85 protein-coding genes, 1 tRNA gene, 1 pseudogene and 2 riboswitches are annotated in these 106,913 nt (G+C 43.4%); of the genes and pseudogenes, 71 read left to right on the plus strand and 16 right to left on the minus strand.

What is annotated here, in order from left to right:
* The first annotated feature begins 114 nt into the window (after positions 1–114).
* The 12 genes from AB5Z12_RS04015 to AB5Z12_RS04070 all read left to right on the plus strand — a co-directional run bounded on the left by AB5Z12_RS04015 (position 115) and on the right by AB5Z12_RS04070 (position 13,013).
* On the plus strand, positions 115–348 hold the full coding sequence (locus tag AB5Z12_RS04015; protein ID WP_368368563.1) for a hypothetical protein: 234 nt from the start codon (positions 115–117) through the stop codon (positions 346–348).
* A gap of 31 nt (positions 349–379) precedes the next feature.
* Positions 380–1,555, plus strand: a complete 1,176-nt coding sequence (cbiD, locus tag AB5Z12_RS04020) for a cobalt-precorrin-5B (C(1))-methyltransferase CbiD (protein ID WP_148462870.1) — start codon at positions 380–382, stop codon at positions 1,553–1,555.
* A gap of 123 nt (positions 1,556–1,678) precedes the next feature.
* Positions 1,679–2,362, plus strand: coding sequence for a precorrin-2 C(20)-methyltransferase (gene cobI / locus AB5Z12_RS04025; RefSeq protein WP_148462869.1), 684 nt, complete (start codon positions 1,679–1,681; stop codon positions 2,360–2,362).
* A gap of 107 nt (positions 2,363–2,469) precedes the next feature.
* Positions 2,470–3,228, plus strand: coding sequence for a precorrin-4 C(11)-methyltransferase (gene cobM / locus AB5Z12_RS04030; RefSeq protein WP_118579928.1), 759 nt, complete (start codon positions 2,470–2,472; stop codon positions 3,226–3,228).
* Between the two features lie 46 nt (positions 3,229–3,274).
* Positions 3,275–4,381: a cobalt-precorrin 5A hydrolase gene (locus AB5Z12_RS04035; RefSeq protein WP_244095569.1), complete on the plus strand. Its 1,107-nt coding sequence runs from the start codon at positions 3,275–3,277 to the stop codon at positions 4,379–4,381.
* On the plus strand, positions 4,374–5,114 hold the full coding sequence (gene cobJ, locus AB5Z12_RS04040; RefSeq protein WP_173735308.1) for a precorrin-3B C(17)-methyltransferase: 741 nt from the start codon (positions 4,374–4,376) through the stop codon (positions 5,112–5,114). Before AB5Z12_RS04035 ends, cobJ begins: the two co-directional genes overlap by 8 nt.
* Entirely contained in the window at positions 5,107–7,152 is a 2,046-nt protein-coding gene (cobK, locus tag AB5Z12_RS04045) for a precorrin-6A reductase (protein WP_173735309.1), read from the plus strand. Before cobJ ends, cobK begins: the two co-directional genes overlap by 8 nt.
* Before the next feature lie 64 nt (positions 7,153–7,216).
* Positions 7,217–8,719 (plus strand): cobyrinate a,c-diamide synthase, encoded by a 1,503-nt coding sequence (locus AB5Z12_RS04050; protein WP_173735310.1) that lies wholly within the window; start codon positions 7,217–7,219, stop codon positions 8,717–8,719.
* Entirely contained in the window at positions 8,716–9,681 is a 966-nt protein-coding gene (cbiB, locus tag AB5Z12_RS04055) for an adenosylcobinamide-phosphate synthase CbiB (RefSeq protein ID WP_118579940.1), read from the plus strand. The genes AB5Z12_RS04050 and cbiB overlap by 4 nt, the downstream gene beginning before the upstream one ends.
* A gap of 99 nt (positions 9,682–9,780) precedes the next feature.
* Positions 9,781–10,845, plus strand: coding sequence for a histidinol-phosphate transaminase (locus AB5Z12_RS04060; RefSeq protein ID WP_173735311.1), 1,065 nt, complete (start codon positions 9,781–9,783; stop codon positions 10,843–10,845).
* A gap of 15 nt (positions 10,846–10,860) precedes the next feature.
* Positions 10,861–12,369 carry a cobyric acid synthase gene (locus tag AB5Z12_RS04065; protein ID WP_173735312.1) on the plus strand — a complete coding sequence of 503 codons (1,509 nt, stop codon included), beginning with the start codon at positions 10,861–10,863 and terminating at the stop codon, positions 12,367–12,369.
* Between the two features lie 2 nt (positions 12,370–12,371).
* On the plus strand, positions 12,372–13,013 hold the full coding sequence (locus AB5Z12_RS04070) for a precorrin-8X methylmutase (RefSeq protein WP_173735313.1): 642 nt from the start codon (positions 12,372–12,374) through the stop codon (positions 13,011–13,013).
* Between the two features lie 51 nt (positions 13,014–13,064).
* Here AB5Z12_RS04070 and AB5Z12_RS04075 read toward each other — a convergent pair whose 3' ends face one another.
* Positions 13,065–14,393 carry a PLP-dependent aminotransferase family protein gene (locus tag AB5Z12_RS04075; RefSeq protein ID WP_368356954.1) on the minus strand — a complete coding sequence of 443 codons (1,329 nt, stop codon included), beginning with the start codon at positions 14,391–14,393 and terminating at the stop codon, positions 13,065–13,067.
* Positions 14,394–14,502: 109 nt separating this feature from the next.
* Here AB5Z12_RS04075 and AB5Z12_RS04080 point away from each other — a divergent pair, with 109 nt between their 5' ends.
* Together AB5Z12_RS04080 and AB5Z12_RS04085 are read left to right on the plus strand one after the other, a co-directional pair.
* On the plus strand, positions 14,503–15,369 hold the full coding sequence (locus AB5Z12_RS04080) for a pyridoxamine kinase (protein WP_148462860.1): 867 nt from the start codon (positions 14,503–14,505) through the stop codon (positions 15,367–15,369).
* 25 nt (positions 15,370–15,394) lie between these two features.
* Positions 15,395–16,036 carry a TIGR04100 family radical SAM protein gene (locus AB5Z12_RS04085; protein ID WP_148462859.1) on the plus strand — a complete coding sequence of 214 codons (642 nt, stop codon included), beginning with the start codon at positions 15,395–15,397 and terminating at the stop codon, positions 16,034–16,036.
* A 167-nt stretch (positions 16,037–16,203) separates the two neighbouring features.
* On the opposite strand, the gene AB5Z12_RS04090 is transcribed toward AB5Z12_RS04085, so the two are convergent.
* Both AB5Z12_RS04090 and AB5Z12_RS04095 read right to left on the minus strand, forming a co-directional pair.
* Complete coding sequence (locus tag AB5Z12_RS04090; protein ID WP_148462858.1) at positions 16,204–16,986, minus strand: inositol monophosphatase family protein; 783 nt, start codon at positions 16,984–16,986, stop codon at positions 16,204–16,206.
* Positions 16,987–17,480: 494 nt separating this feature from the next.
* Positions 17,481–18,383 (minus strand): Abi family protein, encoded by a 903-nt coding sequence (locus AB5Z12_RS04095; RefSeq protein WP_148462857.1) that lies wholly within the window; start codon positions 18,381–18,383, stop codon positions 17,481–17,483.
* Positions 18,384–19,256: 873 nt separating this feature from the next.
* On the opposite strand from AB5Z12_RS04095, the gene AB5Z12_RS04100 reads away from it, so the two are divergent.
* From AB5Z12_RS04100 to AB5Z12_RS04115, 4 genes are all read left to right on the plus strand, one after another.
* Positions 19,257–20,765 carry a class I SAM-dependent DNA methyltransferase gene (locus tag AB5Z12_RS04100; protein ID WP_148462856.1) on the plus strand — a complete coding sequence of 503 codons (1,509 nt, stop codon included), beginning with the start codon at positions 19,257–19,259 and terminating at the stop codon, positions 20,763–20,765.
* Positions 20,755–21,948: a restriction endonuclease subunit S gene (locus tag AB5Z12_RS04105; protein WP_294431790.1), complete on the plus strand. Its 1,194-nt coding sequence runs from the start codon at positions 20,755–20,757 to the stop codon at positions 21,946–21,948. Before AB5Z12_RS04100 ends, AB5Z12_RS04105 begins: the two co-directional genes overlap by 11 nt.
* A gap of 110 nt (positions 21,949–22,058) precedes the next feature.
* Entirely contained in the window at positions 22,059–23,045 is a 987-nt protein-coding gene (gene xerA / locus AB5Z12_RS04110; protein ID WP_148462853.1) for a site-specific tyrosine recombinase/integron integrase, read from the plus strand.
* A 15-nt stretch (positions 23,046–23,060) separates the two neighbouring features.
* The gene (locus AB5Z12_RS04115; protein WP_294431787.1) at positions 23,061–23,621 is read left to right on the plus strand and encodes a restriction endonuclease subunit S; all 561 of its coding nucleotides are present in this window, start codon (positions 23,061–23,063) and stop codon (positions 23,619–23,621) included.
* On the opposite strand, the gene AB5Z12_RS04120 is transcribed toward AB5Z12_RS04115, so the two are convergent.
* Positions 23,618–24,211, minus strand: a complete 594-nt coding sequence (locus tag AB5Z12_RS04120; protein WP_368368564.1) for a restriction endonuclease subunit S — start codon at positions 24,209–24,211, stop codon at positions 23,618–23,620. The genes AB5Z12_RS04115 and AB5Z12_RS04120 overlap by 4 nt on opposite strands.
* 33 nt (positions 24,212–24,244) lie before the next feature.
* Between AB5Z12_RS04120 and AB5Z12_RS04125 the strand changes: the two genes are divergently transcribed.
* From AB5Z12_RS04125 to AB5Z12_RS04210, 18 genes are all read left to right on the plus strand, one after another.
* Positions 24,245–27,373 carry a type I restriction endonuclease subunit R gene (locus AB5Z12_RS04125; protein ID WP_148462851.1) on the plus strand — a complete coding sequence of 1,043 codons (3,129 nt, stop codon included), beginning with the start codon at positions 24,245–24,247 and terminating at the stop codon, positions 27,371–27,373.
* 105 nt (positions 27,374–27,478) lie between these two features.
* Positions 27,479–27,676, plus strand: a riboswitch (cobalamin riboswitch).
* A 117-nt stretch (positions 27,677–27,793) separates the two neighbouring features.
* The gene (locus AB5Z12_RS04130; protein WP_148462850.1) at positions 27,794–28,786 is read left to right on the plus strand and encodes an ABC transporter substrate-binding protein; all 993 of its coding nucleotides are present in this window, start codon (positions 27,794–27,796) and stop codon (positions 28,784–28,786) included.
* A 1-nt stretch (position 28,787) separates the two neighbouring features.
* Entirely contained in the window at positions 28,788–29,873 is a 1,086-nt protein-coding gene (locus AB5Z12_RS04135; RefSeq protein WP_173716563.1) for an iron ABC transporter permease, read from the plus strand.
* Entirely contained in the window at positions 29,870–30,643 is a 774-nt protein-coding gene (locus AB5Z12_RS04140) for an ABC transporter ATP-binding protein (protein ID WP_173735317.1), read from the plus strand. The genes AB5Z12_RS04135 and AB5Z12_RS04140 overlap by 4 nt, the downstream gene beginning before the upstream one ends.
* A gap of 22 nt (positions 30,644–30,665) precedes the next feature.
* Positions 30,666–31,454 (plus strand): sirohydrochlorin cobaltochelatase, encoded by a 789-nt coding sequence (locus tag AB5Z12_RS04145; protein ID WP_173735318.1) that lies wholly within the window; start codon positions 30,666–30,668, stop codon positions 31,452–31,454.
* Positions 31,451–31,807, plus strand: coding sequence for a CGGC domain-containing protein (locus tag AB5Z12_RS04150; RefSeq protein ID WP_173735319.1), 357 nt, complete (start codon positions 31,451–31,453; stop codon positions 31,805–31,807). Before AB5Z12_RS04145 ends, AB5Z12_RS04150 begins: the two co-directional genes overlap by 4 nt.
* Positions 31,808–31,974: 167 nt before the next feature.
* Entirely contained in the window at positions 31,975–33,204 is a 1,230-nt protein-coding gene (hemA, locus tag AB5Z12_RS04155; protein ID WP_173735320.1) for a glutamyl-tRNA reductase, read from the plus strand.
* Complete coding sequence (locus AB5Z12_RS04160) at positions 33,194–33,679, plus strand: bifunctional precorrin-2 dehydrogenase/sirohydrochlorin ferrochelatase (protein WP_173717535.1); 486 nt, start codon at positions 33,194–33,196, stop codon at positions 33,677–33,679. The genes hemA and AB5Z12_RS04160 overlap by 11 nt, the downstream gene beginning before the upstream one ends.
* Positions 33,672–36,110, plus strand: coding sequence for a uroporphyrinogen-III C-methyltransferase (gene cobA, locus AB5Z12_RS04165; protein ID WP_173773558.1), 2,439 nt, complete (start codon positions 33,672–33,674; stop codon positions 36,108–36,110). The genes AB5Z12_RS04160 and cobA overlap by 8 nt, the downstream gene beginning before the upstream one ends.
* Positions 36,101–37,084, plus strand: a complete 984-nt coding sequence (gene hemB, locus AB5Z12_RS04170; RefSeq protein WP_173773557.1) for a porphobilinogen synthase — start codon at positions 36,101–36,103, stop codon at positions 37,082–37,084. The genes cobA and hemB overlap by 10 nt, the downstream gene beginning before the upstream one ends.
* The gene (gene hemL / locus AB5Z12_RS04175; protein WP_368368565.1) at positions 37,084–38,355 is read left to right on the plus strand and encodes a glutamate-1-semialdehyde 2,1-aminomutase; all 1,272 of its coding nucleotides are present in this window, start codon (positions 37,084–37,086) and stop codon (positions 38,353–38,355) included. The genes hemB and hemL overlap by 1 nt, the downstream gene beginning before the upstream one ends.
* Positions 38,356–38,578: 223 nt before the next feature.
* Positions 38,579–39,667: a lactonase family protein gene (locus tag AB5Z12_RS04180; RefSeq protein WP_118579985.1), complete on the plus strand. Its 1,089-nt coding sequence runs from the start codon at positions 38,579–38,581 to the stop codon at positions 39,665–39,667.
* Between the two features lie 61 nt (positions 39,668–39,728).
* A riboswitch (cobalamin riboswitch) is annotated at positions 39,729–39,927 on the plus strand.
* Between the two features lie 145 nt (positions 39,928–40,072).
* A complete protein-coding gene (locus AB5Z12_RS04185; protein ID WP_173772426.1) occupies positions 40,073–40,798 on the plus strand; it encodes a class I SAM-dependent methyltransferase in 726 nt (241 codons plus the stop codon).
* A gap of 4 nt (positions 40,799–40,802) precedes the next feature.
* On the plus strand, positions 40,803–41,750 hold the full coding sequence (nikB, locus tag AB5Z12_RS04190) for a nickel ABC transporter permease (RefSeq protein ID WP_118579991.1): 948 nt from the start codon (positions 40,803–40,805) through the stop codon (positions 41,748–41,750).
* Positions 41,740–42,561: a nickel transporter permease gene (gene nikC / locus AB5Z12_RS04195; protein WP_368368566.1), complete on the plus strand. Its 822-nt coding sequence runs from the start codon at positions 41,740–41,742 to the stop codon at positions 42,559–42,561. Before nikB ends, nikC begins: the two co-directional genes overlap by 11 nt.
* Positions 42,562–42,630: 69 nt before the next feature.
* Positions 42,631–44,160: an ABC transporter substrate-binding protein gene (locus AB5Z12_RS04200; RefSeq protein WP_173774240.1), complete on the plus strand. Its 1,530-nt coding sequence runs from the start codon at positions 42,631–42,633 to the stop codon at positions 44,158–44,160.
* 2 nt (positions 44,161–44,162) lie between these two features.
* On the plus strand, positions 44,163–44,957 hold the full coding sequence (locus AB5Z12_RS04205; protein WP_118579997.1) for an ABC transporter ATP-binding protein: 795 nt from the start codon (positions 44,163–44,165) through the stop codon (positions 44,955–44,957).
* Positions 44,947–45,903 (plus strand): ABC transporter ATP-binding protein, encoded by a 957-nt coding sequence (locus AB5Z12_RS04210; RefSeq protein WP_195478235.1) that lies wholly within the window; start codon positions 44,947–44,949, stop codon positions 45,901–45,903. The genes AB5Z12_RS04205 and AB5Z12_RS04210 overlap by 11 nt, the downstream gene beginning before the upstream one ends.
* 66 nt (positions 45,904–45,969) lie before the next feature.
* Here AB5Z12_RS04210 and AB5Z12_RS04215 read toward each other — a convergent pair whose 3' ends face one another.
* From AB5Z12_RS04215 to aroC, 3 genes are read right to left on the minus strand one after another with little or no spacing between them, the layout of a single operon-like run.
* Positions 45,970–47,331: a nitrogenase component 1 gene (locus tag AB5Z12_RS04215; RefSeq protein WP_173772430.1), complete on the minus strand. Its 1,362-nt coding sequence runs from the start codon at positions 47,329–47,331 to the stop codon at positions 45,970–45,972.
* Complete coding sequence (locus AB5Z12_RS04220; RefSeq protein ID WP_368368567.1) at positions 47,297–49,534, minus strand: nitrogenase component 1; 2,238 nt, start codon at positions 49,532–49,534, stop codon at positions 47,297–47,299. The genes AB5Z12_RS04215 and AB5Z12_RS04220 overlap by 35 nt, the downstream gene beginning before the upstream one ends.
* Before the next feature lie 53 nt (positions 49,535–49,587).
* A complete protein-coding gene (gene aroC, locus AB5Z12_RS04225) occupies positions 49,588–50,679 on the minus strand; it encodes a chorismate synthase (protein WP_173772441.1) in 1,092 nt (363 codons plus the stop codon).
* 263 nt (positions 50,680–50,942) lie between these two features.
* Here aroC and AB5Z12_RS04230 point away from each other — a divergent pair, with 263 nt between their 5' ends.
* The 4 genes from AB5Z12_RS04230 to AB5Z12_RS04245 all read left to right on the plus strand — a co-directional run bounded on the left by AB5Z12_RS04230 (position 50,943) and on the right by AB5Z12_RS04245 (position 55,662).
* Positions 50,943–51,884: a magnesium transporter CorA family protein gene (locus AB5Z12_RS04230; RefSeq protein ID WP_148462836.1), complete on the plus strand. Its 942-nt coding sequence runs from the start codon at positions 50,943–50,945 to the stop codon at positions 51,882–51,884.
* A 13-nt stretch (positions 51,885–51,897) separates the two neighbouring features.
* Positions 51,898–52,755 carry a rhomboid family intramembrane serine protease gene (locus AB5Z12_RS04235; protein WP_148462835.1) on the plus strand — a complete coding sequence of 286 codons (858 nt, stop codon included), beginning with the start codon at positions 51,898–51,900 and terminating at the stop codon, positions 52,753–52,755.
* A gap of 98 nt (positions 52,756–52,853) precedes the next feature.
* Positions 52,854–54,287, plus strand: a complete 1,434-nt coding sequence (gene pyk / locus AB5Z12_RS04240) for a pyruvate kinase (protein WP_148462834.1) — start codon at positions 52,854–52,856, stop codon at positions 54,285–54,287.
* Between the two features lie 88 nt (positions 54,288–54,375).
* The gene (locus AB5Z12_RS04245) at positions 54,376–55,662 is read left to right on the plus strand and encodes a diaminopimelate decarboxylase (protein ID WP_173718129.1); all 1,287 of its coding nucleotides are present in this window, start codon (positions 54,376–54,378) and stop codon (positions 55,660–55,662) included.
* A gap of 276 nt (positions 55,663–55,938) precedes the next feature.
* Here the strand turns inward: AB5Z12_RS04245 and AB5Z12_RS04250 are convergent.
* Positions 55,939–56,021, minus strand: a tRNA-Leu gene (locus AB5Z12_RS04250).
* Positions 56,022–56,169: 148 nt separating this feature from the next.
* On the opposite strand from AB5Z12_RS04250, the gene ftsH reads away from it, so the two are divergent.
* The 10 genes from ftsH (at position 56,170) to AB5Z12_RS04300 (ending at position 67,948) form a co-directional block, all read left to right on the plus strand.
* Positions 56,170–58,029, plus strand: a complete 1,860-nt coding sequence (ftsH, locus tag AB5Z12_RS04255) for an ATP-dependent zinc metalloprotease FtsH (protein ID WP_173718130.1) — start codon at positions 56,170–56,172, stop codon at positions 58,027–58,029.
* A 231-nt stretch (positions 58,030–58,260) separates the two neighbouring features.
* The gene (locus AB5Z12_RS04260) at positions 58,261–58,599 is read left to right on the plus strand and encodes an anti-sigma factor (RefSeq protein WP_118580021.1); all 339 of its coding nucleotides are present in this window, start codon (positions 58,261–58,263) and stop codon (positions 58,597–58,599) included.
* A gap of 23 nt (positions 58,600–58,622) precedes the next feature.
* A complete protein-coding gene (polA, locus tag AB5Z12_RS04265) occupies positions 58,623–61,262 on the plus strand; it encodes a DNA polymerase I (protein WP_368368568.1) in 2,640 nt (879 codons plus the stop codon).
* A gap of 92 nt (positions 61,263–61,354) precedes the next feature.
* Positions 61,355–61,954 carry a dephospho-CoA kinase gene (gene coaE / locus AB5Z12_RS04270; protein ID WP_148462829.1) on the plus strand — a complete coding sequence of 200 codons (600 nt, stop codon included), beginning with the start codon at positions 61,355–61,357 and terminating at the stop codon, positions 61,952–61,954.
* Complete coding sequence (locus AB5Z12_RS04275; RefSeq protein ID WP_173718133.1) at positions 61,941–62,738, plus strand: MBL fold metallo-hydrolase; 798 nt, start codon at positions 61,941–61,943, stop codon at positions 62,736–62,738. The genes coaE and AB5Z12_RS04275 overlap by 14 nt, the downstream gene beginning before the upstream one ends.
* Before the next feature lie 141 nt (positions 62,739–62,879).
* Positions 62,880–63,152, plus strand: a complete 273-nt coding sequence (locus AB5Z12_RS04280; protein WP_021925040.1) for an ACT domain-containing protein — start codon at positions 62,880–62,882, stop codon at positions 63,150–63,152.
* Between the two features lie 83 nt (positions 63,153–63,235).
* Entirely contained in the window at positions 63,236–64,600 is a 1,365-nt protein-coding gene (locus tag AB5Z12_RS04285) for a PFL family protein (protein ID WP_368368569.1), read from the plus strand.
* A gap of 578 nt (positions 64,601–65,178) precedes the next feature.
* The gene (locus AB5Z12_RS04290) at positions 65,179–66,204 is read left to right on the plus strand and encodes an ABC transporter substrate-binding protein (protein WP_368368570.1); all 1,026 of its coding nucleotides are present in this window, start codon (positions 65,179–65,181) and stop codon (positions 66,202–66,204) included.
* Positions 66,205–66,220: 16 nt separating this feature from the next.
* On the plus strand, positions 66,221–67,153 hold the full coding sequence (locus AB5Z12_RS04295) for an ABC transporter permease (protein ID WP_368368571.1): 933 nt from the start codon (positions 66,221–66,223) through the stop codon (positions 67,151–67,153).
* A 3-nt stretch (positions 67,154–67,156) separates the two neighbouring features.
* On the plus strand, positions 67,157–67,948 hold the full coding sequence (locus AB5Z12_RS04300) for an ABC transporter ATP-binding protein (RefSeq protein WP_118580042.1): 792 nt from the start codon (positions 67,157–67,159) through the stop codon (positions 67,946–67,948).
* 86 nt (positions 67,949–68,034) lie between these two features.
* On the opposite strand, the gene AB5Z12_RS04305 is transcribed toward AB5Z12_RS04300, so the two are convergent.
* Positions 68,035–69,348, minus strand: a complete 1,314-nt coding sequence (locus AB5Z12_RS04305) for a nucleotidyltransferase family protein (protein WP_368368572.1) — start codon at positions 69,346–69,348, stop codon at positions 68,035–68,037.
* Between the two features lie 165 nt (positions 69,349–69,513).
* Here AB5Z12_RS04305 and pta point away from each other — a divergent pair, with 165 nt between their 5' ends.
* The 7 genes from pta (at position 69,514) to AB5Z12_RS04340 (ending at position 78,051) form a co-directional block, all read left to right on the plus strand.
* Positions 69,514–70,518, plus strand: a complete 1,005-nt coding sequence (gene pta, locus AB5Z12_RS04310) for a phosphate acetyltransferase (RefSeq protein ID WP_118580048.1) — start codon at positions 69,514–69,516, stop codon at positions 70,516–70,518.
* Between the two features lie 127 nt (positions 70,519–70,645).
* On the plus strand, positions 70,646–71,836 hold the full coding sequence (locus tag AB5Z12_RS04315) for an acetate/propionate family kinase (RefSeq protein WP_118580050.1): 1,191 nt from the start codon (positions 70,646–70,648) through the stop codon (positions 71,834–71,836).
* A 282-nt stretch (positions 71,837–72,118) separates the two neighbouring features.
* Complete coding sequence (locus tag AB5Z12_RS04320) at positions 72,119–72,646, plus strand: DUF177 domain-containing protein (RefSeq protein WP_118580053.1); 528 nt, start codon at positions 72,119–72,121, stop codon at positions 72,644–72,646.
* A 5-nt stretch (positions 72,647–72,651) separates the two neighbouring features.
* A complete protein-coding gene (gene rpmF, locus AB5Z12_RS04325; protein ID WP_077610953.1) occupies positions 72,652–72,834 on the plus strand; it encodes a 50S ribosomal protein L32 in 183 nt (60 codons plus the stop codon).
* 136 nt (positions 72,835–72,970) lie between these two features.
* Positions 72,971–73,858, plus strand: a complete 888-nt coding sequence (locus AB5Z12_RS04330) for an alpha/beta hydrolase (protein WP_173772394.1) — start codon at positions 72,971–72,973, stop codon at positions 73,856–73,858.
* A gap of 184 nt (positions 73,859–74,042) precedes the next feature.
* A complete protein-coding gene (locus tag AB5Z12_RS04335; protein ID WP_237963466.1) occupies positions 74,043–76,124 on the plus strand; it encodes a hypothetical protein in 2,082 nt (693 codons plus the stop codon).
* Positions 76,102–78,051, plus strand: a complete 1,950-nt coding sequence (locus AB5Z12_RS04340) for a GHKL domain-containing protein (protein ID WP_237963467.1) — start codon at positions 76,102–76,104, stop codon at positions 78,049–78,051. Before AB5Z12_RS04335 ends, AB5Z12_RS04340 begins: the two co-directional genes overlap by 23 nt.
* A gap of 72 nt (positions 78,052–78,123) precedes the next feature.
* Here the strand turns inward: AB5Z12_RS04340 and AB5Z12_RS04345 are convergent, their stop codons facing one another.
* On the minus strand, positions 78,124–78,828 hold the full coding sequence (locus tag AB5Z12_RS04345) for a LytTR family DNA-binding domain-containing protein (protein ID WP_347161068.1): 705 nt from the start codon (positions 78,826–78,828) through the stop codon (positions 78,124–78,126).
* A 223-nt stretch (positions 78,829–79,051) separates the two neighbouring features.
* On the opposite strand from AB5Z12_RS04345, the gene AB5Z12_RS04350 reads away from it, so the two are divergent.
* Complete coding sequence (locus AB5Z12_RS04350) at positions 79,052–79,675, plus strand: hypothetical protein (RefSeq protein ID WP_173715489.1); 624 nt, start codon at positions 79,052–79,054, stop codon at positions 79,673–79,675.
* Positions 79,676–79,850: 175 nt separating this feature from the next.
* Here AB5Z12_RS04350 and AB5Z12_RS04355 read toward each other — a convergent pair whose 3' ends face one another.
* The gene (locus AB5Z12_RS04355) at positions 79,851–81,788 is read right to left on the minus strand and encodes a glycoside hydrolase family 2 protein (RefSeq protein WP_368356945.1); all 1,938 of its coding nucleotides are present in this window, start codon (positions 81,786–81,788) and stop codon (positions 79,851–79,853) included.
* Between the two features lie 355 nt (positions 81,789–82,143).
* On the opposite strand from AB5Z12_RS04355, the gene AB5Z12_RS04360 reads away from it, so the two are divergent.
* The 3 genes from AB5Z12_RS04360 (at position 82,144) to selA (ending at position 87,004) form a co-directional block, all read left to right on the plus strand.
* Positions 82,144–83,505 carry an MATE family efflux transporter gene (locus tag AB5Z12_RS04360; RefSeq protein WP_368356944.1) on the plus strand — a complete coding sequence of 454 codons (1,362 nt, stop codon included), beginning with the start codon at positions 82,144–82,146 and terminating at the stop codon, positions 83,503–83,505.
* 60 nt (positions 83,506–83,565) lie between these two features.
* Positions 83,566–85,431 (plus strand): ABC-F family ATP-binding cassette domain-containing protein, encoded by a 1,866-nt coding sequence (locus tag AB5Z12_RS04365; RefSeq protein WP_195699756.1) that lies wholly within the window; start codon positions 83,566–83,568, stop codon positions 85,429–85,431.
* A 70-nt stretch (positions 85,432–85,501) separates the two neighbouring features.
* Positions 85,502–87,004 (plus strand): L-seryl-tRNA(Sec) selenium transferase, encoded by a 1,503-nt coding sequence (gene selA, locus AB5Z12_RS04370; protein WP_368356943.1) that lies wholly within the window; start codon positions 85,502–85,504, stop codon positions 87,002–87,004.
* A 38-nt stretch (positions 87,005–87,042) separates the two neighbouring features.
* Here the strand turns inward: selA and AB5Z12_RS04375 are convergent, their stop codons facing one another.
* Entirely contained in the window at positions 87,043–87,696 is a 654-nt protein-coding gene (locus tag AB5Z12_RS04375) for an L-rhamnose mutarotase (RefSeq protein ID WP_118580077.1), read from the minus strand.
* A 330-nt stretch (positions 87,697–88,026) separates the two neighbouring features.
* Complete coding sequence (locus tag AB5Z12_RS04380) at positions 88,027–88,167, minus strand: DUF6783 domain-containing protein (protein WP_368356942.1); 141 nt, start codon at positions 88,165–88,167, stop codon at positions 88,027–88,029.
* Between AB5Z12_RS04380 and AB5Z12_RS04385 the strand changes: the two are divergent.
* Positions 88,146–88,220, plus strand: a pseudogene (locus AB5Z12_RS04385) (DUF6783 domain-containing protein); the annotation flags it as partial. The gene AB5Z12_RS04380 and the pseudogene AB5Z12_RS04385 overlap by 22 nt on opposite strands.
* 126 nt (positions 88,221–88,346) lie before the next feature.
* Positions 88,347–89,684 carry an MATE family efflux transporter gene (locus AB5Z12_RS04390; RefSeq protein ID WP_118580128.1) on the plus strand — a complete coding sequence of 446 codons (1,338 nt, stop codon included), beginning with the start codon at positions 88,347–88,349 and terminating at the stop codon, positions 89,682–89,684.
* A gap of 72 nt (positions 89,685–89,756) precedes the next feature.
* Here the strand turns inward: AB5Z12_RS04390 and AB5Z12_RS04395 are convergent, their stop codons facing one another.
* The gene (locus AB5Z12_RS04395; protein ID WP_368356941.1) at positions 89,757–92,192 is read right to left on the minus strand and encodes a glycosyl transferase; all 2,436 of its coding nucleotides are present in this window, start codon (positions 92,190–92,192) and stop codon (positions 89,757–89,759) included.
* A gap of 578 nt (positions 92,193–92,770) precedes the next feature.
* On the opposite strand from AB5Z12_RS04395, the gene AB5Z12_RS04400 reads away from it, so the two are divergent.
* From AB5Z12_RS04400 to AB5Z12_RS04425, 6 genes are all read left to right on the plus strand, one after another.
* Positions 92,771–93,790 carry a LacI family DNA-binding transcriptional regulator gene (locus AB5Z12_RS04400; RefSeq protein WP_330382729.1) on the plus strand — a complete coding sequence of 340 codons (1,020 nt, stop codon included), beginning with the start codon at positions 92,771–92,773 and terminating at the stop codon, positions 93,788–93,790.
* 43 nt (positions 93,791–93,833) lie between these two features.
* On the plus strand, positions 93,834–95,186 hold the full coding sequence (locus tag AB5Z12_RS04405) for a hypothetical protein (protein WP_148462812.1): 1,353 nt from the start codon (positions 93,834–93,836) through the stop codon (positions 95,184–95,186).
* 233 nt (positions 95,187–95,419) lie between these two features.
* A complete protein-coding gene (locus AB5Z12_RS04410) occupies positions 95,420–96,400 on the plus strand; it encodes a carbohydrate ABC transporter permease (protein ID WP_118580131.1) in 981 nt (326 codons plus the stop codon).
* Complete coding sequence (locus AB5Z12_RS04415) at positions 96,397–97,269, plus strand: carbohydrate ABC transporter permease (RefSeq protein WP_226814790.1); 873 nt, start codon at positions 96,397–96,399, stop codon at positions 97,267–97,269. The genes AB5Z12_RS04410 and AB5Z12_RS04415 overlap by 4 nt, the downstream gene beginning before the upstream one ends.
* A gap of 317 nt (positions 97,270–97,586) precedes the next feature.
* Positions 97,587–98,225, plus strand: a complete 639-nt coding sequence (locus AB5Z12_RS04420) for a trimeric intracellular cation channel family protein (RefSeq protein ID WP_173715597.1) — start codon at positions 97,587–97,589, stop codon at positions 98,223–98,225.
* Between the two features lie 24 nt (positions 98,226–98,249).
* Positions 98,250–100,082: an ABC-F family ATP-binding cassette domain-containing protein gene (locus tag AB5Z12_RS04425; protein WP_368356940.1), complete on the plus strand. Its 1,833-nt coding sequence runs from the start codon at positions 98,250–98,252 to the stop codon at positions 100,080–100,082.
* A gap of 136 nt (positions 100,083–100,218) precedes the next feature.
* Here the strand turns inward: AB5Z12_RS04425 and AB5Z12_RS04430 are convergent, their stop codons facing one another.
* Together AB5Z12_RS04430 and AB5Z12_RS04435 are read right to left on the minus strand one after the other, a co-directional pair.
* Entirely contained in the window at positions 100,219–101,946 is a 1,728-nt protein-coding gene (locus AB5Z12_RS04430; protein ID WP_368356939.1) for an ammonium transporter, read from the minus strand.
* Positions 101,947–102,275: 329 nt separating this feature from the next.
* The gene (locus AB5Z12_RS04435; RefSeq protein WP_195409315.1) at positions 102,276–104,375 is read right to left on the minus strand and encodes a glutamine synthetase III; all 2,100 of its coding nucleotides are present in this window, start codon (positions 104,373–104,375) and stop codon (positions 102,276–102,278) included.
* 418 nt (positions 104,376–104,793) lie between these two features.
* Between AB5Z12_RS04435 and purF the strand changes: the two genes are divergently transcribed.
* The gene (gene purF / locus AB5Z12_RS04440) at positions 104,794–106,218 is read left to right on the plus strand and encodes an amidophosphoribosyltransferase (RefSeq protein WP_173715499.1); all 1,425 of its coding nucleotides are present in this window, start codon (positions 104,794–104,796) and stop codon (positions 106,216–106,218) included.
* A 262-nt stretch (positions 106,219–106,480) separates the two neighbouring features.
* A complete protein-coding gene (locus tag AB5Z12_RS04445) occupies positions 106,481–106,708 on the plus strand; it encodes an HPr family phosphocarrier protein (protein ID WP_118580104.1) in 228 nt (75 codons plus the stop codon).
* Positions 106,709–106,913 lie beyond the last annotated feature (205 nt).

A 106,913-nucleotide genomic window follows, 5' to 3' on the forward strand; every position in this document is an offset into this window, starting at 1 on the left:
CTGTTGATGGAAGCATTATACTACATTGGGACATTTTCCTTTATGGTATATTAGGACATTATCATAAATGGTTCATAAAGATAAGGAAAGCTATCCCCTTTTATTGACTTTTAAATGGCAAAATTATATAATGTAACGGATAAAAACAGGGAAAAGCATGATCAGGAAGCCAGGTGTAATTCCTGCACAAGTCCGTTACTGTACAGTCAGATACTGGTTGCTTTTTCAGAAACAGGATTTCCTGCGGCAACCGGGATAAGACTGATAGGAAAGAAGCTTTGTTGTCAGGACAGGGCTTCTTTTATTTACGTAACAGATGGGCCGTCACAATTCCGGAAGCCCGCATAGCGGGTTCCTTATAGCTTTGGAGGCAAGAAACATGGAACATAAGACAGGATTGGAAGATTATTATGTGATCCGCGGACAGAAGAAAATGCGTTTCGGCTATACCACAGGTTCCTGCGCGGCAGCAGCCTGTAAGGGCGCCTGCCTGATGCTTCTGGGAAAAGAAAAGTTAACATCTGTACCGCTTATGACTCCCAAGGGAATCCTTCTTGACCTGGAGCTGCATGACATTCAGATCAGTGAAAATCAGGTTACCTGTGCAGTGAAAAAAGATGCCGGAGATGATCCGGACACAACAAATGGCATTCTTGTTTATGCTACAGTGTGGAAGACGGATACTGCCGGAATTGTTATAGATGGAGGAGTGGGCGTAGGCAGAGTTACAAGACCCGGGCTCTCCCAGAAAGTGGGAGAAGCGGCGATCAATCCTGTTCCTCGTGCCATGATCCTTCGGGAAGCAGAAGAAGCTGCAGTTTCCCATGACTATGAGGGTGGGCTGAAGGTTGTGATTTCTGTCCCGGAAGGTGTAGAGATCGGCAAGAAGACCTTCAATCCCAGACTGGGAATCACAGGGGGAATTTCCATTCTTGGAACCTCCGGAATTGTGGAGCCTATGAGTGAAAAAGCTCTTGTAGAAAGCATTCATGTGGAAATGAAGCAGCACTTTACCCAGGGTGAGAAGTACCTTCTTGTGACCCCGGGAAACTATGGGGCAGATTATCTGCGCGAGCATATGACGTTGCCTTTCGAACGAAATATCAAGTGCAGCAATTATGTGGGAGAAACCATTGATATGGCCGTGGATATGGGCGTGAAAGGAATCCTGTTTGTGGCTCATATTGGCAAGTTTGTAAAGGTAGCAGCAGGAATTATGAACACCCATTCCCACAGTGCAGATGCCCGTATGGAAGTGCTTGCAGCCAATGCCCTCAGAGTGGGAGCGGATGGAGATACAGCAAGAGCTATCCTGAATTGCAATACCACAGATGATGCCCTTGATGTTTTGCACGAAAAAGGCCTTTTAGAGCCTGCAATGAAAGAAATTATGGAGAAGATCCAGTTTTATCTGGATCACCGTTCCTATGAACAAATTAAGCTTGGTGCGGTTGTTTTTAACAATGTATATGGATATCTGGGAAAAACAAGAGATGCCGGTGAACTGATTCAGGAAATTCAGAAGCAGGATAAAATGCTTAAACTTCAAATATAAACAGGCTCTGGATATGGAAAGTATGCTGTAAGGCGTTTGGCGAATAAAGATTTGTTCAATTTATAAGAGAAAAATGAAAAACAGAGTAGTTATGCTAAAAAACTATTTCAGAAAGAGAGATCTATGACAGGAAAATTATATGGCGTAGGAGTTGGCCCAGGGGATCCGGAGCTGATCACTTTAAAGGCCTTAAGACTTACAAAGGAAGCAGATATACTGGCTTTCCCAGGGGAAAAGCCAATAGAATCTGTGGCATACAGGATCATGAAAGGAGCGTACCCGGAAATTGACAGCAAACAGATGATTTCCCTGCCAATGCCCATGATCAAAGACAGAGAAGAACTGAAACGAGTTCATGATGAAGGAGCAAAAATAATTGCAGAATGGCTTGAGAAAGGAAAAAATGTAGTATTTCTCACCCTGGGAGACCCAACCGTATATTCTACATATATTTATGTACACAAACGTGTGGAACAGCTGGGATATGCCACAGAAATTGTCAGCGGCATTACATCCTTTTGTGCAGTCAGTGCCAGATTTAATGAAGGACTGGTGGAAAAATCCCAGCAGCTTCATGTAATCCCTGCCTCCTATCAGATAGAAGAAGCATTGAAGCTTCCCGGAACGAAGGTTCTGATGAAAACCGGCAAAAAAATGCAGGAAGTAAAAGCAAAGATCAAAGCATCTGGAAACAAGGCAGAGATGATTGAAAATTGCGGAATGCCAGATGAGAAAATATACAGAAGTGTGGAAGAAATTCCAGATGATGCAGGTTATTATTCGTTGATCATTGTGAAGGAAAAATAAGATAATGTAAATAAAAAACCAATGTAGGCAAAGTGAAAATTTATTAAAGTAAGAATTATAAAACTTTGCCGCACAATAAAAATTATAGTGAAAAAGGAGAGAAAGCCATGATTCATTTCGTAGGAGCAGGTTCCGGAGCACCGGATCTGATCACCGTAAGAGGAAAGAAATATCTGGAAGAAGCAGACGTAGTTATTTATGCAGGATCTCTGGTAAATCCAAAACTTCTGGAGTACACAAAGGATATTTGTACCATTTATAACAGCGCAAAGATGACACTGGAAGAGGTGCTTTCTGTTATGGAAAAGGCAGAAGCGGCAGGCAAGACAACAGTAAGACTTCACACAGGTGATCCCTGTATTTATGGTGCCATCCGTGAGCAGATGGATGTGCTGGATGAGAAGGGAATTGCTTATGATTACTGTCCTGGTGTCAGTGCATTCTGCGGTGCGGCAAGTGCTTTAAATCTGGAATATACGCTGCCGGATATTTCCCAGAGCGTGATCATCACCCGTATGGAAGGGAGAACTCCGGTTCCGCCAAAGGAAAGCATTCAGTCCTTTGCTGCCCATCAGGCAACTATGGTTGTTTTTCTCAGTACAGGAATGCTGGAAGAACTGAGCAGAAGACTGATCGAAGGCGGTTATACGGCAGATACTCCTGCTGCGATTGTGTATAAGGCAACCTGGGAGGATGAGAAGAAATTTGTGTGCACAGTAGGAACCCTGGCGCAGACTGCGAAAGAGAATCATATTACGAAGACTGCACTTATGATCATTGGAGACTGTGTAAATGCCGCTCATTATGACCGTTCCAAGTTATATGATCCAGGATTTACAACAGAGTTCCGTGAAGCAACGAAATAACAATATGGTTATTTGATATGGCAGCTTAGGTTAGAGCCTGTTCCAGATGAAAGGAAAACGGATGAAAATTTCCATGATATGCTACACCCTGACAGGGCAGCAGACAGGAGAGAAACTAAAAAAGGGACTGGAAAAAGAAGGAAATATAGTTTCTCTTTTCACAAAGAGCAAATACATTCCAGACTCTATAAAGGAAAGCTGTGGGAAATGGACGGGAGAACAGTTCGAAACTGCAGACAGTATCATTTTCATTGGAGCAGCCGGAATCGCAGTGCGCAGCATCGCTCCCTTTATACAGAGCAAAAAGAAAGACCCGGCTGTGCTGGTGGTAGATGAATTGGGCAAATTCGTGATATCCTTGCTGTCTGGACATCTTGGAGGGGCAAATGAACTTGCCTGTCTGGCTGCAGACATTTTACAGGCAATCCCTGTAGTCACAACTGCCACAGATCTTGAAGGAAAATTTGCTGTGGATGTGTTTGCAAAGAAAAATAACTGTCACATTTTTCGAATGAAAGAGGCGAAAGAGGTTTCTGCCGCGCTGCTGGCAGGTGAGAAGGTTGGATTTTATAGCGAATTCCTCTGGGAGGGAGAACTGCCAGAGGGACTGATCTGGTGTCAAAAAGCTGGCATATCACTTTCTGAAATACAGTATGAAACTGTGGATGGCACACCACTTCCAGAGGTGGGAATTGCCGTGACCGTGCATAAAAGCTGTCATCCCTTTGCCTCAACAACGCACATAGTTCCACCAGCTGCGGCGCTTGGAATGGGCTGCCGGAAAAATAAAGAATCAGAAGCTGTGGAAAAAGCAGCATTCAGCTGCCTGAAAGAAAATGACATTTATCCGGAGGCAGTTGCAGCTCTTGCAAGCATCGATGTAAAAAAAGAAGAACCCGGGCTTCTGGCTCTGTCGGAAAAGCTGGGAGTTCCCTTCAAAACATTTTCCAGTGAGGAACTTCTGTCTGTGCAGGGGGAATTCACCTCATCCACTTTTGTGAGTAAGACAGTAGGTGTGGATAATGTGTGTGAGCGAAGCGCGGTGAAAGCCGCAGAGAATCATACTGGCATTCATTTTATACAGAGAAAACGGGGCGCAGAGGGCGTGACAACGGCTCTTGTCCTTGGAGATTGGAGGATACGTTTTGAGTAAAGAAAAGAAAATTTATGTGGTAGGAATCGGACCAGGTTCTTATGAAGGAATGACAGGAGCTGCAGTTACAGCTCTTGAAAAAAGTGATGTGATCGTTGGATACACTGTTTATATTGATCTTGTAAAAGACCATTTTCCGGAAAAATCTTTTCTCACCACACCTATGAGAAAGGAAGTAGACCGCTGTGTAATGGCTTTTGATGAGGCTATGAAAGACCAGACAGTTTCCATGATCTGCAGTGGTGATGCGGGAGTTTACGGAATGGCTGGTCTTATGTATGAAATCGGCGCAAACTATCCGGAGGTGGAGCTGGAAGTAGTTGCAGGTGTTACAGCAGCAACCGGAGGAGCAGCAGTGCTTGGTGCTCCATTGATCCACGATTTCTGTCTGATCAGTCTCAGTGATCTGCTCACACCATGGGAAAAGATCGAGAAGCGTCTTCTTCTGGCTTCGGAAGCTGATTTTGTGATTGTTCTTTACAATCCGTCCAGTCACAAGAGACACGATTATCTGAAAAAAGCCTGCGAACTTATGCTTCAACACAAATCTCCGGAAACAGTATGCGGTACTGTGCAGAACATTAACCGCGAGGGTGAAACTGCCAGGGTTATGACTCTGGCTGAATTGAAAGAAACACAGGTAGATATGTTTACCACTGTATTTATCGGAAATTCACAGACCAGAAATATCGATGGAAAAATGGTAACACCAAGAGGATATAAAAATGTCTGATGTTGTTGTTTTTGCAGGCACCACAGAAGGCTGTGAAATCTGTAGCTTTCTGGCAAAAAATAAAGTAAGTGTGCTTGCATGTGTCGCTACCGATTACGGAAGCAAATCATTAAAAGAGAACGAATATCTGAAAATCCACGCTGGCCGCCTGAATGGGGCGGAGATGGAAAATCTTCTGAAAGAACTCAGTCCCGGATTGGTGCTGGATGCTACCCATCCGTATGCTGCCGAGGTAACGGAGAATATTCGGACAGCCTGCAAAAATACAGGGCTTTCCTATGAGCGAGTACTTCGTGAAAAGGGCGCGTATCAGGATAAAGCTGTATATGTGGAAGACACGGAGGCAGCAGTGAGGTTTCTGGAAGACACTAAGGGGAATATCCTGCTAACTACAGGCAGCAAAGAGCTTGGAAAATTTACAGCTTTATCTGATGCAGGAGAACGCATTTATGCCCGTGTTCTGTCTTTGCCATCTGTGATGGAAACCTGCAAAGGGTATGGCTTTGAGGGCAAACATCTGATCGGTATGCAGGGACCCTTTTCCATGGAATTAAACGCAGCCATGCTTCGTCAGTATGACTGCAGATACCTTGTGACAAAGGATACAGGAAAAGCAGGTGGTTTTCAGGAGAAAATTGATGCTGCACTTATGTGCGATGTGATTCCTGTTATAATTGGAAGACCGCTGCAGGAAGAGGGTCTTTCTGTGGCAGAATGTAAACATATGCTCACGGAACATTTTGGACTTACTCTAAAACCTCACGTTACACTTCTGGGAATTGGGATGGGAAGTGAGAAAACCCTCACAATTCAGGGAAAAAGGGCAGTTCAAAGAGCTGATCTGATCATTGGGGCCAGGCGTATGGCGGATTCCATCCGGGAGCCGGGACAGCCGGTGGTGTATGAATACCGCAGTGATGTGATTGGAGCTTATATTAAGAGCCATCCGGAATATGAGAATATTGTGATAGCTTTGTCCGGGGATGTGGGATTCTACAGCGGAGCGAAGAAGCTGCTGGATGTGTTGAATGGAAGGAAACCAGAGGGTGTTTTAGCAGATGATTTTAAAGGGCAGGAGGACAGTGAAAAAGGAAATGGCTGTGTTTCCATTGAGATTATCTGCGGAATTTCTTCTGTGGTTTATTTTATGTCCCAGATCGGTTTATCCTGGGATGATGCGAAGATCACTAGCGCCCACGGCAAAAATTGCAATTTGGTTTCCATGATCAAGCAGAATCAGAAGGTTTTTTCCATTCTGGGAACAAAAAGTGCGGTTGCGGAACTTGCACAGAAACTGGTGGAATATGAGATGGGAGATGTGATTCTCTATGTTGGAGAAAACCTTTCCTATCCAGATGAAAAAATATTCCAGGCGAACGCCAGTGAACTGACTTCCTATGAGGGTCAGGCATTGAGCGTTGTCTGTGCTTACAATGAAAAAGCCAGACCGGCATTTTCTACTCATGGAATTCCAGATGAGAAATTTATCCGTGGAAAAGCACCTATGACAAAAGAAGAGGTGAGATGTGTTTCCCTTTCCAAGCTTCGTCTTCAGGAGGATTCCATCTGTTATGATGTAGGTGCCGGAACAGGTTCTGTTTCTGTGGAAATGGCTCTTCGCGCAGATCAGGGACAGGTTTTCGCTGTTGAAAAAAAGGATGATGCGGTAGCTCTTCTTTACGAAAACAAACAACGGTTTGCAGCGGATAATCTGGAAATTATAAAGGGCGAGGCACCGGAAGCACTAAAAGAACTGCCGGTTCCTACGCATGCGTTTATCGGCGGTTCATCAGGAAATCTGAAAGAAATCGTTGCCCTGCTTTTAGAAAAGAACCGGGATGTGCGGATCGTGATCAACTGCATTACGCTGGAGACTATCAGTGAGGCACTGGAGGTATTGAAAGAATACGATTTCGCAGATCAGGAAGCAGTGCAGCTTACAGCTTCCAGATCAAAAGAGATTGGAAGATACCATCTAATGATGGGAGAGAATCCTATTTATATTATCACCTGCCAGAGCCCCCGGGCGCAGATATGACAGGTGTGGTTTTCTTAAGAGTGCAGAAAAAGGCTGTTGGCGAGGAAAGAAGAGGAGGACTATCATGAAAAAAAGAATACCCAGGATCTTGCTTGCAGCAGGAGCCAGCGGAAGCGGAAAAACACTTCTCACCTGTGGTCTGCTGCAGGTACTGGTAAACAGAGGGATAAAGACAGTCTCCTTTAAATGCGGACCGGATTATATTGATCCCATGTTCCATACCCAGGTAATTGGTACAAAATCCCGAAATCTGGACACTTTTTTTACAGGAGAGGAGATTACCAGATACCTTCTTGCAAAAAACAGTGCTGATTGTGAAATAGCAGTGATGGAAGGCGTTATGGGATTTTACGATGGAGTGGCAGGAACCACTACTTTGGCAAGTGCTTATGATCTGGCGCGAGTTACGGATACGCCGGTTATTCTGATCGTGAACAGCAAAGGAATGAGTGTCTCTCTTGCTGCCTACATAAAAGGTTTTCTGGAATACAAAAAAGACAGCCACATAAAAGGCGTGATTTTTAACCAGATGTCCCCTATGCTTTATCCCAGAATGAAGAAACTGGTGGAAGAGGAGCTTGGCATCAAAGTACTGGGCTATGTGCCAAGGGTGGAAGATTGTGTGATCGAGAGCCGACACCTGGGACTGATCTTGCCAGAAGAAATCCCGGAACTGAAGGGACGGCTTTTGAAGCTGGCAGAAGTGCTGGAGAACAGTCTGGAAATAGAAGAGATATTGAAACTGGCCAATGAGGCACCAGTGTTGGAATATCCGTTGCTGGAAAATACAGATGAGCGATCCCTATGTCAGCCATCTGGAACCAGTGCAATAGCTGAAAAGGTGAAAAGAGAAGTGGATGCATTGACTGAAATGAGTCAGGTGTATACCTGGAAAAGCCCAGGGAAGCTTCGGATCGGTCTTGCGAAAGATGAGGCATTCTGCTTCTTTTATGAAGACAATCTGGATCTTCTTCGTTCCATGGGTGCCGAGCTGGTGGCCTTTTCGCCTGTACATGACGGACATTTACCAGAAAATCTGGACGGACTTCTTCTTTATGGAGGATATCCGGAATTAAATGGAAAAGCATTGGAGGAGAATCTTTCTATGCGGCAGGAAATTGCAGCAGCCATAAAGGATGGAATGCCCTGTCTTGCAGAATGCGGTGGGTTCATGTATCTCCACGAAAAGATGGAGGGAATGGATGGGAAATGGTATGAAATGGCAGGCGTTATTCCGGGTAAGGTATGGCGCACACCCAGACTGACCCGATTTGGCTATATTACTTTGAAGCAGAATCAGGGGATTTCCCATGGAAAACAGGAAACAGCGATTCTTGGGGAGTCAGATCTTGGAGTAAGTCCAGCCCATGAATTTCATTATTTTGATTCGGATAATTGTGGAACTGCATTTCATGCTTCCAAACCGGAAAGCAAACGCGGGTGGGACTGCATGCACGGCTCTGATCATTTGTTAGCTGGCTTTCCTCATTTATATTATTACGCAAATCCGAAAATCCCACAGGCATTTTTAAAAAAGTGTCTGGAGTATAAGGAGTTACAAAAATGATACGATTATTAACTCTTCCGGCAGGTTTTATTCTTGACCTGCTTATGGGAGATCCAAGATGGCTATATCATCCGGTATGTCTTATAGGAAATCTGATCAGCATACTGGAAAAAGGAATACGAAAGGTGTTTCCGAAAACAGATAAGGGTGAGCGGGCAGGAGGCATTCTGGAAGTTGTCCTTGTCTGTTTTATTACCTTTTTTATTCCTTATGTTGTAATCCATCTGCTTTATAAATGGAATTTCTGGCTGGGCTTTGCACTGGAGACTTTCTGGTGCGGACAGCTGCTTGCAACAAAATCATTGAAAGTGGAAAGCATGAAAGTATATGACCGCTTGAAAAACGGAACCATTGAGGAAGCGCGGTATGCTGTTTCCATGATCGTGGGACGTGATACACAGGCACTTTCAGAAATCGGAGTGACGAAGGCAGCTGTGGAAACGGTTGCGGAAAATTCCTCTGACGGAATTATTGCCCCTATGCTTTACATGGCAATTGGCGGTATTCCCCTGATGTTTTTGTACAAGGGTATCAACACCATGGATTCTATGCTTGGATATAAAAACGATAAATATCTGTATTTTGGAAGATGTGCAGCCAGACTTGACGATGTGGCGAATTATATTCCAGCCAGAATTTCCGGCTGGCTGATGGCATTGTCCACAGTATTTGTTGGAATGGATACCAAAAATGCAGTGAAAATATACAGAAGAGACCGTCGCAATCATGCAAGCCCCAATTCTGCCCAGACAGAAGCGGCTATGGCAGGAGCCCTGGATGTACAGCTGGCAGGAAATGCTTATTATTTTGGTAAGCTATATGAAAAACCGACGATCGGGGATCCAATCCGCCCGGTTGAAATCGAGGATATTCCAAGAGCGAATAAACTGCTTTATGCAACCTGTATTGTGGGAGCAATTTTATTCTTCGGTCTGAGTGTTCTTCTAAAAACTGTGTTATAGCGGATTTTGCTGAAAAAACAGCAACAAATAAAAGGTTAAAGTATGTTTTAAAATTGTGACGCATATCTAGAGCGTGTAATTACTTGAATGGAGACAACAATGGAAAAACACATACATGGCGGTGATGTGTATCATCATCAGGGGTGCATTGACTTTTCAGCAAACTGTAATCCTCTTGGTACCCCGGAGGGAATCAAAAAAGCAATCATTAAAAGTTTGGAACATATAAACGACTACCCCCAGGTAGGCTGCACTCCCTTAAAAAAAGCCATTGCAGAATATGAGAATACGAAGCCGGATCAGGTGATCTGCGGAAACGGCGCTGCAGAGGTGATCTTTTCCCTTTGCCGGGCTGTGAATCCCAGACGGGCTCTGGTGCCGGCTCCGACTTTTGCAGAATACCAGCAGGCATTATATAGTGTGGATTGTCAGGTAGAGTTTTTTCCACTGGATGGGAAAAAGGGGTTTGTGCTGGAGGAAAACTTCCTACAGGCATTGACAGAAGAGATTGACATTATTTTCCTGTGCAATCCCAATAATCCAACCGGGCTTCTGGTGGAAAAACCGTTGCTGGAAAAAATCCTAAAGCGTTGTCAGGAGCTTGATATTCTTATGGCGGTGGACGAATGTTTCCTGGATTTCGTTCCAACACCAGAGAAATATACGCTAAAAGAATATCTGGAAACCTATGATAATCTGTTTCTTCTGAAGGCTTTTACAAAGCGCTATGCTATGGCCGGGGTGAGACTTGGCTATGGTCTTTGCGGGAATAAAAGACTTCTGGAAAAAATAGAAGGTGTATGTCAGCCCTGGAATGTCTCTTCCATGGCACAGGCGGCTGGTCTGGCGGCTTTGCAGGAAAGAGAATATGTAGAAAAGGGAAGACAGGTGACTTTTCAGGAACTGGCATATCTGAAAGAAGAACTGGCGGCGCTTGGTTATCTGGTTTATCCTTCTCAGGCGAATTACGTGTTCTTTACAGGTCCGGCGGATTTGTATGAGAAGCTGGAACAGAAGAAGATCTTGATCCGCGATTGTAGTAATTATACCGGGCTTTCCAAAGGATATTACAGGGTGGCGGTGAAGAAACATGAAGAAAATCAGCAGCTTATCAGGGCATTGAAGGAAATAGATAGAACCAAAGTTGAAAATGTGATTTTATAAAAGGAGGAACACATTTTGGCAAAAGCAATCATGGTGCAAGGGACAATGTCCAATGCCGGAAAAAGCCTTCTGGCAGCTGGCCTTTGCAGAATTTTTAAGCAGGACGGGTACCGTGTGGCACCTTTTAAGTCCCAGAATATGGCGTTGAATTCTTTTATCACAAAAGAAGGTCTGGAGATGGGACGCGCCCAGGTTATGCAGGCAGAAGCAGCCGGAATTGCTCCTTCTGTTCTGATGAATCCTGTTCTTTTAAAGCCTACAAACGATGTAGGCTCCCAGGTAATCGTAAACGGTGAGGTTCTGGGAAACATGAGCGCCAGGGATTATTTCAAATATAAGAAAAAACTGGTGCCGGATATTATGAAGGCTTACAATGCTCTTGCAGCGGAAAATGATATTATTGTTATAGAAGGAGCCGGAAGTCCGGCGGAAATCAACCTGAAAAGTGATGATATCGTAAATATGGGTATGGCGAAAATGGCAAAGGCTCCGGTCCTTCTGGTGGGAGATATTGACCGTGGCGGTGTTTTTGCCCAGCTGATCGGAACTGTCATGCTTCTGGAAGAAGACGAGAAGGAGATGGTAAAAGGCCTGATCATCAATAAATTCCGTGGAGACAAAACCATTCTGGATCCCGGAGTGGAAATGCTGGAGGAGAGAAGCGGCATTCCGGTTGTGGGCGTAGCTCCTTATCTGAATATTCAGGTGGAGGATGAGGACAGCCTGACGGAACGTTTTGAGACAAATCGGACAGTAGACATGATTGACATTGCGGTGATCCGAGTGCCCAGAATTTCTAATTTCACAGATTTTAATCCGCTGGAGAGTATCCAGGGGGTTTCCCTTCGCTATGTAAAAAATCCATCAGAGCTTGGAAATCCGGATATGATCATTCTGCCGGGAACCAAAAATACAATGGAAGATCTTCTGTGGATGAGAGAAAATGGCCTGGAAGCGTTGATCCTGAAGGAGGCTGCGAAAGGAAAGCTGATTTTTGGAATCTGCGGCGGCTATCAGATGATGGGCGAGACTTTAAGCGATCCTCATGGAGTGGAAGCTGGCGGAACGATTAAAGGTATGGGTCTTCTTCCAATGGATACCGTTTTTGCAAAGAAAAAGACCAGAACCAGAGTGGAAGGCTCTTTTGGCCAGCTGACTGGTGCGTTTGCAAAGCTTAGTGATACTGCTCTGGAAGGATATGAGATCCATATGGGTGAGACTGCCCTGAAGGGAGATGCAAAGCCATCTACAAATATTCAGGATAGCGTAACCGGAGAGAGAAAGGCGGATGGTGCTTATCTTGACAATGTGTGCGGAACTTATGTCCATGGTGTTTTCGATAAAGAGGCAGTAGCTGAGGCAATTGTACAGATCATTGGAGAAAAGAAAGGGCTGGACGTATCCGGAATGACTGGAATGGATTTTCAGGCATTTAAGGAAACCCAGTATGATATTCTGGCAGCAGAGCTCCGGAAACATCTGGATATGAAGAAAATATATGAAATCCTGGAAGAGGGGGTATAAATATGAAGGTAGAACTGGAAAATGTAAAACCAATGGACATAGAGAAAAGAAGCTTTGAGATCATCACAGAGGAGCTTGGTGATACCCCTCTGCTCCCGGGAACAGAGCTGGTGGTAAAGAGATGTATTCACACAAGCGCTGATTTCGATTATGCGAAAAATCTTTGTTTTTCCGAAAACGCAGTGGAAAAAGCGATTCAGGCAATTAAAGATGGCGCCTGTATTGTAACCGATACCCAGATGGCAAAAGCAGGAATCAATAAACGCGCCCTTGCAAGGTATGGCGGTGAGGTTTACTGCTTTATGTCAGATGAGGATGTGGCGAAGATTGCGAAAGAAAATGGTTCCACCCGTGCCACAGCAAGCATGGACAAGGCGGTCGGGGTGGATAAAAAGCTGATCTTTGCCATTGGAAATGCACCTACAGCACTGGTTCGCCTTTATGAGCTGATCGAGGAGAAAAAACTGAATCCGGAGCTGATCATCGGTGTGCCGGTAGGGTTTGTGAATGTGGTGCAGTCCAAGGAACTGATCATGCATACAGATGTGCCGTATATTGTAGCCCGCGGGCGTAAGGGCGGATCAAATATCGCAGCGTGCATCTGTAATGCCTTGCTGTATATGATCGACAACAACCGGGGATAAAAAACAGCGTATACTCTGTCTGTGGCAAATGGCAAAGTATACGCTGTCCGTTTAGTTCAAAACTACAGACTTCAGCAGTTCGCAGGCCGGGACGAAATCCTGTACTGGTATGGAGGAGCAGGACATAAGTACCGTCACATCTTTCTCACTTTCTTTTAGAATTTGTAAATGCAGACTTTTTTCAGAGGCCTGTTTTTTTAATTCATCCCCGCTTTTTTCATAAGGCAAAGTAAGAGCCAGACTGGTACCGGCTGCGCCCACCTGAATCTGACAGCCAGTGCCAAATACCTGACGGACTGAGCTGCGAAGCTGTTTTAATTTCGAAGAATAAAGTCGTTTCAGCCTTCTGGTCTGTGCAGCAAGATGACCGTCCCGGATAAATTGACACAGAGCAATCTGTTCTGCTTTAGAAGCAGTCTGGTTGTAAAATCCGGCTTTCTTTTTATAAGCATTGAGAAGCTCAGGAGGCAGGATCATAAAGCTGATACGGATAGAAGGCAGCAGCAATCTGGAAAATGAACCAATGTAAACTACGCCCTGTCCTCCGGAGAGTCCGAAAAGGGAGGGTGTAGGCTTCTGGAAATAGACAAATTCGTTTTCGAAATCATCTTCGATTACCAGATGATGGCGTTCATCTGCATATTTCAAAAGCTCCAGACGGCGCTTTACCGGCATGATTTCGCCCCACTTTGTCATGTGTGCAGGAGAAACATAGACCACATCACAGTCTTTGTTACGGTAACAGATCTCATATCCATAGTCCCCGAAAACTGTGCTTCCGTGAACGAAAGAAGGGGTTGGAAAGGATACCCGGTGAAATTCCGGATATACTTCATGGATAAGAGGACAGAGAATCTGCAGCAGGCTTTGGAAACTGGCGCCTACTACAATATCATCCGGTGAACAAAGAATGTTCCGCCTCTCACGGATGTAATCTGACAAAGTTTCCCGGAAATCCGCTTCCCCCTGGGGTTCGCCGTAGGTCAGCATGCGTTCATTCTGCCGGAGGGCGCTTTTCATGTAGCGGCTCCACAGGTCAAAACGAAAGCTTTCTTTATCCACACCTGAAGATGCCAGGTCATAGCGGTAATGAGTTTCTTTGTGAGTACCCGGCTGGTTGTTTATATGCTGGTGGGAGGCAATTTCTGTGACATAATAGCCGCTTTGGGCTTTTGCCATAATGTAGCCGTCTGCGGCAAGCTGAAGATAGGCAGTTTCAATAGTAGTCCGGGAAAGCTTCAGCTCCTGGGAGCACTTGCGAAGAGAAGGCATTTTGCTTCCGGGGGCCATTTTCCCATCCAGGATCAGTTTCCGGTAGTATTCGTAAACTTCCATATAAAGATGCGTAGTGCGGTTTTGATTCTTTTCAATGTTTAACATAAAACTGTCCCCTCTAAAAAAGTTGAATTTGGATATTTCTGTACATACACTTAGGTGATATTTTATAATATAAACGAAAAATTTACAATAAAAATCAGGAGTGATATATTTGAAAAAAATAGCGGTAATTCAGGATCTGTCAGGGCTTGGAAAATGTTCCCTGACAGCGGCAATTCCGGTGATCTCGGTGATGGGTGTGCAGGCGGTACCGCTGCCAACAGCAGTACTCAGCAACCAGACCGGTTATCCTTCCTATTACTGTGACAATTATACAGAGCACATGGAACAGATCATGGATGAATGGGAGAAACGGGGATTTTCCCCGGATGGAATTTATACAGGATTTCTGGCTGACGAGGAGCAGGCAGATAAGATCCTGGATTTTCTCAGAAGATTCCGGAAAGAGAAGACCGTGGTGCTGGTGGATCCGGTTATGGGAGATAATGGCGGTGCTTATGGGATTTATACAGAAGGTTTGCGGGAACGGATGGTCCAGCTGGTGAGAAGCGCACAGGTGATCACCCCTAATCTGACAGAAGCATTGCTTCTTTTGTATGGGAAAGAAGAGATGGAAAAAAGATATGCAGGGCTTATGGAAGCAGACAAAGAGGAGCATTTGGAGCAAATAGGAAAGATTGGGGAACAGCTGGTTGAAGAATATGGACTGAAAGCGGCTGTGATCACAGGAGTTGAATATGAAAAGGCAGGATTGCAGATAGGAAACCTGGCAGTGGAAAATGGTCGTGTTTCCTGGTGCTTTTCACCGAAGAACGGCGGCAGCTATTCCGGGACTGGTGATCTGTTTGCTTCTGTGCTCAGTGCGGGATTAGTAAAGGGAATGTCTATGATGACCTGTGTAGAGCTGGCAGTAAATTTCCTTTCCAAAGCAATCGCCCAGACGGTACAGGAAGGCACAGACCGGAATGACGGAGTCTGTTTCGAAAAATTTCTTGGAGAATTGTGTAAGAACCAGTAAATAAATATATAGGAGAGTGAGGGAAATGGCTGATATTGTATATTGCTATAATGACGAGGTGTATTTTAATCTGACAAATAAGTGCCCTTGCAACTGTACCTTTTGCATCCGCAACAATGGAGATTCGGTAGGTGAGGCAAAAACTTTATGGTTTGACAAGGAACCAACAATGGGGGAGATTTATAAAGCAATTGATGCTTTTGATTTTTCAGGATACAAAGAAGCGGTTTTCTGTGGATATGGAGAGCCTACTATGGCACTGGATAAGCTGATCGCTGTCAGTGAGTATATGAGAAGCAAATATCCGGCACATTTGGATCGCGATGGGAAGCCCTGTCCGGGAATCAAGCTTCGCCTGAATACCAATGGTCTGGGGGATTTGATTAACAAGCGTTCCATAGCGAAAGAGGTCTGTCAGGCGGTCGATGTTGTTTTTATCAGTTTAAATATGCCAGATGCCAAGTCCTACAACGAAGTGGTACGCCCGGCTTACGGCGAGAAAGCCTTTGATGCCATGCTGAAATTTGCGCAGGATTGCAAAAAATATACAGAAAATGTGAAATTCACAGTTGTAGACTGTATCGGGGAAGAAAACGTTGAGAAAAGCCGCAAAGTGGTAGAGAAACTAGGAATTCCGCTGAGAGTACGGGAGTATACGGCGGAATAAAATTGAGGGAAAAAGACATCAATGCAGATGCTTCATAAAATCAATTGGGGCACTTTCAAATGTGCGCTGGATTTATCTATGAGATTTTATAAAATATGGAAAAATCTGCAGTGGTGTCTTTTGATATCTGTAGGTTATTTTTCAGCATTTGCAAAGCATTTGAAACGTCAGACCTGTTTTTTTATAAGGCGTTGCAAAATTTCCCGGAACTGGGGTACACAGGCCAGTATATCCGAATTCTCAAGATAAGGCGGCTCTTTATTTTCCCAGTCCGTGATTGTACCGCCAGCTTCTCTTAAAATAACGGTAGCCCCGCTGTAATCCCAGGGCTTCAGATTTTGTTCCAGATAAGCGTGCTGTCTGCCGCAGGCTACATAGCAAAGGTCAAGGGCAGCAGAGCCGGTGCGCCTGAAATCTGCACAGTTCATAAAAATATTGTAAAATATCGGGAACAGTTCCTTTGCCCTGTTTTTCTCATAAGGAGAAGAACCGAAAGACACCACAGCATCTTTGAATTCCGGCTGGTCGGACGCATGGATAGGAGTTCCGTTCAGATAGGCACCTTCTCCTTTGGCACCGTAGAAGAGCTCCTCTGTAAAGGGGTTATAGACCACTCCGAAAGTGATTTTCCCATTTTCATAAAGCCCAAGAGAAACTGCGCTTAAATGATAATCCCGGATTAAATTGGTGGTTCCGTCAATGGGATCCAGAATCCAGTAAGATTTCCGGGAATTCAGTCCAAGGTTTTCTTTCTCCTCAGCAATTAGTGCAATGTCCGGAAATTCTTTTCCAAGAGCCTCCTTCAGGTAATTTTGTACGGCAACATCTACATTGGTAACGTAATCGGCAACCCCTTTTTCGGTAACCTTTTCGTGAGCCATTTCCTGGAGAATCAAGGGCTTGGCCTGCTTGACCAGTTCTATGATTTTGGCTTGGTTTTCCTTATTCATATCAATATACCTCCTAACGTATGTCAAAAAATTTCAACAATTTGTATGGTCTAGAGAAAATTTACCATAAACGGAAAGAAAGGGCAAATGAAAAATTAAGCTGTAAAAAACGAAGAATAGTTGTCGTTACTGTTCACTGGTAACATTCCGCGAGGTGTTTTTGTGAACAAAGTTCACAGAAAACCCGAGAATTGCGCGCGAAATCATGCGAATGCATGATTTCTGTGCATCGCGAAGCGTGTTACTGGTCACGGAGTGAACAGTAACTAGTTGTCTATCGCTGGCTAAGTATGCCGATAGCTACATAATCTGCCATCGGAAGAAGGTATAAGAAAAATTGAAACTGAGAAGTACAAATTTTATAAAAAAGATTAAATAAAAATGGAGAGACGAAATGTCTCTCCTGAATGTCCAATCGATTTGAGCATCGAAGAGAGGCTGGATTGGTTCTATCATTTATAGTATATGCGGATATCTGAAAACTATGAATTGCATTAAAAGTGGCTTTCCCAATCGGATGGGAAATTAAGTCTGCGAATATCACATACATCAGAATAGTTATTCAGAAGCTGTTTGAAATCAGTTATAAAAGCCGTCCACGAATCTTCGGTTGGACGAAGATATTTCATTGAAAGCATAATCTGATATAGCCCATTGTACCGAGGATGCGGATGGATGACATCTGAATAAATAAGCTGTGGTCTTGTACTGATGCTGCGATTATAAATACGGCTGTTGTGAGCACAAATATTTCTCATGATGGAAACAGCCTGAATCCAGGATGTAAACATATCTTTTGATGGATTGATATCACGTTCATTGCTGTTTTTAAACTTATAATTTTTAATCAGCTCAGAAAAAGCAGTGTTGCTGCCGGTTTTCATATTTTTAATAGTTTTTGATATAGTGCCGAAAGACATAACCTCGACAGCAGCCCATATAGGAATGGCTCCATCGTGATTATCAAAGTTATGTTCTATAAAAACATCATTGGAACGGCTGATTTCAGATGCAATGGTGCTCTGATTCTTCCAGAATGTTTTTTTATCTTTAAATACGGAAGGATCATTTAAAACAAGTGCATCGTGAGTAATCTGGAATGCATTGACAAGTTGTGACTTTAATGCAACTTCAATTTGTGATAAATAGCTAAACAGCAGGTCTGACAGCTCTGAATCAAAACGGTACAGTCTTAAAATATCTGATAAGGATGTTCCTTCTATGTACTTTTTGGTGGAAGGATCAATAAGATGAAAACTGTAACCTTTTAAACGGTAATATCCAATTGTTGTTAACGCTATTTCAGCGGTGTCATTCGAATCGATAGTCATTCCAGTGTCTTTGAGTTTCTGAATTAATTGTGTAATGGATAAAAAATTCTTAGGATATGTATACATGGCTCACCTCTGGATATAAAAAGTCCCGCCGGGTTGCGCATTCTTGCCGAAACAAGACTAAGCGTGGCGGGTTCTGTTACACATATTTTACTTGGAACGAACCAATCTGTCAATACTTTGAGATAGGTTTGCTAAGATATTTTTGGGACTACTATATAGAATGCGAATTAAAAAAAGATTAAATATCGGTTCTTAAAGTCAGAGTTACTTTGCAGAATATTGCAAAAATCACTGAGCCCACATCCGGACTTAAAGCAATGAGTGCGATATGCTAAAACGCATTGAGATTGGAATGTCGGCAAAGTAGTTCAGGCTTGTCAACGGTATTGAAAAGAGAAAAACCATCTGGTCATATCTGAATAAGGAGCAGATTGATATGGTGGAAACACTGCAGAAAGTAGAAGTTGTCTTGGATATTCAGTTTTCTGCGGTAAACTGCAAAAATCTTTTGCTACACAGATTGATTTTATTTGCACTTTAGCGTATGATAAATTTGATTATTTGTGTCCTACTTAGAGAGCAATTTAACATGAAAAATTCAAACACTGTGTTCAACAGAGGGAGTTCCCGATGCTAAAAAGTAGGATATTCATGGGGTATTTCTGAAGATGCAGAAAAGAAGATAAATAAACAGATGGAAACGAATGTAGAGCTGAAAAGAAATCTTTCTATATATTTAACAGGCTTATTTGGAAAGTGATTTTCCTCAACAAATCTGATGTAGATGTGAAAATTCTACCTTGCTTATGCAAATACCCCAATTAGTCAGACACAGTCTGACCAATTTGAAACGCTTCCGACTATCAGCACTGGAAGAAAATACGACTGATTTATAAAAATAACAATCATCAATCAATAGATGGAGGAAAACAAATGGCGGGTAAAACAAATGCCAACATTGGCTTTGAAAAACAGTTGTGGGATGCAGCTTGTGTATTGTGGGGGCATATCCCGGCGGCGGAATATAGAAAGGTTATTATTGGATTGATTTTCCTGCGGTACATTTCTGCTGCGTTTGATAAACGGTATCAGGAACTTATAGCAGAAGGTGACGGTTTCGAGGATGACCGTGATGCTTACGAGATGGACAATGTGTTTTTCGTTCCGGAGGAAGCTCGCTGGAGCAACATTGCATCCAAGGCACACACACCGGAAATCGGCACAATCATTGATAATGCAATGAGAGCCATTGAAGCAGAAAACAAAAAGCTGAAAAATGTACTGCCGAAGAATTATGCGAGTCCAGACTTAGATAAGCGAATCTTGGGTGATGTGGTAGATATTTTTACAAATAACATCGACATGAGCGATACGACTGCAAGTGAAGACTTGCTCGGTCGTACTTATGAATACTGTATTGCACAGTTTGCAGAAAAAGAAGGTGTTGGCGGCGGTGAATTTTATACACCGTCCAGCGTGGTAAAAACTCTGGTTTCCATTCTGCGTCCGTTTGATAACTGCCGAGTGTACGATTGCTGCTGCGGTTCCGGCGGTATGTTTGTACAGAGTGAAAAGTTCATTGAAGCACATGGTCATAAGCGTGGAGCAATTTCAGTGTATGGGCAGGAAGCAAACCCGGATACTTGGAAGATGGCGAAAATGAATATGGCAATCCGAGGTATTGATGCTGATCTGGGACCATACAATGCGGATACATTTACAAGTGACTTGCATCCGACACTGAAAGCAGACTTTATTCTCGCTAATCCCCCATTCAATTATCATCCGTGGGGACAGGAAAAACTGAAAGAAGACAAGCGTTGGAAATACGGTCTGCCGCCTGCAGGTAATGCCAACTACGCATGGATTCAACATATGATTCATCACCTTGCTCCGAATGGGAAAATCGGTCTGGTACTGGCGAATGGTGCGTTGTCTACGCAGAGCAGCGGCGAAGGTGAAATCCGAAAGAAAATCATCGAGGATGATCTGATTGAAGGCATTATCGCAATGCCTACCCAGCTTTTTTATAGCGTGACAATTCCTGTTACTCTGTGGTTCATTACAAAAGGTAAGAAACAGCCCGGCAAAACGCTGTTCATTGATGCCCGCAAGATGGGACATATGGTTGACCGTAAACATCGTGATTTTACAGATGAAGATATTCAGAAACTTGCAGATACCTTTGAAGCATTTCAGAATGGCACTTTGGAAGATGTTCAGGGATTCTGCAGGGAGGCAACACTTGTGGACATTGCAAAGCAGGATTATATTCTGACTCCTGGACGATACGTCGGCATTGAAGAACAGGAAGATGACGGAGAACCGTTTGAGGATAAAATGAATCGTCTGACTTCTGAGTTGTCGGAGATGTTCGCAAAATCCCATGAACTGGAGGATGAAATCAGAAAGAAGCTGGGGGCGATTGGGTATGAAATTTGATACAATAAAATTATCTGAACTTGCAGCAATTCAGACAGGACCATTCGGTAGCCAACTACACAAGGAGGATTACGTAGTTCATGGAACGCCTATCGTTACAGTAGAACATCTCGGAAGCAGAAAGTTTACAGAACAAAATCTTCCTTGTGTTTCAGACAAGGATAAAGAAAGGCTAAAAAAATACGTACTGAAAACAGGAGATATTGTTTTCAGCCGCGTAGGATCAGTTGATCGTTGCTCATATGTTAGTGCAGAATATGAAGGATGGATGTTTTCGGGGCGATGCCTTAGAGTACGACCTTGTGAAAAATTGAATCCAGAATATTTGTATTATTTCTTTTTATTGGAAAAAACAAAACAGTTTGTTCGTAATATTGCTACCGGTGCAACGATGCCATCTATTAATACGAAATTTATGGGAGAGATTCCAATAAGAGTCCCATCTCTGGATGCACAGAATAAGATCGCCAGTATTCTATGGATGATAGACGATAAAATTGAGTTAAATAAAAAGATAAACAAGAATTTAGAGCAGCAAGCAGAAGCTCTTTTTCACTCATTATTTGTTGAGAATGCTAATCCAACATGGAAAGATGGTATGCTTTCGGACCTTGGAACTGTTGTTGCAGGTGGAACCCCATCCAAAACAAAGCCAGAATATTACTCCGAGCAAGGCATAGCATGGATCACTCCAAAGGATTTATCTCTTAATAAGTCAAAATTTATCTCTCACGGTGAAATTGATATTTCAGAATTAGGATTTTACAAGAGCAGTGCAACCAAAATGCCAACCGGAACAGTTCTGTTTAGTTCCAGAGCACCTATTGGATACATTGCCATTGCTGCCAATGAAGTAACAACTAATCAGGGATTCAAATCGGTAGTTCCAAATGAAAATGTTGGTACATCCTTTATGTATTATCTTCTGAAATTTTTATTGCCGACCATCGAGGGGATGGCTTCGGGTTCAACTTTTAAGGAAATATCAGGTGCAGGTATGAAATCTGTCCCTGTTGTAATTCCTGATAACGAAACCATCGAAAAGTTCAATGCCTTTTGCACTCCAATTTTCCAACAGCAGGAAGTGCTTGAAGCAGAAAACTCACGACTTTCTGATATCCGAGATGCATTGTTACCTATGTTGATGTCTGGCGAATTGGATGTCTCAGACATTAACCTTTAAGTCGCTAAATTCTTGTTTAACCTAAATACTCCTACCAACGGCAGGAGCTAAAGCCAATGGAACTGCCGTTGAGTCGTTCTCTGGAAAATAAATTTGAAGGAGAATGACCTATGAAACAACAGATTATTTCAGAGGTGGTGCAGCAAATGCTGCCACACCTCGACAACGCACAAATGCAGCAGTTGCAAAAAGTGCTTGAAAACACACTGTTTGGCTGTGAAATTACAGCACAGACAGAAAAGAAAGATATGAACGATAACCAAAAGCTGATAGACGCTTTTGTTTCGGCAAAACGAATTGAAGGCTGTTCAGAGAAAACGCTGAAATATTACCGCACAACCATTGAAATGATGGTAGCTTCGACAGATAAAGGTATTCGCCATATACAGACGGAGGATTTGCGTTCCTATCTGACGGATTATCAGAGCAAGAACCAGTCCAGCCGTGTGACGATAGATAATATCCGCAGAATTCTGTCCAGTTTTTTCTCTTGGTTGGAGGATGAGGACTATATTTTGAAAAGCCCTGTTCGCCGCATCCATAAGGTGAAAACGGCAACCAACATCAAAGAAACCTACACAGATGAGGACTTGGAAAAAATGCGCGACAACTGCACAGAACTTCGTGATTTGGCAATGATTGATATGCTGGCCTCTACCGGAATGCGTATCGGTGAAATGGTTTTGCTGAATAAAGCGGACATCAATTTTAATGAGCGTGAATGTGTCGTTTTCGGTAAAGGCGATAAGGAACGCATTGTATACTTTGATGCTCGGACGAAGATTCATCTGCAAAACTACATTGATAGCAGAATGGATGATAATCCGGCATTGTTTGTTACTCTGCGTTCTCCGCATGAGAGAATCAAGATCGGCGGCATAGAATCCCGCCTGCGTGAAATGGGAAAACAGTTGGATATTCCCAAAGTTCATCCGCATAAGTTCCGAAGGACGCTTGCAACGATGGCAATTGACAAAGGAATGCCTATTGAGCAGTTACAGAAACTCTTGGGACATAAAAGAATAGATACGACCTTACAGTATGCAATGGTTAAGCAGAGCAATGTTAAGTTGGCTCATAAGAAATATATAGGCTAGAGGAGAAAAGGTATTGTGATTATTGAATTAGAGGAACTTGTTAAGAATGGAGAAATTGAAATAAAAACAGGACCATTTGGCACCCAACTAAAAGCGGCAGAATATGTTGAAAGTGGAACTCCAGTTCTAAATGTGAAAAATTTAGGATATTCAACAGTTGTAACAACAAAAGTAGATTATGTTGGTGAGAAGACACTTGAACGGTTATCTATGCACATACTTAAAGAGGGAGATATTGTATTTGGAAGAAAGGGGGCTGTTGATCGTCATGCCTACATAGGAGCAAATGAAGCGGGATGGATGCAGGGATCAGATTGTATCAGATTAAGAGTAAAAACAAACAAAATCAATCCACGATATTTATCATATTATTTTCTTACGCCTAAGCATAAAGCTTTCATGATAAGCATGTGCTCACATGGAACGACAATGGCATCCTTAAATCAAGGCATTTTGTCGAAAATAGAGATAGACTTGCCAGAACGGTGCATACAAGACCGTATAGTATCAATTATTGCAGTTTTGGATAAAAAAAGAAAAACAAATGAGAAGTTAAACAAGAATTTAGCGGCTTAAAGATCGATGTCAGAGACATCAAGCTCGCCGGACATAAGTTTTGGCAGAAGTGCATCACGAGTATTGGCAAGAATCTTGGATTCTTTTGTGTTTTCCTGCATTGCACTATACATTGGCGAAACTATATTCTCAAACTTTTCTAATGTTTTTTCGTTAGGAATATATAGTTGCATTGCGTTAAGAATATTGGTTGTCATGCTCGGTACAGCAGAGCCAGCATTCAGTGAAACCAGATCTTTGCTTTTTACAAAATGGTACACAAATTTTGCAATATTAGGACGCAGCATCTCGGTATAGAACATGGTGTCTACCGACCAGAACGCTTCATTGACATACATGATATTGTTGAGAGTTCCTTTACGGGGAATTAGAACAGATTCGCCAGTATAGAGAGGCTTTTCTACATATCGCATTATTCCGCCTGATCCATATACTGGATAGTTTCCGTCAGCCAGTTTTTTATGATCTTTTCCATACTTAACTGAGATTAAGTCAGACAGCTGCCCTGTGCTCCAACTTTCTTGTCGGTGCTCAATAAACATACGGCTGTAAATTGCCTGAGCTTGTTGCTCTAAATTCTTGTTTACCACGAAAAATGTAACGAAAAAAGGAGTGATTAACCTATGGCTGGCTTTTATACCGAAGCAGACTATGAAAATTCTGTTATAGAGCTATTTCAGAATATGGGGTATCGGCATGTCTATGCTCCTGATTTGGAGCGGGACTTCAAAAGCCCCCTGTATGAAGATAAATTAGACGAAACACTGCATCGTTTGAATCCGGATATGCCGGAGGACGCAATTCACGATGCTTTGTATAAGCTGAGAAATTTTGAAAATGCGGAAATTGTGCAGAAAAACGCTCTTTTTATGGATTACATTCAGCACGGTGTAGAAGTGCGTTATTTTGTCAAGGGTGAGGAACGCTCCGGCTTGGTATATCTTGTTGATTACAAGAATCCGGACAACAACTCCTTTATTGTGGCGAACCAGTGGACATTTATTGAGAACAGCACCAAACGCCCTGACGTACTGCTATTTTTGAATGGTATGCCGGTAGTCCTGGTGGAACTGAAATCTCCCTCTCGTGAGGAAACGGATGCATCCGAAGCATACACACAGATTCGCAACTATATGCATGAGATTCCTTCCATGTTTATTTATAACTGTATCTGTGTTATGAGTGACCTTATGACATCGAAAGCTGGTACAATCACTTCTGGCGAAGATCGCTTCATGGAATGGAAAACGAAGGACGGCGGCTATGAAAATACACAGTATGCTCAGTTCGATACATTTTTTGAGGGTATTTTTGAAAAAGAACGTTTACTGGATATTATCAAGAACTTTATCTGTTTCTCCAATGAAGGAACCAAACAGTTCAAGATATTAGCAGGTTATCACCAGTATTTTGCTGTCAATAAGGCAGTACTTTCCACGAAACACGCAACGGAGACAGACGGCAAGGGTGGTGTATTCTGGCATACACAAGGCAGCGGCAAATCGCTGTCGATGGTGTTTTATGCCCATTGTCTGCAAGATGCTTTGGATAGCCCGACCATCGTAGTTATCACAGATCGCAACGACCTGGATGACCAGCTTTACAGGCAATTTGCCAAGTGCAAGGATTTTCTGCGTCAAGACCCAGTTCATGCCGAAAGCCGGGTGCATTTGAAAGAATTACTGGACGGTAGAAAAGCAAACGGCATTATTTTTACCACGATGCAGAAATTTGAGGAATCCTTTGATTGCCTTTCTGAGCGCAGAAATATTGTGGTTATGGCGGATGAAGCTCATCGTGGGCAGTACGGTTTGAAAGAAAAGGTCGATGTCAAGACAGGTGAAATCAAAATCGGTTCTGCTCGTATTATCCGCAATGCTCTGCCGAATGCAACTTTTATCGGATTTACCGGAACACCGATTTCTATGAAAGACCGCAATACTCGTGAAGTGTTTGGTGACTACATAGATATTTACGACATGACACAGGCAGTTGAAGATGGTGCTACTCGTCCAGTATATTACGAAAGCCGTGTTATCAAGCTGAAACTGGATGAGCAGACTTTGAAGCTCATTGACCAAGAATATGACATTATGGCAAAAAATGCTGATCCAGAGGTTATCGAAAGGAGCAAAAAAGAACTGGGGAAGATGGAAGCCATTCTTGGCAATGAGAAAACTATCAACTCCCTTGTGGACGATATTTTGAATCATTATGAAAATTATCGTGCGAATCTGCTCACAGGTAAGGCAATGATCGTAGCATACTCACGCCCTATTGCCATGAAGATATATGAGCGAATCTTGCAACTTCGTCCCGGATGGACGGATAAGGTTGCTGTTGTTATGACAGGTAGTAACAAAGATCCAGAAGAATGGAATAAAATCATTGGCAATAAACACCATAAGGATGAGCTGGCAAAGGAGTTTAAGGATAATGATAGTCCGCTGAAGATTGCCATTGTCGTGGATATGTGGCTTACAGGATTTGATGTGCCATCTCTTGCAACCATGTATGTGTACAAGCCGATGCAGGGGTATAATCTGATGCAAGCTATTGCCAGAGTAAACCGTGTATTTGGAGATAAGGAAGGCGGTCTGATTGTCGATTATGTTGGCATTGCTTCTGCATTGAAGCAGGCAATGAATGACTACACTACTCGCGATAGGAAGAATTACGGTGATACAGATGTTGCCAAGGTTGCCTATCCGAAGTTCCTTGAGAAACTGTCTATCTGTCGGGATTTGTTCCACGGTTATGATTATTCCAAGTTTATGACAGGTACGGATTTGGAGCGTTCCAAGGCAATCAGCGGTGCGGTCAACTTTATTGTCGCTGTGAATAAAGAACAGGAACGAGAGGATTTCCAGAAAGAGGCATTGCTGCTAAGGCAAGCATTGTCGCTGTGTTCTTCTCTGGCAGAAAAAGAGCTGCGTGTAGAAGCGGCATTCTTTGAATCCGTTCGTGTGCTTGTTACAAGATTGATGAATCAGGGAGAGGGGAAGAAAATTTCTCTGCCAGAAATGAATGCTCGCATTAACGAGCTTCTGAAAGCCAGTGTTCAGAGCGAAGGCGTCATTAACCTTTTCTCAGATATAAATCAGGAATTTTCGCTCTTTGATCCAAAGTTCCTTGAGGAAATCTCTAAAATGAAGGAAAAAAACCTTGCTGTAGAGCTGTTAAAAAGGCTGATTGCGGAACAGGTGCAGATTTACCGTCATACAAATGTGGTAAAATCGCAGAAATTCAGTGAAATTATACAGCGTGCTATGAATGCGTATCTGAATGGAATGTTGACCAATGAACAGGTTATTGAAGAATTGCTGAATCTGGCAAAACAGATTGCGACAGCTCATAAAGAGGGAGATCAGCTTGGGCTGACTGCTGATGAACTGGCATTTTATGATGCGCTGACGAAGCCGCAGGCAATTAAGGACTTCTATGAGAATGAAGAATTGATTGCTATTACAAAGGAACTGGCGGATACACTGCGTAAGAACAGGACAATAGATTGGCAGAAACGGGATTCTGCCAGAGCGAAAATGCGTATGATGATTAAGCGGTTGCTCAAAAAGCATCGCTATCCGCCGGAAGGAATGGATGATGCAGTGCAGACCGTGATGACACAGTGTGAGCTATGGACAGATAATAATGATATGGAGAATTACGCTGAGAATAGCAAGGTGTATACCTATTCTCTGAAACCAGAATTGAGTATGGTTGCTGAAGACACGGTACCGTATGGGAAATAGATGTATAAGTAAGGAAGGGAATGCTTAGATTACATTCAAAATCAAAAACATTGTTAAAGAAATATCTTTACTTTATTTAAGGGGTAAGTTATAATAATTCTGCTTAAAAGAATAAATGTGCCAAGTGCTGAAAAATATATAAAATTTACACTATTTTCAGAAGAGGGAATCAGGTGAGAATCCTGAACGATCCGGTCACTGTATTCAGTTATGCCACATTCATATCCATTGCATTTTTATGTGAGAAGGGAATGGGGATTTAAGCTGTAAGCCAGGAAACCTGCTTGGTTCATAGAAAGAAACTTCCGTGTAAAGTGCTGTCTTTCGTATCATGTTTTTTTGTGATGCCCGCTTTTTCATGGAAGCGGACTTTTTTCTTTTAAAAACAAAAAAACAAAAGAAAAAATAAGGAGAAAAAGCATGAAAAACATGAAAACAGTAGCAGGAATGTTATGTCTGGCAGGAATTCTCAGCCTGGGAATGGGAACAACTGTATTTGCGGAGGATGGAGACAGCCATTATCCCGTAACAATCACAACCTACAATTATGAGAACGAACCGGTTGAAATGACTTTTGAGAAAGCTCCGGAGAAAGTATTTGCATATGCAAACTCCAATATCGAAGAGCTTCTGGCACTTGGTCTCGGTGATAAGATCGTAGCTGCTTGCGGTCTGGACGGTGATGTGCGTGAGGATTTAAAAGATGAATTTGACAAGATTCAGTATATGGATACCAAGCCATCCAAAGAGGAAGTTGTTGCAATGGAGCCTGATTTTATTGCGGCATGGTATTCTTCTTTCAGTGATGACTGGCTTTCTGATGTAAGCTTCTGGCAGGAGAGAGATGTAAATACATACATGTCCCTGAACAGTTCTGCAAAGGGACCGGCTTCTGAGTTCCCACGTACAATTGAAGACGAATATGAGGATATCCTGAACCTTGGCAAGATCTTTGATTGCGAAGACAAGGCAGAGGAAATCGTTGATCAGATGAAGGGTGAGATTGATAAAGTAAAAGAGCATGTGGAAGGAACAGACCCGTTATCCGTAGCCGTTCTTGAGGATGAGGGAGATTCCTTCCGTGTATATGGAACAGAGACACTTGGCGGAAATATTCCGGAGACACTTGGTGCAGAGCTGAAGCTTGGTGCAGAGAACTCTGAAAACGTTGGTGCAGAGGATCTGATTGCAGCTGATCCGGATGTATTATTCATGATCAACTATGATGGATTTATGACAGCTGATGAGGCAATCGCTGATATTACAGATAACCCTGCATATGCGAGCCTTTCTGCAGTTAAGAACAACAAAGTATTCTCTGTAAACCTGAACGAGGTATACTGCAGCGGTGTCAGAACCTATGATGGAATTATGACATTTGCAAAAGCATTATATCCGGATCTGTACGAATAAAATGAAAAGAAAACCGGATTTTAAAAATGGAATTTTTCATGGAAAGCCGATCTATGTGCTGGCGGTGATATTACTGACTGTGCTTCTGGTGATATCCATTCTGACTGCAGTTACCATTGGTTCTGTAGATCTTTCTGTGAAAGATGTGTATAGTGTAATTTTGTATAAAGTGTTTGGAATCGGGGATCCGGAGGTTTATGGTGTAGGAGCCATGTCTGATATTGTGTGGTTTATCCGCCTTCCCCGTATTCTTCTTGCAACAGCCGTTGGCATGGGTCTGGCAGTTGCAGGTGTGGTAATGCAGGCCATTGTGAAAAATCCGATTGCAGATCCGTATATTCTTGGTATTTCCTCTGGTGCATCTCTTGGTGCAACAGTGGCAATCTTTCTTGGAGTTGGAGCCGTATTTGGCTCCAACTCTATTGGAATCTGCGCATTTATCGGAGCCTTCCTTATTTCTGTACTGGTACAGATCACTGCAAATATAGGAGGCCGGGCAAATTCAGTCCGACTTCTGCTTGCAGGTACAGCACTTGGAAGTGTGTGCAGTGCATTTTCAAACTTTGTTGTCTATATTGCGGGCGACAGAGATGGAATCCAGACAGTTACTTTCTGGCTGATGGGAAGTCTGGCAGGCGCGAAATGGGAAAATCTGGCTGTGATTATTCCCTGCGTTTTTATAGCAACCCTGTTTTTCTGCACCCAGAGCCGTATTCTCAATATGATGCTGCTTGGAGATGAGGTATCCATCACATTAGGAACTGACCTGCACAGATATCGTCAGGTGTATCTTGTAGTGACAGCACTGTTGATCGGTTTTGTGGTATATTCCGCAGGTATCATTGGATTTGTAGGACTCATTATTCCTCATGTGGTACGAATGTTCTTTGGAACCGATCATAAGAAAATGCTTCCACTGTCAGCACTTAGCGGTTCCATTTTCCTGATCTGGGCAGATGTTGCTTCCAGGATCATTATTCCCAAGAGTGAAGTCCCAATCGGAATCCTGGTATCCATGATCGGAGCACCTTGCTTTATTTATCTGCTGGTACGCAGATCTTATGGATTCGGAGGTGAGAAATCATGAAACTGACAGCTTCTGATATCCATGTGGAGCTTGGCGGAAATGAGATTCTTAAGGGAATTGACGCAGCCATAAAGGAAAAGGAATTTGTAGGAATTATAGGACCAAACGGAAGTGGAAAAAGTACATTGCTGAAATGTATTTACCGTGTACTGAAGCCAGATACCGGTGTGATCATGCTGGATGGAAAACCGCTGAGCGAATATAAGGTAAAGGATTCTGCAAAAGCACTGGCAGTGGTGTCTCAGCATAACTACTATAATTTTGAATTTTCTGTCCAGGAAATTGTAATGATGGGAAGGGCTCCTCATAAGAAAACCATGGAGCGGGATAACGCTGAGGATTATAAAATAGTGGAAGAATGTCTGGAAAAAGTGGGAATGCTTCCCTATCGGCACCGTGTTTTTTCAAGTTTGTCTGGCGGTGAGCAGCAGAGAATCATTCTGGCAAGAGCTCTGGCACAGAAAACAGACTGTCTGATTCTGGATGAGCCTACCAACCATCTTGACATCAAATACCAGCTCCAGCTTCTGGATATTGTAAAAAGTCTTGGGGTCACTGTGATCGGTGCTTTGCATGATCTGAATATTGCAGCAGCATACTGCGACCGGATCTATGCCATGAAGAACGGTCGTCTGGTGGCTTGCGGAACTCCGGAAGAAGTCATTACAGAAAATTTTATACATATGTTATATGAAGTAGATGCAACTGTAAAAAAGGATGAATACGGCATGCTGAATGTTACATACCATCCTTTGCATGTGAAAAAATAAAGGAAAAGTGGAGGAAATCTGAATGAGCGATACAGCAAAAAAAGGGATCCTTGTAGTCAGCTTTGGCACCAGTCACGAGGACACCAGAGCAGTGACCATTGATGCGATTGAAAAAGAAATTGGAGCTGCTTTTACAGATTGTAAAGTTTATCGCGCATGGACAAGCAAGATGATCCTTGCCAGAATTGCAAAGAGAGATCATATTCACTATGACAATGTGACAGAAGCAATGGAGCGTATGAGAACAGATGGAATCACAGAGGTGATCGTCCAGCCTACGCATGTAATGAACGGTGTGGAAAATGATCTTATGAAAAAGGATGTTCTGGCGTATGCGGATTATTTCCGATCTGTGAAATTCGGAGCTCCTCTGCTTACAACAGAAGAAGATAATGAGTATGTGGTGAAAGCGGTTGCAGATGAGTTCCCTGTAATTAAGGATAAGGAAACGGCACTTGTGCTTATGGGGCATGGAACCGAGCACTACGCAAATGCCGTTTATGCCGCACTGGATTACAGATTCAAGGATATGGGATATGAAAATGTGATCGTAGGAACTGTGGAAGGTTATCCTGAAATTGACCAGGTCCTGAAACAGCTTGGAAAATGCGGGGTAAAAAAAGTGGTAATCGCACCGTTTATGATCGTTGCCGGTGACCATGCGAAAAATGACATGGCAGGAGAGGAAGAAGACTCCTGGAAAAATATCATCAGCAAAGCTGGCTATGAAGTGCAGACAGTTCTGAAAGGACTGGGGGAATATGAAAGTATTCGAAAACTCTTTGTGGAACATGCGAGGGAAGCGGTATGATTAAAATTGGAACACTGACCTGCCTTCACTCCAATAATGTGTGTGCCAGAGTGGGATGCCTGAAAGCCTTTCAGAATCGCAGTGACTTTTTTGATGGATATTCTCCGGACACACTTCTGGGAGCAATGATGACCTGTAATGGATGCAAAAGTACAAATCCCAAAGAACCGGATGTAGATGAGGGAATTCTGGAAAAAATAGACAGGCTGGTCAGCGAAGAAATTAAGGTAATGCATGTGGGAGCCTGTCGTCTGGACAGGGAGAAAAAAGAGTGCCCACGAATAGCCAAAATCTGTGAGATGATAGAATACAGGGGAATCCAGGTGGTAAGAGGAACTCACAGAGAATCCTGAAACAGGATAGAGAAATCGTATAGGGGAAACTTCCAGGCAGATTGTGGAAAATAGTCTGTCTGGAAGCTTTTTTATTGCTGTGTTTTGCCTGGCTTTATTGACAATATACGCAGGAATTAGTAAAATGAGCGGTGGCAGAAAATGATATTTAAGGAGAATTACATAAGATGAGTATTTCTATGATTGGAATAGACCATAGTATGGCTCCCGTAGATATACGAGCCTTGTTTGCATTTACCAGAAAAAATGCAGGGGAGGCTATGGAAAAATTAAAGGAACAGCGGGGAATAGACGGCTGTATTATTCTTTCTACATGCAATCGCCTGGAGGTATGGGCAAGTGTGGATGATGAGGCAGAGCTTTCTTTATATAAAGAGCTTTGTAAACTGAAAAATATTAATGATGATCAGTACGAGATATATTTTACAAAGCGTGAAGGCCATGCTGCTGTGGAACATCTGTTTTACCTTGCATCCGGTCTAAAATCCCAGATACTTGGAGAAGATCAGATTCTTACTCAGGTAAAAGATGCACTGGGAATTGCCAGAGAGCATTTTACAACAGATGGAGCCCTTGAAGTGCTTTTCCGAATGGCTGTAACAGCAGGAAAAAAGATTAAAACTGAGGTGCCATTTTCTCATGGGAATCCGTCTGTGATCCATCAGGCGATAGAAATGCTTGACAGACAGGGCTATTGCGTACAGGATAAGGTCTGCATGGTGATCGGAAATGGAGAAATGGGAAAGGTTGCAGCCCAGGCTCTTATGGAAGCCGGTGCAGATGTGACTGTAACCGTGCGTCAGTATCGCAGCGGAATGGTGAATATTCCATTTGGATGTAAACGAATTAATTATGGCGAAAGAATGGACTATCTGCCTAAGTGTGATCTTGTAGTCAGTGCTACGGCAAGTCCGAATTTTACTTTGCGTGAGGAACTGTTTGAAAATCTGGAACTGGAAAAAAGTATTGTTCTCATTGATCTGGCAGTTCCAAGGGATATTGAACCGGAGGTTGGAAAATTCGAAGGGATAACCTTGTTTGATATGGATAGCTTCCGCATGGAAGAAACTCCGGCTGAGCTTCAGGAAAATCTTGAGGCGGCAGGGCTGATCGTGAGAGATCAGATGGATGAATTCTTTAAATGGTTAGATGGTAAGGAACTGATACCAAGAATTCAGGAAATCAAAGAGAATGCAGTGAATGACTTTAACCTGCGGATCATGAAGCCATTGAAAAACACACAGATGGATGAGCAGGAAAAAGAGAAGTTGATAAATGCAGTGGATACTGCAATGGGGAAGGTTATAAATAAAATGCTGTTTGCATTGAGAGACAGTGTGAATGAGAAAGCATTTCTGGAATGTGTAGCAGGACTGGAGAAAACATATGAAAAATAAGCGCTATTTCCCACTGTATGTGGATCTATCGGATAAGAATATTGTGGTAGTGGGTGGGGGAACCATTGCCACAAGAAGAGTGAAAGCATTATTATTATTTACCAGGAATATTACAGTAATTGCGCCGAAGATGACAGCAGATCTCTGGGAACTGGGCAAGCTGGGAAAAATTCAGATCCAGCCCCGCCCTGTGAAAAAATCAGATTTCTCTATGGCTTATATGGTGCTGGCTGTTACGAATAACACTGAGTTAAATGAAGAAATTTACCGTATCTGTAAAGAAGAGGGAATTTATGTAAATGTTGCAAGTGATAAGAATTTGTGCGATTTTTACTTTCCCGGAATTTGTCTGAAGGATGATATTGTAGTGGGAATCACGGCCAGCGGTGTCAATCACAAAAAGGCTAAGGCAGTAAGAGAAAAAATGCAGGCACTTCTGGAAGAACTGGAAAAAGATGAGGATAGTTATGAATAAAAAAGTTGTGATCGGAAGCAGGGAAAGCAAGCTTGCCGTACTGCAAAGCCAGATGGTGAGGGACTATATTGTCTGCAAGCACCCGGAAACAGATGTGGAAATTCTTACCATGAAGACCACAGGTGACAAAATTCTGGACCGTACGCTTGATAAAATCGGAGGAAAAGGTCTGTTTGTAAAAGAACTGGACCGGGCGCTTCTGGAAGGAAGAAGCCAGTTGTCGGTTCATAGTCTGAAAGATATGCCAATGGAAATCTCAGAGGAACTTCCCATACTTGCTTTTTCCAGACGTGAAGATGCAAGGGATGTACTGGTTCTTCCAGAAGGCTGCTATACTTTGGATCCATCCAAACCCATCGGATGTTCCAGTCTTCGAAGAAAACTGCAGCTGAAAGAAATTTATCCGGATATGAATGTGAAAAGCATTCGTGGAAATCTTCAGACAAGACTGGAGAAGCTGGATAACGGAGATTATGCTGGGTTAGTTCTTGCAGCCGCAGGGTTGAAGCGTCTGGGACTTGAAAAAAGAATCAGCCGGTATTTTGATACAGAAGAAATGGTTCCGGCAGCAGGTCAGGGAATCCTGGCTGTCCAGGGAAGAAAAGGGCTGGATTATGAATATCTGGAAGGATATGACGATCTGCAGGCACACCAGGCGGCAGCAGCGGAGCGTGCCTTTGTGAAATATTTAAACGGAGGCTGTACTTCTCCTGTGGCAGCCTATGGAGAAATCAAAGATGGTCAGTTGAAACTTACCGGCCTTTATTACGAGGAAGAAACCGGACATTACCTGAAAGGATATAAAACAGGAAATCCTTCAGATGCAGAAGAACTGGGAACTTCTCTTGCAAAAGAACTGCAGGAGCGCTGCAAAGTGGAATACAAAGAGTCTGGCTTGCAGGAAGACAACAAAAAAGAACCGGGAAAAGTCTGGCTAGTGGGAGCCGGTCCTGGAGATGTGGGACTTTTTACAATGAAAGGTGCCCAGGTGCTGGAACAGGCAGATGTGGTTGTTTATGACAGCCTGGTAGGACAGGGAATCCTGACCAGAATTCCTGCTTCTGCAAAATTGATCAACGTGGGAAAACGTGCCGGCCACCATACCATGTCCCAGGAGAAGATCAATCAGGTTCTTGCTGAAGAGGCAAAAAAGGGCAACAAGGTAGTACGCCTGAAAGGCGGCGATCCTTTTCTCTTTGGACGAGGAGGAGAGGAGCTGGAGCTTCTTACAAAGGAGGGCATTCCTTATGAAATAGTTCCTGGTGTGACCTCCCCGATTTCCGTACCTGCATACAATGGGATTCCTGTGACACATCGGGATTTCTGTTCCTCTGTCCATGTTATCACCGGACATAAACGCAAGGGTATGGAGTACGACATTGATTTTGGGGCACTGGTGCATACAAAGGGAACTCTTGTTTTTCTTATGGGAATCACTGCCATGGAGGATATCTGCAATGGTCTTATGAAAGCTGGTATGGAACCGGATATGCCTGCCGCTGTTTTGTCCAAAGGAACCACAGCAGGTCAGAAACGAGTGGTGGCTACTGTTGGTACCCTGAAAGCCGCGGCTGACCAGGCGAAGATCCAGACACCGGCCATTATTGTGGTAGGAAAGGTCTGCACTCTGGCAGATGATTTTGCCTGGTATGAGAAATTACCTCTGGCAGGCTGGAAGATCCTTGTCACCCGGCCAAAGGAGAATATTTCCAGAACTGCGGCCCTTCTTCGGGAGAAAGGTGCAGAAGTACTGGAACTTCCATCCATCAGTATTATCCCTCTGGAGGATCAGAGCAGACTGTACCAGGCCTTTTCTCATATCCGCAGCTATGACTGGCTGGTATTTACAAGTCCTGCAGGCGTGGAAGTTTTCTTCAGGCAAATGGAGAAAAAGAAGATCGACCTGCGTTCTCTTGGAAATGCAAAAATCGCGGTGATCGGTGAGGGCACAAAGAAGAAGTTTCTGGAAAGAGGAATCTATCCGGATTTCATGCCTTCTGTTTATGATGGAAATACCCTTGGAAAAGAACTTGGCGCTCTTTTAAATGGAACAGAAAAGATTCTGATTCCAAGAGCCTCCCTTGGAAACAGGGAGCTGGCAGAAGAACTGAAAAAAACAGGTGCACAGGTGGATGATGTTCCGACTTATGAGACCGGATATGTAAGCAGTCCTCTTATTAATGAGAAGAAAGAATTTGAAGAGGGCACCATTGACCTGGCTGTATTTACCAGTGCTTCCACAGTGAAAGGCTTTGTGGAGAGTACCAAAGGACTTGATTATTCCAGGGTTCGTGCTGCATGTATTGGGAAACAGACTCGTGCAGCGGCGGATTCTTATGGAATGCAGACATATATGTCAGAAAAAGCAACCATCGACAGTCTGATCGAACTGGTTGAGACACTGAAGAGGAGTGAAGAAAAATGGAACTGATTAAGAGACCTAGAAGATTAAGGGGCAGTGCAAATTTGCGAAAAATGGTGAGAGAGACCAGAATGGACAAATCTTCTCTTATCTATCCGCTGTTTGTAATGGAAGGAAATGGAATCCAGGAAGAGATTCCTTCCATGGAAGGGCAGTACCGTTACAGCCTGGACCGTCTTCCCTATAAGCTGGAGCAGTTGGAAAAAGCAGGAGTAAACAGCATTATGCTTTTTGGAATCCCGGATCATAAGGATGAAGTCGGAAGCGGCGCTTACGCTCAGGATGGTATTGTACAGAAGGCACTTCGGGAAGCAAAGAGCAGATTTCCAGAGATGTATTATGTGACAGATGTGTGTATGTGTGAATATACCTCTCACGGTCACTGCGGCGTTCTTTGCGGCCATGATGTTGACAACGACAAGACATTGGAGCTTCTGGCAAAAACAGCTCTGTCTCATGCGCAGGCTGGCTCTGATATGATCGCGCCTTCCGATATGATGGACGGACGTGTAGCTGCCATCCGTAAAGAACTGGATCTGGGCGGTTATACCAATATTCCAATCATGTCTTATGCGGTGAAATACGCTTCTGCGTTCTATGGCCCGTTCCGTGATGCAGCCGGAAGTGCTCCTGCTTTTGGAGACCGCAAGAGCTATCAGATGGATTTCCACAATAGAAGAGAGGGAATGAAAGAAGCTCTTATGGATATTGAAGAAGGCGCTGATATTATTATGGTGAAGCCTGCCATGTCTTATCTTGATATGGTATCTGAGATCTCCAAGGCTGTGAATGTTCCGGTAGCTGCCTATAGTGTAAGTGGTGAGTATGCCATGGTGAAGGCGGCGGCAAAGATGGGCTGGATCGACGAAGAGCGGATCATTGGAGAAATGGCTGTGGGAGCTTATCGTGCAGGTGCCCAGATTTATATCACTTATTTTGCAGAAGAAATTGCAAAAATGATGGAGGAAGGGAGAATCGGATAATGACAAAGTCTGAGAAGCTTTTTGAGAGAGCGGTAAAAAGAATCCCTGGCGGTGTAAACAGTCCGGTGCGTGCATATGGCGCTATTGGAGAAGCACCGAGATTTATTGAACGTGCAGAAGGCTGCTATATTTATGATGTAGATGGCAACCGCTATATTGATTACATAGATTCCTGGGGACCAATGATCCTGGGACACAATTTTCCTGCAATACGGGAAAGTGTTCTGAAGGCCTGTGAAAAAGGTCTGAGCTTTGGATGCGCTACAGAGATCGAAGTGAAAATGGCTGAATTTATCTGTGACAGAATCCCGCATGTGGATATGATCCGAATGGTCAATTCTGGTACAGAAGCTGTTATGAGTGCAATCCGTGTTGCAAGAGGTTATACGGGGAAAAATAAGATCATCAAATTTGCAGGCTGCTATCATGGACACAGTGATGCCATGCTGGTAAGCGCAGGTTCCGGTGTGATGACAAGTGGTGTGCCGGACAGTGCCGGTGTTTCAAAAGGCTGTACAGAGGATACTATGCTGGCAGCTTACAACGATCTTGGCAGTGTGGAGACTCTTTTTCAGCAGGCAGATGGCCAGGTGGCAGCAGTGATCGTGGAAGCAGTTGGAGCCAACATGGGTGTAGTTCCGCCAAGGGAAGGATTTCTGCAGGGACTTCGCGCTCTTTGCGACCAATACCATGCCCTTCTTATTTTTGATGAGGTGATCACCGGATTCCGACTTGCATTTGGCGGCGCAGCACAGTATTTTGGTGTAACACCGGATCTGGTTACTTATGGAAAAATCATTGGTGCCGGAATGCCGGTAGGTGCATATGGCGGAAGAAGAGATGTGATGGAATTGGTTGCTCCGGCAGGAAAAGTATATCAGGCAGGTACTTTAAGCGGAAATCCGGTAGCTATGGCTGCCGGGCTTACCCAGCTGAAATATTTGTATGACCATCAGGAAATTTACACGGAACTGGAGAAAAAGGGAGAGCTTCTCTACGGTGGAATGGGAAAAATCGTGAAAGAAAAAGGTCTGAATTACCAGATGAATTATGTGGGCTCTCTTGGAAGCCTGTTCTTTACGGGACAGCCTGTTGTAGATTATGTTTCTGCAAAATCTTCTGACACAGTGGCATTTGCAGAATATTTCAAAAAAATGCTGAATATGGGAATTCATATGGCTCCGTCCCAGTTTGAAGCCATGTTCCTGTCAGCGGCTCATACAGATGAAATTATTATGGAAACTCTGGATGCAGTAAAGCTTGTTCTTTGAAAATGTGTGTGGTATAATTTAGACACAATTACATAAAAGAAACCAGAATACGAGTTGCTGTAATAAAATGCGGCTGTAATAAATGAACCGTGGCAGAGGATTTACTGATATAGAGAATGCAGTAATATTCAGAGCTGCACAGTGACCCGCTACGCTGTAAAAAAGATCGGAAGAACAGCGTGAACGGACGGTTTCCAGAAAGAGACTGTAGGAGGCTAGACAAATGGGTAAGAAATATGTGGCTTATGTAGGAACCTATACTCACGGAACCAGCAAGGGAATTCAGGTTTATGACGTGAACCTGGAAGAAGGTACTCTCACAGAGAGAAGTGAAGTGGAAGTAAGTAATGCGTCTTATACTGCGGTATCCAAGAATGGAAAATACCTTTATTCTATCGAGGATGAGGGCGTTGCGGTATTCAAGCGTGATCATAATGGCGATTTGGCACGTATCAACAGCGTGGATATTGATGGCATGAGAGGTTGTTTCCTTGCTACAGACGTAGATGGCAAATATCTTTACGTAGCAGGTTATCACGATGGAAAGGTAACCGTTGTACACACTCATAAGGATGGACGTCTTGGAAGTGTTATGGACGGTGTTTTCCACACTGGTCTTGGAAGTGTTGCAGAGCGTAACTTCCGTCCTCACGTAAACTGTGTACGTCCTACTCCGGATAATAAATATCTCTGCGCAGTAGATAATGGAATTGACCAGATCAAGGTTTACCGGATCAATAAGCGCACAGATAAGCTGGAGCTTGTTGATATTGTCCGCTGCCCGAGAGAGAGCGGACCGCGTATTATCCGTTTCAGCGCAGATGGACGTTATGCATATGTTCTGTTTGAGCTGAGCAATGAGATTAAAGTGTACAGCTACAATGGAGAGGGTGATACTCCGGAGTTTGAGCTGCTTCAAAGTGTTTCCACCCTTGCGAAGAAGGAAGACGGAAGCGTATCTCATAATGCCGCATCAGGTCTTGCTCTTGCACCGGATGGCAAGCATTTATTCTGCACTACAGCAGGTGAGAATACAGTAGGTATGTTTGAGGTAGATGGTGAGACTGGTCTTCTGGATCGTAAATTTGTTCTTCCTGTAAGTGGTGATTATCCGAAAGACCTTGTTATTTTCCCGGATAATCAGCACATTGCCGTTGCCAACCACTCCAGCAACAGCATTACAACCTTCAAGGTTGACTACGAGAAGAACATCATTATGATGAAGGGCAAACCACGTAAGATCGAGACCCCAAACTGTATCAATATCTGGCCGGTACCGGATGGAGAGGATATTGAGGATATAGAGGCCTGATACATTCTGATTGACAAACAGGAAATGCTGTATTATACTTTTCGATGTTGTGTTGAGAATTGAATAAAACGACCATTTTGGTGCCTGGTGGAAATTAAAATAAATTCTAGCAGGTCAAACGGGAAACAGGTGAAAATCCTGTGCTATGCCGTAGCTGTAACAGTTGAGTAAGCTTTCGAAACCACTGAATTTTTATCGGGAAGGGAAAGCATTATGATGACACTGGAGCCAGAATACCGGCCAGAATGAAGAACTTTTGCTGCGGGGCACGGTATAGGGGTTGGTTTTATATAACAGGATTATTATGTCATTAAGCCGCTGCGTTAGCAGCGGCTTTTTCACGCTTTTATTACATGAATTCCCTGATTTGGCAGAAGTTTATGCTATTGGAAAGGATAAACACAAATGGCAGAATTGTTAAAGAATATTCAGTCATATTGGGATATGAGAGCTGGAGGATTTTCAGATGCCAGTATGGAAGAAAGAAAAACAGAACCTGGAGAGAGATGGGAAAATATTTTCAAAAATTCTCTTAAAACGGGATGCCATGTATTAGATGATGGGTGTGGCGCTGGCTTTTTTACCACTTTGCTTGCTTCGATGGGATTTCAGGTGACTGCGGTAGATTATAGCACAAAAATGCTGGAAGAAGTCAGAAGAAATCTGGAGACAGAAGGACTTAAAGCAGAACTTCATCAGATGGATGTGCAAAGCTTAGAATTTGCTGATAATTCCTTCGACGCAGTGGTATCAAGAAACGTATTCTGGAACCTGGAGCATGCAGATAAAGCTTATGAGGAAGCGTACAGGGTTCTAAAAAAAGATGGAATTCTAATTCTGGAAGATGGAAATTATTATCGCCGTTTTTTTAGTGATAAGTATCAGAAAGCCTATGATGAGTTTCAGCGGGGACATGAAAAAGAAGAACAAGGGTGCCATGCGCGACATAATAAAGAAAATGTAGATTTTTCCATTATGGATGAAATTGCAAAGAAATTGCCAATGAGTCAGGTAGATCGACCTGACTGGGATTTTAATAAACTTGTAGAAACAGGATTTCATAAAATACAGGTGGAAATATCTGGCAGCCCTTTACCGATGAGTTTTTGTATTGTAGCACAGAAAGGCTGAAAAAGTGAAAAGAGAGATTATAAAACGACTGATTTCACTTGTGATTATTTTGTTTGGGCTGTCTCTGATGACCTTTGGACTTACATATATTTTGCCGTCAAATCCAGCTGAACAGCTGGCAGAATCTATGGGTGCAGGTCATGACCGGGAGGTAATTGCAAAGATTGAAGAAAAATACGGATTAGACAAATCTTTTGGAGAGCAGTATGTGAATTGGCTGAAGGGTGCGTTACATGGCGATTTCGGAATGTCGGTAAAATATGCACAGCCCGTTTCCCAGGTATTAGGAAGAAAACTCCCCAATACGGTTAAACTGGCAGTTGCATCGTTTATTCTGATGATATTAATTTCTTTTCCGTTAGGAATTTTATCAGCAGTATATAAGGATAAAAAGGCTGATTATATTATTCGGTTTATGTCTTTTATTGGAATTTCACTGCCTAGCTTCTGGGTTGGTATGATGATGATCTATTTTTTTGCAGTTAAGATGCACTGGCTGCCTGTGGGGGGATCAGATTCTTTTAAAAGTCTGATCATGCCGTCTGTAACACTTTCGTTAAGCATGAGTGCGTACTACATAAGACGGATCAGGGCGGTAATGGTCGAGCAGATGAATGAGGAATATATAAATGGCTGTCAAGCAAGGGGAATTGGAAGGTTTCGTACAATTTTCTTTCATGTGCTGCCAAATTCCCTGCTTACTGTAGTGACAATGCTCGGCATGTCATTTGGAGGATTACTTGGTGGAACAATGATCGTTGAAACGGTCTTTAGCTGGAATGGAATCGGCAGCGCAGCAGTGGCTGCGATTTCCGGCAGAGATTACCAGCTGATCCAGGGATATGTTATGTGGATGGGATGTATTTATGTACTGGTGAATCTTTTGGTAGATATATCTTACCAGTGGCTTGATCCAAGAATTAGAAGAGGAGCCCTGCAACATGAAGAGTAAGAAAAAATTATGGATTCGTTTTGTGATTATAATGGCATTTGCAGTGCTTTTCTTATTATTTGCATTGTTCGCGGGAAAATTTGCACCTTATGATCCGTTGGAAACACACTATACAGACCTTCTGAAAGCGCCATGCAAACAGTATCTCATGGGAACTGATCAGATGGGAAGGGATATATTTTCGAGAATTCTTTACGGAGGAAAAACATCACTTTTGATCGCATTTGTTGTGACAGCGATCATTTCCGTTGTAGGAATTCTTATCGGGACAATAGCAGGCTTCTGGGGAGGCGCTTTTGATGCTGTTTTAATGCGTTTATCTGACATGCTGATGGCCTTTCCTGGTTCCATTTTTACAATTGCACTTGTAAGCTTTCTTGGTACAGGACTTCCAAATCTGATTTTGGCAATGACCATAACAGGATGGACTTATTATGCAAGAATTAGCCGGTCATTAGTGCTTTCCATAAAAAATAATACATATATAGAGCAGGCAAGACTGGGAGGCGCTAATAATTTCCGGATTATGACAGATTATATTATTCCAAATGTCATGCCTTCGCTGTTAGTAAATATTACGCAGGATATTGGAAGTAAACTTTTGACCATTGCAGGTCTTTCCCTGCTGGGGCTTGGTTCCCAGCCACCTACACCGGAGTGGGGATATATGCTGTCTGAGGGAAAAGACTATATGTATTCGGCACCCTGGATGCTTATGGCACCTGGTATTGTTATTTTAATAAATGTAATCATATTTAATTTACTTGGAGACAGTGTTCAGGATCTGATGAATCCGAAAAGAAAAAATTAATAATGTTTACTCTTTAAAATAAAGAGTTGAACATAGATTATAGTTTAACAACAGGAGGAGAAATAAAAAATGAGAAAACGGTTAGTATCTTTATTGTTTGCAGGAATTATGGCATGCAGCGTAATAGGAAGCGGTGTTACTACATTTGCAGCCGAAAATGACAGTCACATTAATCTGGCACTTTTCACCTACATCGAAGGCATGGATCCTGCAACAGACTGGTGCGGATGGAATCTTACACGCTGTGGTGTAGGAGAAACTCTTGTGACTGTAAATGAAAATATGGAAATTGTAGGACAGTTAGCTGATGAGTGGGAGCAGGTTGATGATACAACTTATCGTTTTCATATCCGCCAGGGAGTAAAATTCAGCAATGGTACCGAGCTGACACCAGAGATCGTAAAGGATTCTATCCAGAGATCTATTGATAATAACTCTCGTGGAGGAGATCTTAAAATTGCAAACATCGAAGTAGATGGAGAGAATGTAGTATTTACTACAGATGGTGCATACAGTGCTTTTGTTTCACAGCTTACAGAGCCGATGACAGTTATTGTAGACACCACAGCTGATACAAGCAATTATGATACTATGCCAATCTGTACAGGACCTTATGCAGTGTCTGAGTATGTATCTGAAGAGAAGATTGAGCTTGTGGCAAATGAGAACTACTGGGATGGAGCACCGGAAATCAAGAGCATTACTGTAAAGAATATCGGAAGTGATACAAAGGTAGATGCAATGCTTTCCGGAGATATTGACCTTGCACAGGGACCGGATGCAACAGCTCTTAATCGTGTGGAAAATAATGACGATATCAACATTGTAAAAGTAACCGGAACAAGAGAGAATGATTTCGAATTAAACTGCCGCGAGGGAAATCCCCTTTCTGATAAGAACCTTCGTCTTGCACTGTCCTATGCAGTAGATCGTGATGTTGTAGCACAGGTAGCAGGAAATGGTTATTCTTCTCCAATCAGCACAGCATTCCCGCCATCTGTAGGATACGATTCTGAAGATGTAAACGGACAGGTTTATGATCTGGATAAGGCAAAAGAATGCCTTGAGGCAGCAGGCTACAGCGATTCTGACGGAGATGGAATTGTGGATAAGGATGGAGAGAATCTGTCCCTTACAATTTCTATTGCCAATGGTTCTTCAACAGCAGTAAGTGAGACTTTACAGGATATGTGGAAGCAGATCGGAGTTGATGTACAGATTGAAATGCTGGAGAATGTAAGTGACAAACGTGCTTCTGGTGATTTCGATATGCTGGTATCTCCAAACTGGCAGACTGTAAATGCTGGTGATGGTCAGAAATATCTTATGAACCGCTGGTCTGATGGAGGAAGTGACAATTACAGCGGATATCACAGTGATGAATTCCAGTCTGTTCTGGATAAACTGGATGCTGCATTTACTCAGGAGGACCGTGTAAGCGCATTTGTAGAAGCCCAGCAGATCCTGGCAGATGATGCCCCGGCAATCTGGATGTATGCAAATGATAACGTGACTCTTGTAAACAGTAAACTTGAGAATGTAACAGTATTCCCAATTGACTATTATCTTGTAACAAACAAGTGGACATTAGCTGAATAATTATGGATATTCTGAATATTGAGAACTGTACGATTCGCTATCAGGAGCAGGAAGCGGCAGTAGAGCATGTTTCTCTTTCTGTAGGAGAGCAGGAAATCGTCAGTATCGTAGGTGAAAGTGGAAGTGGAAAAACAACTTTAATTCGTGCTATTCTCGGAATTTTACCTCCTGGCGGGACAGTGACAGAGGGGAAAATCTTATTTCAGGGAAAAAATATTTTGGAATTAGATGAGACGTCTTTACAAAAGCTCCGGGGAACGGAAATTGCAATGATCTTTCAGGATGTTGGAGCATCATTGGATCCCATACGGATTGTAGAGTCTCAATATCGGGAATCTATTCTGGCGCACAGGAAAATGGCAAAGGCTGACTGTCGGTCACTGGAAAAAGAAATGCTGGCAAAAATGCATCTGACAGATCCGGAACGTGTAATGGTATCTTATCCTTTTGAGCTTTCCGGCGGGATGAAACAGCGTGTTGGAATTGCAATGTCAATGACTGCAAGACCAAGACTTCTTCTTGCAGATGAGCCTACTTCTGCATTGGATGTGACAATTCAGGCAGAAGTGGTACGAGAAATGAAGAAGCTTCGGGAGCAGTATGAAACTGCAATTATTCTTGTGACACATAACATGGGAGTTGCTTCTTACATTTCAGATAAGATCGGTGTGATGTGCAAGGGTGAGCTGGTGGAATTTGGAAAAAGAGATGATGTGATCTTTCATCCGAAGCACGAATACACCAAAAAACTTCTGGCGGCAGTGCCAAGGCTGGAGGGAAAACGATTTGCAAAATGATACGATTCTCCTGGAAGTTAAAAATCTGAATAAGACATTTCCAGTGAAAAAAGAAAAATTATATGCAGTAAGTGATGTTAGTTTTTCCCTCAAAAAAGGTGAATGCCTGGGGATTGTGGGTGAAAGTGGATGCGGGAAAAGTACAGTGGCGAGAATGATTGCCGGTATCATACCTGTTTCGGGTGGAGAAGTACTGCTGGAAGGGGAAGCTTACATGAACCTGAAGGGCAGTGAAAAAAGACGTTTCCGCCGAAACATTCAGATGGTTTTCCAGGATCCTTTAAGTTCATTCAGTCCAAGAATGAAAGTTGGCACTTATCTTATGGAATCCAGGAGAAACTTTGATGGGATCAGTAAAGAAAATGGTCTTAAGGAAGCGCGCAAACTGCTTCTGGAAGTAGGTCTTCCGGAAGATTTTGTGAATCGTTATCCACATGAGCTTTCGGGTGGTCAGCTGCAGCGTGTGGCTATTGCCAGGGCCATTTCTATTCAGCCTAAACTACTGATCTGTGATGAAGCGACAGGTGCACTGGATGTTTCCATACAGAACCAGATTGCGAAGCTGCTGGTAAAGCTGGTGGAAGAAAAGCAGATCAGCTGTCTGTTTATTGGGCATGACCTGGCACTGGTAAGGAGTGTAAGTCAGAGAATCGCAGTTATGTATCTGGGAAGAATTGTGGAAATTCTGGAGAGTGAGACGCTTGCTGCAAAAGCAGTACATCCATATACGAAAATGCTGCTTGGTTCTGTTTTTGATGTATATTGCGATCAGAATGAGAAAATTGCAGCTGCAAAGGGAGAGCCTCCAAGTCCTCTTGAAGTGCAAAAGGGCTGTGCTTTTGCCGGGCGCTGCAACTGGTGCAGGGAGAAATGTAAAGAAGAACTGCCTCTTTTGCAGGAGATTGAGCCAGGACATAAGGTTGCCTGTTTTCAATTTATGAAATAAAATACTGCTCTGAGCAGTAAAAGCTGTCTGGTAGATGCCAGGCAGCTTTTTTGAGGTGGAATAAAGTTAATTCCATGCTCGAAGCAGTTTTGTACCATTTAAGATTTGTTCCAGAAGATATAGAGCACCTGTACATCCAACGTAAGTTTTGGGAATGACATGGATATATCCGGAACCTGGATTGGCAGTTTCAATGCCAAAAATGTTGTCGCTGTAAGTGTTCAATTCTACGATTGTGTTTGCACCAGCAAGAAGGATAACATTATTTACAGAGGCAATATCCTGTTCCAGTGCGTCTTCACAATGAAGCTCATGAAGCTTTTCCTGAATCAGATTTTCCGTGTGGCATTGTAAATAAAGTGGATGGATGACTTTGGGCTTAATGCCTAAATAACCGGAAAGATAATCCACATATCCTCTTAGAACGGATGGTTCGCCTTCTGCGGCATAGCGAAGATCCTTTGGGAAGCCTTTATTTCCCATATTATGTGCAATGAAATAGAAAGCGCGCGAACGGCTTTCTTCAATATAATCTAATGCAGGTTCACAATTTGTTCCGAGCAAAGAGGAAATCCCCCGGACAAATTCTTCGGTGAGGTCAAAACCGATTGGCATTCCTCCGGTCTCGTAAACTGGTATGGGAAAATGGCTGCGGAGATATTCGGCTGTTTTTTTACAACGCTCCGGGCAGAGTATAATATTGGCGTCTGCCTGAGCAATTGTACGAAAATCAGTTATGGGACAATTCATACCAGCTGCTACATGAACAGAGATTCCGCAAAGCTTCAGTAATTTGGTGATTTCCTTTAAACCGCCTTCCGGGAATTTCTCATGTGCATCAAAACCAAAAAGGTTAATAGATGGAATTTTGGAGGCTTTTTTATTGGTGCAAGGTTTATCACATAACAATTCCATCAGGCGAACGGTTGCTTCGTCGTATCCGATCATAGAATTTTCTGATAAGCCAGGGGATTCGATAAAAAGGTGTGGAATTCCAAATTCTTTGCTGATGGCATCCAGTTCCGGCTCCAGTGCTTCGCCGAGGAGAGAAGTACCGGGAGTCTGGATTACTGTGAATAAGTCATAACTTCTTTCTGAAAACAGATCGTTTAATGCGCGATGAAGTTGTTCGGCGGTCCCGAAAATGTAATCAGAATAGCGGAGATTGGTAGCTGGTATGCGAGGACTGCCGATGCAAAACTGGCTGCGAAGCAACCGGTCATCCATAGCATCTTCCAGTCGAAGCTCATCACCAAGAGTCCATAGATTGGATCTTCGAATCAAAGAATCAACACCACTAAAGGTATAGTAGGTTTTACAGCCAATAGGACCATTTAGGAGAACCAGGTTGTTTTGGATCCCTTCGCATGCAGAGATAACACCCGCAATGTGATCAGGGACAGCGTTTCTCAAATAATGATTTGTCATTTTTCCATCGTCCTTCCAAAGTGTTTTCAAATAAACGGATCCATTTTGCAGCACAATCTGTTCCAGTAAAGAAACCTGTGCTGATATCCCGTGCAAGATTTACGGTGCAGATTTCATCAAGTATGAAAGTCTGTCCCATAAAATCATTCAGGATAATAAGATCTGGCTTTTGTTTTGCAATAGAAGTAAATAATGTATTTTGTGCATTTTCCCAGTCCGCTGAGAATTGATGCTTCCAATCTGCAACGCTGTCTTCTTTACTTCCGATAAGGATAGAATCCAATACATCCAAATCCAGATCATGAGCCAATTCAAGAATCCAATCAATGCTATTGTTCTTTAAGAATAAAATCACTTTTTTCCCTTTATACAAAAGTTTGAGGTTGTTAATAGTTTGGGTGTATTGAATGCGGTTTTCTAAAATTACCTGTTCTGTTTCTTTTTCTTTTCCATAAAGTTTTCCTATTTTGCGAAGCCAGGAGGCTGTTTGGGAAAATCCCCTGGGAAGCTCGTTGCAAAGAAAACGGCAACCATATTTTTCTTCAAATATTTTTTGCAGTTCATGTCCTAGTTTATCATAGCGTGCCATGATCGAATAAGGCGCTTTTAAAAAATTATGGATGTTCTCCATTGATTCTGCGCAGATAAAGCGACAGTTGATTCGGATTCCTATTCTTTTAAATATTTCCTGCAGATTCATAAAAGTACGATCTGTCTGAGAAGAAATTGTATGTTCATAGACAAGATTGATGCAATCAGGTTCTGGCTTTACGTTCGGATCAACAGCTTGAAGAGCAAGCGTTTTGTAGCAAAGTGCCATTCCTTCGTTATAGTCACCGGCTTCGATTCCGTCAGTATGAATAATATACATATCGACACCAAGACTTTTTAATTCTTTTTGAAGTGGAACCAGGTCATCGCCACTCATGCCTGGAATACAGGAAGTGACAGTGATAATATTGCGGATTCCGCGTTTCACCATTTGAAAAGCTTTACGCCGTGTCTGTTCTACACCACCGTATACGGCTTCGTTTATGGTGATATCAGTATTCTCAAACTGTCTTGGAACAAAGGCCGGGTAAAGGATTCCGCGTTCATACAATCCTCTTCGTCCGTAGCTGGTAAAACCGTTAATGGCATACCAGGTGCAGCTTTTGGGAGCATGTCCGAGAATTGCGGCATCTTTGATATGAACCGCCAGATCGATAGCACCACGATAAGCACAGCCATATAGCGGAACTCTGCTAAAAGGATCAGATAAAGCTCTCTTTTTCGTGGCAGAAGGTTGTGCGGGAACAGCAGTAATCACGGGAGCAGATGTATGTTTGGAAATTGTAGTGGTAGTGTGGGATAGTCTTTCCCCACGCATAAAAAGCTCCATCTGCTCTTCAGATAAAGGGGCAGCGGCATAAAGAACAGGCTGCGTTTGTAATTTTTGTGCAAGCTCCAGAAAAATATTAGCTTCGGCACTTTTGGGGGATTTTTCAACCAGAGTCATTGCTTCTTTTTCTGCCTGGGTAAAAAGATTACTTCTGGGAATTTCTGCAAGAATTGGAAGATTGACAGCATTGGTAAAGTCTTCTACATATTTGCGATCATCACCGACTCCGCGGCTGTTATAGATGATCCCGGCAATCTGTCTGCCCTGGGGATTAAGATTCTTTATTCCGCACAGAATGTTATTTGCAGCATAAATAGACATAGATTCCCCACTTGTTACAAGAACTACTGCATCGGCATATTGTTTGCGGACAGGAACCGCAAAACCGCCACAGACAACATCTCCTAATACATCATATATGACCTGGTCATATTTTTCTATGGCGTGGTATTTGTTTAAAAAATCAAATGCAGTCAGAATTCCCCGGCCTGCACAGCCCATTCCTGGTCTGGGACCGCCTGCTTCTATGCAACCAGTGTCAAGAAAACCTGGTATTAATACATCTGCCAGGTTTTGTTTATCTTCAGGAGTGTTTAGAAGATAATCGAGGATAGTTGTGATTTTTTGCCCATGGTGTAGAAGACGGGTTGAGTCGTGCTTGGGATCACATCCTATTTGAAGTACTTTACTGTTGCAGACTGCTAAGGCTGCGGTCAGATTCGCACTTATTGTGGATTTCCCAATCCCTCCCTTTCCATAAACTGCAATTTGCATATTGGTCCTCCTCATTATGAAATTCCAAATTACCTTTGATAATGGCATTGGAGACTGTTATTACTTGCTGGAAAAATTTTTAACGACGTTTTTTTCGTAATCTACAGATAAAAATCCTTCACATAATCCATCCGTGCGCTCATATTAGAAAACATAGCATCTACCAGTGTGATGGCGGCCATGGATTCTACTACTACAACGGCACGGGGGACGATTACCGGATCATGGCGGCCTTTGATTTCGATGGAGGTGTTCTCGCCGGTAGTGGTAACAGTCTGCTGAGGCTGTGCAATGGATGGGGTTGGTTTGATGTGGGCGCGGAGGAGAATTTCACCGCCGTCACTGATTCCGCCTAAAATGCCTCCAGAGTGGTTGGTGGTCTTTACAATTCTGCCATTTTCCATGTGGAAGCCATCATTGTTTTCGGAACCCTTCATGGTGGAAACCTTTACACCATCGCCGATTTCCACTGCTTTTACGGCGCCAATAGACATCAGTGCCTGGGCAAAAGCTGCATCTAGTTTTCCAAATACAGGATCTCCAATGCCAGCAGGAACGCCGCTTATACGGCACTCGACAACACCGCCTGCACTGTCCTCCTCTTTCATGCATTTCTCCAGATACTTGGCTGCTTTTTCTGCGGCAACCATATCTGGCATATAGAAAGAGTTTTCCGGTATTATTTCAGGGTGGTAGCTGTGGCAGGAGACTGGTCCGATGGAACTGGTGTAGGCCTGCAGGGTAATACCAAGTTCTTTCAGAATCCTGGCTGCAATGGCTCCTGCGGCAACTCGGCCGATGGTCTCACGTCCAGAGGAACGTCCACCGCCTCTGTAGTCGCGAAAACCATATTTACTGTCAAACCCAAAATCTGCATGTCCAGGACGATAGGTCTGCGCGATATTTCCGTAATCCCGGGAACGTTGGTCTTTGTTCCGCACGATCATGGAAATGGGGGTGCCAGTGGTCTGTCCCTCAAAGACTCCGGAAAGGATTTCGACTTCATCTCCTTCATTTCGGGCAGTGGTGTAACGGCTTTGGCCAGGCTTCCTTCTGTCCAGATAAGCCTGTATATCTGCCTCCGTAAGGAAAAGTCCTGCCGGAACGCCATCTACAACGGTGCCCAGTGCCTTGCCGTGGGACTCTCCCCAGGTAGTTACCGTAAATTTTTTTCCAAATGTTGACTGACTCATAGGCATAAATCCTTTCTTCTTCGGACTGCAGCAATCGCCAGTTGTGGAGGGAAAACTGCTGTGCCGAATTAAAGTATGAATGTGATGTTAAAGACATTATAGCGAAATGCAAAAAATTTGTAAACCGAATCTATTAGAATTGACAAAATTTCCTGTAGAAATTATAATTAAGCGTGTATTTTTGAGGATAGGAGCCCTGTCTGACAGAAAAGTGGGACAGCTGGTTTTTATACAGAAGCAAGAGATTGGAAGGAGTGCAGCTTGTGGTAAGGATTTTTAAGACAATAGAGGGTGCGATCCATGAGATTCAGGAGCCACAGGAGGATTGTTGGATTGCAATGACCAATCCCACTGCAACTGAGATCTTTGAGATGTCCGAAAGATTCGGAATCGAAGTAGATGATCTTCGCGCTCCTCTGGATGAGGAAGAGCGTTCTCGTATTGAAGTGGAAGATAATTATACACTGATCCTGGTAGATGTTCCTATGATCGAGGAACGCAATGACAAGGACTGGTATGGCACTATCCCTCTTGGTATTATTGTTACCAAGAAGATGATTTTTACCGTATGTCTGGAGGATACCCAGGTGCTTACCCGGTTTATGGAGGGAAGAGTACGTAATTTCTTTACCTATATGAAAACCAGATTCATTTTGCAGATCCTGTACCGCAATGCCACTATGTACCTGCATTATCTGCGTATTATAGATAAGAAAAGTGAACAGGTGGAGGAGAAGCTCCACATGTCCACCCGTAATCAGGAACTAATGGAACTGTTGGAACTGGAGAAATCCCTGGTTTATTTTACTACATCTCTTCGGTCGAACGAGGTAGTACTGGAGAAGCTTCTGAAGGTAGAGAGCATTAAGCAGTACCCGGAGGATACGGATCTTCTGGAAGATGTTATCATTGAGAATAAACAGGCAATCGAGATGGCCAATATATACAGCGGTATCTTAAGCAGCATGATGGGGACTTTTGCCTCGGTTATTTCCAATAACCTGAATGTGGTTATGAAGGTTTTGTCCGTTATCACGATTGTAATGAGTATTCCCACTATTGTGTTCAGTGCATATGGAATGAACCTGAGCCCTTCGGGAATGCCGTTTTCTGCTGACAAATGGGGATTTTTAGTGGTGATATTGCTGTCCATACTGGTGAGTATTGTGGCAGCTGTGATTCTGTCCAAGAAGAAATTTTTCTGAATAGGAGGATTACATGAAATTTATTGATAAGCTGGAACGAAAATTTGGAAGATTTGGTATTCCCAATCTCACAATTTACATGATTGTATGCTATGTGATCGGTTATGCACTGATGATCGTGAATCCAGGCATACTGAACTGGCTGAGCCTGGAACCAGCGTATATTCTGCGGGGACAGGTATGGAGACTAGTGACCTGGGTACTGTATCCACCGAGCACTTCCGGAGTATTATGGTTTGCAATTGCAGTTCTGTTCTTTTATTATCCAATTGGAACTTCTCTGGAGCGGACGATTGGAACTTTTAAATATACGTTGTATATTCTTTCGGGCGTGATATTTACAATTTTGGGAGCGTTCATTCTGTATTTCCTTCTCGGAGGAAATGTTCTGGTAGGAAACGTATTTTCTACTTACTATATCAGTCTGTCCACATTCCTTGCATATGCAATGTGTTATCCGGATATGCAGGTTCTGCTTATGTTTATCATTCCGGTGAAGATGAAGTGGATGGCAATTTTTTATGTGGTGATCGTTGTATATGAAATGATTCAGTACATTATGGCAGGTGCATGGTATTTGGTGATCCCGATTGTGGCTTCTCTGTTGAATTTCATTATTTTTTACTTTGGAACAAAGGATTTCAGCCGGTATAACCCGAAGGAGGTCCACAGAAGAAATGAATTCCGCAGAGCAATGGAACCCCAGGGACGTATGAAATCAGGCAGCGGCAGTGTGACCAAGCACAAATGCGCGATTTGCGGACGTACTGAGCTTGATGATCCTAATCTGGAATTTCGTTTTTGTTCCAGATGCAATGGAAATTATGAGTATTGCCAGGACCATCTTTTTACACATACACATGTGAAATGAAATTAATGTAATTGTTAACCGGTAACATTGCATGGCTGCTGTGAACGATGTGGGCAGCAGCCAGCAAATGACTGAAAAGACAGAGGGAAAGACTGCTTATGAAGAGAACAAAAATTATCTGTACTATGGGACCAGCATCCAGTAAGAAAAATACTTTAAGAGCTATGATGCGTGCCGGAATGGATATTGCACGTTTTAATTTTTCCCATGGTTCTCATGAAGAACACAGGGGAAGAGTAGACATGGTCAAAAACCTACGGGAAGAACTGAATATTCCGGTTGCCCTGCTTCTTGATACAAAGGGACCGGAGATCCGTACCAAGCTTCTTAAGGATCATAAGAAGATTACATTGGAGGCTGGAAGCGAATTTACACTTACTACCGGTGATATAGAGGGAGATGAGACCAGAGTCGCCATCACATATGAAAATCTTTACAAAGATGTGAAAAAAGGCGGTAAAATCCTGATTGATGATGGTCTGATCGAACTGGAGATTGAGAATATTAAGAATGGGGATATTGTCTGTCGTGTCTTAAACGGCGGCGAGCTTGGAGAGCGCAAAGGAATCAACGTCCCTTATGTGAAAGTGAAGCTTCCGGGAATTACAGAGCAGGACAAAGAGGATATTCTGTTTGGAATTACACAGGAGTTTGATTATATTGCAGCTTCTTTTGTACGTGACGCAAAAGCGATTAAAGAAATCCGTCAGCTTTTAGATGAAAATGGCGGACATGATATTGGAATCATTGCCAAAATCGAGAATGCCGAAGGTGTTGAAAATATTGATGAGATCATCAAGGCCGCAGATGGTATTATGGTTGCCAGAGGCGATCTTGGCGTGGAGATTCCTCCAAGTGAGGTTCCTTATATCCAGAAAATGATCATCCGCAAGTGCAATGAGAACTATGTTCCGGTTATTACTGCTACCCAGATGCTGGATTCCATGATCCGTAATCCACGTCCTACAAGAGCTGAGGTGGCAGACGTTGCCAATGCTATTTACGACGGTACAGATGCGATCATGCTTTCCGGTGAAACTGCAGCTGGTAAATATCCGCTGGAAGCACTGAAGATGATGGTGGAGATTGCACAGACCACAGAGCCTCACCTGAATTATGAGGATTATACCCATAACCGCAATATGTGTGGTGAGAGCAGAGTGTCCAGTGCTGTGGGACTGGCTGCAGTGCAGACTGCAAGAGATCTGAAGGCCAAGGCCATTGTGACTCCTACCTTTGGAGGAAGAACAGCCAGACTGATTTCCAATTTCCGGCCGGAAGCTCCTATTTATGCTGTCACTCCCAATGATACGATTCTGCATAGACTTCAGCTTGTATGGGGCGTTACACCGCTAAAAGGATACGAGAAGGATTCTACAGAGCACATTATTTCCCAGGCCATGAGCGTTGTCCGCAGAAAGCGGCTTGCAAAGAAAGGAGACCTGATCGTATTTACGGTTGGAGATCCTGCTACCAATATGACCCGGGAAGGTGCTGTAACAAATATGCTGCATGTGATTGAAGCCAAATAAAGCTGTCACATGATCTGATTTGTTGCAATAGAAAAATTACTTTTTAAGCGCAGCGAGTGCTGTATTTTACAAACGAGGAGAAACTATTATGAAAAAGACACCTTTTGTAACACTGGAGAAGGTACAGGAAATTGCCGAAAAATATCCCACCCCATTTCATCTTTATGATGAGAAGGGCATCCGGGAAAATGCACAGGCTTTAAAGGAAGCTTTTGCATGGAACAAGGGCTTTAAGGAGTTTTTTGCAGTAAAGGCAACCCCGAACCCGTTTCTGATCAAGATTCTGCAGGAATATGGCTGCGGATGTGACTGCTCATCCATGACAGAACTGATGCTTTCCAAAGCTATCGGATGCAAGAAGGGAGACATTATGTTTTCCTCTAATGACACTCCGGATAAAGAGTTTAAATATGCAGATGAGATCGGTGGAATTATCAATCTTGATGACATCACTCATATTGAGAGTGTAGAGAAAGCTGTTGGAAAGATTCCGGAGATCATTAGCTGCCGTTATAATCCTGGTGGAGTGTTCAAGATCAGCAATGATATTATGGATAATCCTGGGGATGCAAAATATGGCATGACTACGGAGCAGATTTTTGATGCATTTCGTATCCTGAAGAGTAAGGGCGCCAGGGAGTTTGGAATTCATGCATTTCTTGCCAGCAATACAGTGACGAACGATTACTACCCGATGCTTGCGAAGGTTATGTTTGAACTTGCTGTGAAGCTTCAGAAGGAGACTGGGGCGCATATTAAATTCATCAATCTTTCCGGTGGTATTGGTATTCCTTATCGCCCGGAGCAGACTCCAAACGATATTCGTGCAATTGGAGAAGGTGTACGCAAGGTATATGAAGAAGTTCTGGTTCCGGAAGGAATGGGAGATGTAGCTATTTATACAGAGCTTGGACGATTCATGATGGGACCTTATGGCTGCCTGGTAACAAAAGCGATTCATGAGAAGCACACTCACAAAGAGTATATCGGTGTGGACTCCTGTGCAGTAAACCTTATGCGGCCGGCTATGTACGGTGCTTATCATCATATTACTGTTCTTGGAAAAGAGGATCAGGTTTGCGATCACCTGTATGATATCACAGGATCTCTTTGCGAGAATAATGATAAGTTTGCAATTGACCGTTATCTTCCGAAGATTGATATGGGAGATTATCTGGTGATTCATGATACTGGCGCACATGGTTTTTCCATGGGATATAATTACAATGGTAAATTGAAATCTGCGGAGATCCTTCTTCACGAAGATGGAAGCTTCGATATGATCCGTCGCGCCGAGACCCCAAGAGATTACTTTGCAACTTTCGACTGCTTCCCGATTTTTGAGAAAATGCTGGAGGATGAAGACCGGGCGTAATTACTTATGAGTAAAATAAAAACAGTTTGATGCGTTTGGCTTGCAGACTGTGTAAATGAAAAGAGGAACCGCTGAGTTGCTGGCGGATCCTCTTTTGCTATATAGAAAGAATTTCTTCGGAACAGTTTGGGATAGATGGTCAAAAGTATGAACCCGCGAGGTAAATGCGGGGCAGATTTTTGACAATCCTTGACATTTTTTGAAATTCTGAGCAACAAAAAATCCCGCAAAATCAAGGACTTGACGGGATTTATATAACTTATGAAGTGTTAAAAATGCCGGCAGTGGGACTTGAACCCACACGTAGTTGCCTACAACAGATTTTGAGTCTGCCTCGTCTGCCATTCCGACATGCCGGCGGTTGAACAATTGATATAATAGCACATTATAAAAATAAAGTAAAGATGAAATTATGAAAAGTTTATAAATTTTCGAGGCAGAATATTGATATTCATACATGGAAATGCTAAAGTATTTAACAGTTGACAGAAAATGGAGGAAATGCCAATGAATATTGACCATAAAAAACCAGAGAACCGGCCATTGTACATTTTTGCACTGATAGCGGTTGTGGTGATCCTTTTCCTGAACATATTTGCCATTCCAGCCATGCAGGAACGCTCTGTAGAGAAAACCGACTACAGTACATTCCTCAGCAATGTAGAGCGTGGAAATGTATCTAAGGCAGAGGTGCAGGACGATTATATCTATTATATAGTGAGAAAGAACGGCGAGGACGTGGTGTGCAAGACTGTACGCATGGATGATCCGGACCTTGTAAGCCGCCTTTATGAAGCCGGAACCAGTATGGAAGCAGTGGAGCCTCAGAAGCAGTCCATCTTACTCAGTCTGGTGATCGGATATGTGATCCCAATCGTAATCTTTGTTTTCCTTGGAAGATGGCTGAGTAAGAAGATGATGAGCTCTATGGGCGGTGGTCCTGGCGGAGCAATGTCCTTTGGAAAAAGCAATGCCAAAGTATATGTGAAGTCTTCTACAGGAATTAAATTTACAGATGTGGCAGGTGAGGACGAGGCGAAAGAGCTTCTTACGGAAATTGTAGATTATCTTCATAATCCGCAGAAATACACGGAGATTGGAGCATCCATGCCCAAAGGCGCCCTTCTTGTAGGCCCTCCAGGTACAGGTAAGACATTGCTTGCCAAGGCAGTTGCAGGAGAAGCAGAAGTACCGTTTTTCTCTATTTCCGGTTCAGAATTTGTGGAAATGTTTGTGGGCATGGGTGCTGCCAAGGTTCGTGATCTGTTTAAGCAGGCAAATGAGAAGGCACCTTGTATTGTATTTATTGATGAGATTGATACCATTGGTAAGAAACGTGACAGCGGAAGCTTCACAGGTGGAAACGATGAACGTGAGCAGACATTAAACCAGCTGCTTACAGAGATGGATGGATTTGACGGCTCCAAGGGAGTTGTAATCCTGGCTGCTACCAACCGTCCAGATTCCCTGGATCCGGCCCTCCTGCGTCCGGGGCGTTTTGACAGACGTATTCCGGTAGAACTTCCGGATCTGAAAGGACGTGAGGAAATCCTGAAAGTCCATGCCAGAAAGATCAAAATCGCAGACAGTGTCCGTTTCGATGAAATTGCCAAGGCAGCAGCCGGCGCTTCCGGTGCAGAGCTTGCCAATATTGTAAATGAGGCGGCTCTTCGTGCTGTCCGTGATGGCAGGAAGTTTGCTACGCAAGCTGATTTTGAGGAGAGTATAGAGGTTGTTATCGCTGGTTACCAGAAGAAAAACCGGGTGCTTTCCAATAAGGAGAAGCTGATCGTATCCTATCATGAGGTGGGACATGCACTTGTGGCGGCGAAACAGACGGATTCTGCTCCGGTTCATAAGATTACCATTATTCCCCGTACCTCAGGCGCTCTTGGATACACCATGCAGGTGGATGAGCAGGAGCACTTCCTGATGTCAAAGGAAGAACTGGAGAATAAGATTGCTACATTTACTGGGGGCCGTGCTGCTGAAGAACTGATTTTCCACAGTGTTACAACTGGCGCGTCGAATGATATCGAGCAGGCTACCAAGATTGCCAGAGGCATGATTTCACGCTATGGCATGAGCGATGAGTTCGATATGGTTGCGATGGAAAGTATGAGCAATCAGTATCTGGGTGGTGATTCAAGTCTTAGCTGCTCCTTTGAGACACAGACGCTTCTGGACAAAAAGGTAGTAGAGCTGGTACGAAGACAGCATGAGAAGGCCTATAAGATTCTTGAGGATAATATTGAGAAGCTTCATGAACTTGCAAAATATCTGTATGAGCATGAAACAATCACAGGCGAGGAATTTATGAAGATTTTAAATGATCCGCCGAAGTCTCTTACAGCCAGTGCAGAGTAAAAAGAGCATTTTTGTAATATTTGACCGGACTTTGCGGCAATAAAAAGAACCGCATTGCCGGATATATAAAATAAGGGACAGCAGAAAAAGATCAGATGCCCTTTAAACAGATTTTGGTTATTTCCCTTGTCTGCTTAAAGAGTATCCGGTCAAACATCTGCTGTCTCTTGTGTTTTGGGGAAGATTCGGATATAATAACAAATATGGGCTGCAAAAGGGAGGAGTGTTTCCATGAATTGTCAGACAGCAGAGAGTATGGTAAACCGATACATTGAGCATGATTTATCTGTAGATGAACTGGAGGATTTTCTGGAACATGTGGAAAATTGTCCGTCCTGTTACGACGAGCTGGAAACTTATTTTATTGTTCATGCTGCCATGCAGCAGCTGGATGAGGAGAGCAGAGATTCCTCATTGGATCTTCGGGAGCTTCTGGAAGAAGATATTCGTAAATCCAAGCATTATATACTGAAGATGAGATTCCGCCGCGCGCTGAGTGGAATGGGATTCTGTGCGTTGATTGCTGGACTGGGTGGATTTTTGATTTATATTATTATGCAGGTATTATAGGAAACACGGTACAGGAGGCTTATATGTGTGAGAAAATTTTACTGATAGATGGTCACAGTATTTTAAACAGGGCATTTTACGGACTTCCGGATCTGACTAATTCAGAAGGTCTGCATACAGGTGCTGTCTATGGCTTTTTAAATATCCTGTTTAAAGTGCTGGGAGAAGAGAAACCGGAATATCTGGCAGTGGCATTTGACAGAAGTGAGCCGACTTTTCGCCATGCGAAATACCCAGAATACAAAGGTACACGTAAGCCCATGCCTCAGGAACTAAAGGAACAGATTCCGCTCTTGAAAGAGATGCTTGAAAAGATGGAAATCGCCACAGTTTCCCTTGCAGGCTTTGAAGCAGACGATATTCTTGGTACGCTGGCGAAAAAAGGTGAAGAAAAAGGTATGGATGTAATCATTCTTTCCGGTGACCGTGATCTTTTACAGCTGGCGACTAAGAAAACCATGATCCGTCTGCCAAGGACTGCAAAAGGGCAGACTGTTATAGAAGACTATAAGGAAGACCAGGTGCAGGAGCGGTATCTGGTTACTCCTGCCCAGGTTATAGAATTAAAGGCTCTTATGGGTGATGCTGCCGACAATATTCCTGGAATTCCAGGTGTCGGAGAGAAGACAGCCACCAGGCTGCTTGCAGAATATGGCTCCATAGAAAATGCTTTTTCCCATGTGGAAGAGATTTCACAAAAGCGGGCCAGAGAATCTTTGAGGGAAAATTACCAGATGGCCCAGCTGAGTAAGGAGCTTGCAACTATTTGTACAAACAGCCCCATAGAATTTGAACAGGAGAAATTCCAGTTAGGAAATATTTTTACAAAGGAAGCCTACGAGCTATGCAGAAAATTGGATTTCCGGAATTTTCTGATGAAATTTGATCCGGCTGAAGTGAATGAAAATACAATAGAACAGGATTTTTTCATCTGCAATGATCTGGAGGGCTGTGAGACACTTTTTGAAAAAGCGGGACAGGCAGAAGCTGTGGGAATAGCGCTTCTCTGGGATAAAGAAGGTGTCTATGGAGCTGGTCTGGCATTAGGGGAAGATGAAATGTATTATGTTCCTGTGGAGGGAATGGTAACAGCAGCTTATTTAAGTGATAAGATCGGCAGGCTGGGGAAGTCTACCACAGTTTGTTCCATGGACGTAAAAACCATGCTCAAGCGTGCTGATCTAACACCCGATGCAAACGTATTTGACTGTGGCATTGCAGCTTATCTTCTGAATCCTTTGAAAAGTACTTATACTTATGAAGAGCTTGCAAAAGATTATCTGGATGGGAAGCTCCTTCCGGGAAAAGAAGAGCTTCTGGGAAAAATATCCCTGAAAAAGGCCTGGGAGGAGGATATGCCGGAACTGGAACATCTGGCATGCTATATGGCGTATACCGCTTTTGCCACCAGAGCCCCCTTGAAAGCGAAGCTTCAGGAAACAGGTATGTGGAAGGTATACACAGAGATTGAACTTCCTCTTGTATTTACGTTAGATTCCATGGAAAAATGGGGAATCGAAGTAAAAGGAGAAGAATTGAAAAATTATGGTGAAAAGCTGACTGTCCGCATTCATGAACTGGAAAAGCTGATCTGGCAGCAGGCAGGAGAAGAATTTAATATCAATTCTCCGAAACAGCTTGGTGTGATCCTTTTTGAAAAAATGGCTATTCCGGGAGGAAAGAAAACGAAGACCGGCTACTCCACATCCGCAGATATATTAGAGAAACTGGCATCAGAGAATCCAATCGTAAATGATATTTTGGAATATCGTCAGCTTACAAAGCTGAAATCCACTTATGCAGACGGTCTTGGAGCCGTAATCGAGAAGGATGGAAGAATCCATTCCACTTTTAACCAGACCATAACTGCCACTGGCAGAATCAGCAGTACAGAGCCAAACCTTCAGAATATTCCAGTCCGAATGGAGCTTGGAAGACTGATCCGCAAAGTATTTGTACCGGAAGCTGGATTTGTATTCCTGGATGCTGATTACTCACAGATTGAGCTGCGTGTTCTGGCTCACATGTCCGGGGATGAAAAGCTGATCAAGGCTTACAGGGAGGCGGAAGATATTCATCGACTGACAGCGTCTCAGGTCTTTCATATTCCGCTTGAGGAGGTCACTCCTCTGCAAAGACGAAATGCCAAGGCGGTAAACTTTGGCATTGTATATGGCATCAGCTCTTTTGGTCTTAGCCAGGATCTTAGTATTACAAGAAAAGAGGCTGCCGCTTATATCCAGAAATATTTTGAGACCTATCCAAGCATAAAGGGATTTCTGGATGGACTTGTGGAGCAGGGAAAAGAAAAAGGCTATGTTTCCACTATGTTTGGCAGAAGAAGACCGGTTCCGGAACTGAAATCCAGCAATTTTATGCAGAGATCCTTTGGCGAGCGTGTTGCCATGAACTCGCCAATTCAGGGAACTGCCGCAGATATTATCAAAATTGCCATGAATCGTGTGTATAAACGTCTTTTGGATGAGAAACTGAGATCCAGACTGGTGCTTCAGGTCCACGATGAATTGCTGATCGAGACTTGGAAAGATGAAATCCCTCAGGTATCAAGAATTCTGGAAGAGGAAATGAAGGGTGCAGCCAATCTGGCAGTGGAGCTGGAAGTAGATATGCATCAGGGGAATAACTGGTACGAGGCAAAGTAGAATCAGAGCTATGTCTGGAATAGGATTGAGGAAGAAAATAGTTTGCACCTCATAATTACCAGGTGAAATCGAAGCAGTAAGGAATAGGACAAATGAAGACAATTGGTATTACAGGAGGAGTTGGTGCCGGAAAAAGTACGGTGCTTGCTTATCTTGAGAAAAAATATAATGCTTTTGTTATACAGGCTGACGAAGTGGGACATATTGTGATGGCTCCGGGACAGGAATGTTATCAGCCAGTGATTGATCTGTTTGGGAAAGATGTGATAAAAAACGATAAAACTATTGACCGGAAGAGGGTTTCCGATGTAGTATTTGAGCAACCGGATTTTTTGAGCCGCCTAAATGGAATAATTCATCCGGCTGTAAAAAGATATATCCTGAAAAGCCTGGAGGAACAGAAGAATAAGGGACGGAAGCTATGCATTGTGGAAGCTGCACTTTTTCTGGAAGAACATTACCAGGAGTTTTGTGATGAAGTATGGTATATTCATACAGATGAGGAAATCCGCATTCAGCGCCTGATGAAAAACCGAGGCTATACAAGGGAAAAATCTCTTGGAATTATCGGAAATCAGGCCAGCGAAGATTATTTTCGAGCCCATACAGATTTCGTTGTAGAAAATAACGGAAATGTGGAAAAAACCTGGAAGCAGATAGATGAAGGAGTAAGAAGAAATGAGACTTTGTAGCATTGCCAGTGGAAGCAGCGGAAACTGTATTTATGTGGGATCAGAAGAAACCCATGTTCTTGTAGATACAGGAATAAGCGGCAAAAGGATCGAGCAGGGACTGAACCAGCTGGAACTTACTGGCAGGGACATTGATGCGATTCTGGTCACTCATGAGCATTCCGATCATATCAGCGGTCTGGGGGTGATGGCACGCAGATACCACATTCCGGTTTATACTACAGGTGGAACTGCAGATGCAATCAGCAGAATGAAGAATATGAAGAATTTTCCGGAAGACACTTTTCATGAGATTGTGGAGGATCAGGATTTTCATATCAGGGATCTGACCATTCATCCTTTTTCTATTCCACATGACGCGGCACAGCCGGTAGGATACCGGGTTGAGTGTGAAGACAAGGCAGTTGGAATCGCCACAGATCTTGGAAAATATAACGATTACATAGTAGATAATTTACAAAATCTGGATGCTCTTTTGCTGGAGGCAAATCATGATATCCGTATGCTTCAGGTGGGAAGTTATCCCTATTATCTGAAACAGCGTATCTTAGGCGACAGGGGACATCTTTCCAATGAAAATGCAGGAAAGCTGCTTTGCAGGCTTTTGCATGATGACATGAAAGCTGTTTTTCTTGGACATTTAAGCAAAGAAAACAACTATGAGGCTCTTGCCTATGAGACTGTGTGCTCAGAGGTAACTCTTGGAGATAATCCATATAGATCAAAAGATTTTCAGATTCAGGTTGCGAAACGGGACAGTATTTCAGATGTGGTTGTATTGTAGAGGAGATAATTTACAGTAAAGAAACAAAACTATATTTGAAATACAGGTTCAGTTTTTATATACAGATCAGGGAAAACTTAAAGCTGTATTTTCCCTGGGACAGTCAAAATGGGCTGCAGACCCAAATACAGGAGGAGTATCATGAAAAAAACAATTATCACAGTAGTAGGAAATGACACCGTTGGTATTATTGCAAAGGTATGTACTTATCTTGCCCAGAATCAGGTTAACATTCTGGATATCTCCCAGACGATTGTACAGGGATATTTTAACATGATGATGGTAGCAGATACCAGTGCTTCAGACAAGGAAATTGCAACTCTTTCCAAAGAACTGGCTGCTCTCGGGGATGAGATCGGCGTAGTGATCCATTGTCAGCATGAGGATATTTTCAACGTAATGCATCGAATTTGAAATGAAAGTCCCATCCATCGGACTTTCATTTAACAAAAATGTCGCCTGTAGGTGATATATCCATAGAAAGGAATACGAATGCTATGATTAATATATTTGAGGTGAATGAGACCAACAAAATGATCGAGCAGGAGAATCTGGATGTACGTACCATTACTCTTGGAATCAGCCTGCTGGATTGTATTGACAGCGATCTTGAGAAATTAAACGAAAAAATTTATAACAAAATTACCACATATGCCAAAGATCTGGTGGCAACTGGTGAGAAAATATCAGCACAGTACGGAATTCCAATTGTAAACAAACGAATTTCTGTTACACCAATCGGTCTGATTGGGGGTGCTGCATGCAAAACTACAGATGATTTTGTAACAATAGCCAGGACCCTGGACAAAGCTGCCAAGCAGGTGGGAGTGAACTTTATTGGTGGATATACAGCTCTTGTAAGTAAGGGAATGACACCGGCAGAGGAGCTTCTGATCCGTTCTATTCCGCAGGCGCTTGCCAGTACAGAGCGGGTATGCAGTTCTGTGAATGTTGGTTCCACAAAGACTGGAATCAATATGGATGCCGTGAAGCTTATGGGAGAGATTATTCTGGAAACAGCTCAGGCAACCAAAGAACAGGATTCCCTTGGCTGTGCCAAGCTGGTAGTATTCTGCAATGCGCCGGATGACAACCCGTTTATGGCAGGTGCTTTCCACGGCGTTACAGAAGCTGACAGTATTATTAATGTTGGCGTCAGTGGTCCAGGTGTTGTAAAAACCGCTCTGGAGAAAGTAAGAGGAGAGGATTTCGAAACTCTCTGTGAGATGATCAAACGAACTGCATTTAAGGTAACCCGTGTAGGTCAGCTGGTTGCCAGGGAGGCTTCCAAGATGCTTGGCGTTCCATTTGGAATTGTGGATCTTTCCCTTGCGCCTACTCCTGCAATCGGTGACAGTGTGGCTGAGATCCTGGAAGAAATCGGTCTTGAAAGAGCCGGTGCACCTGGAACTACAGCAGCTCTTGCCCTGTTAAATGACCAGGTAAAAAAAGGTGGTGTAATGGCTTCCACAGCAGTTGGAGGCTTGAGTGGTGCATTTATTCCGGTCAGCGAGGATCAGGGAATGATCGATGCGGTAACAGCAGGTGCCCTTACCATTGAGAAATTAGAGGCTATGACCTGCGTATGCTCTGTGGGACTTGATATGATCGCAGTACCAGGTGATACGAAGGCATCCACCATTTCCGGCATTATTGCAGATGAAGCAGCAATTGGAATGGTGAACCAGAAAACAACAGCAGTCCGTCTGATCCCTGTTATCGGAAAAGGAGTAGGAGAGACAGTAGAATTCGGTGGTCTTCTTGGCTATGCACTAATCATGCCGGTAAATAATTTCTCCTGTGATGCGTTTGTGGCAAGAGGCGGAAGAATTCCAGCTCCGATCCATAGCTTTAAAAACTAAGTTTTCTGGGTTACTGGTCACGGAGTGAACAGAAACTTTTTTGGATAAATTTGCACTTGACATTCTTACATCACTGTGCTAAAGTATAAATCAGTTAAACCGATGAGAAAGAGTAGTAAATCAGATGTGACATTTAGTCGTTATGAATGGACTGAATAATGACTTATCAGAGAGCGAAGGATGGTGTGATCTTCGTATGAAGCGGCTGATGGAATGGACTTTCGAGGGCGGCCCGAAATTATATTTCAGGAGAGTAGGCGCCGACGGGAACCGAACCCGTTACCAATCAGGAGTGTATGTTTGTACATGAGAAAGTGGACGATTTGTCAATTTGAGTGGCACCGCGATAATAAGATTTTATTACCGTCTCAAAGAGCAACAGGGAATGTTGTTTTTTGAAGACGGTTTTTTGATATCCATTTTACCACTCATTCTTTCTCGCAGACAAGATGCAGAAGATCGGCTTAGTTATCTTCTGGAGCCTGTTTGAAAATCATTTCCGTAAAGTGTGACACATATTATGCGGAAAGCCTTTTTAAACACGCTCCCGCCAATTTTAAGAGAGAGAGGAAAACACTATGAAAAAAAGAATGATCGCAATCGCAGCAGCAACAATGGCAACTATGATGATGGCAACACCTGTTCTTGCAGAGGACTACAAGATCGGTATCTGCAATTATGTAGATGACGCATCTCTGAACCAGATCGTAGACAATCTGGAAAGCCGCCTGAAAGAAATCGGTGATGAGAAGGGTGTAAACTTCGATATTTCCTATGACAACTGTAATGCAGATGCCAATGTTATGGAGCAGATTATTTCTGATTTCCAGGCAGACGGTGTAGACCTTATGGTTGGTGTTGCAACACCGGTAGCTATGCGTATGCAGGCAAGCACAGAAGGAACCGACACGCCGGTTGTATTTTCCGCAGTATCGGATCCGGTTGGTGCAGGTCTTGTAGAATCCCTGGAGGCACCTGGCGCAAACCTTACCGGAACAAGCGATTATCTGGATACCGCTTCCATTATGAAACTGATCGAAGCTGTTAATCCGGATACCAAGAAGATCGGACTTTTATATGATATCGGACAGGATTCCTCTACAGCAGCCATCGAGGCAGCAAAAGCTTACATGGATGAGAACGGAATCGAATATGTTGAGCGTACCGGAACCACTACAGATGAAGTTCAGCTTGCAGCAGATGCACTGGTTGCAGATGGTGTTGACGCAGTGTTTACCCCAACTGATAATACCATTATGACAGCAGAGCTTTCCATTTATGAGAAATTTATTGATGCAGGAATTCCGCATTACACTGGAGCTGATTCCTTTGCGTTAAATGGCGCTTTCGCAGGGTATGGTGTTGATTACGCAAATCTTGGAGCAAAAACAGCAGATATGGTTGCCGATATTCTTCTGAATGGTGCTGATCCGGCAACCACTCCTGTAGAAACCTTTGACAATGGTACTGCTACTGTAAACACAGAAACATGCGAAGGTCTCGGCCTTGATTTTGAAACTGTCAAAGCTGCTATGGAGCCGCTCTGCACACAGGTAAATGAGATTGTGACAGCAGAAAGCTTTGACGAACTGGAAGCAAATTAACGATTAACCGGAGGAAATGATTGTGACACTGGCTACTGCACTCTCCTTAGGAGAAACTGCCCTGAAACTTGGACTGATCTGTTCCCTGACTGTCCTTGCATTGTTTTTAAGTTATTCCATGCTGAATGTCTGCGACCTTTCTACAGACGGCTGCTTTACATTAGGAGCCGCTGTAGGAGCCGCTGTGGCGGTCAGCGGACATCCTTTTTTATCAATACTAGCAGCAATGCTTGCCGGAATCTGTTCTGGTTTTGTAACCGGATTTTTGCAGACAAAAATGGGAGTAGACAGTCTGCTTGCGGGAATTATTGTGAATACAGGCTTGTATTCGATTAACATAGCAGTGATGGGAGGCTCTTCCCTGATCAACATGAACCGTACAGATACGGTGTTTTCCATGATGAAGGATGTTCTGGCAGATACCCCTCTGAAGGGAAGAACAGATATAATTGTTGCGCTGATCGCAGTAGCAGCAGTGGTTGCTTTTCTGGTGGTATTTTTAAAGACACGACTTGGCCTTGCAATCCGTGCTACAGGAAATAATGCAGATATGGTGAAGTCGTCGTCTATCAACCCGGTATTTACAACGATTATCGGACTTTGTATTGCAAACTCTTTTACAGCACTGTCCGGATGCCTTCTTTCCCAGTCCCAGAAATCTGTGGACATTAACATTGGTCAGGGAATGGTTACCATTGCGCTTGCATCCCTTCTGATCGGAGGAACAATTCTTGGAAAAGGCGGAATTTTTGTAAGAGCTGTGGGAATGGTATTGGGTTCTTTTGTTTTCCGACTGGTTTATACGGTGGCTTTAAGATTTAATATGCCGGCGTTTATGCTGAAACTGGTATCTTCTGTGATTGTTATTCTGGCAATTTCCGGCCCTTATCTGAAACGACAGTGGCCGCAGCTGAAAAGAAGAATGATGCACAAGAAGGGAGGAATCTGATCCATGTTAAAGCTTTCACATATTTCCAAAACCTTTAATCCGGGAACAGTAAATGAAAAAGTGGCAATCAGAGATTTGTCTCTGCATCTTGAAAAAGGCGATTTTGCAACAATTATCGGTTCCAACGGAGCTGGTAAATCTACTATGTTCAATGCCATCTGTGGGGATTTTCTCACAGATTCCGGATCTGTTGTTCTGGATGGAGAGGATATTACATTTCTGCCACAGCATGCCAGAGCAAAAAATATTGGAAGACTGTATCAGGATCCGATGCGGGGAACTGCTCCTGGAATGACGATTCTGGAGAACCTTGCGCTTGCTGCAGGTCAGGGAGGCTGGCTTTCCCGTATTTCCAAAAGTGATAAACAGCGTTTTCGTGAACAGCTTGCACTTCTGGATATTGGCCTTGAAGACCGCATGAACCATCCGGTGGGACTTCTTTCAGGCGGTCAGAGACAGGCACTTACTCTTTTGATGGCAACTATGAATCCACCGAAACTGCTTCTTCTGGATGAGCATACAGCAGCTCTTGATCCGGGAACAGCCGAGAAGGTGCTGAACCTGACCAGCAGGATCGTGGAAGAACATCATCTGACCTGTCTGATGATCACCCACAATATGCAGTCTGCACTGGAACTTGGAAATCGTATTCTGATGATGGATTCCGGTGATATTGTTCTGGATATCAAGGAAGAGGAGAAAAAAGGTCTTACTGTGGAAGGGCTGCTTGACAAGTTTAAAGTTGGAGCAGGAAAGAAGCTGGATAATGACCGCATTCTTCTTTCTAATGAGTAAGATTGAGTAAGACGAAATGGATAAAAGTGAGCCCTGGCTATTGTACGGAATTGCAGTAGCCGGGGCTCTTTATGCAGTTGAGAATATTATACAATAATAATTTGTTGTCTGTATTCATGAACATAAGAAGTACTGTTTTTTTGTGCCAGAATGCTTTCGTAAAGATTGGATGCGAAAGTTGTTTCATTTAGTAAATCCATAGCTTGCGGTGCGTTTTCAAGCACTGCGGCAGCATCCGGCAGTCTGGTAAGCAGAGGAATGCTGCTGCATTTTTTTATTTTGCCCAGAAGCGCAGAACTGTTTTTTCGAAATCCCAGAACCCGGGCGTAGGGAATCTGCGCTGGCACACTCTGAATATGAAGAAGCATGTGAAGCAGTGCTCTCTGGATCCTGGTGCGTGTGATCTCCTTGGTTTTCAGGAGGTCGGTAAACTGGGAAAAGGTTTTATACTGATCCCTGCAGGAGAGAATCCTTCTGGCAAGAGCGTGGGACATGTCCTGGTATGTGCACAGGCTTTCTTCTGTTTCCTGAAGAAAACAGTAGCGGTAAAGCGTGTCCAGATCGTTTTCCAGAAGATAATGATTTCCGGAAATTGCCTGCAAAAATAGTTCCAGGGAATTTGCTGGTAAAAATTTTTTTGCCATATCAGCAAGAAACGCAAAATTCTGTATTGAGGTTTCTGATGCTTCAGATAAAAAGCAGTGGGAATGCTCGGTATCGGACCAGTCCCCTTTGGGTGGAGCGTTGAAATCCAAAATGGCATTCCGAATAGCAGAAGCAGAAGGAAAGTGATTTTCAGACAGAGTATTTTCGTGATAATCATTTCCTTCCCGCTTAATGGAAACCGGTGAAATAGAGCTGTTTTCCCTTAGAATAGCTTTACAGTATTCAATTCCCAGAATATTATTGGGGGAAGAGAGCAATTGCTGGTATTTTTCTGATTCGGGAAAAACTGCAGAGAGAGCCATGCTTCTGGCCTTTGGAAAAGTCATTCCGTTTTTCAGATTCCGGCGAAGGGCGGCCTGAAAAGTTTCCGGCTCCTCTGCCAGGATTTTGGCCAGCTCCATAAGCGCATCCGTATCACCGCATTCACTTCCGAAACAAAGTATATCTGTAACCCCAAGTCCATCCAGAAGCTGTACGCCTCCTCTGGCAAATAACTCTGCACTGGCAGAAGAAATGGAAACCGGCAGCTCCAGAACCAGGTCTGCGCCGCTCCGAAGAGCCATTTCTGCACGTACATATTTTGAAAAAAGAGCAGGGGTTCCTCTTTGCACGAAATCACCACTCATGGCGATAACTACATAGTCTGTCCTTAGTTTTTCTTTTATATAGTTTATCTGATATTCATGTCCTGTATGGAATGGATTGTATTCTGCAATAATTCCGGCTGTTTTCATAAAATTGCACCTCAAAAAATACGTTGTTCTTCCATATTCTAACATTGAAAAGCTTGAAATACAAGGCGGGGTGGCGTATAATGAGGTTAAGTTACTGAATGGGGAATGGATACTTATGCCAGTTCCCAGAGGATTACTGTAACAAATGAAAGGAGCCATTTAATCATGGGATTTATTGATGTAATCAAAGAAAGAGCAAAATCCAGCATTAAGACAATCGTACTGCCAGAGACAGAGGACATGAGAACTCTTGAAGCAGCAGACAAAATTTTAAAAGAGGGAATTGCTAAGCTTGTACTTGTTGGTAATGAGGAAGCAGTTAAGAAGAGCGCAGCTGAAGGCGGCTTCGACATTTCCGGTGCACAGATCGTAGATCCTGCAACATCTGAGAAGACTCAGGGATATATTGACAAATTAGTAGAGTTAAGACAGAAAAAAGGCATGACACCAGAGCAGGCTAAGGAGATCCTTCTGAACCAGTATCTGTATTATGGTGTTATGATGGTTAAGATGGGCGATGCAGACGGTATGGTTTCCGGAGCTTGCCACTCTACAGCTGATACCTTAAGACCATGCCTTCAGATCCTGAAGACAAAACCAGGTACCAAGCTTGTTTCCGCATTCTTCCTGATCATCGTTCCGGATTGCGAGTACGGCGCTAACGGTGCATTCGTATTCGGTGATTCCGGTCTGAACCAGAACCCGAATCCAGAAGAACTTGCAGCAATCGCAGCTTCTTCTGCTGAGTCCTTCAAGCTTCTTGTACAGGAAGAGCCTGTAGTAGCTATGCTTTCCCATTCTACTAAGGGAAGTGCGAAACATGCAGATGTTGATAAAGTTGTTGAGGCTACCAGGATTGCGAAAGAGCAGAATCCGGACCTTGCACTTGACGGAGAGTTCCAGCTGGATGCGGCTATCGTTCCAAGCGTAGGTGCTTCTAAAGCTCCGGGAAGCCCGGTTGCAGGTAAGGCTAACGTTCTTATCTTCCCAGACCTTGATGCAGGAAACATCGGATACAAGCTGGCTCAGCGTCTTGCAAAAGCAGAAGCTTACGGACCTATCACCCAGGGTATCGCAAAACCTGTAAATGACCTGTCCCGTGGATGCTCCGCTGACGATATCGTTGGTGTTGTAGCTATCACATCCGTACAGTGCCAGGCTCAGGACTAATTTGGAATTAGTCTGAAAAGGGCTGAATCGTATTGTGATTGAGGGCACATGCCCTTGAAGAGATACCAGAGGAATAAAATATCTGGTGTCAGGTAATACATAATCATGTAAACAGGAGAGTAAAAAAATGAATGTATTGGTAATTAACTGCGGTAGTTCTTCTTTAAAATACCAGTTGATCGATTCCGACACAGAAGCTGTTCTTGCAAAAGGACTTTGCGAGAGAATCGGAATTGACGGAAGACTGGTATACCAGAAAGCCGGAAATGACAAAGAAATCACAGAGGCTTCCATGCCGACTCATAAAGAAGCCATCCAGATGGTTCTGGAAGCTCTTACAAATGAGAAAACAGGCGCGATCAAGAGCCTTGCAGAGGTTAATGCAATTGGTCACCGTATCGTACACGGCGGCGAGAAATTCGCTTCTTCCGCTATCATTACAGATGAGATGATCAAAGCAGTAGAAGAGTGCAACGATCTTGCACCGCTTCACAACCCGGCAAACCTGATTGGTATCCGCGTATGCTCCGAGCTTATGCCAAACGTACCTCAGGTAGGTGTATTCGATACCGCATTCCATCAGACAATGCCTGCAAAAGCATATTTGTACGGACTTCCGATCGAGTACTACAAGAACTACAAAGTAAGAAGATACGGCTTCCACGGAACCTCCCACAGCTTCGTATCCAAACGTGCTGTTGAGTTCCTTGGCCTTGACAAAGATAACTCCAAGGTTATCGTTTGCCACCTTGGAAACGGTTCTTCCATCAGTGCTGTTCAGAATGGCAAATGTGTAGATACTACAATGGGTCTTACTCCTCTTGAAGGTGTTGTAATGGGTACACGTTCCGGAAGCATTGATCCGGCTATCGTTGAGTACATTGCAAAGAAAGAGAACCTGGATCTTGCAGGTGTTATGAATGTTCTCAATAAGAAATCCGGTCTTCAGGGTATGTCCGGTGTTTCCAGTGATATGCGTGACCTTAGAGCCGCAGCCGCTGAGGGCAACGAGGATGCTAAGAATGCAATCGAAGTTCTCTGCTATGGCATTGCGAAATATGTAGGTGGATATGTAGCTGCTATGAACGGTGTTGATGCAATCGTGTTTACAGCTGGTATCGGTGAGAATGTTGGCATGATTCGTGAGAAAGTCTGCTCTTATCTTGGATTCCTTGGTGTTACAATTGATGCTAAGGCTAATGAGGCTATGGGCGAGGAAGTTGTTATTTCCGGTGCTGATTCCAAGGTAAAGGTTGCAGTTATCCCGACTAACGAGGAGCTTGCAATCTGCCGTGATACGGTAGCACTTGTAAAATAATTAGCTGCAGTGTGATCAGCAGTACATGGCAAAGTCAGTTGCTGAGAGGCAGGCTGCTTTGCGGTAATACTGCATTACTTTATAGAAATGCATAAATCCTGTCAGAGAATCATACACTCTGGCAGGATTTTATATGCAACAGGAAATTGATTTAATATTCCACCTGAAATTTCGCCAGCTTTTGTAATTTTTTTGAAAAATTATTGTATATAAGGGAAAATTCAAGTTGACAAATAATGACAGGGTATGTATAATTGATTAAGTGTGAATAGGGAGACGATTATGCAGATACATTTATCAGACATTTCATCCAGCGAGGGTAAGAGCCAGCACTACAGTGTTGCTTTTGAGATGGATACCATCACCTTCCAGCAGGGAACCTTTCCAGTACTGGCTAAGGAACCTGTAGAGCTTACGATTACGAATACCGGCGACAGAGTTCTGGAACTGGAGGGAAGCGGTCTTGTGACTGTTGGAATTCCATGTGACAGATGTCTGGAAGAGGTTAGGACCAGGATTCCTTTTGAATTCAAGAGGAAACTCGACATGAAGCTTACGGATGAAGAACGTGTGAATGATCTGGATGAGAGCAGCTATCTCACCGGCTATGACCTGGATGTGGACCGTTTGGTCTATCTTGAGGTACTGATGAGCTGGCCTTTGAAAGTCTTATGTAAAGAAGACTGCAAAGGGATTTGCAGCAGATGCGGGAAGAACCTGAATGATGGTCCCTGCGGATGTGCCGAGGAGCCTAAGGATCCCCGTATGGCAGCTATCAGTGATATATTCAGTAAATTTAAGGAGGTGTAACCGAAATGTCCATCTGCCCAAAGAATAAATCTTCCAAAGCAAGACGCGATAAGAGAAGAGCAAACTGGAAAATGAGCGCTCCGAACCTTGTAAAATGCAGCAAATGCGGCGCACTTATGATGCCACACAGAGTTTGCAAGGCTTGCGGAAGCTATAACAAAAAAGAGATCGTTAAAGTTGAAGACTAATAGCGAATCTTTAAAGAACACCTGAGTTGATTAGGTGTTCTTTTTTTATGCAGCAAGCAGGATTCTTTCCTGTTGTTTTTTCTATATAATTCATTTATAATATTCACAGAAAAATACATTACCTGGAGGAACTACAATGTCTGAATTAAGCGATAAGATCAGATCAGAATTTAAAAAGGCAGATGATGAGCGCGATGCTCTTATGAATACCCCGGAAGACATCGAACGTTGGGATAATATTGTATATGGACATGATGACAGGGAGATGCAGAGACTGGACGTATACAGGCCGAAGCAGGCACAGGGAGAAGACCTTCCGATCATTATCAGCGTTCATGGAGGAGCCTGGATGTATGGAGATAAAGAAAGATACCAGTACTATTGTATGAGTCTTGCACAGCGAGGATTTGCAGTTGTAAACTTTACATATCGTCTGGCTCCTGAGAGCAAATTTCCAGCACAGTTAGAGGATGTAAATCTGGTATGCAAGTGGGTGATGAAGCGTGCAGGAAGATTCCATTTTGATACAGAACGTATTTTTGCAGTAGGAGATTCTGCAGGAGCTCATCTTCTGGGACTTTATGCAGCAATCTGTACGAATCCGGCATATGCTGCCAAATATGATTTTGCTGTACCAGAGGGCTTTGCCCTTACTGCAATTGCTTTAAATTGCGGTGTGTACAGGATCCCAAGGGAAGGGGCAGACAATATGACTATGCTGATCATGAAGGAACTTCTTCCGGAAGGCGGTACAGAGGAAGAACTGGAGAGCATTGATGTACTGAACGGCATTACAGATGTTTATCCTCCTGTATTTTGCATGACTTCCGTGGCAGATCATCAGAAAGCACAGGCACCTGCATTAGTTCAGAAACTGATGGAGAACAATGTGCCCTTTGTATATCGTATGTTTGGAGATAAGGTTAATAAACTTGGTCACGTGTTCCACTGCGATGTAAAAACAATTGATGCTGCCCAGTGCAATGATGCAGAATGTGATTTTTTCAGGGAGTTTTGTTTCTGATAGTAGGACATTCATGTAAAACATATTACGGTACAATGCAAAGTTAGAGCCTTTTTCAAACACGCTCTTGTTGTTGTAATAAAGTAAACAGTAACACCCATTTTTCACGGAAACCTGCGGTTCGCCACAGGTTTCTTGTATTATACGATGAAATCTTATATGCTTGGGATAAGGGAGAAAATCAATGAAAAAAAGGTTAAAAGGTCTGATAAGTGTTTTTTTATTTTTGCTTTGCATATTTGCCTGGAAAAGCGTGCAGGAAGTAAGGGCAGCAGAAAATGTAATAAGGGATTTTTCCAGAATTTTCTACATACCTGCCGGAGCAGTTTTGAAAGGCGGAAGCCTGCAGAAACTGCAGGAAATTTATGATGGCATGAGCTGCATTGCATATACAGAAGATGGAGAAGAGCTTTATCTGGATGCAATCTGGGACTATTCCGGAATTGATATTCAGACTGTGGGAGCCTATAAGATTACAGGGACAGTGAGACTTCCGGAAGGATATACAAGCAATGTCGGTCTTCCGGAATGGACAGCATGGATTTCTGTACAGAATCCGGGACAGCCGGAGATTCAGGTGTATTCCCGAATGATTTCAGCAGGTATTTACTATTTTCCATGGATCACAGAGCAGAATCCAGATATGATGGAAATATGGCTTCAAAAAGAAGGAGAGGACTGGGTAAATGTAAGCGAGGAAGGATATGGATTTGCGGATACCGATGGGATGTATCTTTCCTGCCAGAGTATGATAGCTGAAAATATATATACACTGACAGTTGTTTATAATGAAGGGAAAACCAGAAATCTTAAATACCGCTATCAGTCAGATGGAAGCCTGGAGATACTCAGTTATCAGCCTGGAACAATTGGCGGGACAGTATCAAAAGATACTGTTATCCGTTCCTGCGAGGAGATTGACGAAAAGAGCCTGCAGCGCTGCATGGTATATGCGGTGCGGGCGGGGCAGAGTCTGGCAGAAGTACGGACCGAGCTGGAGGAGACTTTTTATATTTTTGGGAGCACCTGTGAAGAATATGAGGATACTGCGGCCCATCCGGCTGTTATCATGCATTCAGTATGGGATTTCAGTCAGGTTGATGTGAATGCTCCTGGCGTTTATAAAGTGACGGGAACTTTTGCAGCTCCAGAAGGCTGCACGGTGGATCAGGAGCTTACTGTTCCGGGGGCAGCTGCTTATATTACTGTTCAGCGCCCGGATCAGCCGGAAGTACAGACGTGCTGTGTGGTTGGCGTGGATGTTCTGTTCTTTCCTATGATATTAGACTGTTTTACAGATGAACAGCTGGACGATCTGCAGGTATATCTGCTGGAAAATAATGAAGATAAAGAAATAGGCAAAAGTAATTCCTATTTTGACAGAAAGGGGCTGTATCTGAAAAAAAGTGTTCTTAAAGCTGGCAGGGAATATGGAATTTACGTAACCTATTCAGGTGGAAGTACCGGGGTATATACTTTTGTGTATGGTGGGGAGCTTATTTCTAATGAGCACTGGTACAAGCGCAATTATGCAGACAGGGATGGCAAAGAGCTTCCGGATATTGACGATGAAACGGAGCGGGTAACGGATACTTCCACCATCCTTGTAGGAAACAGGCTGCTGGATCTTATGAAGAATGGTGTAAAGCTGATTCCTTTTGAAGGAGACGGAGTGCTGGTAAGGGTTCCTGTGGAAGTGGTAAAAAACTGGAATATAAAAGCGGAGGATCAGATTGAGACAGACATTTCCTGGGTGGGAAGTGATGTTTCTGTAAAAATTTCCAAAAACGGAGAAGCTGTTACAGATATTCCAGGAGCTACCGTGGAGATTCCGTATGCGAACCGTGACTCTCAGACTATGCTGACAGACGAAGAAGGTAACTCCTATACAGGTTCGGTAAATGATGCACAGAACGCTGCGGTGATTCCCATTGATAAAACTGGAGATTATACAGTGGAAGAGCAACCACAAAATCAGACAGAGAATGGTGGAAACACAGAAGAGGATGATCCGGAAGGAGACAGTCTGGAAAATGCGGCGGACTCAGGAGAAGAAAAGCTGTCAGAACAGGTTGAGGAACTTCTTTCGGAAGATGTCAAAAACCAGAAAGCGAATTCAGATGAGAATCTTAACAGTCAACATAAAAAAACGGCTTCAATTGTTATAATAATTGTAATTTTGTTAATATTGTTATGGAATATACCAATGAGACGCGGCAAAAAGCTCCGAAAGGGGGAACGGGGTGAAGGAGAACAAAGCAAATAAAAAAGGAAGGAAGCTGCTGTGGGGAACTGTAATCATAACCATGATTCTATCCTTTATGTTTTTTTACGTGTTGTATTGTTCAAATAACAAATATATGACAAGAGAGGAAAAAGCCATACACGGACTTTTGTATGCAGATGGCTCCTATGAGAGCTTTCCTGTCTATTATTTGTCCAGAGAATGGGAATATTATCCGGATGCACTTCTTACGCCGGAGGATGATCTGGATAAATATTATTTTCGTTATATTTCTATTGGGGAATATGGTGGAATGGAACTTGGAAACAGTGGGAGAAGTCCGTATGGGAGTGGTACATACCGGTTAAAAATCATGCTTCCCGCTGAGCAGCATACATATGGTTTGTATCTGCCGGAAATTTTTTCAGCATATAATTTGTATGTGGATGGTGTTCTGGTCGGACAGATGGGAAATCCGGACCCGGATCATTATGTGGAACGGACTCAGAACAGAATGTTTACCTTCAAGGCCAATACTTCATTAGAAATTCTGATTGCAGTGACAGATAAAAGCTCTGCTTCGCCGGGAATCCAGAGTGTACCTGTTTTTGGAAATCCTTTAAAAATAAACACCATAAGGGGAATTGCGGTGTTTATCAATTCCTCTGTATTTACCTTGATCATTCTGGTTCTGGCGTTTTCCGTATGGGCATTTTTTAAAACCAGAAGCAGGGAAAATGTACTTTTTGCAGGAGTATGCCTTTGTGTGCTCGGGTATACCTGCTATCCCCTTCTGCATACATACCTGGCGCTAAGAGTACAGCCCTGGTTCTCTGTTGAAATGCTGTTCTATTTTCTCGCTTTTCCGGCAATGCTTTTGCTGGAATATGAGATCACCGGGCAAAAGTATAAGTGGATGGCATGGGGGGTTCTTGCTACAGCTGTGGCAGGTCTTGGGGTTACGCTTGCCGGGATTTTTGCCGGGGGAATGGAGACCGCAGCTCTTTCTTATGGTATTTCAGCGGCAACGGAGGTGCTGAAATGGTTTACTGCTGTATGTCTTGTTTTAACTGCGTTTTTCTATACGGAAGGGATGCAGGGCATTTCGCTTCTTACAGGAACCGTAATTTATGCAGTATCTCTGGCAGCAGATCGCATATGGTCTTTGTATGATCCGATTATTGGCGGCTGGTTTCCAGAATGGGGCGGCGTCATTTTGACAGGTATATTTGGAATGCTTCTCTGGAGAAAACTGACAGAAGGCTATCGGATGCGGCTGATCTATGAAGAACAGTCCAGACAGATGGAATTGCGTCTGCTTATGCAAAAGGAGCATTATGAGAAGTTAACTGATGCGCTGGAAGAGGCAAGCCGTACAAGACATGACTTCAGACAGTATATCCGTACTGCTTCCATTCTGCTGGAACAGGAACATTATGAAGAACTGAAAGAGTATTTTCATCAGTTCGCACAGGAGAGCACCGAAAAAATGCAGACACCAGTATGCTATTGCAAGAACATGTCTGTGGATGCAATCTTACATTACTATGCGTCACAGCTGGAGCAAAAAGGTATAAAGTACAGATATTCAGTAGAGGTTCCAGAGAAAATGAAAATTTCTGATCTGGATATCTGCAGGATTTTTGGTAATCTGATGGAAAATGCGGTGAGAGCAGTGCAAAAAGAAGAGAACGCGGATGAGACTTATGTAAATTGCATCTGCAAAGTAAAAATGGGAAAACTTCTGATCAATATTGAAAACACCTATGCAGGAGAAGTGCAGAGAAATGGGGCAGCTTTTTATTCCACAAGTCACAGCGGGCAGGGAATTGGAATTGCTTCTGTTTACAAAACAGCAGAGAAATATGGTGGATATGCCGACTTTTCTGCCAGAAACGGTATATTCCGGGCGAATGTGTTTATTCCATTGGAAGATATGGATTTACGGCTTTCTGACAAAGCTGACTGACAGGCTGAGAAATTTTGCCGGGTCTTTCTTCCACATAAAAAGTCTGCGCAACCAGTTGTGCAGACTTTTGTATTATGAGAAAAGATAATTCAGATATTCCTTCTTGATTGCGTTAGCTCCCCGTTTACGGATCTGGACGGTTTCCTGGTTGTCCAGAAGAAAGCCCTCCTCCAGTGGTTTGTAAATGCGGTCCATATTCACAAGACAGCCGCGGTAGCAGGAGAGAAAACAGGGGAGATCGTGAATCAGTTCCTCGAATTTCTGGAAAGTCAGGTATGTGCGCAGAACTCCTGCGTCTGTGTGAAGCTGGACAGCATTGTGAAAGGTGTCTGCATATAAAATGGTTTTTACAGGAACACGTAGAAGGGTACGGTCGCAGATCACCTCTATATATCGTGTATCCTGTGCACGCTTGATCTGAATGGAGTCCAATACCTTTGTGAGCTTGTTTGTATCAAGAGGCTTCAGAAGATAATAAGCTGCCTGCACGTCGTAACTGGCAACCGCAAAAGCATCGCTGCTGGTAACAAAAATAAGAGCACAGGAGTCGCCTTTTTCCCGAAGCTGGGCGGCCAAGTCCATACCATTGGCCTGCTTTATGTAGATATCAAGAAAAATCAGGTCATAACTGCCGGGAGAATAGCTGTTCCAGAAATCTTCAGGTGAAGAGAAGGTATGTAATTGGATAGATATCTGTTTTGGGTCATAATGTTCCCGGGCAGCTTCTGCAAGTGCATCAAGATCCTGCTGCACATCATCAATTATTGCAATGTTCAATGCTAAAATCCTCCAAAAGAATGAAAATCTGCAGTAAATCAAAATGTTGCTGTGAACAGGAACATCAAAATATCACTGAAAGTGTCATTTCATCCCATGTATATTGTTTTTTCAAAATAAATCGGATATAGTAACCTCAAGGTGATGAGGCGTTAGAAAGTATTATAAACTTTTTAGGTCCTCTATATAATATCACAAAATATGATAAAAGTGAGGTAGAAAAATGAAAAACTGGAAAAAAGTTATGGCTATGTTATGTACCGCAGCAATGGTAACCGGATTTTCTGCTCCTGTATGGGCTGAGGCAGATGCAGCAGAAGATACTGAGACTGCAGATGATGAGATTACAGAATTAACAATGGACATGCTTGATGAAGCTGCATATGAAGGAACATGGTTATCTTTTGAGCCGGGCTTCGATCTCTATGTACCAAGTAACTGGGATGTTCTGGAAATTTCAGATGAAGATGCAGCAGACGGTGTTATGTTCCAGGCACAGGATCCAGATTCTGAAGAAGGCGTGAACATGGTAGTGACCGCTACAGATGTTGGAACAGAGTATGATCTGCATTCCATGGCTGATGAGCTGGCTACAGAGTATGAAGATGTTGAGAAGGTTTGCATTAACGGACTCTATGCGGTTTCCTTCGAGACTGAAAGTACATACGGAATCGCTTTCCTGGAGGATGCTGAGGGAATGATGTACAATGTTCAGATCGGACCGAAATCTGATGACATTCAGCCTATCGCTGAGACACTTTTCGTTTCTCTGATCAAGACAGAAGACAATGTGGAAAATGCAGAGGCTGAGACCGATGCGGCAGCTGACGAAGAAGCAGCAAACTAATTGCTATAAATGCAATCAGCAGTAATAACTAATTTAAATGCGAAACGTGAATGTCAGCTGGAAATAAATTTTGAAGCTGGCGCTTAAGAAAACAAAACAGAAGCTATGCAGTATATGGAAAAAGACTGCATGGCTTCTGTTTTTTTGTTTCATCAGATAAATATGCGTTTAACAGTTAGTTGTGTAAAGATTTCTTCAGCTTCGTATTCCATTTCTGTACAATCAACGGATTCATTTTAATCTTTTTACGATCGTAAGTGATCAGTCCGTTGGTTTCTTCTTCAATATCAGAAAGCTGCGTGAAAACAGTTGCAGAGTATCCTTTTTTTACAGAAGGTACGATAGTGTTTTCCATCAACCTGGAGAAGCCGTCGGTAAGCGCCTCGCTGGTGGTAAATTTCTTATATCCGTAAATATTTTTACAGGCACTGTGCTCTTGCAGGCGAAGAGAGTAACCTCCAAATTCAGATAAAGCAAGTACGCGGTCTGATTCTGGTACTGGAAGTCCAAGAAAATAATAATGGAGACTGTTAATATCACCACAGCCCTGATCAAACCATCCACTGGCAGAATCTACCAGGCGGGAAGGATCCAGACGGTGAATAAAATCTGTGACTTTTTTGGTGGAAAATTGTCCCCATCCTTCGTTGAAAGGTACCCATGTGACAATGGAAGGATGATTATACAGTGTCCTGACCATATCCCGGATATCGTCAATGTATTCCTGACGGCCGAATTCATCTGTGCGGGAGAGCAGGCGGGCGTGGAGGTCTTTTACTGGAATGCGCATCCAGTTTAATAATGTGGCCAGATAGGTGACAAACCAGTGATGGTAGGAAGAACCGCCGTTAGGCATATCCTGCCATACCAGCATTCCCATGCGGTCACAGTGGAAATACCAGCGGTCTGCTTCGATTTTGCCATGCTTGCGGAGCATGTTAAAGCCAAGATCTTTCATTGCACGAATATCGTAGATGAAAGCTTCGTCGGAAGGTGCTGTATAAAGCCCGTCTGGCCAGTAGCCCTGATCCAGCACGCCGCTCTGAAAATATGGCTGATCGTTCAGGAAAAAGCGTGGATAGCCATCGTCAGCTATCTGTACGTCACATTTGCGGAGTGCGAAATATCCAAGAACCCGGTCTTTGCCATATTCCAGGGAATAGGGGTAAAGCCACGGCTCTTTGGGAGTCCAGGACTTCTGCATATTTTCCGGGATGGAGAGGGTGGCTCCTTTTCCGGGACGGATTGCGGCGGCAGTTATTTCATCCTGGCATAATGTATCGTTAAGTCCGTCTGCTTCGAGAAAAACAGGTGGGTAAACCTTACAGATCACATTGGATGAATTCTGCCTGTCAGGTGAAAAAGCCAAAATGGTTTCCTGAGAATCTGTCTGATCCGCTGCCGTGTGACTTATATGGGCAGGAGATGCATTTTCAGTCAAGGATGGGGAGGATACGCGGATGCGCATCCGGACCAGACCATTGTCCCAATCCGGGGTAACACGCACATCTCTTATGTATTCGTTCGGTACGATCTCCATCCATACAGTCTGCCATATCCCGCTCTGGGCAGTATAGAACATACCGCCGCGTTTCAGCTGCTGTTTGCCTCTGGCATGATAGGAGGTGTCACTGAAGTCGTGGACACTTATGAGGATAGAGACTGTGAGATCTTCTGTGATAAAGTCTGTAATATCTGTGGTAAATGGAAGGTAGCCGCCCTTGTGATAGCTGACGAACTTTCCGTTAATGTACACGCTGCAGATCTGATCTACAGCTCCAAAATGCAGAAGAAGCCGCTGACTTTCTGTATCCAGGCAGTTCTCTGGCAACTGGATGGTACGGGAATACCATAAGGTTTCATCTGGCAAAAGCTGGCGCTTTACCTGGGAAAGAGGTGCTTCCGGTGAAAAGGGCACTAAAATCTGTCCGTCAAAGGGGAAATATTCGCTTTCGTAAAATTGCCATGGAAGAATGCGGCTGTCAGTAATCAGATAGTCCCACATGCCGTTCAGATTGATCCAGTGACGGCGTACCATATCCGGACGAGGATATTCTTTCAGAGTCTGTCCCAGGGCAGCCGCTTTGCTCCAAATGGTTTCCAGATTTTTCAAATATATGTCCTCCTTAAATTTACGAAAAGTATGAAAAAATAATTATAATGATATGTCTTATTATACACGAAATATGGACGTTTGCAATTGGATTTGTGAAAACCTGATCCGCAACATTACTGTTCACTGGTAATGTTCCGCGAGGTGTTTTTGCGAACAAAGTTCACAGAAAAACGAGAATTTGAGCGTGAAATCTTGCGGATGCATGAGTTTTGTGTAACGCGAAACGTGTTGCTGTGAATGAAGTGAAGAGAAACACGGTTGCAGGGCGTAGAGTGAACAGCACATCGCAACTTACGATTGAAAAAGCAGGTGTGGTATGTTACGATAAAAAGGATTGATGGAGGGGAAAAAGATGAATAATTCACAAAACAAAAATCTGCTGACAGAAGGGTCTATCTGGAAGAAACTGATGGGATTTGCGTTCCCGCTTTTTCTGGGAAACCTGTTCCAGCAGCTGTACAATACAGCAGATTCTCTGATCGTGGGAAACTTTCTGGGAAGTGATGCACTGGCTGCGGTAAGTTCATCCGGCAGTCTTACATTTCTGCTGGTAGGATTTTTTCAGGGCCTTGCTATGGGAGCAGGCGTTATCATAGCGAGATATTTTGGCGCAAGGCAGAAGAAGGAGCTTCACAGGGCGATTCATACCACGGTGGCTTTTGGTATTCTGTGCGGTATACTTCTTACAGCTGGCGGTGTTGTGCTTGCACCAAAAATTCTGATCCTTATGAAAACACCGGCAGATATTTTGCCGAAATCCACCCTGTATTTCCAGGTATATGCCCTGGGATCCCTGGGACTGGTTCTTTATAACAATTTTGTAGGCATTATGCAGGCAGTGGGAGACAGCCGTCATCCATTGTATTACCTGATTTTTTCATCGCTTTTGAATGTGGCTCTGGATATGGTTTTTGTAGGCGGATTTGGAATGGGCGTGGAGGGCGCAGCTCTTGCCACTATCATTTCCCAGTTTATGAGTGCATTTTTGTGCCTGTACCGTCTGATGAAAAAAAGCCCGGAGGAGTATACGGTTTCCCTTAGGGATGTTCGCCTGGACTCCTATATGCTGAAACAGATTGTATCCAACGGTCTTCCTGCCGGCATCCAGAACTCCGTGATCGCCATTGCAAACGTGGTAGTGCAGTCTAATATCAACAGCTTCGGCAAGCTGGCTGTTGCTGGATGCGGGGCATATTCCAAGGTTGAGGGATTTGGTTTTCTGCCTATTACCTGTTTTTCTATGGGGTTGACCACATTTATCAGTCAGAATCTGGGCGCAAAGAAATATGACAGGGCAAAAAAAGGAGCACGTATTGGTATCCTCTGCAGTATTTCGATGGCAGAGATAGTGGGAATTATTGTGTATTTTGCAAGCCCGGTATTTATTGCCGCTTTTAACAATGATCCGAAAGTGATTGCTTTCGGAGTGAAAGAGGCACATATCATTACTCTGTTCTATTTTCTGCTTGCCTTTTCCCATTGCATTGCAGGACTTATGCGCGGAGCGGGAAGAGCTACGGTGCCCATGTTTGTTATGCTGGGCTGCTGGTGTGTGATCCGTGTGACTTATATAACCATCGCTGTGAAGCTGCATCCGGTGATCCAGACTGTATTCTGGGCTTATCCACTGACCTGGTCATTAAGCTCCATTCTGTTTTTGGTTTTTTATCTGAAATCAGACTGGATCCATGGTTTTGAGAAAAAAAGAAACTGACAGAGGCGGAAAATACTGAAATAAATGCCAGTGGATGGTGAAAAAGGAGTTATGGTTTTTATGAATGTACTGAACATTGAACATGTAAGCAAGATTTTTGGAGATAAAAAGATTTTTGATGATATTTCCTATGGAATCCATGATGGGGATAAAATCGGAATCATTGGAATCAATGGAACTGGAAAAAGTACTCTGCTGAAAATCATTGCAGGGGAAGAGGAGACAGATGAGGGACAGGTGATTTCCCAGAATGGCCTTCGTATCACCTATCTGCCTCAGATGCCAGATTTTCCAAAAGGTGCCATTGTACAGGACTATGTGGCTGATGGGAAATGGCAGAAGGACTGGAGCACGGAAAGTGAGGCCAGAAATATTTTGAATAAGCTGGGGATTACAGAACATGATGTCCCTGTGGAGCAGCTTTCTGGTGGACAGAAGAAGCGTGTAGCTCTGGCCAGAACTCTGGTAAACCCTTCTGATGTGCTGATTCTGGATGAGCCTACCAACCATCTGGATAATGAGATGGTAACCTGGCTGGAGGATTACCTGAACCGGTTTAAAGGCGTTGTGATCATGGTTACGCATGACCGTTATTTCCTTGACAAAGTTACCAATAAAATTCTGGAAATCAGTCATGGAAAAGTATATTCCTATGATGCCAATTATTCAGGATTTCTGGAATTAAAAGCACAAAGAGAAGAGATGGAGCTGGCTTCTGAGAGGAAGAGACAGAGCATTCTCCGTATGGAGCTGGAATGGGCGAAGCGTGGCTGCCGTGCAAGAAGCACCAAGCAGCGGGCCCGTCTGGAGCGTCTGGAAGCGTTAAAAAATGGCAAGGCGCCTGTTCAGGAGACAGATGTGCAGATGGACTCTGTGGAGACCAGAATGGGGAAAAAGACAGTAGAGCTTCATCACATTTCCAAAAGCTATGGCGATAAGGTGATTCTGGATGATTTTGACTATATTGTGCTGAGAAATCAGAGACTTGGAATTATCGGACCAAATGGATGCGGAAAATCTACTTTGATCCGTATTATTGACGGAATGGTGGAACCGGATTCCGGTACCGTGGAGATTGGGGAGACGATCAAGATCGGTTACTTCGCCCAGGAAGTGCCGGATATGAATGGAAACCAGCGGGTGATTGATTATATCCGTGATGTAGCAGAGTTTATTCCTACACGTGATGGAAAGATTAGCGCATCTATGATGCTGGAGCGTTTTCTTTTTGATTCTGCAATGCAGTATACACCGGTAGCCAAGCTGTCAGGAGGAGAGAAGAGACGTCTGTATCTCCTGAAGGTACTGATGGAGGCACCAAATGTACTTCTTCTGGATGAGCCAAGTAATGATCTGGACATTCCTACACTGACCATTCTCGAAGATTATCTTTCTACATTTTCCGGAATTGTGATCACGGTATCTCACGACCGTTATTTCCTGGATGATGTGGTGGACCGCATTTTAGCCTTTGAAGGGAATGGAAAACTGACCCAGTATGAGGGTGGTTATACAGATTATGCAGAAGCGAAAACGCGGAAATATGGGGCTGGAAGCAGTGAAATTGGTGCCGGGACCGGCAGCAGTTTGTCGGACAAAGCAGCTTCTGGAAATAACAGTACAGAGGATGAAGAGAAAAAACCTACCAGAAAAGACTGGAAGCAGGGACAGAAGTCTGAAAAACTGAAATTTACTTATAAAGAAGAACGTGAATATGCCGTTATTGATGAGGATATAGCCAGACTTGAAGAGAAAATTGCCAGGCTGGAGAATGATATGATGGCAAATGCCACCAATTCCGTGAAACTTCGTGAGATTATGGCTGATAAAGAGGCAGCGGAGAAACAGCTGGAAGAGAAAATGGATCGCTGGGTGTATCTGAATGATCTGGCGGAGCGGATTGAGGCGCAGAAAAATAATGGATAAAGGTGACAGGAAGCTGCATGTTTCGAAAGCCCATAAAGAAGAGAAAAGCTTTTTGAACAGGAGAAATGAATTGTTTCGCAGACTGCCCAAAATTGACAGGATCATGGGAATGGAACGGACGAAAGAACTGACGGAACAGTATGGGCATTGTGCAGTACTGGAAGCTGCCAGAAAAGTGGAAGCGCAGCTGCGGGATGCCATGCGTCAGCAGATTTTTACGGAAGAAAAGCCAGCGGTGTTCCTGGATACATCCGGACTATCAGGGCAGAAGGATGGTTTACTGGTGAAGTTGTCTGATATGAAAGCTTTGTCTGGGACAACATTAGATTATACAGAGTACATTTTGCAGGAAATGAATAGACTGCTTGCGCACAGGAGCCAGAGGCAGATGCAGCGAGTGATCAATGCTACCGGTGTGATTCTCCACACAAATCTGGGAAGAGCGCCTCTGGGGGACAGACTGGTGTCGGAGCTTGTACCTTTGATGACCGGATATACCAATCTGGAATTGAATCTGGAAGATGGGAAGAGGGGAAGCAGATATGATCATTTTGCTGAAAATCTCTGTAAGCTGACAGGTGCTGAGGCTGCCATTACAGTGAATAACAACGCGGCAGCAGTGCTGCTCATGCTGACAGCGCTGGCCTCTGGAGGGGAAACCGTAGTTTCCAGAGGAGAGCTTGTGGAGATTGGCGGGAAGTTCCGGATTCCTGATGTATGCAGTCAGAGTGGAACGATGCTTGTAGAAGTGGGGACTACCAACCGGACTTATCTGGAGGATTACGAAAATGCAGTGACGGCGAATACAGCTGCCTTTCTGAAAGTGCACACCAGCAACTATCAGATTACCGGTTTTACCCATGAAGCAGAGCTTGCAGAGCTTGCAGAAGCGGCACATAACCGCGGAATTCCCCTTTTGGTGGATTTTGGAAGTGGGAGCCTTGTGGATATTGCCTTTTATGGAATCGAGCCTGAAAAGACCGTACAGGAGCTTTTGAAGAAGGGTGCAGATATTGTATCTTTCAGTGGAGATAAACTTCTGGGCGGACCACAGGCAGGAATACTGGCAGGACGTAAAGATTTGATCGAAAAGATTTCCAGGCATCCTCTCATGCGGGCACTGCGGATCGATAAGTTTACAGCTGCCGCGTTGGATAAGACAGTAAGTATTTATCTGGATGAAGGTCGGTTGGAGAAAGAGATTCCGGTTTATGATATGATGAGTCGAAGTGCAGAAGAACTTAAGCGGAATGCATTATGGCTTATGAGTGAACTGTTGGCCGATGATTCTGAATATGAACTTGCAGTAACCTCTACACGAAATCCTGTTGGCGGTGGTACTACACCTGGAAAAACACTGCCTGGAGCTGCATTGCAGATAAGAAGCCTGAATGGAAGTGGATTTTCCGCTCAGGAAATCAGTGATCGCTTACGGAAACTGGATACTCCGGTTATTGGTCATATTGTAGACGACTGGGTCTATCTGGAAATGAGAACCATAAGGACTGGCGAAGAATTGGAGATTCTCAGAAAAGAATTGAAATATGATCTGTACAAGAAAAACCCTCAATGATCTTTGAAAATCATTGAGGGTTTTGGCATATTATGATTTTATTTCCCTATATGCCATGCTAGTCTTACACTTGCAGAGTGGACTGTTCCTGTGAGCCAGTCGCAGTCATTGGTGATCCAGTCCATGATGCCAAGTTGACGGGTTTCCCAGGCAACGGTAGCTTCATGGGCTTCCGGTGTTTCTTCAGTCTCCATAGTGGTGTCGATCTCGTCGTAGCCGAAAATATATCCGCCTGCGCTCCAGATGCTGAAGTTGCTGTCAGGACCCGGGTCAATTCTGCCCTCTCTCGCGGCAACCAGTCCGTCATGTCTTGCCTTATATTCTTCCTCGCAATCAGGTTTCAGTCTGGTCATGAACATTCTGTGGCGGATCAGCTCTTTGTTTTCGCGGACAACACCGAAATTGTGGTACATCAGACGCATGTTTTCGCCAGGGGTGGAGATCCAGGTGAAGGTGTGGTCAATTCTGGAAGTGAGAGCCTGGATGCTGGCTTTTTTCTCTTCTGAAAATTCGTTATTTTCGTCTGTTTCGTAATATCCGAAAATCAGGGAATCACAGTTCCAGATGCTGAAATTATGTACCTTTTCCTGATCCAGAAATGCAGTCAGATCTGGCCAGATCTCTCCTAATATCTGGCGGTATTCATTTTTTTTCCCTTTTTTGATTTCCATAGCAAAGCTGTGTCTTTCCATAAGAAAAATCCTCCGTTTTATAAAAATAAGATATTGTGTATATCTGGTTTTTCTGTTTTGAACCTTGTAAAAAAATATTAATCTAAGAAAAAGTCAAGTTTACTTCTCACGGAATGTTACCAGTGAACAGTAATAGTTACTGTTCACTGGTAATGTTCCGCGAGGTGTTTTTTGTGAACAAAGTTCACAGAAAACCCGAGAATTGCGGCGCGAAATCATGCTTTGCATGATTTCTGTGCATCGCGAAGCGCGTTACTGTGAACGGAGTGAACAGTAACCAGTAATAAGGATAGCATAATTTCTCAGATAAATCCACCCTTATATTGACATTCAGCATGTACTTATATACAATAAGAGGACTGGCCTGGAGCATGTTTGAAAAATCATTTCCACAATCTGCACGCCCTGCTTTGCAGTATATTTTGCCTGAATTTGGTCTGCGTAGCCCGTTGCGACGTCCCATCTGGACAAAATTTCCTACAAATTGTGATGCATATCTTGCAGAAAATCTTTTTCAAACACGCTCTAAAAAAGAAGGCGACAGAACAAAAAGGGTTACTGGTCACGGAGTGAACCGTAAACGAAAAGGTTTAATTACAGAAGAGAGGGGATTGTTTTTGGAAAAAGAAGTAAAAGTTCAGGAAAATAAAATGGGTGTGATGCCAGTGGCAAAGCTTCTGCTCACCATGTCTGTACCGATGATGATTTCCATGCTTGTCCAGGCACTTTATAATATTGTGGACAGTATGTTTGTGGCGAAATTAAGTGAGAGTGCACTTACTGCAGTTTCACTTGCGTTTCCGGTGCAGAACCTGATGATTGCAGTGGGAACCGGTACTGGTGTTGGTATCAATGCGCTGGTGTCGCGCTCTCTTGGGGAGAAAAAGCAGGAGTATGCCAACAGTGCTGCAAATAACGGTATTTATCTTGCAATTTTCAGCTTTATTGGATTTGCAATTGTTTGTGGATTTTTTGCACCTGCTTTTTTCAGGGTGCAGACTACGGATCCACAGATCATGGAATATGGTGTGGATTATGTCAGAGTGATCGGAATTATGTCCTTCGGCCTGTTTATCCAGCTGACCTGCGAGAAGCTTCTGCAGTCTACAGGGAAGACGGTTTATTCCATGGCAACACAGCTTCTTGGCGCTATTATCAATATTATTCTGGATCCAATCATGATTTTTGGTTTATTTGGATTTCCAAGAATGGAAGTAACAGGAGCAGCCCTTGCCACTGTTACCGGACAGATCATTGCAGCAATTGCAGGTGTGATCGTGAATATGAAGCTGAATAAAGAGCTTCATATTTCTCTTGTGAAATATAAGATTTCCGGTGATGTGATCCGCAGCATTTACAGTGTAGGCTTCCCATCTATTATTATGGCGTCTGTTGGTTCTGTTATGACATTCGGAATGAATAAGATCCTGATGGGCTTTACTTCTACTGCAACGGCGGTATTTGGCGTGTATTTCAAGCTGCAGAGCTTTATTTTTATGCCAGTGTTTGGACTGAATAATGGAATGGTTCCCATTGTTGCTTACAACTATGGTGCCAGAAAACCGAAACGTATTACGAAAGCAATTAAGCTGAGTATTATTTACGGAGTATGTATTATGCTTGCTGGTTTCGCTGTATTTCAGCTGTTTCCGGGAAGCCTTCTGGGAATTTTCAGTGCCTCTGATGATATGATGGCAATCGGTATCCCGGCACTTCGTACCATCAGCCTCAGCTTTCTGATCGCAGGATTTTCTGTAGTTGCATCTTCTGTGTTTCAGGCGCTTGGACATGGTTTTTTAAGCCTTGCAGTGTCTGTGCTGCGTCAGCTGGTAGTACTGCTCCCGGCTGCATTTATCCTGTCAAAAGTAGGTGGCCTTGGAGCCTGCTGGTGGTCCTTTCCCATTGCAGAGGTGTTCTCAGGAGTGATCTGCTTTGTATTTATACGATATGCGTATAAAAAAGAAATTCATCCGCTTTACGAGAAATAAAATAGATAGGAAAACAAGAGCTCTCGGAATTTCGGTCCCGGGGGCTCTTGCTAAAATTAGTAATATTTATTTTTATTCCATATGCACCGTTACATGATACTCTGTCTTTCCGTCCTCAACAGGTACCACATTTCCATTCACATGCTTGCCATCAACCTCCAGGTAAGCTACACCCTTTTCCACATTATTCGGATTCTTAACGTCGAAGTAATAGGTGGCACCGCGGAAGCGGCGGGTGAGGGTGAAGTCACCGAAGCCCTCCGGAATACACGGATCAATGGAAAGGCCGTCATAGGATGGCTGCACACCCAGGATTGCCTGGGAGAGGTTCACGAAAGTCCATGCGGCTGTTCCGGTAAGCCAGCTGTTCTTTGCCTCACCGTGGCGGGCTGCGTCACGTCCTGCGATCATCTGGGAATAAACATAAGGTTCTGTACGATGGATTTCGCTAATGTTTTCAATATAAGACGGGCAGGTCTTTTTATAAATTTCAAAAGCACGGTTTCCTCTTCCGATAACAGTTTCGGCAATGGAAATCCATGGATTGTTATGGCAGAAGATTCCGGCATTTTCTTTGTATCCTGGCGGGTAGGAAGAAATTTCACCAAGGTTCAGGTAATATCTGGTGTAAGCCGGCTGGTGAAGCATAATACCATATTTGGTATCCAGGCGCTCTTTTACAGAATCAAGAGCTTTTTTTGCCAGACCTTCTTTCACGCCAATGCCAGCAATGATACAGAAGCCCTGCGGTTCAATGAAAATCTGTCCCTCTTCGCATTCGTGGGAACCAACCTTCTGAGAGGTGGCGTCATAAGCACGAAGGAACCATTCTCCATCCCAGCCAGCGTCAAGGACTGCCTGGTACATTTCTTCAACAGCTTTCTGCGCGATAGCAGCGTCCTCCTCTTTTCCAACACGTCTGCAGATCTCTGCAAACTCATTTCCATATTTTACATACATACCTGCAATAAATACAGATTCTGCAACTGGTCCCTCAGATGGTCCTGTGGTCTGGAAGGATTCACCAGGCTCATTGGAAAAGCAGTTCAGGTTCAGACAGTCGTTCCAGTCAGCACGTCCGATGAGAGGAAGCTTGTGTGGTCCAAGATGGGTGCGGCTGTATTCGAAGGAACGGCGGAGATGCTCAAAAAGAGGAGCTGCTTTTTCCATATGGCAGTCAAAAGCAACCATTTCATCCAGAATGGAATAATCTCCAGTTTCCTTTAAGTAAGCGGCCACAGCGGCAATCAGCCACAGCGGATCATCGTTAAATCCGCTTCCGATATCCAGGTTGCCCTGCTTGGTAAGCGGCTGGTACTGATGATAAGCACTTCCATCTTCGAACTGGGTTGCAGCAATGTCAAGGATTCGTTCTCTTGCACGCTCCGGGATCAGATGTACAAATCCAAGAAGATCCTGGCAGGAATCACGGAAGCCCATTCCACGGCCGGTTCCGGATTCATAGTAAGAAGCGGAACGGGACATGTTGAAGGTTACCATACACTGGTACTGGTTCCAGATATTTGCCATACGGTTTACGTGAGGATCCTTACTCTCTACATGATAGCGGGAGAGAAGATCATCCCAGTAAGTATTCAGGATGGCGAAAGCTTCATTTACCTGTTCGGAAGTTTCGAATTTCTCCATGATCTTCTTAGCAGGCTCTTTTTTGATCACGTTTAAAGCTTCCCATTTGTCGTCTTTTGGGTTTTCACAATAGCCAAGAAGGAAAACATATTCTTTTTCTTCACCAGGTGCCAGAGAAACATTGATCTGCTGGCTGGCAATGGGATACCATCCGCTGGCAACAGAATTGTGGCTCTTGCCTTCCTCTACAACGATTGGAGCATTGTTGCCGCGGCCAAGTCCTAAGAACTCATCACGGCTGGTGTCAAAACCGTCTACAGGAGTATTTACAGTGAAAAAGCTGTAGTGATTGCGTCGTTCGCGGTATTCGGTCTTATGGTAAATGGTGCTGCCGATGATCTCAACTTCACCGGTGCTTAAGTTTCGCTGGTAGTTGGTCATGTCGTCCACAGCATTCCAGAGGCAGAATTCTACATATGAAAATAACGAAATCTCTTTCACTTTATCTGAATTGTTTCGCAGAGTCAGTTTGTTGATCTCGCAGGCTGTGTCAACAGGGACGAATGCAAGAAGATCAGCTGCCAGGCCGTTTTTCTCACTGTGGAAACGGCTGTAGCCAAGTCCATGGCGGCACTCATAAACATCAAGAGGAGTGCGGGTTGGCATTGCACCTGGATTCCATACGGTATCCCCATCTTTGATATAGTAGTATTTTCCGTTGGAATCTACCGGGATGTTATTGTAGCGGTAACGAGTGATACGGAGCAGCTTTGCATCTTTATAGAAGCTGTAGCCGCCGCAGGTGTTGGAAATCAGTGTGAAGAAATCCTGGGAGCCAAGGTAGTTGATCCATGGCAACGGGGTATCTGGTGTTGTAATGACATATTCTTTATTGGCGTCATCAAAATGTCCGAAATTCATAGTGGATCTCCTTTGATAAATTTTATTCTTGCTGAATTCTTTCTAATTGGTTGATTGCTATTCGTGATTTACATCAGGGTGCATTAATTTATTTTTCGAAGCTGCACAGTGATCTACGCTTATATAGTAATAATGTTTTGCAAATGCAATGAGTAGTTTCGAAAAAATCAATTGGATTGAATTGCGAGATAATTAACATACGAAAACGAATAAGTAAAGGCAATTAGAAATAAAAGTAAAGAATAATGGTATATATTTGCTCTTAGTATAATAGAAAGACTGATTAAAAGCAACATAAAAATTACTGTAATAATGAAATCTATTATATATTACAAATCAGAGATTTAAAACACGAAACTTTTCGCGAAAACATTTCGGAAATGGCTCTTATTCACAATTAAATTGTTAAAAACACAAATATCTAAATTGTGCAATAGGTAGAATGATGTGAAAACGCACAAAAAATGCAGGAAACCACTTGATTTTTTGTGCACTAGGGGGTACTATAAGCTCACGAAAACGATTTAGAGATGACAGGAAAGAAAAACAGGAAAGAATGAGGCAGGCATATGGTTTCCATGAAAGAAATCGCAAAACAATGTAATGTCTCAGTCGCCACTGTCAGTAAAGCATTAAATGGTTACTCCGATATCGGAGAAGAAACAAAAAACTACATATTAAGAACGGCTTCAGAGATGGGATATCTTCCCAACTCATCGGCAAGAGCTTTGAAGACGAAGCGAACCTTTAATCTGGGAGTTTTATTTGTGGACGAGGCCCGAAGCGGTCTCACACATGATTACTTCAACAGAGTACTGGAAAGCTTCAAAAGCACCGCAGAGGCGAAAGGCTATGACATTACTTTTACAAGCGGAAATGTTTCCGGTAAAAGGATGACCTACCTGGAGCACTGCAGATACCGGGGCGTGGACGGAGTGGTAATGGCCTGTGTGGATTTCACCGCAGAAGAGGTTCAGGAGCTTCTCCTTTCAGACATTCCGGTGGTGACCATCGATCATATCTGTGATGGAAGGATATCGGTAGTATCCAACAACATCCAGGGAATGGAAGAACTTGTTACCTATATATATAAGAAGGGACACCGCAAGATCGCTTACATTCATGGAGATGACACATCGGTTACCAAGAATCGTCTTGGAAGCTTTTACCGGACCTTGCAAAGACTGGGGATTGAAGAACCGGATGAATATGTAAAACCGTCTTTTTACAGAGATGCTGATCTGGCAGGTGAGAGAACCGGTGAACTTTTGGATTTGAAAGATCCGCCAACCTGTATTCTCTATCCTGACGATTATGCAGCGATGGGAGGGATAAACGAGATACGGGAAAGAGGACTTCGGATACCGGAAGACATTTCAGTAGCCGGGTACGATGGAATTAATATCGCCCAGGTTCTTGAACCCAAGCTGACAACCCTTTGCCAGGACACAGCGGCAATCGGAAGGATAGCGGCAGAAAGGCTGATTGAGCTGATTGAGCACCCGAAGACAACAGTTATTGAGAAATACACAGTGGATGGAACCCTTTTTAAAGGAGCTTCCGTGAAAACTTTGTATCCATCAAAAAATTTCAAGTAGTTATTAAAAAAAATTAAAAGATATAATTAAAGGAGGAAGTAACATGAAGAAAAAAATGGTGAGCGTATTATTAACAGCTTCTATGCTGGCAGGAATGACATTATGTGCAGTCCCGGTTATGGCAGAAGATGCAGAAACACCGGAAAACGAAGTTACCGGTGACGCTTCCGCAGATGATTCCTTTGTAGTATGGGGATGGAACGATGATATCAAGAAGATCCTTGATGGACCATTCAAAGAGGCTTATCCAGATGATTACGAAAGAATCGTTTTCGTAAACACAGGTGGATCTGATTATTATCAGAGCAAACTGGATCCTGTACTTGATGATCCTTCAAATGAGTTATATCCTGATATGATGGGCCTGGAAGTTGACTATGTTCAGAAATATGTAAACAGCGACTGGGTACAGAATGTAGCAGATCTTGGAATCACAGCTGATGACTATGCAAACAGCTATCAGTACAATCTGGATCTTGGATCCGATGTTGATGGAAACGTAAGAGCTCTGTTCTGGCAGGCAACTCCTGGATGCTACGCAGTTCGTGCAGATCTGGCTGAGAAATATCTTGGAACAACAGATCCTGCAGCATTAGCTGAGAAATTCAAAGATCTGGATACCATCGTTGCTACAGCTAAAGAGGTTAACGATGCTTCCGGCGGAAAATGCAAACTGTTCTCCGGCTATGATGAGATCAAACGTAGCCTGACCGGTTCCAGAACTCAGGGCTTCTATGATGAGAACGATAAGATTACAATTGATGACAACATCAAGACATATATGGAAACAGCTAAGACTCTTTATGATGAAGACCTTACCTTCAATACCGATCAGTGGAGCGCTGACTGGAGTGCAAACATGAGTGGTGATGGCGTTGATTCTAACGCAGCACTTGCTTATATGGGATGCCCATGGTTCGTATACTGGAGCTTAAGTGATGCTTGGAAAGGCAACACAATCCTTGTTCCTACCCAGACAAAATGCTATTGGGGCGGCACAGGACTTGCAGCTACAACAGATTGTGCAGATACCGAGCTTGCAGCTAAGATCATGAAATTCTTCACATGTGATGAAGATGGAATGGTTGCAATCAACGCTCTGAACTCTGACTATGTAAATAATACAGCAGCTGTCAGCAAGATCATTGAGGCTGGTACATCCGCAGATGGTAACGGATATCTGTATCCAGACGCTGGACAGAACTTCATGGAGTTCTTCCTTCCATTAGCAGACGGACTTGATGCTTCTATGGTAACAGCAGAAGATCAGCAGATCCTTTCCCTTATGGATACTCAGACCAAGGCTTATGCTACAGGCGAAAAAGACCTTGATACTGCACTTGCAGATCTGACCGCATCTATCCATGATACATTCTCTTACCTGAGCGCAGAATAATGTGGTTTAAGAGTTTGCAGAGTCAATCATAAGTAAGTAGTGAGTGTGCTGCTTCTTCCCAAAAGAAGGAGCAGCACATTCTTATATAAGCGAGCAGCTGCTTTTGCTATAAAAAAGCAGAATGACTGCCAGTGGCAGAGGAGGATGGCGCAGAAGCCCGGAGGGGCAGGTACTCCCGCCAGTGTCAGGCATTCTGCCTGGGAAAAGCAGGCAACTTCAGACAGGAGGCTGTTATGAATAAGAAAAAGAAAAAAATGATCGATTATGGAAGGTATGGCTACTTCTTTATTGCACCGTTTTTTATCACTTATCTGGTGTTCCAGCTGTGGCCACTGATCAATACTTTCTATTATAGTACCTTATCCTACTACAAACGTAACGGGCGTGAATTCATGGAGTTTGCAGGACTTCAGAATTTTGTAAATATCCTTGGTATGGCTGCAGGAGAGAGAGGTTATGTACTCAGCTATCTGAAAAATACCCTTGTAATGTGGGGCTGCAACTTTGTTCCTCAGATTCTGGTTTCCCTTCTTCTGGCTGTATGGCTGACGGATGAGAAGGTTAAGGTAAAAGGAACCGGTGCGATGAAGGTTATCGTTTATCTTCCAAGTGTTATCACTGCAGCTTCTGTTTCTGTATTGTTTAAATCTTTGTTTTCCCAGTACGGACCAATCACCCAGACTTTGAAGGACTGGGGCGTTCTTGGCAAGAACTTCGATTTTATGTCCAGCGTAGCAGGAAGCCGTGGGCTGATCTCCACAATTCTGTGGTGGATGTGGTTTGGTAATACGACCTTGCTTCTGATTTCAGGCGTTCTTGGCATTGACCCGGGACTTTTCGAGGCTGCTGATATTGATGGTGCAACAGGCTGGAAAAAATTCCGCTACATCACTTTACCGCTTTTGAAACCAATTATGTTGTACACATTGGTTACCTCCGCAATCGGTGGTCTTCAGATGTATGATATCCCGGCATTGTTTAACGTTCCGGAAACCGGACTTGTTGGTCTTCCAGATGATAAGACTACTACAATGGCTATGTATATTATGCGTCTGTATAACAGCGATGTTGGAAAGGCAGCAGCCGTTTCCGTAGTACTGTTTATTATCACGTTGGTTGTCAGTCTGATCCTGTTCGCAACTATGAGCGACAGCGAAGACAGACGTATGAAAAAAGAGCAGAAACAGCGTAGAAAGGCAGGTGGAAGATCATGAGTAAAGCCGCAACAGCAGACAGCTACAGCAAGAATATGCTGCATCAGAAAGTCTTCCGTACCATTATTTGTATTTTATTCTGTATCATTGCACTTTTGCCATTTGTTCTTCTGGTTATGAACGCAACAAGAGATTCTGAGTCTATCAAGGCTGGTGTTTCCCTGATTCCGTCCACACACCTGATCGAGAACTGGAAAAACCTGATGATCAAGCAGAACGGTATGCAGATCACTTTGCAGAAAGCAATCATTAACTCTGCAACCATTACAATCCCTGGAACCTTCCTGTCAGTTTACTTTTCATCTCTGACAGCTTATGGTATCCATGTATATGATTTCAAATTCAAAAAATTTGCATGGGCATTTATTATGGCAGTTATGATGGTGCCAAGTCAGATTTCCATCATCGGTTTCTACCGTTTCATGCTGGATCTGAAGCTGATCGATACATACGTTCCGCTGATCATTCCTACCATTGCAGCTCCAACTGTTGTTTTCTTTATGAAACAGTATATGGAAAGTACACTTTCTCTGGAGATGATCGAGGCAGCCAGAATCGACGGTTCAAAAGAGTGGAATACCTTTAACAAAATTATCCTGCCGATTATGAAACCGGCAGTTGCCACACAGGCAATCTTTCAGTTTATTGCACAGTGGAACAACCTGTTTACACCTACCATTTTGCTGACAACAGATTCCAAGAAAACACTTCCTATGTTTGTACAGCTGCTGAGCTCCAACCAGTTCCGTACGGACTATGGTGTAGTTTATGTAGGACTGTTTGTTACCATTATCCCTCTGGTTGTTGTATACCTGGTACTTTCCAAGTACATCGTCGCAGGTGTTGCACTTGGCGGTGTTAAGGGTTGATGGTGTGTATGAAAAGCATTTGATTAAGAAAAATATTAAAAGAGAATAACATGTACAGTCAGGGGAGAAATCTTCTGGCTGTATTTTTGCACTTTTTTTGAAAAATAATTTAGCATCACTGAAATTTATTAAGAATTTTGGTATTTTCAGGTGGCAAACAGAGAATTATATGTTATACTGATTTGGTGTCATTTATAGGAAAAAGCAGCATGTTTTTTGAGAATGGCATAGAGCCTGTTTGAAAAATCATTCACGTAATCTTGCAGAAAGTCTTTTTAAACATGCTTTAGGATAAAATTGGGCGAGGTTATTGTTTTATGGGGTATCAGGAAACAATCACATTTATTTTGGAGATGATTGGAACTATTGCATTTGCAGCGTCAGGTGCACTGGTGGGATCGGAGCAGAAGATGGATATTTTCGGAGTTTCGGTTCTTGGGGTGATCACTGCAGTTGGCGGGGGTATGATTCGTGATGTGACGCTTGGAATTACCCCTCCGGGAGTTTTTCAGAAGCCAGTATATGCGGCTGTAGCAGTGCTTACTTCAGTGCTGGTGTTTTTTCTTCTTTATTTTAAAAGGGAGATGCTGAAAGGAAATGTTACTTATGACAAAGTAATGCTGGTGATGGACTCTGTAGGACTTGGGATATTTACTGTGGTTGGCGTAAATACTGGAATCCGTCAGGGGTTTGCAGACAACACTTTCCTGCTGGTATTTGTGGGAACCATCACCGGTGTTGGCGGAGGATTGCTCCGTGATATGATGGCAGAGGTGCCGCCTTATATTTTTGTAAAGCATATTTATGCATGTGCATCCATTGTGGGAGCTATTGTTTGTGTGTATACGTACCGCTGGTTTGGAGTGGTGTTCTCCTTGATCTTTGGATCTGCAGCGGTGATCCTGATGCGGTATCTGGCTGCACATTACAGGTGGAACCTGCCGAAATTAAAATAAAAGGCAACTATTAGAGGAGTACTTATGATTAAAGCAGAGAATTTATCCTATTCTTTTCCACATAAAGAGTTATATAATAAAATTTCATTTACCCTGGAGGATGATGTGCATTGTGCCTTTATCGGAACCAATGGAACCGGTAAGAGTACACTGGTGAACATGATCCTTCATCCGGATAAATATTTATACGATGGAAAGCTGATCGTGGATGTACCTGGAAGGATTGGATATGTCAGTCAGTTTTACACCGTTGAGGAAGAAAAAGAGATTACGGTATTTGATTATATCAGTGAAGAATTTGTAAGGCTTCAGAATAAGATCAACCAGATCTGCGAGGATATGGCAGTTACAGATCATCTGGAGGAGCTGATGGAGGAATATCAGCAGACTTTAGATGAATTTAATGCCATTGACGGTGACTTTTACGAAAGTAATATTCGCAAGCAGCTGAAAACAGCGGGGCTGGCTGGGTATGAAGATCAGCTTCTTACAAATTTAAGCGGTGGAGAGTTCAAACTGGTGCAGGCCATCCGGGAGATGATGATCAGCCCGAAATTTATTATTATGGATGAGCCAGATGTGTTCCTGGATTTTCAGCACTTAAATGCACTTCGGAATCTGATCAATTCCCATAAGGGAACATTGCTTGTGATCACCCACAACCGCTATCTTCTGAATCATTGCTTCAACAAGATCCTCCATCTGGAAAATACGGAGATGCAGGAATTTGATGGCAATTATGTGGATTATAATTTTGCACTTTTGCAGATGAAAATTGAGCAGCAGGAGCTGGCTGCGGCAGATATGGAGGAAATCGAGCGTAACCGCAAGATTGTAGAGCGTCTTCGAAACAGCGCTACTGCCATTGACAGTGCAACAAGGGGAAGAAGCCTGCATGCGCGAGTTTCCCTTTTGGAACGTCTGGAAGCGAGAAAGACAAAGTCTCCATTTGTGGATATTAAGCAGCCGGAGATCGTATTTCATGCAGATGAGGTTTTTGATGCGGAAGTTTCTGGTGAAAATCCGGAAGAAGCTTTGGAAAGTGAAAGAAAATCCGAGTTGGGAGATGCGAATGCAGAAAATGAAGCTGAGAAGATAGTGTTAAGTGTAGAAGACTATAATGTGACCTTTGACCGTGAGATTATGGAACATGTTTCCTTTGTTCTTCATGCAGGGGATAAGGTTGCAATTGTGGGACCAAACGGTACTGGAAAGACGACCCTTCTTCGTGATGTTATCAAAGGAGAAAACCCGGCAATCCGTCTTGGCGAAAATGTTAAGATGGCATATCTTTCCCAGATGCATGGGGAGGTATTTGATGAGAAGGCCACTGTTCTTAAAAATTTTGAGGATGCAGGCTTTGATACCGATGATCAGGTGATAGCTTACCTGAAAACCTATGGTTTTGAGGAAGAACTGATCTACAGTTCGGTATGTGATCTGTCTGGTGGAGAAAAGAATCTTCTCCAGCTTGCGAAGATTTCCAGAACAGGTGCAGGTCTGCTGCTACTGGATGAGCCAACCAGTCATCTGGACACATATTCCCAACTGGCACTGGAGCAGGCGGTAGAGAAATACAATGGGACAGTTCTCATGGTTTCCCATGATTTTTATACCGTAGCCAACTGCATGGATTATGTGCTTCTCACAGAGGATAAGGGCCTTCGCAAGGTAAGTATGCGAAAATTCCGAAAGATGATTTACGCCGACCACTTTGATAAGGATTATCTGGAATATGAGCAGAAGAAAAAAGAACTGGAGAACCGGATTGCTTTCGCACTTCAGGCAGGCAAGTATGAGGAAGCGAAAAAGATTTCAGAAGAGCTGGAAAAGCTTTTGCGGAAATATAACGGATAACAAAAAAATTGTATAGGAAGCAGCATTGACGAATATGTGTGACGGAAATGTATAGAAAAAACAGCCCCGGAAAAAATTCCAGGGGCTGTTTTTAAATAAGGGAAACAAAAATGTAGTAAGACGTCAAAGTGATTTATTACTCTTCGTGAGTATCCTGCAATGCCAGGTAACCTTCCTCGCCAGTTCTGATTTTGACAACGTTTTCGATATCATATACGAAAACTTTTCCATCACCGATCTGACCAGTATGAAGAACTTTCTTAGCGGTTTCGATAACCTTCTGAACAGGAACAAGGCTGACAACAATTTCAATCTTGACTTTCGGAAGCAGGTTCATATCCATCTCAACGCCACGATAGTAAGCAGGAGCCCCTTTCTGGACACCACAGCCAAGAACGTTTGTAATGGTGATTCCGGTTACGCCGATTTCATTCATAGCCTGCATAAACTCTTCCAGCTTGTTCTGACGGGTAATGATAACAACCTTTGTAAGCTTATGAACGCCGTCTGCCGGGATTTCCGGAATGAATTCAGCTGGAGCAGAAGGTCTGGGAGCAGCGGTAAATTCTCTGGAAGTTCCCATAGGAGTGGGAACAGAAGCAACAGCATCGCGAATAGCAAATCCGTCATAAGCACTTGCAAGACCATGTTCTTTTATATCAAGACCCTGAATCTCCTCTTCAGCAGATACTCGAAGACCCATAGTATGTTTGATAACCTGGAAAATAATTGTCATTGTAACTGCAACCCATGCAATTGTGATAAACATTCCGGCAAGCTGTACACCAAATCCGTGGAAACCGCCGCCAACAAGAAGACCTTTCCAGTCTGTACCAGCTCCATCGGAGAAAAGACCAACGGCGAGAGTACCAAATGCACCGTTTAAGCCATGGACACCAACAGCACCAACCGGATCATCAACTTTTAATACTTTATCAATAAATTCAATACCAAATACTACAATAAAACCAGCTGCAATACCGATAATAGCAGCAGATGTAGGAGATACGGTATCACATCCTGCAGTAATTGCAACAAGACCTGCAAGAGATCCGTTCAGGGACATGGACACATCTGGTTTTTTATAACGGATCCATGTGATCATCATAACAGTTACAGTTGCAACTGCAGCGGCAAGGTTTGTGGTAACGAAGATTTTTCCTGCACTTACAATTGCATCGCCTTCCATGGATACAGTGGAAGCACCGTTGAAACCAAACCAACAGAACCAGAGGATAAATACACCAAGTGCACCGACTGTCAGGTTATGACCTGGAATTGCTTTTGATTTTCCACTTTTGGAATATTTTCCGATACGTGGTCCAAGAATGACGGCACCGATAAAGGCGGCCACACCACCTACCATATGTACTGCACAGGAACCTGCGAAATCATGGAAGCCCATCTGACTGATGAAACCGCCGCCCCAGATCCAGTGACCGGAAATCGGATATACTACAAGGCTGATCATAAGACTGTATACACAATACGATGAGAATTTGGTTCTCTCAGCCATAGCACCGGAAACAATTGTAGCGGAAGTAGCACAGAAGACTGTCTGGAAAATCAGGAATGCCCAGAACGGAACTCCGTCAGGAAGCATTGCACTGCCATAATTTGCTTCTGAAGCGATACCACCGATTCTTCCGAAGAAGCCGTTTCCTGCACCGAACATGATTCCAAAGCCAACCAGCCAGAAAGCCGGAGTACCGATACAGAAATCCATCAGGTTTTTCATAATAATGTTACCTGCATTTTTGGCTCTGGTGAAACCTGTCTCCACCATAGCAAATCCGGCCTGCATAAAGAAGACCAGCGCGGCACCAACAAGTACCCAGATCGTGTTTACTGCTGAATAATCCATAATAATTTCCTCCCTCTTTTCGCACTTTTCGAAATGTTTCGAAAAACACGTTTTTAATATCAAAAAGCGCGAAAGAGAAAACAAATTTGTTTTTTCTTTCGCGCCTTTACGATCCTGGTATATTGTCTGCGTCTGCAGAAATATTCAGTTGTAAAATTAATATGTAAAACAGGGGATATCCGTATCGTGTGATTAATGGATGAGGAAATCGATAATGAATTATGAAGTAGAGTTTCATAATAGATATCCCCTGTATTTACCTGTGTGAGAAACAAATTCCAAAAACAGGAACAGTTTCTTTCATTTAGAATTCTCCTCTGTAAATCTGATCAGATATAGAAGAGAAGTTTTCCATATGTAGGATATGGAAGCAGATCATCCGGAATGAGAGTTTCAGCTTCATCAGCAGATTTTCTCAATTCCTCCATGTCCTCAAGTACTTCAGCCTGATACAGTTTTGCATTTTCCAGAACATCTTCAGTTGCTTTTGCTTTTGCTGTATCAGATTTCAGCTTCTCAAGACCTTTTGTCATAGCATCCTGAAGTCCGGACAGCTTGGTGATAAGAGTAGTTTCACTCTCACAGGTGATTCCAGGTACAACAGATGCTTTCAGGCTTGCTGTGCTTGCAATTTCTTCAATATAAGACATAACAGATGGAAGAAGGTCTTTCTGAACCATTTCAACCATTGTATTAGATTCGATGTTGATGGTCTTGGAGTAGTTCTCAAGCCAGATTTCATAACGGGAGTGCAGCTCTTCGCTGGTGAAAATGCTGTGCTTTGTGAACAGGTCGATATTCTTCTGGGCAATCCACATTGGGAGAGCATCCGGGGTAGACTTCAGGTTGTAAAGACCACGTTTTTCAGCCTCTTCAATCCACTCATCTGTATAACCGTTACCGTTGAAGATCACACGTTTGTGTTTCTTAATGGCTCTCTTAATCAGTTCATGAACTGCATGTTCCATATCTTCCGGAGCTACACCATCAAGCTCTTTGGCAAACTGGTCAAGAGCTTCCGCAACAGCTGTATTCAATACAATATTCGGGTTTGCAACAGAAGCAGCAGAACCAAGCATACGGAACTCGAATTTGTTTCCGGTAAATGCAAATGGTGAAGTACGGTTTCTGTCAGTATTGTCTTTTACAAAGTGTGGCAGAACAATTGCTCCGATATCCATCTGTACAGCGCCGTGAGAAGTAAAGTAAGTATCATTTTCGATAGACTTCAGAACTTCTGTAAGTTCATCACCAAGGAAAATAGATACAACTGCGGGCGGAGCCTCGTTGGCACCAAGTCTGTGATCATTTCCTGCACTTGCAACGGAGATACGAAGAAGATCAGCATATTCATCAACTGCTTTAATAACTGCCATTAAGAAGACAAGAAACTGAATGTTTTCAGATGGTGTTTTTCCAGGATCCAGAAGATTTACGCCATCATCTGTGATCATGGACCAGTTGTTGTGCTTACCACTTCCATTGATTCCCTCAAATGGTTTTTCGTGAAGCAGGCAAACCAGATCATGTTTGTCAGCAACCTTTTTCATGATTTCCATTGTCAGCTGGTTGTGGTCAACGGCTACATTTGTGGTATCAAATACAGGAGCCAGCTCATGCTGTGCAGGAGCAACCTCGTTATGTTTTGTTTTTGCAGGAATGCCAAGCTTCCAGAGTTCTACATCAAGATCATGCATGTAAGCTGCAACCTTTGGCTTCAGAGTTCCAAAGTAGTGATCTTCCATTTCCTGTCCCTTAGGAGCTGGAGCACCAAGTAAGGTACGTCCACAGAATACAAGATCTTTTCTTTCTTTATAAAGCTCCTTTGGAACCAGGAAGTATTCCTGCTCAGGTCCTACTGTTGTGGAAACATGTTTAATTCCCTTGTTTCCAAGAACGTGAAGCATGTTTACGGCTGCTTTATTTAAGGTATCCATAGAGCGAAGGAGAGGAGTCTTTTTGTCAAGTGCCTCACCGCTGTAGGAACAGAATGCTGTAGGAATGTAAAGGGTTCCGTCTTTAATGAAGGCCGGTGATGTTGGATCCCATGCTGTGTATCCTCTTGCTTCAAAAGTAGCACGAAGACCGCCGGATGGAAAACTGGAAGCATCCGGTTCACCTTTTACAAGTTCTTTTCCGGAGAAATCCATGATCACCTGTCCATCGCCTGTTGGGGAAATGAAGCTGTCGTGTTTCTCAGCTGTTACATTTGTCATAGGCTGGAACCAGTGTGTATAATGAGTAGCACCATTTTCGATTGCCCATTCTTTCATGGCTACTGCAACGGAGTTTGCAACATCAAGCTCCAGGTGAGTACCATTTTCGATGGTCTTTTTCAGTGCTTTGTACATGTCCTTAGGTAATTTACTGCGCATAATCCTGTCGTTGAAAACAAGACTTCCATAGATTTCGGGAATATTCTGTGTCATAACGGATACGCTCCTTTCACTTTTCATGTCTTTCTTCATCCTTATTTTTGATAAAAGAAAAAGGCGCCTTGGATACATTTCTGTATTCCAAAGCGCCTTTGCTTTATGTTCTGTAGTATACTCAAAAAAAAACAGATGTCAATAGTTTTTTTGAAAAAAATTCCAAAAAGATTTTGCGGTTGACTGAAAAAAGTTCTTGCTCAAATTAGGATAGGCATACTTGACAAATAGGTTTCTTCCATTATAATTTTTGTTCAGAGCCAGGCAAATTTACAGTAAGATATGTGAGCGTGCTTGCATAACGATACGTCCTTGGCTGTAAATTTATTTGGCGATACGCAAAATCGACGAAATGGGATGCATTTTTGAGATTGGATTTGATCATTAAAATAAAACTCAGTACCGAGGAGGAAAACAAATGGCAGAGATTAAAGAAGAGTGTGGTGTCTTCGGAATCTATGACCTGGATGGAAATGATGTGACGTCTTCTATTTACTATGGTCTGACTTCTTTGCAGCACCGTGGTCAGGAAGCCTGTGGCCTGGCAGTATCGGATACTAAGGGACCTATTGGAAATGTTAAGTTTCACAAAGATCTTGGTCTGGTAAGCGAGGTGCTTCGCGAGGATACACTCCATAAGATGAGCGGTGATATCGGAATCGGACATGTACGCTATTCCACAACAGGAGCATCCGTTGCAGAGAACGCACAGCCTTTGGTTTTATCTTATGTAAAAGGAAGTCTGGCACTGGCACACAATGGAAACCTTGTTAACACTGGGACACTGAAATGGGAACTGATCCAGAGCGGAGCAGTTTTTCATACCACCACTGACTCAGAAGTGATTGCATTTCATGTAGCCAGAGAGCGGGTACATACCAGCTGTGTAGAGGAGGCGGTCCTGAATACAGCCAGGAAGCTACAAGGCGCATACGGCCTTGTGATCATGAGCCCCCGTAAGCTGATCGGAGTCCGTGACCCCTATGGCTTAAAGCCTCTCTGCCTTGGAAAAAGGGACAATGCTTACGTGCTGGCTTCTGAGAGCTGTGCACTTACTTCTGTAGGTGCCGAGTTTATCCGTGATATCGAACCTGGTGAGATGATTACGATCAGCCGTAAGGGTGTGAAATCAGACATGACTCTTGCAGATACTGTGAAAACCCGTGCCCACTGTGTTTTTGAATATATCTATTTTGCAAGACTGGACAGTACCATGGACGGTGTAAAGGTTTATGATGCACGTATCCGTGGCGGTAAATCCCTTGCAAAATCTTATCCTGTGGAGGCAGATCTTGTCACCGGTGTTCCGGAATCCGGTCTTCCTGCTGCCAAAGGATTTTCTGAAGAATCTGGTATTCCATTCGGATTTGCATTTTATAAGAACTCTTATATCGGAAGAACTTTTATCAAACCTACTCAGAAAGAGAGAGAATCCAGTGTTCATCTGAAGCTGAGTGTGTTGGATGCTGTTGTAAAAGGAAAACGTATTGTGCTTGTGGACGACTCTATTGTCCGTGGAACCACCATAGCAAACCTGATTCGCATGTTGAAAGAAGCAGGCGCTCTTGAAGTACACGTAAGGATCAGTTCTCCGCCATTTTTACATCCATGCTATTTCGGAACCGATGTGCCAAGCAATGACCAGCTGATCGCAGCACAGCACTCCACAGAAGAGATCTGTAAGATGATAGGGGCAGATTCCCTTGGTTATATGGAGATTGATTATTTGGAGGGCATGGCAGGTGGACTTCCTATTTGTAAGGCATGCTTTGACGGAAAGTATCCGATGGTAATTCCAGATGAGAATAATTTACAAAATGATTTTGAAATTCATAAGATATGAGAGAAATAATTTCGTTTATACAGGTTGTTCCAGAACATTCATAACAATAAAAAAGTGCATAATTACCAAAATACCGATTGCATATTTGTGCAATCGGTATATTTATTTCTGAAATGTTACAAAAAAGTGTATGAGAAAAAACTTGACAAATATGGAGACTTGGTGCATAATTTGCTTCAATCAAAGGAAAGCGTTTTCAAGAGCCTTTGATTTTGATAGAAAAGGAAACTATAATTCCTGTAAAACAGAAAGGGTGATAACGATGTGTCAGAAGCAGATTAAGCTGAATGCGAAGGAAGATGTTCAGGAATTCGTAAGGGCAGCAGGTAAATGTGATTTTGACATAGATGTTTTCTATAACAGAATCATCATTGATGCAAAATCCATTCTGGGAGTTCTGAGCATGGATCTTACAAGGGTTCTTACTGTACAGTGCCATGGCGAGAGCAAGGAATTTAACCGTACATTACAGAAGTTTGCAGTTGCCTGATTAAGCAGTTGTAAACTGGCGCCTTTTAAGGTGTCCATAAAATCGTAAAAAACAGATATTGCCGGGAACGACTTGAAATATGAGACAGCATGGTATCCCGACAGCATCTGTTTTTTTTATAACTCAAATTGCTATTTAGTGTGTTGAAAGTTGTTCAAGGCGGACGCACTCGGACAATGGTGATTGCTCACTCGCCGGCGCAACG

The sequence above is a fragment of the Ruminococcus sp. RTP21358st1_G6_RTP21358_211008 genome (genome assembly GCF_040908885.1).
Classification (GTDB): domain Bacteria; phylum Bacillota; class Clostridia; order Lachnospirales; family Lachnospiraceae; genus Blautia_A; species Blautia_A faecis.

What these genes read in the sequence shown, in the direction of transcription:
- AB5Z12_RS04015 (WP_368368563.1), top strand. Translation starts at nt 115, where the DNA reads ATGGCAAAATTATATAATGTAACGGATAAAAACAGGGAAAAGCATGAT.
- cbiD (WP_148462870.1), top strand. Translation starts at nt 380, where the DNA reads ATGGAACATAAGACAGGATTGGAAGATTATTATGTGATCCGCGGACAG.
- cobI (WP_148462869.1), top strand. Translation starts at nt 1,679, where the DNA reads ATGACAGGAAAATTATATGGCGTAGGAGTTGGCCCAGGGGATCCGGAG.
- cobM (WP_118579928.1), top strand. Translation starts at nt 2,470, where the DNA reads ATGATTCATTTCGTAGGAGCAGGTTCCGGAGCACCGGATCTGATCACC.
- AB5Z12_RS04035 (WP_244095569.1), top strand. Translation starts at nt 3,275, where the DNA reads ATGAAAGGAAAACGGATGAAAATTTCCATGATATGCTACACCCTGACA.
- cobK (WP_173735309.1), top strand. Translation starts at nt 5,107, where the DNA reads ATGTCTGATGTTGTTGTTTTTGCAGGCACCACAGAAGGCTGTGAAATC.
- AB5Z12_RS04050 (WP_173735310.1), top strand. Translation starts at nt 7,217, where the DNA reads ATGAAAAAAAGAATACCCAGGATCTTGCTTGCAGCAGGAGCCAGCGGA.
- cbiB (WP_118579940.1), top strand. Translation starts at nt 8,716, where the DNA reads ATGATACGATTATTAACTCTTCCGGCAGGTTTTATTCTTGACCTGCTT.
- AB5Z12_RS04060 (WP_173735311.1), top strand. Translation starts at nt 9,781, where the DNA reads ATGGAAAAACACATACATGGCGGTGATGTGTATCATCATCAGGGGTGC.
- AB5Z12_RS04070 (WP_173735313.1), top strand. Translation starts at nt 12,372, where the DNA reads ATGAAGGTAGAACTGGAAAATGTAAAACCAATGGACATAGAGAAAAGA.
- AB5Z12_RS04075 (WP_368356954.1), bottom strand. Translation starts at nt 14,393, where the DNA reads ATGTTAAACATTGAAAAGAATCAAAACCGCACTACGCATCTTTATATG.
- AB5Z12_RS04085 (WP_148462859.1), top strand. Translation starts at nt 15,395, where the DNA reads ATGGCTGATATTGTATATTGCTATAATGACGAGGTGTATTTTAATCTG.
- AB5Z12_RS04090 (WP_148462858.1), bottom strand. Translation starts at nt 16,986, where the DNA reads ATGAATAAGGAAAACCAAGCCAAAATCATAGAACTGGTCAAGCAGGCC.
- AB5Z12_RS04095 (WP_148462857.1), bottom strand. Translation starts at nt 18,383, where the DNA reads ATGTATACATATCCTAAGAATTTTTTATCCATTACACAATTAATTCAG.
- AB5Z12_RS04100 (WP_148462856.1), top strand. Translation starts at nt 19,257, where the DNA reads ATGGCGGGTAAAACAAATGCCAACATTGGCTTTGAAAAACAGTTGTGG.
- AB5Z12_RS04105 (WP_294431790.1), top strand. Translation starts at nt 20,755, where the DNA reads ATGAAATTTGATACAATAAAATTATCTGAACTTGCAGCAATTCAGACA.
- xerA (WP_148462853.1), top strand. Translation starts at nt 22,059, where the DNA reads ATGAAACAACAGATTATTTCAGAGGTGGTGCAGCAAATGCTGCCACAC.
- AB5Z12_RS04125 (WP_148462851.1), top strand. Translation starts at nt 24,245, where the DNA reads ATGGCTGGCTTTTATACCGAAGCAGACTATGAAAATTCTGTTATAGAG.
- AB5Z12_RS04130 (WP_148462850.1), top strand. Translation starts at nt 27,794, where the DNA reads ATGAAAAACATGAAAACAGTAGCAGGAATGTTATGTCTGGCAGGAATT.
- AB5Z12_RS04135 (WP_173716563.1), top strand. Translation starts at nt 28,788, where the DNA reads ATGAAAAGAAAACCGGATTTTAAAAATGGAATTTTTCATGGAAAGCCG.
- AB5Z12_RS04140 (WP_173735317.1), top strand. Translation starts at nt 29,870, where the DNA reads ATGAAACTGACAGCTTCTGATATCCATGTGGAGCTTGGCGGAAATGAG.
- AB5Z12_RS04145 (WP_173735318.1), top strand. Translation starts at nt 30,666, where the DNA reads ATGAGCGATACAGCAAAAAAAGGGATCCTTGTAGTCAGCTTTGGCACC.
- AB5Z12_RS04150 (WP_173735319.1), top strand. Translation starts at nt 31,451, where the DNA reads ATGATTAAAATTGGAACACTGACCTGCCTTCACTCCAATAATGTGTGT.
- hemA (WP_173735320.1), top strand. Translation starts at nt 31,975, where the DNA reads ATGAGTATTTCTATGATTGGAATAGACCATAGTATGGCTCCCGTAGAT.
- AB5Z12_RS04160 (WP_173717535.1), top strand. Translation starts at nt 33,194, where the DNA reads ATGAAAAATAAGCGCTATTTCCCACTGTATGTGGATCTATCGGATAAG.
- cobA (WP_173773558.1), top strand. Translation starts at nt 33,672, where the DNA reads ATGAATAAAAAAGTTGTGATCGGAAGCAGGGAAAGCAAGCTTGCCGTA.
- hemB (WP_173773557.1), top strand. Translation starts at nt 36,101, where the DNA reads ATGGAACTGATTAAGAGACCTAGAAGATTAAGGGGCAGTGCAAATTTG.
- hemL (WP_368368565.1), top strand. Translation starts at nt 37,084, where the DNA reads ATGACAAAGTCTGAGAAGCTTTTTGAGAGAGCGGTAAAAAGAATCCCT.
- AB5Z12_RS04180 (WP_118579985.1), top strand. Translation starts at nt 38,579, where the DNA reads ATGGGTAAGAAATATGTGGCTTATGTAGGAACCTATACTCACGGAACC.
- AB5Z12_RS04185 (WP_173772426.1), top strand. Translation starts at nt 40,073, where the DNA reads ATGGCAGAATTGTTAAAGAATATTCAGTCATATTGGGATATGAGAGCT.
- nikC (WP_368368566.1), top strand. Translation starts at nt 41,740, where the DNA reads ATGAAGAGTAAGAAAAAATTATGGATTCGTTTTGTGATTATAATGGCA.
- AB5Z12_RS04200 (WP_173774240.1), top strand. Translation starts at nt 42,631, where the DNA reads ATGAGAAAACGGTTAGTATCTTTATTGTTTGCAGGAATTATGGCATGC.
- AB5Z12_RS04205 (WP_118579997.1), top strand. Translation starts at nt 44,163, where the DNA reads ATGGATATTCTGAATATTGAGAACTGTACGATTCGCTATCAGGAGCAG.
- AB5Z12_RS04215 (WP_173772430.1), bottom strand. Translation starts at nt 47,331, where the DNA reads ATGACAAATCATTATTTGAGAAACGCTGTCCCTGATCACATTGCGGGT.
- AB5Z12_RS04220 (WP_368368567.1), bottom strand. Translation starts at nt 49,534, where the DNA reads ATGCCATTATCAAAGGTAATTTGGAATTTCATAATGAGGAGGACCAAT.
- aroC (WP_173772441.1), bottom strand. Translation starts at nt 50,679, where the DNA reads ATGAGTCAGTCAACATTTGGAAAAAAATTTACGGTAACTACCTGGGGA.
- AB5Z12_RS04235 (WP_148462835.1), top strand. Translation starts at nt 51,898, where the DNA reads ATGAAATTTATTGATAAGCTGGAACGAAAATTTGGAAGATTTGGTATT.
- pyk (WP_148462834.1), top strand. Translation starts at nt 52,854, where the DNA reads ATGAAGAGAACAAAAATTATCTGTACTATGGGACCAGCATCCAGTAAG.
- AB5Z12_RS04245 (WP_173718129.1), top strand. Translation starts at nt 54,376, where the DNA reads ATGAAAAAGACACCTTTTGTAACACTGGAGAAGGTACAGGAAATTGCC.
- ftsH (WP_173718130.1), top strand. Translation starts at nt 56,170, where the DNA reads ATGAATATTGACCATAAAAAACCAGAGAACCGGCCATTGTACATTTTT.
- AB5Z12_RS04260 (WP_118580021.1), top strand. Translation starts at nt 58,261, where the DNA reads ATGAATTGTCAGACAGCAGAGAGTATGGTAAACCGATACATTGAGCAT.
- polA (WP_368368568.1), top strand. Translation starts at nt 58,623, where the DNA reads ATGTGTGAGAAAATTTTACTGATAGATGGTCACAGTATTTTAAACAGG.
- coaE (WP_148462829.1), top strand. Translation starts at nt 61,355, where the DNA reads ATGAAGACAATTGGTATTACAGGAGGAGTTGGTGCCGGAAAAAGTACG.
- AB5Z12_RS04275 (WP_173718133.1), top strand. Translation starts at nt 61,941, where the DNA reads ATGAGACTTTGTAGCATTGCCAGTGGAAGCAGCGGAAACTGTATTTAT.
- AB5Z12_RS04280 (WP_021925040.1), top strand. Translation starts at nt 62,880, where the DNA reads ATGAAAAAAACAATTATCACAGTAGTAGGAAATGACACCGTTGGTATT.
- AB5Z12_RS04285 (WP_368368569.1), top strand. Translation starts at nt 63,236, where the DNA reads ATGATTAATATATTTGAGGTGAATGAGACCAACAAAATGATCGAGCAG.
- AB5Z12_RS04290 (WP_368368570.1), top strand. Translation starts at nt 65,179, where the DNA reads ATGAAAAAAAGAATGATCGCAATCGCAGCAGCAACAATGGCAACTATG.
- AB5Z12_RS04295 (WP_368368571.1), top strand. Translation starts at nt 66,221, where the DNA reads ATGATTGTGACACTGGCTACTGCACTCTCCTTAGGAGAAACTGCCCTG.
- AB5Z12_RS04300 (WP_118580042.1), top strand. Translation starts at nt 67,157, where the DNA reads ATGTTAAAGCTTTCACATATTTCCAAAACCTTTAATCCGGGAACAGTA.
- AB5Z12_RS04305 (WP_368368572.1), bottom strand. Translation starts at nt 69,348, where the DNA reads ATGAAAACAGCCGGAATTATTGCAGAATACAATCCATTCCATACAGGA.
- pta (WP_118580048.1), top strand. Translation starts at nt 69,514, where the DNA reads ATGGGATTTATTGATGTAATCAAAGAAAGAGCAAAATCCAGCATTAAG.
- AB5Z12_RS04315 (WP_118580050.1), top strand. Translation starts at nt 70,646, where the DNA reads ATGAATGTATTGGTAATTAACTGCGGTAGTTCTTCTTTAAAATACCAG.
- AB5Z12_RS04320 (WP_118580053.1), top strand. Translation starts at nt 72,119, where the DNA reads ATGCAGATACATTTATCAGACATTTCATCCAGCGAGGGTAAGAGCCAG.
- rpmF (WP_077610953.1), top strand. Translation starts at nt 72,652, where the DNA reads ATGTCCATCTGCCCAAAGAATAAATCTTCCAAAGCAAGACGCGATAAG.
- AB5Z12_RS04330 (WP_173772394.1), top strand. Translation starts at nt 72,971, where the DNA reads ATGTCTGAATTAAGCGATAAGATCAGATCAGAATTTAAAAAGGCAGAT.
- AB5Z12_RS04335 (WP_237963466.1), top strand. Translation starts at nt 74,043, where the DNA reads ATGAAAAAAAGGTTAAAAGGTCTGATAAGTGTTTTTTTATTTTTGCTT.
- AB5Z12_RS04350 (WP_173715489.1), top strand. Translation starts at nt 79,052, where the DNA reads ATGAAAAACTGGAAAAAAGTTATGGCTATGTTATGTACCGCAGCAATG.
- AB5Z12_RS04360 (WP_368356944.1), top strand. Translation starts at nt 82,144, where the DNA reads ATGAATAATTCACAAAACAAAAATCTGCTGACAGAAGGGTCTATCTGG.
- AB5Z12_RS04365 (WP_195699756.1), top strand. Translation starts at nt 83,566, where the DNA reads ATGAATGTACTGAACATTGAACATGTAAGCAAGATTTTTGGAGATAAA.
- AB5Z12_RS04375 (WP_118580077.1), bottom strand. Translation starts at nt 87,696, where the DNA reads ATGGAAAGACACAGCTTTGCTATGGAAATCAAAAAAGGGAAAAAAAAT.
- AB5Z12_RS04390 (WP_118580128.1), top strand. Translation starts at nt 88,347, where the DNA reads ATGGGTGTGATGCCAGTGGCAAAGCTTCTGCTCACCATGTCTGTACCG.
- AB5Z12_RS04395 (WP_368356941.1), bottom strand. Translation starts at nt 92,192, where the DNA reads ATGAATTTCGGACATTTTGATGACGCCAATAAAGAATATGTCATTACA.
- AB5Z12_RS04400 (WP_330382729.1), top strand. Translation starts at nt 92,771, where the DNA reads ATGAAAGAAATCGCAAAACAATGTAATGTCTCAGTCGCCACTGTCAGT.
- AB5Z12_RS04405 (WP_148462812.1), top strand. Translation starts at nt 93,834, where the DNA reads ATGAAGAAAAAAATGGTGAGCGTATTATTAACAGCTTCTATGCTGGCA.
- AB5Z12_RS04410 (WP_118580131.1), top strand. Translation starts at nt 95,420, where the DNA reads ATGAATAAGAAAAAGAAAAAAATGATCGATTATGGAAGGTATGGCTAC.
- AB5Z12_RS04415 (WP_226814790.1), top strand. Translation starts at nt 96,397, where the DNA reads ATGAGTAAAGCCGCAACAGCAGACAGCTACAGCAAGAATATGCTGCAT.
- AB5Z12_RS04420 (WP_173715597.1), top strand. Translation starts at nt 97,587, where the DNA reads ATGGGGTATCAGGAAACAATCACATTTATTTTGGAGATGATTGGAACT.
- AB5Z12_RS04425 (WP_368356940.1), top strand. Translation starts at nt 98,250, where the DNA reads ATGATTAAAGCAGAGAATTTATCCTATTCTTTTCCACATAAAGAGTTA.
- AB5Z12_RS04430 (WP_368356939.1), bottom strand. Translation starts at nt 101,946, where the DNA reads ATGGATTATTCAGCAGTAAACACGATCTGGGTACTTGTTGGTGCCGCG.
- AB5Z12_RS04435 (WP_195409315.1), bottom strand. Translation starts at nt 104,375, where the DNA reads ATGACACAGAATATTCCCGAAATCTATGGAAGTCTTGTTTTCAACGAC.
- purF (WP_173715499.1), top strand. Translation starts at nt 104,794, where the DNA reads ATGGCAGAGATTAAAGAAGAGTGTGGTGTCTTCGGAATCTATGACCTG.
- AB5Z12_RS04445 (WP_118580104.1), top strand. Translation starts at nt 106,481, where the DNA reads ATGTGTCAGAAGCAGATTAAGCTGAATGCGAAGGAAGATGTTCAGGAA.